The sequence below is a fragment of the Buchnera aphidicola (Hyalopterus amygdali) genome (genome assembly GCF_964059015.1).
Classification (GTDB): Bacteria; Pseudomonadota; Gammaproteobacteria; order Enterobacterales; family Enterobacteriaceae; genus Buchnera; species Buchnera aphidicola_BN.
In genome coordinates, this window is the sequence record NZ_OZ060383.1 from 461,371 (window position 1) to 576,713 (window position 115,343).

The 115,343-nt window shown below is 25.4% G+C and carries 114 protein-coding genes, 4 tRNA genes, 2 rRNA genes, 1 other RNA gene and 3 pseudogenes (2 of these 124 only partly in view); 53 read left to right on the forward strand and 71 right to left on the reverse strand.

Features of this window, described 5'->3' with window-relative positions:
* Positions 1-982, reverse strand: the 5' end (the start) of a protein-coding gene (gene mutS / locus AB4W74_RS02175) for a DNA mismatch repair protein MutS (protein WP_367681826.1). It extends 1,424 nt beyond the left edge of the window; only the first 982 of its 2,406 coding nucleotides appear in the window; the start codon lies at positions 980-982; the stop codon falls past the left edge of the window.
* Between the two features lie 140 nt (positions 983-1,122).
* Here mutS and AB4W74_RS02180 point away from each other — a divergent pair, with 140 nt between their 5' ends.
* Together AB4W74_RS02180 and AB4W74_RS02185 are read left to right on the forward strand one after the other, a co-directional pair.
* Positions 1,123-1,749, forward strand: a complete 627-nt coding sequence (locus AB4W74_RS02180) for a DsbA family protein (protein WP_367681827.1) — start codon at positions 1,123-1,125, stop codon at positions 1,747-1,749.
* Between the two features lie 280 nt (positions 1,750-2,029).
* Positions 2,030-2,893, forward strand: coding sequence for a 5'-3' exonuclease (locus AB4W74_RS02185; protein WP_367682254.1), 864 nt, complete (start codon positions 2,030-2,032; stop codon positions 2,891-2,893).
* Positions 2,894-2,906: 13 nt separating this feature from the next.
* Here the strand turns inward: AB4W74_RS02185 and yihA are convergent, their stop codons facing one another.
* Entirely contained in the window at positions 2,907-3,512 is a 606-nt protein-coding gene (yihA, locus tag AB4W74_RS02190) for a ribosome biogenesis GTP-binding protein YihA/YsxC (protein WP_367681828.1), read from the reverse strand.
* A gap of 218 nt (positions 3,513-3,730) precedes the next feature.
* Here yihA and typA point away from each other — a divergent pair, with 218 nt between their 5' ends.
* Entirely contained in the window at positions 3,731-5,560 is a 1,830-nt protein-coding gene (gene typA, locus AB4W74_RS02195; RefSeq protein ID WP_367681829.1) for a translational GTPase TypA, read from the forward strand.
* A 142-nt stretch (positions 5,561-5,702) separates the two neighbouring features.
* On the opposite strand, the gene gmk is transcribed toward typA, so the two are convergent.
* Both gmk and ygfZ read right to left on the reverse strand, forming a co-directional pair.
* Positions 5,703-6,326, reverse strand: coding sequence for a guanylate kinase (gene gmk, locus AB4W74_RS02200; protein ID WP_367681830.1), 624 nt, complete (start codon positions 6,324-6,326; stop codon positions 5,703-5,705).
* A gap of 71 nt (positions 6,327-6,397) precedes the next feature.
* Positions 6,398-7,357: a tRNA-modifying protein YgfZ gene (ygfZ, locus tag AB4W74_RS02205; protein WP_367681831.1), complete on the reverse strand. Its 960-nt coding sequence runs from the start codon at positions 7,355-7,357 to the stop codon at positions 6,398-6,400.
* A 153-nt stretch (positions 7,358-7,510) separates the two neighbouring features.
* On the opposite strand from ygfZ, the gene prfB reads away from it, so the two are divergent.
* From prfB to tusA, 13 genes and pseudogenes are all read left to right on the forward strand, one after another.
* A protein-coding gene (gene prfB, locus AB4W74_RS02210) for a peptide chain release factor 2 (protein WP_367682255.1) occupies positions 7,511-8,609 on the forward strand; the annotation gives its coding sequence in 2 pieces (ribosomal slippage) (positions 7,511-7,585 and positions 7,587-8,609; 1,098 coding nt in all).
* A 7-nt stretch (positions 8,610-8,616) separates the two neighbouring features.
* Positions 8,617-10,128 (forward strand): lysine--tRNA ligase, encoded by a 1,512-nt coding sequence (gene lysS, locus AB4W74_RS02215; RefSeq protein WP_367681832.1) that lies wholly within the window; start codon positions 8,617-8,619, stop codon positions 10,126-10,128.
* A gap of 64 nt (positions 10,129-10,192) precedes the next feature.
* Entirely contained in the window at positions 10,193-11,440 is a 1,248-nt protein-coding gene (gene lysA, locus AB4W74_RS02220) for a diaminopimelate decarboxylase (protein WP_367681833.1), read from the forward strand.
* Between the two features lie 68 nt (positions 11,441-11,508).
* Positions 11,509-12,352: pseudogene (lgt, locus tag AB4W74_RS02225) on the forward strand (prolipoprotein diacylglyceryl transferase).
* A gap of 6 nt (positions 12,353-12,358) precedes the next feature.
* Positions 12,359-13,153 (forward strand): thymidylate synthase, encoded by a 795-nt coding sequence (thyA, locus tag AB4W74_RS02230; protein ID WP_367681834.1) that lies wholly within the window; start codon positions 12,359-12,361, stop codon positions 13,151-13,153.
* 59 nt (positions 13,154-13,212) lie between these two features.
* Entirely contained in the window at positions 13,213-14,538 is a 1,326-nt protein-coding gene (miaB, locus tag AB4W74_RS02235) for a tRNA (N6-isopentenyl adenosine(37)-C2)-methylthiotransferase MiaB (RefSeq protein ID WP_367681835.1), read from the forward strand.
* Positions 14,539-14,544: 6 nt separating this feature from the next.
* Positions 14,545-14,691, forward strand: coding sequence for a hypothetical protein (locus AB4W74_RS02240; RefSeq protein ID WP_367681836.1), 147 nt, complete (start codon positions 14,545-14,547; stop codon positions 14,689-14,691).
* Positions 14,692-14,702: 11 nt separating this feature from the next.
* The gene (ybeY, locus tag AB4W74_RS02245) at positions 14,703-15,020 is read left to right on the forward strand and encodes an rRNA maturation RNase YbeY (RefSeq protein WP_367682256.1); all 318 of its coding nucleotides are present in this window, start codon (positions 14,703-14,705) and stop codon (positions 15,018-15,020) included.
* A gap of 82 nt (positions 15,021-15,102) precedes the next feature.
* Positions 15,103-15,984 (forward strand): CNNM family magnesium/cobalt transport protein CorC, encoded by an 882-nt coding sequence (gene corC / locus AB4W74_RS02250; RefSeq protein WP_367681837.1) that lies wholly within the window; start codon positions 15,103-15,105, stop codon positions 15,982-15,984.
* Between the two features lie 243 nt (positions 15,985-16,227).
* Positions 16,228-18,810: a leucine--tRNA ligase gene (gene leuS, locus AB4W74_RS02255; protein WP_367681838.1), complete on the forward strand. Its 2,583-nt coding sequence runs from the start codon at positions 16,228-16,230 to the stop codon at positions 18,808-18,810.
* A gap of 34 nt (positions 18,811-18,844) precedes the next feature.
* Positions 18,845-19,852: a DNA polymerase III subunit delta gene (gene holA, locus AB4W74_RS02260; protein WP_367681839.1), complete on the forward strand. Its 1,008-nt coding sequence runs from the start codon at positions 18,845-18,847 to the stop codon at positions 19,850-19,852.
* 12 nt (positions 19,853-19,864) lie between these two features.
* On the forward strand, positions 19,865-20,509 hold the full coding sequence (nadD, locus tag AB4W74_RS02265; RefSeq protein ID WP_367681840.1) for a nicotinate-nucleotide adenylyltransferase: 645 nt from the start codon (positions 19,865-19,867) through the stop codon (positions 20,507-20,509).
* A 12-nt stretch (positions 20,510-20,521) separates the two neighbouring features.
* Complete coding sequence (gene tusA / locus AB4W74_RS02270) at positions 20,522-20,767, forward strand: sulfurtransferase TusA (RefSeq protein ID WP_367681841.1); 246 nt, start codon at positions 20,522-20,524, stop codon at positions 20,765-20,767.
* Between the two features lie 80 nt (positions 20,768-20,847).
* Here the strand turns inward: tusA and asd are convergent, their stop codons facing one another.
* A complete protein-coding gene (gene asd, locus AB4W74_RS02275) occupies positions 20,848-21,963 on the reverse strand; it encodes an aspartate-semialdehyde dehydrogenase (protein ID WP_367681842.1) in 1,116 nt (371 codons plus the stop codon).
* A 319-nt stretch (positions 21,964-22,282) separates the two neighbouring features.
* Between asd and AB4W74_RS02280 the strand changes: the two genes are divergently transcribed.
* The 8 genes from AB4W74_RS02280 to recD all read left to right on the forward strand — a co-directional run bounded on the left by AB4W74_RS02280 (position 22,283) and on the right by recD (position 34,748).
* Positions 22,283-22,870, forward strand: a complete 588-nt coding sequence (locus tag AB4W74_RS02280; protein ID WP_367681843.1) for a YhgN family NAAT transporter — start codon at positions 22,283-22,285, stop codon at positions 22,868-22,870.
* A 27-nt stretch (positions 22,871-22,897) separates the two neighbouring features.
* Positions 22,898-24,055, forward strand: a complete 1,158-nt coding sequence (locus AB4W74_RS02285) for a phosphoglycerate kinase (protein ID WP_367681844.1) — start codon at positions 22,898-22,900, stop codon at positions 24,053-24,055.
* A gap of 47 nt (positions 24,056-24,102) precedes the next feature.
* Entirely contained in the window at positions 24,103-25,182 is a 1,080-nt protein-coding gene (gene fbaA, locus AB4W74_RS02290; protein ID WP_367681845.1) for a class II fructose-bisphosphate aldolase, read from the forward strand.
* Positions 25,183-25,338: 156 nt separating this feature from the next.
* Complete coding sequence (gene mscS / locus AB4W74_RS02295; protein WP_367681846.1) at positions 25,339-26,190, forward strand: small-conductance mechanosensitive channel MscS; 852 nt, start codon at positions 25,339-25,341, stop codon at positions 26,188-26,190.
* A 60-nt stretch (positions 26,191-26,250) separates the two neighbouring features.
* Positions 26,251-28,665: an exodeoxyribonuclease V subunit gamma gene (locus AB4W74_RS02300; protein WP_367681847.1), complete on the forward strand. Its 2,415-nt coding sequence runs from the start codon at positions 26,251-26,253 to the stop codon at positions 28,663-28,665.
* Between the two features lie 47 nt (positions 28,666-28,712).
* On the forward strand, positions 28,713-29,423 hold the full coding sequence (locus AB4W74_RS02305) for a hypothetical protein (RefSeq protein WP_367681848.1): 711 nt from the start codon (positions 28,713-28,715) through the stop codon (positions 29,421-29,423).
* 23 nt (positions 29,424-29,446) lie between these two features.
* The gene (gene recB / locus AB4W74_RS02310; protein WP_367681849.1) at positions 29,447-32,926 is read left to right on the forward strand and encodes an exodeoxyribonuclease V subunit beta; all 3,480 of its coding nucleotides are present in this window, start codon (positions 29,447-29,449) and stop codon (positions 32,924-32,926) included.
* Between the two features lie 34 nt (positions 32,927-32,960).
* Entirely contained in the window at positions 32,961-34,748 is a 1,788-nt protein-coding gene (gene recD / locus AB4W74_RS02315) for an exodeoxyribonuclease V subunit alpha (RefSeq protein WP_367682257.1), read from the forward strand.
* Here recD and argA read toward each other — a convergent pair.
* Together argA and AB4W74_RS02325 are read right to left on the reverse strand one after the other, a co-directional pair.
* The gene (gene argA, locus AB4W74_RS02320) at positions 34,745-36,073 is read right to left on the reverse strand and encodes an amino-acid N-acetyltransferase (RefSeq protein WP_367681850.1); all 1,329 of its coding nucleotides are present in this window, start codon (positions 36,071-36,073) and stop codon (positions 34,745-34,747) included. The genes recD and argA overlap by 4 nt on opposite strands.
* 197 nt (positions 36,074-36,270) lie before the next feature.
* Positions 36,271-36,347: transfer RNA gene (locus AB4W74_RS02325), tRNA-Met, on the reverse strand.
* A 124-nt stretch (positions 36,348-36,471) separates the two neighbouring features.
* On the opposite strand from AB4W74_RS02325, the gene mltA reads away from it, so the two are divergent.
* The 5 genes and pseudogenes from mltA (at position 36,472) to nusB (ending at position 40,626) form a co-directional block, all read left to right on the forward strand.
* Positions 36,472-37,560, forward strand: a complete 1,089-nt coding sequence (gene mltA / locus AB4W74_RS02330; RefSeq protein ID WP_367681851.1) for a murein transglycosylase A — start codon at positions 36,472-36,474, stop codon at positions 37,558-37,560.
* Positions 37,561-37,577: 17 nt separating this feature from the next.
* Positions 37,578-38,051, forward strand: coding sequence for a 6,7-dimethyl-8-ribityllumazine synthase (gene ribE, locus AB4W74_RS02335; RefSeq protein WP_367681852.1), 474 nt, complete (start codon positions 37,578-37,580; stop codon positions 38,049-38,051).
* A 9-nt stretch (positions 38,052-38,060) separates the two neighbouring features.
* Positions 38,061-39,032 carry a thiamine-phosphate kinase gene (gene thiL / locus AB4W74_RS02340; RefSeq protein ID WP_367681853.1) on the forward strand — a complete coding sequence of 324 codons (972 nt, stop codon included), beginning with the start codon at positions 38,061-38,063 and terminating at the stop codon, positions 39,030-39,032.
* Between the two features lie 40 nt (positions 39,033-39,072).
* Positions 39,073-40,170: pseudogene (ribD, locus tag AB4W74_RS02345) on the forward strand (bifunctional diaminohydroxyphosphoribosylaminopyrimidine deaminase/5-amino-6-(5-phosphoribosylamino)uracil reductase RibD).
* Between the two features lie 33 nt (positions 40,171-40,203).
* Positions 40,204-40,626, forward strand: a complete 423-nt coding sequence (gene nusB, locus AB4W74_RS02350) for a transcription antitermination factor NusB (protein WP_367682258.1) — start codon at positions 40,204-40,206, stop codon at positions 40,624-40,626.
* An 8-nt stretch (positions 40,627-40,634) separates the two neighbouring features.
* On the opposite strand, the gene dxs is transcribed toward nusB, so the two are convergent.
* The 3 genes from dxs to AB4W74_RS02365 are packed head-to-tail and all read right to left on the reverse strand — an operon-like array spanning position 40,635 to position 44,511.
* On the reverse strand, positions 40,635-42,389 hold the full coding sequence (dxs, locus tag AB4W74_RS02355) for a 1-deoxy-D-xylulose-5-phosphate synthase (RefSeq protein WP_367681854.1): 1,755 nt from the start codon (positions 42,387-42,389) through the stop codon (positions 40,635-40,637).
* A 19-nt stretch (positions 42,390-42,408) separates the two neighbouring features.
* The gene (locus tag AB4W74_RS02360) at positions 42,409-43,293 is read right to left on the reverse strand and encodes a polyprenyl synthetase family protein (protein ID WP_367681855.1); all 885 of its coding nucleotides are present in this window, start codon (positions 43,291-43,293) and stop codon (positions 42,409-42,411) included.
* A gap of 60 nt (positions 43,294-43,353) precedes the next feature.
* Positions 43,354-44,511 (reverse strand): MFS transporter, encoded by a 1,158-nt coding sequence (locus AB4W74_RS02365; protein WP_367681856.1) that lies wholly within the window; start codon positions 44,509-44,511, stop codon positions 43,354-43,356.
* Positions 44,512-44,570: 59 nt separating this feature from the next.
* Between AB4W74_RS02365 and AB4W74_RS02370 the strand changes: the two genes are divergently transcribed.
* Entirely contained in the window at positions 44,571-44,918 is a 348-nt protein-coding gene (locus tag AB4W74_RS02370; protein WP_367681857.1) for a TusE/DsrC/DsvC family sulfur relay protein, read from the forward strand.
* Here the strand turns inward: AB4W74_RS02370 and cyoE are convergent.
* The 5 genes from cyoE to cyoA are packed head-to-tail and all read right to left on the reverse strand — an operon-like array spanning position 44,913 to position 49,586.
* The gene (cyoE, locus tag AB4W74_RS02375; protein ID WP_367681858.1) at positions 44,913-45,770 is read right to left on the reverse strand and encodes a heme o synthase; all 858 of its coding nucleotides are present in this window, start codon (positions 45,768-45,770) and stop codon (positions 44,913-44,915) included. The two genes, AB4W74_RS02370 and cyoE, sit on opposite strands and share 6 nt — an antisense overlap.
* A 32-nt stretch (positions 45,771-45,802) precedes the next feature.
* Positions 45,803-46,129 carry a cytochrome o ubiquinol oxidase subunit IV gene (cyoD, locus tag AB4W74_RS02380; protein ID WP_367681859.1) on the reverse strand — a complete coding sequence of 109 codons (327 nt, stop codon included), beginning with the start codon at positions 46,127-46,129 and terminating at the stop codon, positions 45,803-45,805.
* Positions 46,129-46,698, reverse strand: a complete 570-nt coding sequence (cyoC, locus tag AB4W74_RS02385) for a cytochrome o ubiquinol oxidase subunit III (protein ID WP_367681860.1) — start codon at positions 46,696-46,698, stop codon at positions 46,129-46,131. The genes cyoD and cyoC overlap by 1 nt, the downstream gene beginning before the upstream one ends.
* Entirely contained in the window at positions 46,695-48,674 is a 1,980-nt protein-coding gene (gene cyoB / locus AB4W74_RS02390) for a cytochrome o ubiquinol oxidase subunit I (protein ID WP_367681861.1), read from the reverse strand. The genes cyoC and cyoB overlap by 4 nt, the downstream gene beginning before the upstream one ends.
* 39 nt (positions 48,675-48,713) lie before the next feature.
* Positions 48,714-49,586: a ubiquinol oxidase subunit II gene (gene cyoA / locus AB4W74_RS02395; protein ID WP_367681862.1), complete on the reverse strand. Its 873-nt coding sequence runs from the start codon at positions 49,584-49,586 to the stop codon at positions 48,714-48,716.
* A gap of 281 nt (positions 49,587-49,867) precedes the next feature.
* Between cyoA and AB4W74_RS02400 the strand changes: the two genes are divergently transcribed.
* The 6 genes from AB4W74_RS02400 (at position 49,868) to AB4W74_RS02425 (ending at position 58,336) form a co-directional block, all read left to right on the forward strand.
* Entirely contained in the window at positions 49,868-50,197 is a 330-nt protein-coding gene (locus AB4W74_RS02400) for a BolA family protein (protein WP_367681863.1), read from the forward strand.
* A gap of 264 nt (positions 50,198-50,461) precedes the next feature.
* Positions 50,462-51,775: a trigger factor gene (gene tig, locus AB4W74_RS02405; RefSeq protein ID WP_367681864.1), complete on the forward strand. Its 1,314-nt coding sequence runs from the start codon at positions 50,462-50,464 to the stop codon at positions 51,773-51,775.
* A gap of 125 nt (positions 51,776-51,900) precedes the next feature.
* Positions 51,901-52,494 (forward strand): ATP-dependent Clp endopeptidase proteolytic subunit ClpP, encoded by a 594-nt coding sequence (gene clpP / locus AB4W74_RS02410; RefSeq protein ID WP_367681865.1) that lies wholly within the window; start codon positions 51,901-51,903, stop codon positions 52,492-52,494.
* 85 nt (positions 52,495-52,579) lie between these two features.
* Entirely contained in the window at positions 52,580-53,857 is a 1,278-nt protein-coding gene (gene clpX, locus AB4W74_RS02415) for an ATP-dependent Clp protease ATP-binding subunit ClpX (protein ID WP_367681866.1), read from the forward strand.
* Between the two features lie 183 nt (positions 53,858-54,040).
* Positions 54,041-56,374: an endopeptidase La gene (lon, locus tag AB4W74_RS02420; RefSeq protein WP_367681867.1), complete on the forward strand. Its 2,334-nt coding sequence runs from the start codon at positions 54,041-54,043 to the stop codon at positions 56,372-56,374.
* 96 nt (positions 56,375-56,470) lie between these two features.
* Complete coding sequence (locus AB4W74_RS02425) at positions 56,471-58,336, forward strand: SurA N-terminal domain-containing protein (protein ID WP_367681868.1); 1,866 nt, start codon at positions 56,471-56,473, stop codon at positions 58,334-58,336.
* 11 nt (positions 58,337-58,347) lie between these two features.
* Here AB4W74_RS02425 and queC read toward each other — a convergent pair whose 3' ends face one another.
* A complete protein-coding gene (gene queC, locus AB4W74_RS02430; RefSeq protein ID WP_367681869.1) occupies positions 58,348-59,046 on the reverse strand; it encodes a 7-cyano-7-deazaguanine synthase QueC in 699 nt (232 codons plus the stop codon).
* 243 nt (positions 59,047-59,289) lie between these two features.
* Here queC and AB4W74_RS02435 point away from each other — a divergent pair, with 243 nt between their 5' ends.
* On the forward strand, positions 59,290-61,035 hold the full coding sequence (locus AB4W74_RS02435) for a SmdA family multidrug ABC transporter permease/ATP-binding protein (protein WP_367681870.1): 1,746 nt from the start codon (positions 59,290-59,292) through the stop codon (positions 61,033-61,035).
* Positions 61,036-61,059: 24 nt separating this feature from the next.
* Positions 61,060-62,802: a SmdB family multidrug efflux ABC transporter permease/ATP-binding protein gene (locus tag AB4W74_RS02440; RefSeq protein ID WP_367681871.1), complete on the forward strand. Its 1,743-nt coding sequence runs from the start codon at positions 61,060-61,062 to the stop codon at positions 62,800-62,802.
* Between the two features lie 10 nt (positions 62,803-62,812).
* Here AB4W74_RS02440 and ffs read toward each other — a convergent pair.
* An RNA gene (gene ffs, locus AB4W74_RS02445) (signal recognition particle sRNA small type) lies at positions 62,813-62,908 on the reverse strand.
* A 162-nt stretch (positions 62,909-63,070) separates the two neighbouring features.
* On the opposite strand from ffs, the gene dnaX reads away from it, so the two are divergent.
* From dnaX to adk, 4 genes are all read left to right on the forward strand, one after another.
* Entirely contained in the window at positions 63,071-64,162 is a 1,092-nt protein-coding gene (dnaX, locus tag AB4W74_RS02450) for a DNA polymerase III subunit gamma/tau (RefSeq protein WP_367681872.1), read from the forward strand.
* 33 nt (positions 64,163-64,195) lie between these two features.
* The gene (locus tag AB4W74_RS02455; protein ID WP_367681873.1) at positions 64,196-64,525 is read left to right on the forward strand and encodes a YbaB/EbfC family nucleoid-associated protein; all 330 of its coding nucleotides are present in this window, start codon (positions 64,196-64,198) and stop codon (positions 64,523-64,525) included.
* A 115-nt stretch (positions 64,526-64,640) separates the two neighbouring features.
* A complete protein-coding gene (gene htpG, locus AB4W74_RS02460) occupies positions 64,641-66,518 on the forward strand; it encodes a molecular chaperone HtpG (protein ID WP_367681874.1) in 1,878 nt (625 codons plus the stop codon).
* A 72-nt stretch (positions 66,519-66,590) separates the two neighbouring features.
* Entirely contained in the window at positions 66,591-67,232 is a 642-nt protein-coding gene (gene adk / locus AB4W74_RS02465; protein ID WP_367681875.1) for an adenylate kinase, read from the forward strand.
* A gap of 11 nt (positions 67,233-67,243) precedes the next feature.
* Here adk and AB4W74_RS02470 read toward each other — a convergent pair.
* A tRNA-Arg gene (locus AB4W74_RS02470) sits at positions 67,244-67,317 on the reverse strand.
* Positions 67,318-67,420: 103 nt separating this feature from the next.
* Between AB4W74_RS02470 and folD the strand changes: the two genes are divergently transcribed.
* On the forward strand, positions 67,421-68,281 hold the full coding sequence (gene folD / locus AB4W74_RS02475) for a bifunctional methylenetetrahydrofolate dehydrogenase/methenyltetrahydrofolate cyclohydrolase FolD (protein WP_367681876.1): 861 nt from the start codon (positions 67,421-67,423) through the stop codon (positions 68,279-68,281).
* A gap of 14 nt (positions 68,282-68,295) precedes the next feature.
* Here the strand turns inward: folD and cysS are convergent, their stop codons facing one another.
* Positions 68,296-69,690 (reverse strand): cysteine--tRNA ligase, encoded by a 1,395-nt coding sequence (cysS, locus tag AB4W74_RS02480; protein ID WP_367681877.1) that lies wholly within the window; start codon positions 69,688-69,690, stop codon positions 68,296-68,298.
* Positions 69,691-69,959: 269 nt separating this feature from the next.
* On the opposite strand from cysS, the gene ybeD reads away from it, so the two are divergent.
* Positions 69,960-70,223, forward strand: coding sequence for a DUF493 family protein YbeD (gene ybeD, locus AB4W74_RS02485; RefSeq protein ID WP_367681878.1), 264 nt, complete (start codon positions 69,960-69,962; stop codon positions 70,221-70,223).
* Positions 70,224-70,318: 95 nt separating this feature from the next.
* On the opposite strand, the gene cspE is transcribed toward ybeD, so the two are convergent.
* The 6 genes from cspE to AB4W74_RS02515 all read right to left on the reverse strand — a co-directional run bounded on the left by cspE (position 70,319) and on the right by AB4W74_RS02515 (position 75,762).
* Positions 70,319-70,528, reverse strand: coding sequence for a transcription antiterminator/RNA stability regulator CspE (gene cspE / locus AB4W74_RS02490; protein ID WP_009874442.1), 210 nt, complete (start codon positions 70,526-70,528; stop codon positions 70,319-70,321).
* A 312-nt stretch (positions 70,529-70,840) separates the two neighbouring features.
* Positions 70,841-70,956: ribosomal RNA gene (rrf, locus tag AB4W74_RS02495) — 5S ribosomal RNA — on the reverse strand.
* Between the two features lie 97 nt (positions 70,957-71,053).
* A 23S ribosomal RNA gene (locus AB4W74_RS02500) occupies positions 71,054-73,972 on the reverse strand.
* Between the two features lie 151 nt (positions 73,973-74,123).
* Positions 74,124-74,195, reverse strand: a tRNA-Glu gene (locus AB4W74_RS02505).
* Between the two features lie 180 nt (positions 74,196-74,375).
* Entirely contained in the window at positions 74,376-75,197 is an 822-nt protein-coding gene (aroE, locus tag AB4W74_RS02510) for a shikimate dehydrogenase (RefSeq protein ID WP_367681879.1), read from the reverse strand.
* Positions 75,190-75,762, reverse strand: a complete 573-nt coding sequence (locus AB4W74_RS02515; RefSeq protein WP_367681880.1) for a Sua5/YciO/YrdC/YwlC family protein — start codon at positions 75,760-75,762, stop codon at positions 75,190-75,192. Before AB4W74_RS02515 ends, aroE begins: the two co-directional genes overlap by 8 nt.
* A gap of 738 nt (positions 75,763-76,500) precedes the next feature.
* Between AB4W74_RS02515 and def the strand changes: the two genes are divergently transcribed.
* Together def and fmt are read left to right on the forward strand one after the other, a co-directional pair.
* Positions 76,501-77,010, forward strand: coding sequence for a peptide deformylase (def, locus tag AB4W74_RS02520; protein WP_367681881.1), 510 nt, complete (start codon positions 76,501-76,503; stop codon positions 77,008-77,010).
* A gap of 27 nt (positions 77,011-77,037) precedes the next feature.
* Positions 77,038-77,982 (forward strand): methionyl-tRNA formyltransferase, encoded by a 945-nt coding sequence (gene fmt, locus AB4W74_RS02525; protein ID WP_367681882.1) that lies wholly within the window; start codon positions 77,038-77,040, stop codon positions 77,980-77,982.
* Positions 77,983-78,102: 120 nt separating this feature from the next.
* Here fmt and rplQ read toward each other — a convergent pair whose 3' ends face one another.
* From rplQ to AB4W74_RS02710, 37 genes are all read right to left on the reverse strand, one after another.
* Positions 78,103-78,489, reverse strand: a complete 387-nt coding sequence (gene rplQ, locus AB4W74_RS02530; RefSeq protein WP_367681883.1) for a 50S ribosomal protein L17 — start codon at positions 78,487-78,489, stop codon at positions 78,103-78,105.
* A gap of 49 nt (positions 78,490-78,538) precedes the next feature.
* On the reverse strand, positions 78,539-79,528 hold the full coding sequence (gene rpoA / locus AB4W74_RS02535) for a DNA-directed RNA polymerase subunit alpha (protein WP_367681884.1): 990 nt from the start codon (positions 79,526-79,528) through the stop codon (positions 78,539-78,541).
* Positions 79,529-79,556: 28 nt separating this feature from the next.
* Complete coding sequence (gene rpsD, locus AB4W74_RS02540) at positions 79,557-80,177, reverse strand: 30S ribosomal protein S4 (RefSeq protein WP_367681885.1); 621 nt, start codon at positions 80,175-80,177, stop codon at positions 79,557-79,559.
* A gap of 25 nt (positions 80,178-80,202) precedes the next feature.
* Entirely contained in the window at positions 80,203-80,595 is a 393-nt protein-coding gene (gene rpsK / locus AB4W74_RS02545; RefSeq protein WP_367681886.1) for a 30S ribosomal protein S11, read from the reverse strand.
* Positions 80,596-80,612: 17 nt separating this feature from the next.
* Positions 80,613-80,969 carry a 30S ribosomal protein S13 gene (rpsM, locus tag AB4W74_RS02550; protein ID WP_367681887.1) on the reverse strand — a complete coding sequence of 119 codons (357 nt, stop codon included), beginning with the start codon at positions 80,967-80,969 and terminating at the stop codon, positions 80,613-80,615.
* A gap of 117 nt (positions 80,970-81,086) precedes the next feature.
* Entirely contained in the window at positions 81,087-81,203 is a 117-nt protein-coding gene (gene rpmJ, locus AB4W74_RS02555) for a 50S ribosomal protein L36 (RefSeq protein WP_367681888.1), read from the reverse strand.
* A gap of 39 nt (positions 81,204-81,242) precedes the next feature.
* Complete coding sequence (gene secY / locus AB4W74_RS02560; protein WP_367681889.1) at positions 81,243-82,565, reverse strand: preprotein translocase subunit SecY; 1,323 nt, start codon at positions 82,563-82,565, stop codon at positions 81,243-81,245.
* A complete protein-coding gene (gene rplO / locus AB4W74_RS02565; protein ID WP_367681890.1) occupies positions 82,558-83,010 on the reverse strand; it encodes a 50S ribosomal protein L15 in 453 nt (150 codons plus the stop codon). Before rplO ends, secY begins: the two co-directional genes overlap by 8 nt.
* A 4-nt stretch (positions 83,011-83,014) precedes the next feature.
* Complete coding sequence (rpmD, locus tag AB4W74_RS02570) at positions 83,015-83,194, reverse strand: 50S ribosomal protein L30 (RefSeq protein ID WP_367681891.1); 180 nt, start codon at positions 83,192-83,194, stop codon at positions 83,015-83,017.
* 9 nt (positions 83,195-83,203) lie between these two features.
* A complete protein-coding gene (gene rpsE, locus AB4W74_RS02575; protein WP_367681892.1) occupies positions 83,204-83,707 on the reverse strand; it encodes a 30S ribosomal protein S5 in 504 nt (167 codons plus the stop codon).
* Positions 83,708-83,721: 14 nt separating this feature from the next.
* Positions 83,722-84,087 carry a 50S ribosomal protein L18 gene (gene rplR / locus AB4W74_RS02580; protein WP_367681893.1) on the reverse strand — a complete coding sequence of 122 codons (366 nt, stop codon included), beginning with the start codon at positions 84,085-84,087 and terminating at the stop codon, positions 83,722-83,724.
* Between the two features lies 1 nt (position 84,088).
* A complete protein-coding gene (gene rplF, locus AB4W74_RS02585) occupies positions 84,089-84,625 on the reverse strand; it encodes a 50S ribosomal protein L6 (RefSeq protein ID WP_367681894.1) in 537 nt (178 codons plus the stop codon).
* 10 nt (positions 84,626-84,635) lie between these two features.
* Positions 84,636-85,028, reverse strand: a complete 393-nt coding sequence (gene rpsH / locus AB4W74_RS02590; protein ID WP_367681895.1) for a 30S ribosomal protein S8 — start codon at positions 85,026-85,028, stop codon at positions 84,636-84,638.
* Positions 85,029-85,055: 27 nt separating this feature from the next.
* Positions 85,056-85,361 (reverse strand): 30S ribosomal protein S14, encoded by a 306-nt coding sequence (gene rpsN, locus AB4W74_RS02595; protein WP_367681896.1) that lies wholly within the window; start codon positions 85,359-85,361, stop codon positions 85,056-85,058.
* Positions 85,361-85,915, reverse strand: a complete 555-nt coding sequence (gene rplE / locus AB4W74_RS02600; RefSeq protein WP_367681897.1) for a 50S ribosomal protein L5 — start codon at positions 85,913-85,915, stop codon at positions 85,361-85,363. The genes rpsN and rplE overlap by 1 nt, the downstream gene beginning before the upstream one ends.
* Positions 85,916-85,930: 15 nt before the next feature.
* The gene (rplX, locus tag AB4W74_RS02605; RefSeq protein ID WP_367681898.1) at positions 85,931-86,245 is read right to left on the reverse strand and encodes a 50S ribosomal protein L24; all 315 of its coding nucleotides are present in this window, start codon (positions 86,243-86,245) and stop codon (positions 85,931-85,933) included.
* 23 nt (positions 86,246-86,268) lie between these two features.
* Complete coding sequence (gene rplN / locus AB4W74_RS02610) at positions 86,269-86,637, reverse strand: 50S ribosomal protein L14 (RefSeq protein WP_367681899.1); 369 nt, start codon at positions 86,635-86,637, stop codon at positions 86,269-86,271.
* A gap of 126 nt (positions 86,638-86,763) precedes the next feature.
* Positions 86,764-87,018: a 30S ribosomal protein S17 gene (rpsQ, locus tag AB4W74_RS02615; RefSeq protein WP_367681900.1), complete on the reverse strand. Its 255-nt coding sequence runs from the start codon at positions 87,016-87,018 to the stop codon at positions 86,764-86,766.
* Entirely contained in the window at positions 87,015-87,212 is a 198-nt protein-coding gene (rpmC, locus tag AB4W74_RS02620; RefSeq protein ID WP_367681901.1) for a 50S ribosomal protein L29, read from the reverse strand. The genes rpsQ and rpmC overlap by 4 nt, the downstream gene beginning before the upstream one ends.
* Positions 87,212-87,622 carry a 50S ribosomal protein L16 gene (gene rplP / locus AB4W74_RS02625; RefSeq protein WP_367681902.1) on the reverse strand — a complete coding sequence of 137 codons (411 nt, stop codon included), beginning with the start codon at positions 87,620-87,622 and terminating at the stop codon, positions 87,212-87,214. The genes rpmC and rplP overlap by 1 nt, the downstream gene beginning before the upstream one ends.
* 12 nt (positions 87,623-87,634) lie before the next feature.
* Positions 87,635-88,336 carry a 30S ribosomal protein S3 gene (gene rpsC, locus AB4W74_RS02630; protein WP_367681903.1) on the reverse strand — a complete coding sequence of 234 codons (702 nt, stop codon included), beginning with the start codon at positions 88,334-88,336 and terminating at the stop codon, positions 87,635-87,637.
* Positions 88,337-88,356: 20 nt separating this feature from the next.
* Complete coding sequence (rplV, locus tag AB4W74_RS02635; protein ID WP_367681904.1) at positions 88,357-88,689, reverse strand: 50S ribosomal protein L22; 333 nt, start codon at positions 88,687-88,689, stop codon at positions 88,357-88,359.
* 18 nt (positions 88,690-88,707) lie between these two features.
* Positions 88,708-88,986 carry a 30S ribosomal protein S19 gene (rpsS, locus tag AB4W74_RS02640; protein ID WP_367681905.1) on the reverse strand — a complete coding sequence of 93 codons (279 nt, stop codon included), beginning with the start codon at positions 88,984-88,986 and terminating at the stop codon, positions 88,708-88,710.
* Positions 88,987-89,002: 16 nt separating this feature from the next.
* Positions 89,003-89,824 carry a 50S ribosomal protein L2 gene (gene rplB, locus AB4W74_RS02645; RefSeq protein WP_367681906.1) on the reverse strand — a complete coding sequence of 274 codons (822 nt, stop codon included), beginning with the start codon at positions 89,822-89,824 and terminating at the stop codon, positions 89,003-89,005.
* 15 nt (positions 89,825-89,839) lie between these two features.
* Positions 89,840-90,142 carry a 50S ribosomal protein L23 gene (gene rplW, locus AB4W74_RS02650; RefSeq protein WP_367681907.1) on the reverse strand — a complete coding sequence of 101 codons (303 nt, stop codon included), beginning with the start codon at positions 90,140-90,142 and terminating at the stop codon, positions 89,840-89,842.
* On the reverse strand, positions 90,139-90,744 hold the full coding sequence (gene rplD / locus AB4W74_RS02655; RefSeq protein ID WP_367681908.1) for a 50S ribosomal protein L4: 606 nt from the start codon (positions 90,742-90,744) through the stop codon (positions 90,139-90,141). Before rplD ends, rplW begins: the two co-directional genes overlap by 4 nt.
* Before the next feature lie 17 nt (positions 90,745-90,761).
* Positions 90,762-91,391 (reverse strand): 50S ribosomal protein L3, encoded by a 630-nt coding sequence (gene rplC, locus AB4W74_RS02660; RefSeq protein ID WP_367681909.1) that lies wholly within the window; start codon positions 91,389-91,391, stop codon positions 90,762-90,764.
* A 30-nt stretch (positions 91,392-91,421) separates the two neighbouring features.
* The gene (gene rpsJ, locus AB4W74_RS02665) at positions 91,422-91,733 is read right to left on the reverse strand and encodes a 30S ribosomal protein S10 (protein ID WP_053940444.1); all 312 of its coding nucleotides are present in this window, start codon (positions 91,731-91,733) and stop codon (positions 91,422-91,424) included.
* A 276-nt stretch (positions 91,734-92,009) separates the two neighbouring features.
* The gene (tuf, locus tag AB4W74_RS02670) at positions 92,010-93,194 is read right to left on the reverse strand and encodes an elongation factor Tu (protein WP_367681910.1); all 1,185 of its coding nucleotides are present in this window, start codon (positions 93,192-93,194) and stop codon (positions 92,010-92,012) included.
* Positions 93,195-93,236: 42 nt separating this feature from the next.
* Positions 93,237-95,345 carry an elongation factor G gene (gene fusA, locus AB4W74_RS02675; protein WP_367681911.1) on the reverse strand — a complete coding sequence of 703 codons (2,109 nt, stop codon included), beginning with the start codon at positions 95,343-95,345 and terminating at the stop codon, positions 93,237-93,239.
* 100 nt (positions 95,346-95,445) lie between these two features.
* On the reverse strand, positions 95,446-95,916 hold the full coding sequence (gene rpsG, locus AB4W74_RS02680) for a 30S ribosomal protein S7 (RefSeq protein WP_367681912.1): 471 nt from the start codon (positions 95,914-95,916) through the stop codon (positions 95,446-95,448).
* Positions 95,917-95,963: 47 nt separating this feature from the next.
* A complete protein-coding gene (rpsL, locus tag AB4W74_RS02685; protein WP_367681913.1) occupies positions 95,964-96,338 on the reverse strand; it encodes a 30S ribosomal protein S12 in 375 nt (124 codons plus the stop codon).
* Between the two features lie 132 nt (positions 96,339-96,470).
* A complete protein-coding gene (tusB, locus tag AB4W74_RS02690) occupies positions 96,471-96,653 on the reverse strand; it encodes a sulfurtransferase complex subunit TusB (protein WP_367682259.1) in 183 nt (60 codons plus the stop codon).
* 115 nt (positions 96,654-96,768) lie between these two features.
* Positions 96,769-97,128: a sulfurtransferase complex subunit TusC gene (tusC, locus tag AB4W74_RS02695; RefSeq protein ID WP_367681914.1), complete on the reverse strand. Its 360-nt coding sequence runs from the start codon at positions 97,126-97,128 to the stop codon at positions 96,769-96,771.
* Positions 97,129-97,147: 19 nt separating this feature from the next.
* A complete protein-coding gene (gene tusD, locus AB4W74_RS02700) occupies positions 97,148-97,534 on the reverse strand; it encodes a sulfurtransferase complex subunit TusD (RefSeq protein ID WP_367681915.1) in 387 nt (128 codons plus the stop codon).
* A gap of 65 nt (positions 97,535-97,599) precedes the next feature.
* Positions 97,600-98,364, reverse strand: coding sequence for an FKBP-type peptidyl-prolyl cis-trans isomerase (fkpA, locus tag AB4W74_RS02705; protein WP_367681916.1), 765 nt, complete (start codon positions 98,362-98,364; stop codon positions 97,600-97,602).
* A gap of 306 nt (positions 98,365-98,670) precedes the next feature.
* Entirely contained in the window at positions 98,671-99,885 is a 1,215-nt protein-coding gene (locus AB4W74_RS02710; RefSeq protein ID WP_367681917.1) for an aspartate aminotransferase family protein, read from the reverse strand.
* Positions 99,886-100,160: 275 nt separating this feature from the next.
* Here AB4W74_RS02710 and tsgA point away from each other — a divergent pair, with 275 nt between their 5' ends.
* A complete protein-coding gene (tsgA, locus tag AB4W74_RS02715) occupies positions 100,161-101,333 on the forward strand; it encodes an MFS transporter TsgA (RefSeq protein ID WP_367681918.1) in 1,173 nt (390 codons plus the stop codon).
* Positions 101,334-101,407: 74 nt separating this feature from the next.
* Here tsgA and trpS read toward each other — a convergent pair whose 3' ends face one another.
* From trpS to aroK, 4 genes are all read right to left on the reverse strand, one after another.
* The gene (gene trpS / locus AB4W74_RS02720; protein WP_367681919.1) at positions 101,408-102,427 is read right to left on the reverse strand and encodes a tryptophan--tRNA ligase; all 1,020 of its coding nucleotides are present in this window, start codon (positions 102,425-102,427) and stop codon (positions 101,408-101,410) included.
* 26 nt (positions 102,428-102,453) lie between these two features.
* Positions 102,454-103,140, reverse strand: a complete 687-nt coding sequence (rpe, locus tag AB4W74_RS02725; RefSeq protein WP_367681920.1) for a ribulose-phosphate 3-epimerase — start codon at positions 103,138-103,140, stop codon at positions 102,454-102,456.
* Between the two features lie 361 nt (positions 103,141-103,501).
* Complete coding sequence (gene aroB / locus AB4W74_RS02730; RefSeq protein WP_367681921.1) at positions 103,502-104,584, reverse strand: 3-dehydroquinate synthase; 1,083 nt, start codon at positions 104,582-104,584, stop codon at positions 103,502-103,504.
* 42 nt (positions 104,585-104,626) lie between these two features.
* Positions 104,627-105,148 carry a shikimate kinase AroK gene (gene aroK / locus AB4W74_RS02735; RefSeq protein WP_367681922.1) on the reverse strand — a complete coding sequence of 174 codons (522 nt, stop codon included), beginning with the start codon at positions 105,146-105,148 and terminating at the stop codon, positions 104,627-104,629.
* A 461-nt stretch (positions 105,149-105,609) separates the two neighbouring features.
* On the opposite strand from aroK, the gene AB4W74_RS02740 reads away from it, so the two are divergent.
* Positions 105,610-105,694 (forward strand) — tRNA-Ser (locus tag AB4W74_RS02740).
* A 76-nt stretch (positions 105,695-105,770) separates the two neighbouring features.
* Here the strand turns inward: AB4W74_RS02740 and deoD are convergent.
* From deoD to AB4W74_RS02755, 3 genes are read right to left on the reverse strand one after another with little or no spacing between them, the layout of a single operon-like run.
* A complete protein-coding gene (gene deoD, locus AB4W74_RS02745; RefSeq protein ID WP_367681923.1) occupies positions 105,771-106,481 on the reverse strand; it encodes a purine-nucleoside phosphorylase in 711 nt (236 codons plus the stop codon).
* Positions 106,482-106,513: 32 nt separating this feature from the next.
* Positions 106,514-107,746, reverse strand: coding sequence for a phosphopentomutase (locus AB4W74_RS02750; RefSeq protein ID WP_367681924.1), 1,233 nt, complete (start codon positions 107,744-107,746; stop codon positions 106,514-106,516).
* Between the two features lie 31 nt (positions 107,747-107,777).
* Positions 107,778-109,376, reverse strand: a complete 1,599-nt coding sequence (locus AB4W74_RS02755) for a peptide chain release factor 3 (RefSeq protein ID WP_367681925.1) — start codon at positions 109,374-109,376, stop codon at positions 107,778-107,780.
* Positions 109,377-109,945: 569 nt separating this feature from the next.
* Here AB4W74_RS02755 and AB4W74_RS02760 point away from each other — a divergent pair.
* Positions 109,946-110,107, forward strand: a complete 162-nt coding sequence (locus AB4W74_RS02760; RefSeq protein WP_367682260.1) for an asparaginase domain-containing protein — start codon at positions 109,946-109,948, stop codon at positions 110,105-110,107.
* 508 nt (positions 110,108-110,615) lie between these two features.
* Here AB4W74_RS02760 and AB4W74_RS02765 read toward each other — a convergent pair.
* Positions 110,616-111,193 (reverse strand): annotated as a pseudogene (locus tag AB4W74_RS02765) (NfuA family Fe-S biogenesis protein).
* 101 nt (positions 111,194-111,294) lie between these two features.
* Between AB4W74_RS02765 and AB4W74_RS02770 the strand changes: the two are divergent.
* Together AB4W74_RS02770 and AB4W74_RS02775 are read left to right on the forward strand one after the other, a co-directional pair.
* Positions 111,295-111,681, forward strand: a complete 387-nt coding sequence (locus AB4W74_RS02770; protein ID WP_367681926.1) for an alpha/beta fold hydrolase — start codon at positions 111,295-111,297, stop codon at positions 111,679-111,681.
* Between the two features lie 52 nt (positions 111,682-111,733).
* Entirely contained in the window at positions 111,734-112,063 is a 330-nt protein-coding gene (locus AB4W74_RS02775; protein ID WP_367681927.1) for a hypothetical protein, read from the forward strand.
* 55 nt (positions 112,064-112,118) lie between these two features.
* Here the strand turns inward: AB4W74_RS02775 and ssb are convergent, their stop codons facing one another.
* On the reverse strand, positions 112,119-112,628 hold the full coding sequence (ssb, locus tag AB4W74_RS02780) for a single-stranded DNA-binding protein (protein ID WP_367681928.1): 510 nt from the start codon (positions 112,626-112,628) through the stop codon (positions 112,119-112,121).
* Positions 112,629-113,591: 963 nt separating this feature from the next.
* Here ssb and dnaB point away from each other — a divergent pair.
* Together dnaB and gshB are read left to right on the forward strand one after the other, a co-directional pair.
* Positions 113,592-114,989: a replicative DNA helicase gene (gene dnaB, locus AB4W74_RS02785; RefSeq protein WP_367681929.1), complete on the forward strand. Its 1,398-nt coding sequence runs from the start codon at positions 113,592-113,594 to the stop codon at positions 114,987-114,989.
* A 196-nt stretch (positions 114,990-115,185) separates the two neighbouring features.
* Positions 115,186-115,343: the 5' portion of a glutathione synthase gene (gene gshB, locus AB4W74_RS02790; RefSeq protein ID WP_367681930.1), read on the forward strand. The gene runs 835 nt beyond the window's last position; the window shows 158 of its 993 coding nt (coding positions 1-158); the start codon lies at positions 115,186-115,188; its stop codon lies beyond the right edge, outside the window.

Genomic DNA, 115,343 nt, shown 5'->3' on the forward strand with positions numbered 1-115,343 from the left:
TATGACGATTCCTAATTAAATTTAAATTTTTTAATGGAGCTTTTAACCAACGATTTAATAATCTTGTACCCATAGAAGTAACTGTTTTATTTAATATAGAAGATAAAGTATTTTTTTTATTGCCTGATATACCTTCAGTAATCTCAAGACTTTTATGTGCAATAGCATTAATAATAATATTATCTTTCATATAATTAAATTTTATTCCATAAATATGAGGTAAAAGCGATATATGCATTAATTTAATATAATTTAAAAGACAACCAGCTGGACGAATAACAAAATGATTTTTTTGTATACCAAAACCTTCTAAATTAGAAGTTTTAAATTGCAAGTTAAGCAACTTGTATGAACTATCTATATCAAAATCTAATAATGGACGCTTTTGTATACAATTTATATGAGATATTAATGAAATATCTTGAAAATTTTCAGGGTATAATAACTCTCTTGGTTTTGTTCGTTCAATTTCTGATAGTAAAGAATGTTTATCAAAATGTTCAGAAACACCAAAAAAACCTAATGAAATATCTAAAATAGAATATGCAAATTTATTGTTTTCTTTCCAAATAGATGCAATAAAATTGTCTTTGTTCTCTTCAAGAAAAGCTTCATCTATAATAGTACCAGGAGTAATAACACGTACTACTTGACGAGTGAGTAGCTTTTTTTTGGCATAGAAATCTTTTATCTGATCACATTCTATTTGATCACATATTGCAACAGATTCTCCCATTTTAATAAGTTTAGAAATATAATATTCTGCTGTATGACATGGTACACCCGCCATAGGTATAATATTTTTATTTGAGTAACCTTTTTTAGTTAAAGTGATTTTTAATAATTTCGAAATGCGTTTTGCATCTTCATAAAACAATTCATAAAAATCACCTATTTGATAAAAAAGAAACATATTAGGATAATCTGATTTTAAAGATAAATATTGTTTTATCATTGGAGTATCATCATTTTTTTTAATCATTTAAAACTCCAATTCAGTTAAAAATAAACATTTTAAATTAAAAATGTAATATCATATATTATGATATTAAATGCTTACATTTTATAAAAATATTGTATTTATAAAATATATTTTCATAAATATATAATTATGGATAAAAAATGAAAAAAATATTAATTGTTTTATATACTATCTTTTTATCTTTTACAGTTTTAGCTTCTGAATATACAAACAAAAAAGAATATACAATAGAAAAAAAAAATATTTATGATGTACCTGAAGTAATGAATTTTTTTTCTTTTTTTTGTCCATATTGTTATAAATTAGAAAAAATATATAAAATACATCATCTATTAAAAAATAAAATAGATCAAAAAATAAAAAAGAAAAATTATCATGTAAACTTTTTAGGAGGAAATTTAGGCAAAACTTTAACAAAAGCTTGGATAATAGCACAAAAAATGAAAGTTGAAGAAAAAATTATGCTACCTATCTTTCAAGGAATTCAAGAAACTAATACAATTAACAATGCTGCTAGTATTAAAGATATATTTTTAAAAGAAGCAGGAGTTAATTCAGATAAATATAATAAATTTTGGAATAGTTTTACACTTAAAATATTAATAAGAAAAAATAATCAAGATGTTAAAAAAGCTAAACTGAATTATGTTCCTAGTATGTTAATAAATGGAAAATATTTAATCAATTATTTTAAATTAGAAAAAATATTTAAAAAAGATTTTTCTAAAAAATATATAAATTTATTATATTTTTTAATAAAAAAATAAGAAAATAATCTGAAAATTATAGATATATAGGATATAATATATTAAACTTATAAAATATATTTTTTTTAATTTTTAATTAACCTAGATAAAAAGAACTAAAAATTAAATATTTAATTATAACATTTTAATTAAATTTGATTAACCTGTTCGTATTTATTACTTTAAATAAAAAAATTATTTAGACTATATTTTATGAAAAATTAATCAAAGAAATACATTAAAAAAATAAATATAAATTTTTATTATTTTTATTAAATTTATTTAAAAATTAAAAAAAGCAATATTATATATGAAAAGAAAACCTGTTATTATAATAGATGGAAGTCTATATTTATATCGTTCTTATTTTGCATTTCAACAATCTATAAAATACGAAGAAAAACCATACGGAGCAATATATGGAATGTTGAAAACAATATACAATGTTTTGAAAAAAAACTACAGTTCAAAAAAAATTATTATTATTTTTGATTCTTCTAAAAAAACTTTCAGAAACACAATTTTTAAAGAATACAAAAGCAACAGACCTTCTATGCCTAATCAGCTTTATTTACAAATTCAACCTCTGTTTAAAATACTTAAAGAAATTGGAATTAAAACTTTAAGTATGCAAGGAATAGAAGCAGATGATATTATTGGTAGTTTTTCACATAAATTAGAAAAAGAAGGAGAAAAAATATTAATTGTCAGTCATGATAAAGATATGATACAACTCGTAAACAAAAATATCAATATATTGCATTTAAATAGCAATAGTATTCTTACTTCTGATACAATAAAAGAAAAATATGGTATTCATCCTCAAGAATTTATTGATCTCTTAGCACTGATGGGAGATACATCTGATAATATTCCAGGAATTCCTAAAATAGGTATAAAGACTGCCTTACATTTATTAAAAAAATTCTCAAATATTAGAAATATTTATAATAATATTGAAAAAATACCATTTTTATGTTTTAGAAATGCTAAAAACGCTGCTATTCAATTAAAAAATTACAAAAAAATCGCTTTTCTTTCATATGAATTAGCAAAAATAAAATTAGATATCCCTATAAATATAACTTCTCAAGAAATTTACATAAAAAAAACTTGCTTTAAGAATTTGTCTGATAAAATTAAACTTTATTCTTTTAATCAATAAAAAATAGATACAATTAACGATATTTTTTATACCATAAATTTAATTGTTTTTTTAATTCTGTAATACCTACTTTTTTTAATGATGAAAATAAGTGAATATGAATTTTATTTAAAAAGTATTTTAATTCTTTATATACTTTATTAAATTGGATTTTTTGATCACTTACTGTAAGTTTGTCACATTTTGTTAATAACAATAAAATGGGGATTTCATTATTTATAGCTAAATCAATTATATTTAAATCAAAAACTTTTAAAGGATGTCTAATGTCCATTAAAAACACTAAACCTTTTAAACATTCACTATGTTTTAAATAAGAATATATTACATTTTTCAAATATATTTTTTTTGACATAGAAACTTGCGCATAACCATAACCAGGGAGATCGACTAACCGAAAATCAGAAGCTACTTGAAAAAAATTAATTAATTTAGTACAACCAGGAACTTTACTAAAACGAGCTAACTTCTTTTTATGAGTTAACGCATTAATAGCACTAGATTTTCCTGAATTAGAATAACCAACAAAGGCTACTTCAATTCCATTTTTAATTGTCATATCAAAAATATTAGGTACGCTTTTTAAAAAAAATGTTTTTTTATAATTTAATATGTTCAAAATATAACCTTAAATGATTAAAATTAATAAAATTGTTAAAAATATTTTTTTATATAAAATAACTATTCTTTACTTAGAACATTTTTTTAAAATTTTTATGCTTTTAAAAAAAATGTTATCATCCGCAAACAATTTAATCTTTTCTTATACTCTATCCAAAACCCGTCTCTTATTATACCTATTTATTTTATAAATGAATTACTTTTAAAGGGAAAAAAATGCATAAAAATATAAGAAATATTGCTATTATAGCGCATGTCGATCATGGTAAAACTACACTGGTTGATCAACTATTACAGCAATCTGGTACTTTTCAAGAACATGAAGAAAAAAAAGAACGTATTATGGATTCTAATATTTTAGAAAAAGAACGGGGAATAACCATCTTATCTAAAAATACTTCTATAAAATGGAAAAACTATAAAATTAATATTGTAGATACACCAGGTCATGCAGATTTTGGTGGAGAAGTAGAAAGAGTAATGTCTATGGTAGACTCAGTTTTATTGGTAGTAGACGCATTAGATGGACCTATGCCGCAAACTCGATTCGTCACTAAAAAAGCATTTAAAAATGGTTTAAATCCTATTGTCGTGGTAAATAAAATTGATAGGAAAAATGCTCGTCCCGATTGGGTAATAGATAAAATTTTTGATCTTTTTGTTAATCTTAATGCTAATGATAAACAACTTGATTTCCCAATTGTATATACTTCTGCAATTCTTGGAACGTCTGGGACAGATTATCTGCAGATGAAAGAAAATATGATTCCTCTATACGAAGCAATTATTCAATATGTTCCAGCTCCTAATGTTGATCCGAAAAAAAAATTTCAAATGCAAATTTCGCAACTTGATTATAATAATTATCTTGGAGTAATAGGTGTTGGTCGTGTTAAACAAGGTTATATAAAAACTAATGATTCAGTAGCTGTTATTGATAGGTTCGGAAATAATAAATATGCTAAAGTTAATAAAGTATTAAATTATTTTGGCATTCAACGAATAGAAGTAAATAAAGGAAAAGCAGGTGATATTATTGCAATTGCAGGAATAAATAAATTAAATATTTCAGATACTATTTGTCACCCAGATAATTTACAACCTTTACCACCATTAATTATTGATCAACCTACAGTAAATATGTTTTTTTCAGTTAATACTTCTCCGTTTTCAGGAAAAGAAGGTAAATATATTACGTCACGACAAATTTTAGAACGATTAAAAAAAGAAACTATACATAATGTAGCACTTCAAGTAAAAGAAACAAAAGATGCAAATATTTTTTCTGTTTCTGGAAGAGGGGAATTACATTTATCTATATTAATAGAAAATATGCGTCGTGAGGGATTTGAATTAGAAGTATCGCGTCCAAAAATTATTTTTCGTAATACTAAAAATGTCACAGAAGAACCATTTGAAAATGTTATTTTAGATATTGAAGAAAAACATCAAGGTAATATTATGACATTTATAGGAGAAAGAAAAGGAGAACTAAAAAATATTACTATCGATCCAAACAAAAGAATACGTCTTGAATATCTTTTATCTAGCCGTGCATTAATTGGTTTTCGAACCGAATTTATGAGTATAACATCAGGAACAGGACTTTTTTATTCATCTTTTAGTCATTACAAAGTATGTCAAAAACATGATGTAGGACAAAGAAAAAATGGAGTTTTAATATCAAATAGCACAGGTATGGCAGTAGCTTTTGCTCTTTTTAATTTACAAGAAAGAGGTAAATTATTCTTAGGTCATGGTAGTCAAGTTTATGAAGGACAAATTATTGGGCTTCATAATCGTATGAACGATTTAACAGTTAATTGTCTTACAGGGAAAAAACTTACTAATATGAGAGCTTCGGGTACAGATGAGGCAATTACTTTAACTACTTTTACAAAATTTAGCTTAGAAGAAGCATTATCTTTTATCAACGACGATGAATTAGTAGAGATTACACCAAATTCAATACGATTAAGAAAACGTTATTTAAAAGAAAACGAACGAAAACAAGCTAATAGAAATAAAAATAAAATCATAAATTAAAAATTTATTAGTAAAAAAAATTAATTTTTATTAATTATATAATTCTATTTTCTCAATAGAATTATATAAATAATGGTCAATAAAAAATATTTTATATCTGATAGATATCAAATATTAAAATTAATTTAATAAATTTTAAATATTAACGTTGTAACAATTGAGAAATTAATAAATTATATTTATTTTTTTGATGAAATGCGCATAAATGTTCTGCAAAAACAATTGTTTTTAAATCATTTATAGCTTTTTGAAAATCATCGTTAATTATTAAATAATCATATTCGGAATAATGATTCATTTCATCTACTGCTTTCTCCATTCTTTTTGCAATAACTGTATCACTATCTTGACCTCTTTTTCGTAATCTTTTATATAGTTCATCTTTAGATGGAGGTAGTAAAAAAATACTTTTTGATTTAGGCATTTTATATCGAATTTGACTAGCTCCTTGCCAGTCAATATCAAGAAAAACATCAATACCTGAAAGTAACATTTTTTCAATATATTGACGTGAAGTTCCATAATAATTATTAAATACTTTTGCATATTCTAAGAAAGATTCTTGTTTAATCATAATTCTAAATTCTTTTTTCGATATAAAATAATAATGTTTTCCATGAGATTCACCAGGTCTCATTATTCTGGTTGTATGTGAAATAGAAACTTTAATATTATATAAAGATTTTGTTTTTAATAATCCTTCAATTAAACTGGACTTACCTGTTCCACTTGGTGCTGAAATTATAAAAAGAATACCTTGAGACATGATATTTTAAGAGAATTATCTAAATTTTTACAAAAAAAAGAATTTCAAAAAACATTTTTTAGATAAAAATACTAAGTTTTAATTAAAAAAATATTTTTTAGACCATAAATTCTAAATATATTTTTAGCATTTATAGATTTATTTATTACTGCTTGTATAAAAACTTGATTAACTTCAACATAAATCATTGCAATTAAAAAACCAATTCTATACCACTTTCCTTCTTTCTCCGTTTCAATGATTGAACCAATTTCGGCGCTAATTTTTCCTATACCTACTAAAACATGTAATTCATATTTATTTAAATTTTTATAAAATGTTCGTGCTATTGTTTCTTGTCCATAATAACATCCTTTATTAAAGCTTATAGCTTGAAGCTTTTCTAAATTTAGAGATTGAGGTAAAAATTTTTGAGACAATTTTTTATCAAAAATAGGAAATCCTGCTTCTATGTCTAAAAGAGTCCATTGCTTACTATTATTGAATAATTTTATTTTGTTTTTTTGTTTTTTTAAAAATAACACATCTTTTAAAGATAAAATTAAAAAAAATCTTTCAATAGGCTTTGAAAATAACAATATAGTTCTTTTCTCATGAGAGATTATTGAATGATTCACATTCGGTATGTCAATAAAAAGTTCAGATAAAAATAATCTGGCATCGCTGCCAGATATGCCAAATAAATATAAATTGTCTAATTCTTTAATTTCTACTTTAGAAAAAATAGCATATTTTTTTAATTGCTTAACTTGCATTTTAACAAGACTTTTTCGAATAATATAAGCATAACCTTTTCTATAATGAAAGAGAAACATAGTTGCTAAAACTTTTCCATTAAAATTACAATGAGCACAAAATTTGTATTCTTTTTTATTTAAAGAAAATACATCAATTGTAAATTGATTTTGAAGATGTTTTGTACTATCAGTACCTTCTATATATACTAAAGACCATTCTTCAAGAAAATGTAATGTTAAGGGTAAATTAATTGAAGAATAAACAGGATATTTTGGAAATAAAAATAACGACATTCGTTCTCCTAAATATATATTTTATAAAATATGAAATAAAAATAAATAAATTTATCGAATTAAACATTATAATATAAAAAAAAAATACAAATTTTATATTCTTTTAATAATTTTTGTTAAATTATTAAAAATTAATTTATGGAAGATAAAATCATGATTGATATCAACATAATTTCAAATCAAATAAAAATACTACAAAAACGTACAAATTATTTGAAGAGGTATCTTTGACTATGCAAAAAAAAAATCACGTATTTTAGAAATTGATCTAGAATTATGCTTACCTAAAACATGGAAAGTCAATGAATCTATGTATCATCTCAATAAGGAAAAAAATCTATTAAATATAATAGTAAAAAATATCAATACAATAGAAAAAAAAATAAAAGAAGCAGTAATTTTTTTAGAACTAGTTCTAGAAACAAATGATAAAATTGTACTAGAAGAAATTTATAATGAAACTAAGAAAATAGAAAAAAAAATCAAAAAACTTGAATTTTATCGTATGTTTTCTAATAAACATGATAATTGCAATTGTTATATAGACATACAATCTGGTTCTGGTGGGACAGAAGCTCAAGATTGGTCAAAAATGTTATTAAGAATGTATTTAAAATGGTCTGAAAAAAAAGGATTTAAAACAGAAATTATTGAAGAATCTATAGGAGATATAGTTGGTATTAAATCTTCTACTATTAAAGTTTCTGGAGAATATGCGTTTGGATGGTTAAGAACAGAAACAGGAATACACCGTTTAATTAGAAAGAGTCCATTTGATTCAGGGAAAAGACGCCACACTTCTTTCAGTTCAATTTTTATATATCCTGATATAGAAGACGAAATTGATATTGAAATTAATCAATCTGATCTTAGAATAGATGTATATAGAGCTTCTGGAGCAGGAGGTCAACATGTAAATAGAACGGAATCAGCTGTTCGTATTACTCATCTACCTACAAACATTGTTACTCAATGTCAGAATAATCGATCACAACATAAAAATAAAGAACAAGCAATTAAACAGATGAAATCAAAAATATATGAAATGAAAATTCGCGAAAAAAAAGAAAAACAAAAAAAAATAGAAAATACTAAACTGAATATAAGCTGGGGTAATCAAATTCGTTCTTATATATTAGACAATTCAAAAATTAAAGATCTAAGGACCGGAATTGAAAAATATAATGTACAATCTGTATTAGATGGAGATTTAGATGATTTTATTGAACAAAGCTTAATAATAGGGGTATAAATAAAAAATGATAAAACAAATAGATATAAAACAAGATGTGCTAAATAATGAAAAAAAAACGAGAAAAGAAAAATTTATTAAAATGAAAAAAGATGGATTCTCTTTCCCAAATACTTTTAAAAAAAAAAATACTTCTGTCAAATTAAACCAATCATATAAAAATAAAACAATTGATGAACTCAATATTTTAAAAGTAAAAGTTTCTATTGCTGGTCGTATGATACAAAGAAGAATTATGGGAAAAGCTTCTTTTTTTACAATACAAGATATAGAGGGAAAAATACAAGTTTATACGAGAGAACAAGAAGTCACAACCGAATTCTATAATAATCAATTTAAAAAATGGGATATTGGCGATATTATAGGTGTAATCGGAAAACTATTTAAAACAAAAACAGGAGAATTATCTGTTTTTGCTGAAAAATTAATAATTCTTAACAAATCTTTAAGACCCTTGCCTGAAAAATTTCATGGATTATTAAATCAAGAAACACGTTATCGAAAAAGATACTTAGATTTAATTAGCAATAGACATTTATATGAAATTTTTAAAAATCGATCTAATATTATCACATTGATTCGAAATTTTATGATAGAAAATAAATTTATAGAAGTAGAAACTCCTATGTTACATAGTATCCCTGGGGGTGCAAACGCTCGCCCTTTTATTACCTATCATAATGAAATTAACAAAGAAATGTACTTAAGAATAGCACCTGAATTATATTTAAAACAACTAATTATTGGAGGTTTTGAACGTATTTTTGAAATAAACAGAAATTTTCGTAATGAAGGATTTTCTACTCGACATAATCCAGAATTTACTATGATGGAAGCATATATTGCGTATTCTGATTATCAAGATATGATGAATTTTACTGAAAAATTACTAAACAACATAATAAAAATAATGTTTAAAAAAAATCAAATACAATACAATAAATATTGTCTAAATTTTGATGTACCTTTTAAACGATTTACTATGAAAGAAGCGATTTTAAAATATAATACTAATTATACCTTATCAGATTTAAAAAATATAGAAAAAATAAAAAAAATGGCAAATAACATTGGTATAGAAATAAAAAAAGATTGGAAAATAGGTCATATAGAAAATGAAATTTTTGAAAAAACAACAGAAAAAAAACTAATCCAACCCACTTTCATTACAGACTATCCAGTAGAAGTCTCTCCTCTAGCAAGACGTAATGATTTTAATTCTCATATTACAGATAGATTTGAATTATTTATTGCAGGATATGAAATAGGAAATGGATTTTCAGAATTAAATGACGTAGAAGATCAAAAATATAGATTCTTAAATCAAATAAAAGATACTGAAAAAAAAAATCATCAAGACATTTTTTATGACAAAAATTATATAGAAGCATTAAAATACGGATTACCTCCCACTTCAGGTTTAGGAATTGGAATTGATCGTTTAATTATGATCTTAACAAATCAAACAAGCATTCGGGATGTTATTTTATTTCCTACTCTCCGTCCATTAAAAAAATAATTTACACATTTATAAATTTTATATAAAAAAATTTATATTTTTAAATAATTAAATAGGAAAAAAAATGCCTGAGTTATTACATCAAACTAAAACTAATCTTAGTATAGAAAATATTAGAAAATTAATAAAAAAATATCCATCTCCTTTTTGGTTATATGATTCTAGTATTATCTATAAAAAAATAAAATTACTAAAAAAATTTGACATTATTAGATTTGCTCAAAAAGCGTGTTCAAACATTAACATACTTCGTTTCATGAAAAAAAATAACCTAAAAGTAGATGCTGTTTCACTAGGCGAGATAGAACGAGCATTAGTTGCCGGATTCAAACCAAATACAAACGAAATAATTTTTACAGCAGATCTATTTGATCAAGAAACTTTATCTAAAGTAATCAATTGCAAAATACCAGTGAATGCAGGATCAATAGATATGTTAAAACAATTAGGTAAACTTTCTCCAGGACATCATGTATGGTTAAGAATTAATCCAGGTTTTGGATATGGACACAGCAAAAAAACTAATACCGGAGGAGAAAATAGTAAACATGGAATTTGGCATCCCAATTTAGCAATACCTATTATAAAAAAATATAAATTAAAACTTATTGGATTGCATATGCATATTGGTTCAGGCGTAAACTATGAACATTTAGAAAAAGTATGTCAATCTATGATAGATCATGCAATTAAGATTAATCAAAAAATATCATTTATTTCAGCAGGAGGTGGACTACCTATACCTTATAGATTTAATGAAAAACCTATTAATACAAAAAAATATTTTATGATTTGGGATGAAGCAAGAAAAAAAATATCTCGTTTTTTAAATACACCAATTCAATTGGAAATTGAACCAGGTAGATTTTTAGTTGCAGAATCAGGAATTTTGATTTCCCAAGTAAGAGCAGTTAAAAAAATGGGTAATAAAAACTTTGTTTTAATTGATTCAGGTTTTAACGATCTTATGCGTCCTACAATGTATGGGAGTTATCACCATATATCTGTTTTATCAAAAGATCATAGAAATATTAAAGAAATAGAAAAAATAGATACAATTGTAGGTGGACCTTTATGTGAATCAGGAGATATCTTTACACAAAAAGAAGGAGGAAACATCGAAACTAGAAAATTACCTATGTTAAAAATAGGAGACTATTTGATATTTCATGATACCGGAGCATATGGTGCTTCAATGTCATCTAATTACAATACTAGACCTCTTATTCAAGAAATAATGTTTGAAAATAAAACTTTTAAAGTTATTCGAAGACGACAAAAAATCAGCGAATTGTTAAATTTAGAAAAATAGTATTCTTTTTAAAAAATTTTATTTTAAAAAAAAATTTTATTTAAACAATAAAAGGTACAATATTAAATATGTACATTAATTTTCCAAAAATCAATCCTATTATTTTCTCTATTGGTCCCTTTAAAGCTCATTGGTATGGTTTTATGTATTTTATAAGCTTTATTTTTGCTATATGGTATGGAAAAAAAAAATGAAAAAATAACAGATATAGAAAAAATAGATAAATTGTTATATGTCATTTTTATATGTTCATGTATTGGAGGTCGAATCGGATATATAATTTTTTATAATTTTTCATATTTCTCTCAAAATATACTATGTTCCATACATATCTGGGAAGGGGGAATGTCATTCCATGGTGGATTAATCGGAGCAACACTCGCTATATATTATTTTTCTTTAAAAAAAAACATAAAAATATTAAAAATATCAGATTTTATAGTAAAATTAGTACCTTTCGGATTAGGTGCTGGAAGATTAGGGAATTTTATTAACGGTGAATTATATGGCCGCGTAGCACCAAATTTTTCATATTCATTTCTTTTTCCTAGTACATACAGTGAAGATTTAAAAATAGCTCGTGACAATACTGAATTACAATGCATATTTAACAAATATGGTGCTCTGCCTCGTCACCCTTCACAACTATATGAGTTTTTTTTAGAAGGTATTATTTTATTTATTATAATCTATTTTTTTAGCAAAAAAAACAGAAAAATAGGGAGTATTAGTGCTGTATTTTTAATTAGTTATGGAATATTAAGAATAATCAGCGAATTTTTTAGAGAACCAGATCCTCAAATTGGACTATTTAAAAACATGATAACTATGGGTCAGATATTGTCTATTCCAATGATTTTAATTGGATGTATAATAATATTTAATGTTTGCTATAAAAAAACTTTAAGTTGAGGTCCTATGAAACAATATTTACAATTAATAAAAAAAATAATTAAAAAAGGAAATTTAAAAAAAGATCGAACGGGGACCGGAACATTATCTATTTTTGGACATAATATGAAATTTAACTTAAAAAAAGGGTTCCCTTTAATTACGACAAAAAAATGTCATATACCATCTATTATTCATGAATTATTATGGTTTCTTAAGGGGGAAACAAATGTTAAATACTTAAATAATAATAAAATATCAATTTGGAATAATTGGGCAAATAAATTTGGTGATCTAGGACCAATTTATGGAAAACAATGGCGAAGTTGGGAAACATGTGATGGAAAAAAAATAGATCAAATCGAAAATGTATTAAATCAATTAAAAAAAGACCCTGATTCAAGAAGAATGATAGTATCTAGTTGGAATGTTGGAGAAATCGATAAAATGTCATTATCTCCATGTCATATAATATTTCAATTTTATGTGTCAAAAAAAAAATTGAGTTGTCAACTATATCAACGTTCATGCGATGTATTTCTTGGTTTACCATTTAATATAGCTAGTTATGCAACACTCATACATATGATAGCACAACAATGTAACCTCAAAATTGGAGATTTTTTATGGACAGGAGGAGATGTTCACTTATATAAAAATCATGTTGAGTTAGCTAAGAAACAAATACTCAGAATACCCCGAAAATTACCAGAACTAATTATAAAAAGAAAACCTAAATCATTGTTTGATTATAACATCAAAGATTTTAAAATCGTTAGATACGAACCTCATCCTACAATTAAAGCAGAGATATCTATATAAAAAACGTTATTTATTTATACTGAACAAAAAATATTTATATTCTCAAAAGGAGTAATTTGATGAAAATAAAATATATATATATAAAAACATGGGGCTGTCAAATGAATGAATATGATTCCTCCATGATAAAAAAATATTTAGAAAAAACAGGAAAGTACTTAATTAGTACAAAACCTGAAAAGTCAGACATTTTAATTTTAAACACGTGTTCTATAAGAGAAAAAGCTCAAGAAAAAGTTTTTCATCAATTAGGAAGATGGAAAAAATTAAAAAATAAAAATCCCAATATTATTATTGCTGTAGGAGGTTGTGTAGCAACACAAGAAGGTCAAGAAATATTTAAACGAGCAAATTATGTAGATATTATATTTGGCACTCAAACTTTACATAAATTACCTAAAATGATAAATGAAATAGAAAAAAATAGACGATTTATCATTGATATTAGTTTTCCTAAATTAGAGAAATTTAAGTATTTTTTAGAACCTAAACAAACAGGATATACAGCTTCTGTTTCTATAATGGAAGGATGTAATAAATATTGTTCATTTTGTGTAGTACCATATACCAGGGGACATGAAATCAGTCGTCCGTCGGATGATATTTTATTAGAAATATCTAGTTTATCTGAAAATGGTATTAAAGAAATTAATTTATTAGGACAAAATGTTAATGCATATCAAGGACCAACTTTTAATGGAAAAATTTGTGTTTTTTCAGAACTACTACAACTGGTTTCTGAAATAGAAGGCATCGAAAGAATTCGTTTTACTACAAGTAATCCACTTGAATTCACTGATGATATTATTTCAGTATATCGAGACACACCGAAATTAGTTAGTTTCCTTCATCTCCCAGTACAAAGCGGATCGAATAGAATACTTCAACTAATGAAAAGATCATATACAACAGAAGAATATGAAGAAATTATTAAAAAACTTTTGAAAGCTCGTCCAAATATTCAAATTAGTTCAGATTTTATTGTAGGATTTCCCACTGAATCTGAAGAAGATTTTCAAAATACTATCAATTTTATAAAAAAAATAAATTTTGATATGAGTTTTAGTTTTATATATTCCAATCGACCAGGTACACCTGCTTCTAAAATAAAAGACGATATTGATTTAAAAGAAAAAAAAAGACGTTTATATGCCTTACAAGATTGTATAAACAAACAAACTATGTCATGGAGTAGAAAAATGTTAAAAAGTACACAATCTGTTTTAGTAGAAGGAGTATCTAAAAAAAATATTATGGAATTATACGGAAGAACAGAAAACAATAGAATTGTAAATTTTAAAGGATCATATAATATGATTGGAAAATTTGTTAAAATAAAAATCAAAAAAGTACATACATATTCATTACAAGGTGAACTAATTTAAAATTCCATGAACAAGAAAAATAATATTGTTTTACAAGTTCAAATAAACTGTAAAAATATTGAAAATATACCAAAAAAACATATTTTTTTAAAATGGATTGAAAAAGTACTACATAAAAAAAAAATGTTTATTTTATTACAGTTAGAATTGTAGATAAAATAGAAATAAAAAATCTAAATTATAAATATAGAAGAAAAAATACATCAACAAATATTTTATCATTCCCACTTAATTTTTTTTTTAAAAAAAATAAAATTTTATTAGGAGATATAGTTCTATGTAAAAAAATAATTGAAGAAGAATCTTTTAAATATAATAAAAAATTAGAATCACGTTGGGCACATATGGTAATACATGGAACACTACATCTATTAGGATACGATCACAAAAAAAATAAGGAAAAAAATATTATGGAAAAAATAGAAAATAAAATTATGTTGTCTTTAAATTATGAAAAACCATATTTTCTAAAAAATTCTTAATTTTTTTAAAAAATTATTTTAACCTATCTCTTTCTACCTATAGAATAATAAAATATATTTTAAAATAGATAATCATAATACTATGAGTAAGAAAGATATAAAAAAAAGAGATAAAATTAGTAGGAAAGGTTTTTTTTCCATTTTATTAAATCAAATTTTTCATGACGAACCAAAGAATAGAGAAGAACTATTAGTATTAATTCGCGATTCAGAACAAAACGAACTAATTGATCAAGATACTTGTGATATGTTAGAAGGAGTTATGCATATTGCAAAGAAAAAAATTAAAGATATTATGATTCCAAGAACACAAATGGTGACATTAAAATTAAATTATAACCTTAATAAATGTCTTGATGTAATCATCGAATCTGCACATTCACGTTTTCCAGTAATGAGTAAAGATCAAAACTATGTAGAAGGCTTATTAATAGCAAAAGATTTGTTGCCGTTTATGAAAAATTCAATAGATATTTTCTCTATAAAAAATATATTAAGATCACCTGTTGTAGTTCCAGAAAGTAAATCTGTCGATAGAATGCTAAAAGAATTTCGTTCGCAAAGAAGTCATATGGCTATAGTAATAGACGAATTTGGAGCAGTATCAGGATTAGTAACAATAGAAGATATTCTTGAATTAATTGTAGGAGAAATTCAAGATGAATACGATAATGCAGAACAGGTTAATATTAGAAAATTAAAAAAATGCAAATTTTCTGTTAAGGCATTAACAGAAATTAAAGAATTTAATGACATCTTTAATACTAATTTTATCGATGAAGAAGTAGATACTATTGGTGGATTAGTTATGAAAGCATTTGGACATTTACCAAGTAGAGGAGATAGTATTAAAATTAATGGATATAAATTTGAAGTTTCTGTGGCTGATAGTCGAAAAGTTATACAAATATATGTCACAATTCCAGAAAATAAAATTCCAACAATATTTAAAACAAACAGTTAATTTCACAACATTAAAATATTTATATATTTTTCAAATAAGACTCAATTGTACTTTATAATTTATTGTTAAACTTATAAAATAAATAATAATACATTACAAAAACATACTGAAATTTGAAAACTAAATATCCCCTTTTTAAAAAAAAATTATTATCCATCAAAAAAAGTTAAAAAATATTTAATTGATATTTTTTAAAAGAGTTAAATTTTTTTGAATTATTATATATTTTATACGAGAAAAATTATGGAAAAAGAATATTCACCAAAAAAAATTGAACCATGTGTACAAAAATACTGGAAAGATAAAAAAACCTTTCATGTTTATGAAGATAATAAAAAAGAAAAATATTATTGCTTGCCTATGCTTCCTTATCCTTCTGGAAAATTACATATGGGTCATGTAAGAAACTATACAATTAGTGATGTTATTGCAAGATATCAAAGAATGTTAGGAAAAAATGTTTTACAACCTATCGGTTGGGACGCTTTTGGATTACCTGCTGAAGAAGCTGCTATTAAAAATAACAGTTTACCATCTGATTGGACAGATAAAAATATAAAATATATGAAAAAACAACTGCAATCTCTAGGATTTAGTTATGATTGGAGCCGAGAAATAACTACATCGAAACCAAATTATTACCGTTGGGAACAATGGTTTTTTACTAAATTATATAAAAAAAAGTTAGTTTATAAAAAAAATAGTTTTGTCAACTGGTGCCCATATGATAAAACTGTTTTAGCCAATGAACAAGTGATACGTGGTTGTTGCTGGAGATGCCAAAATAAAATTATAACAAAAAAAATACCACAATGGTTTATAAAAATTAGAAAATACGCAGAATCTTTATATAACGATTTAAATAAATTAGAAAATTGGCCTGAAAAAGTAAAAAATATGCAAAAAAATTGGATTGGTCGATTAAAGGGATTTGAAATTATTTTTAATATTTTTAATAGTACTAAAAAAATAAAAGTATTCGTTAAAAAATTAGATAAAATAATGGGAGAAATATATATCTCTATATCGCCTTTTCATAAATTTTCTAAAAAAATCGCTAAAGAAATACCTGAAATAAAAAATTTTATAAAAAAACAAGCTATTGAAAACCTTTCACAAGAAGATATAGAAAAAACAAGATTCGAAGGAATCAATAGTAATATGTTTGCTATTCATCCTATTACAAATCAAAAAATACCTATTTGGATAGCAAATTTTGTTCTAAAAGAATATGGAACTAAAGCAGTTATATCTATTCCAGAAGATAATCAAAATGATTTAAATTTTTCTATAAAAAATAATTTAGACATAAAATATCTTATTAAAAAAGATAAAAATATAACATTATGTAGTGCATTTGAAAATAAAAAAAATATATTATTTAACTCTGAAAATGTTAGTTTGTTGGATCAAAAAAACAACATTTTAAAAATACATAAAATGCTATCTCAAAAAAAAATCATTAAAAAAAAAATAATTTATAAATTACAAGATTGGTGTATATCAAGACAACGTTATTGGGGTGCACCTATTCCAATGGCAACAACAAAAAGTGGAAAAATTATAGCAATACCAGAAAAAAATCTCCCGATAGTTTTACCAAAAATAAAAAATGATTCTTACTCTCTACAAAAATCTATTTATAATAATTCTGATTGGACTAAAATTAAAATCGGTGATCAAGATCTTATCCGAGAAGTAGATACTTTTGATACATTTATGGAATCATCTTGGTATTATGCAAGATATACTTGTCCAAATTTCAACAAAGGTATGATAGATCCGATATCATCGAAATATTGGCTACCTGTGGATCAATATATTGGAGGGATAGAACATGCTACTATGCATCTAATATATTTTAGATTTTATCACAAACTCCTTCGCGATTTTAAATTAGTACAATTTGATGAACCAGTAAAAAATTTATTATGTCAAGGAATGGTGCTTTCTAAAGCATTCTATCAATTTGATAAAAAAAAACAACGTCATTGGATTCACCCATCTTCTGTAAAAATAGAAAGAAATATACAAGGAGATATTATTAATTACTACAATAAAAAAAACAAAAAAGAAGTAATATATGCAGGTATGATTAAAATGTCTAAATCTAAAAATAACGGTATTGAACCAGAGATAATAATTAATCGTTATGGTGCTGATACAATTCGTTTATTTATGATGTTTGCTGCGCCTATAGAATCATCATTAGAATGGAGAGAATCAGGCGTAAAAGGAATTTATCGTTTTTTAAAAAAAATTTGGAAATTAGTATTTGATTATATTGAAATAAAGCATACACATAAAAATATACATTTTAATTTATTAAATAAAAAACAAAAGAAAATTTATTATTTATTACATAAAACTATTTTTAAAGTTTCCGATGATATAGGTCGTCGAAAAACATTCAATACTGCCATTTCTGCAATTATGGAGCTAGTAAATAAATTAATAGATTTTCAAATAGAAAATGAAGAAGATAAATGTATTATTAAAGAATCTTTATTAGCAATTATTAAAATGCTTTATCCATTTACGCCACATTTTTGTTTTATTTTATGGAAATATTTAAATAAAAAATCTTCTATTGATCATGAAAAATGGCCTGTTTTTGAAAAAAAAATTTTATTTCAAGATAAATATAAATTAATTGTTCAAATTAATGGAAAAAAAATATGGATTTTAGAAGTAAAAAATAATTTAAAAAAAGAAGAAATTTTACTTTATGCAAAAAATAATTCAACAGTTCAAAAAAAATTAGAAAATTTAAAGATAAAAAAAATAATTTATATTCATGAAAAAGTAATTAATTTTATAACATGAATATAAGAGTAAATAAAATGGTAATAGTATTAATATGAACATTATATACCCAGAAGAATTAAAAAAAAAATTAACACAGAAATTACATTGTTTATATATTTTATTAGGAGAAGATTTGTTTTTATTAAATAAAAATGAAAAACTAATATTAAATTTTGCAAAAAAGAAAAATTTTTTAGAAAAAAGCATTATCAATATAGAAAAAAACGCAGATTGGAATAAAATCATTAATTTTTATAAATTAAAAAATATTTTTTTTAAAAAAAATATTTTAGTAATAAATTTTATTATAAAAAAAATAGATAAATCATTAACTAATCATATAAATAAAATACTTTCTATTAAGAATACAGATATACTAGTAATAGTAAAATTTTATGCATTATCTAATGCTATAAAAAAAAGCAAAATAATTAAAACATTTGACCAAGAAAATAATATCATATCTTGTTTTACACCATACGAATGGGCATTTAAAAACTGGTTAAAATATGAGATAAAAGAAAGAAATTTAAAAATAAAACAGGATTCTCTTTTATTAATATATAAATATTACCAAGGAAATACATTATTTGCACATCAAATATTAAATATTATTTCTATTACTTGGCCATGTGAAAATATTGAAACCGAGAAGGTAAAACAGATTATTGATAATTTTTCAATTTTTTCTCCTATACATTGGATAAATGCTATTTTCAGTCAAAATACAAAAAAAGCTATTTATATATTAGATAGTTTTTTTCAAAAAAAATACAATCCTATTTTTTTAGTTCGATCTCTCCAAAACGATTTATTAATTTTAATAAATATGAAAAGAGAAAAAAAAATAGATATAAATGCTTTTTTAAGAAAAAATAATGTTTGGCTTAATAGATCAAAATTTTTTATACATGCTCTAAATGTTATAAATTTTAATCATTTTTTAAAAATAATTCGAATTTTACTAAAAATAGAAAAAAAAATTAAAAAAGAATATGATAACTCTGTATGGATAGAGTTAAAAACATTAACATTATTATTATCTTTCACATCTACATAAAAATAAAAAAAGATGAAAGAAATATATGCAATTTTTGGAGGAAATTTTGATCCTATTCATTATGGTCATATCACCTGTGCTAAAAAATTAGTACAAGAAATTTCAATAAAAAAAATAATATTACTACCCAATCATAGACCTCCTCACCGTAATCAGACAAAAACATCTATACTAGATAAAATCAATATGATTAAGCTTGCTATTGATGGCAATCAATTATTTAAAATAAGTTACTTAGAAATAAAAAAAAATAAAATATTTTATACGATCGACACATTAAAAAAAATAAGAAGAAAAATAGGATATTTGCAACCATTATGTTTTATAATAGGTGAAGATAATCTAAATAATTTAAATCTTTGGAAGGATTGGGAAAAAATATTATCATTATCACATTTAATTATTTGTCCTAGAAAATATGAAAAAAAAAATAATAATAAATTAAAAGAATGGATTATTTCTCATACTATTAAAGATATTGATATATTACATAAAAAACCATATGGATATATTTTTTTCTCTACAATGCCCACTATTAATATTTCGTCAACTCAAATAAGAAAAAATTATTATGAAGGTAAAAACGCGAAAGGATTACTACCTTCAAACATAGAAAAATACATTCTATCAAAAAATTTGTATAAAAAATTATTATAAAAAAATACAAACATGAAAAAAAATATTGTACTAAATTTAATTGGTCTTAGATGCCCAGATCCCATTATGTTAATAAGAAAAAAATTAAGAAAAATGAAAATCAATGAAAAAATTTTAGTTCTAACAGATGATCCGTCTACTAAAAGAGATATTCCATATTTTTGTAACTTTATGAAACATGAACTTATAGATCATGCTATTAACATAAAACCATACCGTTATCTATTAAAAAAAGGACAAAATTTAAAGGAAAATTAATTAAATTAGTAAAAAATATTAAACTAATTAATATACACACTGTGTGTGTATATTAATAAAGAGTATTCAATAAAAAAATATTATGTTTTAATTAATAAATTCAATATTCTTCTTAAAGGCTCAGAGGCACCCCATAATAACTGATCACCAACAGTAAACGCAGAAAGATATTTGTTACCCATATTTAATTTTCTTATTCTCCCTACTGGTATATTTAATGTACCAGTTACGATAGTAGGAGTTAAATTACAAACTGTCTCTTCCATATTATTAGGAACAACATTGACCCATTTATTATGCTGTATAATTATTTCTTCAATATTTTTTAATGTAAGGTTTTGATTTAATTTGATTGTAAATGACTGACTATGACATCGAATTGAACTAATTCGAACACATGTCCCATCAATTAATATATTTTTTTTTAAACCTAAAATTTTATTTGTTTCAGATTGTCCTTTCCACTCTTCTCGACTTTGACCGTTTTTCATCTTTCTATCTATCCAAGGTATTAAACTAGTAGCTAAAGGTACAGAAAAATTTTTCAACGGAAAACCTTGATGACAAATTGCTTGAGTGACTTTTCTTTCAATATCTAAAACTGAATAAGAATTATTTAATAAATCTTTAGAAACTGCATTATATAAAAAACCCATTTGTTTTAATAATTCAATTACAAAACCAGAACCAGCACCAGAAGCTGCTTGATAAGTAGATACAGATATCCAATCTATTAAATTATTTTTAAATAATCCCCCCAAAGCCATCAACATCAAACTAACAGTACAATTTCCACCTATAAAGGTTTTAATGCCTTTATTTAACCCATGATTTATAATATCTAAATTAACTGGATCTAATACAATTATGGCATCATCATTCATGCGTAAAGTAGATGCAGCATCTATCCAATAACCTTTCCAATTTTTATTACGCAATTCTGGATATACTTTCTCAGTATAAGAACTTCCCTGACAAGTAAGAATAATATCCATTTCTTTTAACAATTCTATATTATAAGCATCTTTTAAATTTTTAAATACAACATTATTTATAGTAGGTCCATCTTGACCAGGTTGAGAAGTAGAAAAAAAATGAGGAACGATTTTTAAAAAATCTTTTTCTTCTTCCATTCTTTTTAGTAATACTGATCCTACTATTCCACGCCAACCAATTATTCCGACCGACTTTGCCATAAATCAATATACGGATTTTTAAATAAACAATAATTTTATTAAAATTAACAAATAATTGATTTAAAATAAAAACTTCCCGTCCTCCAAAAATAAAAATAAATGTATAATTTTTAAAAAAATTATTTTTTTAAAAAATTTTTTAAAATTTTAATATACTATAAAATTACAAGTGTATCTTAAAATTAAGATTGTTATATATATATTAAAAAAATAGTATATCTATATCATAGATATAATTTTTAATATTTTTTTTAAGTATATACCATTAAAAATTTATATCTTTAAACTTTACATTTTTACAAGGAAATAATAAATTAAAATGAATGAAATAATTTCTACCACTATATTACTAATTTTAATAATGGATCCCTTAGGTAATCTTCCTATCTTTATGACAATACTAAAAAATTTAGATAAAAAGAGACGAAGAATAGTAGTTATACGTGAAATGATTATAGCTTTAATAGTTATGTTATTATTTTTATTTGTTGGAGAAAATATACTAACTATTCTTAATTTAAAAACTGAAACAGTATCAATTTCTGGTGGAATTATATTATTTATTATTGCAATTAAAATGATTTTCCCTTCAGAAGAAAACAATACTGGAAACTCTTTAGAAGAACCATTTTTAGTACCTCTTGCTATTCCATTAGTAGCAGGACCATCTTTACTAGCCACATTAATGTTATTATCCCATCAATATCTAAATCATATGTCTTATTTAGTAGGATCGCTGATGATTGCATGGTGTTTTACAGTGATAATATTATTATTATCTAGTTTATTTTTAAAATTATTTGGTGATAAAGGTGTAAATGCACTAGAACGATTAATGGGTCTTATATTAATAATGCTATCTACACAAATGTTTCTGGATGGTATAAAAGCATGGTTTAAAAATTAGAATATTACTAATAAAATAGGCAATTTTATGAATCTAAAAAAAATGACTGAATTAGACATTAAAGGAAAAAAAGTTCTAATTAGAACTGATTTAAATGTTCCAATAAAAAATGGAGTTATACAATCAGATGCTAGAATAATTTCAGCTCTTCCTACTATCGAATTAGCAATTCAAAAAAAAGCTAAAGTAATTGTTATGTCTCATTTAGGACGTCCAGAGGAAGGATGTTATACAAAAAAATATTCATTATTACCTATATTTGAATATTTAAAGAAAAAATTAAAAAGAAATAAAATTTACTTCTCTAATGATATAAATAAAATTAAAATAAATGAAGGAGAAGTATTGCTATTAGAAAATGTTCGTTTTAATGTAGGGGAATTAAAAAATGACGAAAATTTATCTAAAAAATATGCTAATTTATGTGATATTTTTGTTATGGATGCGTTCGGGAGTGCACATAGAAAACAATCGTCAACATATGGAATTGGGAAATTTGCAAACATTGCATGTGCCGGACCTCTCTTGATATCTGAAATTAATACTTTAAAAAAAGCACTAAAAAATCCACAACGTCCTATGGTAGCTATCGTAGGTGGAGCGAAAGTATCAACAAAATTTAATGTACTAAATAAATTAGCTCAAATTTCAGATACAATAATAGTTGGAGGGGGTATAGCAAATACATTTTTAGCTATTGATTATAATATTGGTAAATCATTACATGAACCAGAATTTATATCAAAAGCTAAAAAATTACGTGACAAATATAATAATATTATTATACCAATTGATTCACGTGTAGGAAAAAATTTCTGTCATACTGAAAAATGTATAATAAAATTACCTTGTGAAATTGAAAAAAACGAAGAAATAATGGATTTTGGAGATAAAACTATAAAAAAAATTATTAAAATCCTTCAAAAATCAAAAACTATTCTTTGGAATGGACCAGTAGGAGTGTTTGAATTTCCTAATTTTAGAAAAGGAACAGAAATGATTGCAAAAACAATCGCACAAAATAACGGATTTTCAATTGCTGGAGGAGGAGACACAATCTCTGTTATTGATATGTTTAAAATAAAAAGTAAAATTTCTTATATTTCAACAGGAGGTGGAGCATTCTTAAAATTTATAGAAGGAAAAAAACTACCAGCAATAAAAATGTTAGAAAAAAAATTTTAAAAACAATCTTATATATATTAATAAAAAAATAGATAATAGGAAAAAACTTGAAAAGTTTAAATTCTATTCCACCTGGAGTAGTAACAGGTGATGAATGTAAAATAATATTTGAAATAGCTAAAAAAAAGAAATTTGCAATACCAGCTATTAATTGTATAGGTACTGATTCAATCAATACTGTTTTAGAAACTGCTTATAGAATAAAATCACCAGTTATTATACAATTTTCTTATGGTGGTTCTGCTTTTATTGCAGGTTGCAAAAAAATATTTTCAAAAAATCAACATAATCAAGCTATTCAAGGATCTATATCAGGTGCACAACATATTCATTTAATGGCTAAATATTATAAAATACCTGTAATACTTCATACAGATCATTGCTACAAAGAAATATTACCATGGATCGACGGCTTATTAATAGAAGGAGAAAAATATTATCAAACTTTTGGAAAACCGCTTTTTACTTCACATATGATTGATTTGTCAAAAGAAAAATTAAAAGATAATATTTATATATGCAAAAAATATTTAAAAAAGATAAAAAAAATGAATATGATGTTAGAAATTGAATTAGGATGTACAGGAGGAGAAGAAGATGGTATAGATAATAGTAAAATAGATAAAAAATTACTTTATACTCATCCTAAAGATGTAAATTATGCATATGAAAAATTGAGTAAAATTAGTACAAATTTTAGTATTGCTGCCGCATTTGGAAATGTACATGGCGTATATCAACCCGGAAATGTTAATTTAAAACCAGAGATTTTAAAAAAATCGCAGGAATACGTCAGTATGAAAAACAATTTAGGGAAACTACCATTGAATCTAGTATTCCATGGAGGTTCAGGATCAAATATAGAAGAAATAAAAAAAGCAATTAAATATGGGACAGTAAAAATGAATATTGATACCGATATGCAATGGGCAACTTGGAAGGGTGTTTTAAATTTTTATAAAAAAAACAAAAGTTATTTACAACAACAATTAGGAAACGAAAATGGAGAAAACATACCAAATAAAAAATATTATGATCCTAGAACATGGATAAGACAATCTCAAAAATCTATGTCTATAAGGTTAGAAAAAACGTTTAAAGAATTAAATGCTTATAATATTTTATAAAAAATTTATGCTCAAATACGGGGAATAAATAAAAATATTCTCCGAAATAATTTAAAATATATTTTTAAAAAAAAATCAAATCAACTCTTTTTTAGAGTTCTAAACTGGAATTTATATTCCAATAAGTATTCACTTTATAAAAAGATCAAAATAAAAATGAACGAATTAAATGTAGTAAGCGATATTCATCATGCTGGAAATTGGTTAATACGAAATCAAGAATTATTATTCGGATATATAATTAATTTAACATCCGCTATTATCATTTTATTTGCCGGCATGTTTGTAGCTAAAGTAATATCTAACGGAGTAAATCAAATATTAATTACACGTAATATCGATGCTACTATTGCTGGATTTCTTTCTGCATTGATGCGATATATTATTATTACTTTCACATTAATAGCTTCATTAGGAAGAATTGGAGTACAAACTACTTCTGTCATTGCTATATTAGGAGCTGCTGGTATGGCAATTGGATTGGCGCTACAAGGTTCTTTATCCAATTTCGCAGCAGGAGTATTACTTGTAACTTTAAGACCATTAAGAGCAGGTGAATATGTAAATTTAGGTAATGTAGCAGGAACAGTCTTAAATATTCATATATTTTATACGACCTTACGTACACTAGATGGTAAAATTGTAGTGGTACCAAATAATAAAATAATTTCCGGGAACATTATCAATTATTCTAGAGAACCAGCGCGGAGAAATGAATTTTCTATTAGCGTGTCATATAACACAGATATTGACTTAGTAATTAAAGTGCTAAGAGACGTTATAGAAAATGAAGATAGAGTTATAAAAGATCGAGATATTATTATTGGTTTAAGTGAATTAGGTCCATCATCTTTAAATTTTGTTGTTCGATGCTGGAGTAGTACTGACCAATTAAATGCAGTGTATTGGGATTTAATGGCTAAATTTAAAAAAGCACTAGATGAAAATAACATTAATATTCCTTACCCACAGTTAGATGTACATCTTTATAAAAAAAATAAAAATTAATTTTTTATATACTTATAATACACATATTTTAATTTTTTATTTATACAAGATGAGGGATTTATGTTTTTTGTTTATCAATCAAATCAAATAAATATTTTATTTTTAGAAATGTATAAAATAATTAAAAATAAACCTCTTCTTAATATCTTTGAAAAAGAAGTAATTATTAATGAAAACAAAATTTTATTTCAATATTTAAACTTTTTTATAGCTAAAAAAACAGGAATTTCAGCAGACTTTGAATTAATTTATCCTAATGTTTTTATTTGGAAAATATTTAGACAAATTTTTCCTGAACTTGAAAAAAGAAATATATTTTCAAAGTCTATTCTTACTTGGAAAATTATGAAAATTATAGAAAAAAATAATTTTATTCAATTTATAAAAAAAAGTGATAAGATAAATAAAAAATTTGATTTTTCATTTTTAATGGCTTGTTTATATGAACAATACCTTTTGTATAGACCAAAATGGATAAATGAATGGGAAAAAAAATATAAAAAAACGTCTATTTTAGACCACAATAATATATGGCAAGTACAATTATGGATAAATATTATCCAATGTACAAAATCACTCAAACAACCATCACATCATTTTTCAAATTTGTTTGAAAAGTTTAAAATACTTATTAAAACAAAAAAAATCAAATTTCCGAAAAGAATTTTTATTATTTCTTCTTTTAAATTAAATCCGACATATATGGAAATATTTAAAGAGATCAGTATATATACAGATATATATTTCTTATTTATCACTGCTCACAAAAAAAATATATGTCATACAAGTTTAATTAATAAAAAATCATCTTTAGAAAAAGATATTTTAGAAAACTCATTAATACATTTGTGGGAAAAACATGAAAAATATTATTTGTTCTTTTTTAAAAAATTTAAAAATATACAATTTAATTATTTTTTTCAAAAAAACAAAAAAAAGAATTTATTAAATGCAATAAAAAATAATTTTTTAAAAATTAATGAAAAAAAAACAACATCAAAAAAAAAATATTTTTTAGATAAAGATAACTCTATTTCAATAAATGTTTGCCATAATAAAAAACATGAAATTGAAATTTTGTATCATACATTATTAAAAATTTTTAATGAGAATTCAAAAATAAAAGCTGGCGATATTGTTGTCACCTCATTTTCATTGGAAAATTATATAAATTATATTAATTGTATATTTAAATCTGATAACAAAAAAGAAACAATACCTTTTTACATATGTAAAAAATATTCTAATTCAATAAAAAAAATATTATTTATATTTAATAAAATATTAAATATTTCAAATATCCGTTTTAATAATGAAGAAATATTAGATTTAATTAATATACCAGATATAGCAAATAATTTTTTTATATCAGAAGAAGAAATAAATATTTTATATAATTGGATTGAAAAGGCAAATATAAGATGGGGTTTTCACGAAAAAGAAAAAAATAGCTTGTTTTATTTTAAAAAAAATTATAATTCCTGGTTTTATGGCATTAAAAAATTACTAACTAGTTATGCTATAAACGAAAAAGAAAAAATTTGGAATGATACTTTATCTTTTACTACTATTGATAGTTCAAGAGAAAAATTAATAGAAAAATTAATAATTTTAATTAAAACAGCTGAAAAATGGCATAAAAAATTGTCTTATCCAAAAAAAATTGCATCTTGGCGATCATTATTTCAATGTTTTATCAACGACTTTTTTTATCAGAATAAAAATCAAAACAAAAAATTAGAAAAAAATATTTCTTTTATTAAAAATAATTGGGTTAAAATGATTGACGATGCACTAATATCGAATTATGAAAAAAAAATTCCTATTAGTGTACTGAAAAAAAAATTTTCACACATTATGAATAATGTTAATTATAAAAAATTTTTACCAGGAGTAATAAACTTTTGTCATCCATCTTTAATATGCTATATTCCATTTAAAATAAAATGTCTTCTTGGAGCAGATAATAAAGAAATACCTAAAAAAGATATCACAAATTCTTTTAATTTACTAAATAAGCATTCATATATAGGTGATTATAATACTTGTAGAGAAAGTTATTATATATTCCTTCAAAATTTTATTTCTACTCAAGAACTATTCTATATCAGCTACGTAGGATATTCCGAAAAAAATAATAGTAAAATCTATCCGTCAATATTAATCGATCAATTATTAAATTATATAAAATTAAATTTCTATTTTTTAAAAAATCAATATATAAAAAATATTTTAAAAAAACATAAAAAAAATCATCTTTATGAAATAAAAAATATTGATACTAATATAGTTAAAAAAACAAAAAAAATAAAAAAAGAAATATATAATCAAATTTTTCCTATGCAAAAATCAGAATTAAATCCTTTAATGAAAATTAATTTAAAAAATTTAATTCAATTTTGGAAAAATCCAATAAAATATTTTTTTAACATTGTATTAAATGTAAATTTTCAAATAAAAAAAAAAATATTATAACGGAACCATTTTCAATAAATTACTTAGATAAATTTAAAATAAATGAAATGCTTTTTAAAAAACTATTAAAAAATGAAGATGTAAAAAATACATTTAAAAAAATTATTTTATCTGGTGTTTTACCATATAAAAATTTTGGATTAATTTTCTTAAAAAAAACAAAAAAAGAAATAGAAGAGATAATAAAAGTAATTAAAAAATATCGTATTTTACCTAAAAAAGAAAAATTTAATATCTATATTCAAAAATATAATATTATTGGAAATTTAAATGAAATACAAAATACAGGTCTACTTAGATGGAAATTAGGTACTATTAATCACCAAGACCGCATATCTCTATGGATAGAACACTTAATTTACTGTATTTTAGGAGGAACTGAAGAAAGTAAAATAATAGGATATAAAAAACAAATTTACTCTTTTTATCCTTTGCCAAATAATATAGCAAATGAATACCTTCTAAATTATGTTCAAGGATACATAAAAGGAATAAAAAATCCTCTATTACTCATAAAATCTGGATTAAATTGGCTTGATCAAATATATGATAAAAAAAATCGTTGTATTAGTGAATCTAGTATCATTAAAAGAAAAGCATATAAAGTATTATGTAAAACATGGATAGGAGATACATATATACAAGGAGAAAAAGAAGATTTATATATAAAAAATGTTATTTCTACATTGGATATAAAAAAAATTTGTAAAATTTCCCAAAAATGGTTTACTCCAATACTAAAATATCAAAAAAAATAAAAATACTTTATAAAATTAATATAATGAAAAAAAAATTAAATATATTAAAAATTCCTTTTAGTGGAATTAATTTAATTGAAGCTTCTGCTGGAACTGGAAAAACTACTACAATTGCACTATTATACTTACGTTTATTATTAGGACTAACAGAAGAAAAAAAAATAGGAAAATTACTGGTACAAGAAATATTAGTAGTAACTTTCACCAATGCTGCAAAAGAAGAACTATATATACGAATAAAAGAAAACATTGAAAAACTATATATATCTTGTATAAATAAAAAAAGTGAAGATCCAATATTCGGGTATTTTTTAAAAAAAATAAAAAATTTAGAAAAAGCTATTTCTATATTGAAAAAAGCAAAAACAAATATAAACAATGCTGCTATTTATACAATACATGGATTTTGTCAAGATATATTTAAATATAGTTCATTTAATTTAAACAAAAAAATAATTGAAAATGAATCTTTTTTATATTTACAAGCAACACAAGATTTTTGGAGATACTTATTTTACAATCTTCCAAAAAATATTATTGAAATTATTTATGAAGAGTACAATAATCCAGATGTACTCTTAAAAGAAATTAAAGCAATATTAACAACAAATTCATCAATACAATTTAAAAAAAAATTCCATAAAAATCAAAATTTAATAACGTTTCATGAGAATATTATAAATAAAATTAATATTTTCAAAAAAAAATGGTTATGTTATTACATAAAAATATTAAAAATAATTTCTCAATCAAAAGTTAATAAAAGAATATACCATGAATCTAATATTTTTAAATGGCAAAAAAAAATTACACAATGGGCACAATCTAAAACTAAAAACTATAAAATTCCAATTTTTTTAAAATATTTTTCGAAAGAAAATATAGAAAAAAAAACAAATTATAATATACAAGAACATCATTTTTTTGAAGACATTGAAAAAATATTAAAAAAAAATTTTTCTTTAAAAAGCATAATTTTATTTTATGCTATAAAAAATATTCCCAAATTTATAAAAAAAGAAAAGGAAAAAAAAGAATTATTAGGATTTGATGATTTATTAGAAATTCTTTTAAAAAAAATAAAAAAAGAAAAATTTTTAAGAAAACTAATAATTAAAAAATATCCAATAGCATTAATTGATGAATTTCAAGATACTAATATTACGCAATATCAAATTTTTAATACTTTATATAATAATGAAAAAACAGCATTGTTTCTTGTTGGTGATCCTAAACAATCAATATATAGTTTTAGGGGGGCAGATATTTTTACATATTTATGTGCTAAATCAAAAATTAAGAATTATTATTATCTTGATATAAATTGGCGCTCCTCAATACATATGTGTAAAGCAATCAATTATTTATTTTCACGAAATAAAAATTCATTTTATTTTGAAAATATTCCATTTCAACCTGTTTTACCATCGCATAAAAATATAAATATGCAATTTAAAATAAAGGGAGAGGCACAAAAAGCAATTCATATATTTTTTAAAAAAAAAGAAAAAGTATTCATCGAAGAATATCAAGATTGGATTGGAAAACAATGTGCAAATGAAATTAGTTACTGGTTACACTGTTCAAAAAATGGGAGAGCAATAATTATAAACAAAGATCAAGAAGAAAAAAAAGTAACAGAAGAAGATATTGTGGTATTAGTTAAAAATAAAAAAGAAGCTAAAATTATTATAGATTCATTAAAAAAAGTTAATATTTCATCAACATATTCATCCCCTCATAAAAATATATTTCAAACTTTTGATGCATATGAACTTCTTACTATACTCAAATCTATTGCAAATCCAACAGATATAAAATTATTAAAAAAATCTATTTTAATACATATTTTAAATAAAATTATTATTCGTAAAATAAGAGAACAAAAAAAAGAAAAAATATCATATTTATTAATAGAAAAATTATATAAATATAATAATATATGGAAAAAAATAGGTATTTTCCATACTATCAAAACTATGATATTGGAATATCAAAAATATGCTAATGATGTTGAATTATATACAAATCAACAAAAAAATGTAAATTTTTTGCATATAGCCGAACTGTTAGAAAAACAATGTGAAGAATGCTATACACATCATGCTCTAATTCGTTGGTTTGAAAAAAAAATTTTAGAAAAAAATATTCCATTAGACAACGAAAACGTCCGAAACATCCAAAAAAATAAATCTATAAAAATTATTAGTATACATAAATCAAAAGGATTACAATATCCTATTGTATGGATACCTTTTAGTATAGATTTTAAGGAATCAAAATTATACTTATATCATGACAGAAAAACATCAAAAAAAATTTTTGATAATAATAAAAACCCTATGACTCTAAAAAAGTCTGATGAAGAAAGACTGGCAGAAGACTTACGTTTTTTATATGTATCTTTAACAAGAGCTATGTATCATTGTAGTATAGGAATAGCTTCTTTAATTAAATACAAAAGACAAAAAAGAGAAGGGAATGATAATGATATTCATAAAAGTGCTTTAGGATATATTATAAAAGGTGGAAAAGTTATAAACTATAAGGAATTATTATATGAATTAAATCTTTTAAATAAAAAAATATACTTTGAATTAAAATATGAAGAAATAAAATTAAAACGTCATTTTAGTCAAAATGATATTTATTTATTATCTAAACCTATATTTTTACTTAAAAAAATAGAAAGTTCTTTTCAAATAACAAGTTTTACACAATTAAAAAAAGAAAAAAAACATTTAGATAACTGTCAATATAAATATATAAAATCAATTTTTTATAAAAAAAAAGATGAAAAACCAACAATTCACAACTTCCCCAGAGGTAACGAAACAGGGATTTTGATTCATAAAATATTAAAACAAATAAATTTTCATGTTCCATTAAATATAAACTATTTTAGTTTTATGTTAAAAAAAAACGGATTCTCAGAAATTTGGACACCAATATTAATATCCTGGATCAACAATATTTTAAACCTCAAATTAAATCATTTAAAAATTACTTTAGGAACACTAAAACAAACAAAATATGCAAAAGAACTAGAATTTTATTTATCAATAAAGAATAAATTTAACAAAAAATTTTTTAATGAAATTGTTCACTCTTTTAAAATAAATTCTAATTCTATAGATTCAAAAATATATCTTCATCCTGTTAGTGGGGTTATAAAAGGATTTATTGACTTAGTTTTTGTTTGGAAAAAACGATACTATATAGTTGACTATAAATCTAATTATTTAGGTGAAAATGATGATTATTATTCATTTAAAAATATAGAAAAGGAAATGATTGAAAATCAATATAATTTACAGTATCAACTATATACCTTAGCACTACATCAATATCTTAAGAAAAAAATAAAAACATATCACTATACAACTCATTTTGGAGGAATATTTTACATTTTTTTACGAGGAATTAATACAAAAAATAGCATTTTTTATTGTGTTCCAGATTATTCATTAATTAAAAAATTAATGTATTTATTTTCAATCTAATAGGAAATTTAATCATTATGCATATTTCTGATTTATTAAAAAAATTAGTAAAAAAAAAATTATAAGTGTAATGGATTATTCTTTTGCACAATTTATTTCAAATAATAACGCTATTTGCATGTTGGTAGCTGCTTGTGTTAGTTTTGAAAAAAAAAATGGTCATATTTTTTTACCCATAGAATACTTTGAAAAAAAATATTTTTTTTCTATTTTAAAAAAAGAATATACTAAAAAAATTTTAGAATGCTTAAATAAAAAAAAAATAAATTGGTCATTAGAATTATTACAGTGTTCATCATGTAGTGATGGTTCTAGTATCACTCCTTTAGTAATATTTAAAAAAAAAATATATCTCTATAAGATGTGGAAAGCAGAAAAAGTATTTCTAGAATTTTTATCACGCAAAAATCAACTTAAAGAAACTAATATAGAAAAAAAACACAAAATATTAAATAATTTATTTCCTAGAAAAAAAGATTATTTACAAAAAACAGCAGTCGCATTAACTCTAATACATAACATTATTTTTATCACTGGAGGTGCTGGAACAGGCAAAACTACGATAATATTAAAAATTATTATCGCATTAATAAAAAGTTCAACAAAAAAAATAAAAATTCAATTATCTGCACCAACAGGAAAGGCTACTGCACGTTTAATAGAGATGTTAAACACAACATGGTTTTATAATTCCTTTACTGAAAAAGAAAAAAAACAACTTTTTTTTGACCCTATAACTTTACATCAATTACTAGGAATTTCAAAAATATCTGAAAAAATTTTTTTTAATAAAAATAATAATATAAATGTTGATGTTTTAATCATTGACGAATCATCAATGATAGACATTCTAATGATAAACAATATATTATCAGCACTTAATAAAAAAACTAAAATAATTTTTATTGGTGATTATAAACAATTGAAACCAATACAATCAAGTTCTATTTTAAAATACATTATTAATTACGCAAAGGATGGATATAGCTTTGAAACAAAGTTAATTCTAAAAAAAATAATGCAAAATGATATTTTTTTAGATAAAAAAATAAATAAAAAAAATACATCATACATAAGTGATAAAATATGCGTTCTTGAAAAAAACTACAGATTTGAAAAAAAAACGGGGATCTATATATTATCAAATGCAATATATAACAATTCAGAGAAAGTTTTTGATAAATTATTTAAAAATTTAATAAAAAATGTTTTTTTTTACGAAGTAAATTCTTTAACACAATATAAAAATATGATTAATACTATTATTTATAGTAATAAAATATATTGGGATCAAATACAAAAAAAAGAAAATATAGAAACAATATTAAAATTTTTAAAACATCATCAAGTTTTATGTTTAGTAAGAAACAGCTATTTTGGCGTAAATTTTATTAATAAAATTTTAGAAGATGAAATGTATAAAAAAAATATCATTAATAAATACTTTTATATAAATAATCAATTGTGGTATATAGGAAAACCTATCCTAATAACAGAAAATAATAAATATTTAGGAATATCAAATGGAGATATGGGAATTACAAATTTTGATGAAAAAAATATCTTACAAGTATCTTTTTTAAGAAAAAATAATATTATTAAAAATATCCCCGTAAATATATTAAGCAATTACGAAACCTCTTGGTCGATTACTGTACATAAAGCACAAGGTTCTGAATTTGATAATATATCATTAGTACTTCCAAATAAAGATTTAAAAATTTTGCAAAAAGATATTTTATATACTGCTATTACAAGAGCACGAAAAACAATAAAAATTTTTTCAATAAAAGATATATTGATGAAAAGTCTTAAAATTTAAATTAAATCAATCATTAAAATTTTAGAACAGCGATGATAATTATACATTTTTTTTCTACTTTCAGGTAGCATATCTACATTTACTAAAACAAAACCTCTTTCTTGAAACCAATGGATACTTTTAGTAGTTAAAACAAAAATTTTTCTTAATTTCATATTTATAGCATTTAATTTTATACTTTTTAGTAAAGAATCTCCTCTCGAAGAATTACGATAATCAGGATGTACAGCTACACATGCCATTTCTCCTATCATTTCTTTAAAAAAAGGATACAATGCGGCACAAGCAATAGTTAAGTTATCACGTTCAATAATAGTAAATTTATCTACTTCTATTTCTAATTGTTCTCTTGATCTACGAACTAAAATTCCTTCCCTTTCTAAAGGACGAATTAATTCTAATATACCACCAATGTCATGAATATTTGCTCGCCTAATTTTTTCAGCAGACTCCATAACTATTTGTGTACCAATTCCATCACGAGAAAATAATTCTTGCAACAATGCTCCGTTTTTATGATAACTAATTAAATGACTACGATTGACTCCGCTTTTACAAGCTTTTATAGCACTTCTTAAAAATCGAACTGTGGAAGAAATATAATTACCTTTTTTTTCTAATTTTTTGATTTTATTTTTTATATCATCGGGAAATAATTCAGAAATAGTTTTTCCTTTATTATCAACAACACCTTGTTTACCACAAAAACCTATCATTTTTTCTACTTTTAATTTAATGCTTACTTCTGTAGCGATTTCTTCAGATGTTAAATTAAAGCTTTCTCCTGTAACAGAAACAGCTACCGGACCAATTAAGACTATAGATCCATTATTCAACTGACAATCAATAGCTTTTTTATCAATTCTTCTAACACGACCACTATGACAATAATCTATCCCGTCATCTACACCTAAAGGTTGAGCAATAATAAAATTACCACTGACAACATTAATATTTGCACCTTGTAAAGGGGTATTAGTAAGACTCATTGAAAGTCGTGCAGTAATATCTAATTGTAATCTCCCCGCGGCTTGTTTAACTTGTTCTAAAGATAATATATCAGTAATGCGAACATATTTATGATAAATTATTTTAATTTTTTTTTCGTTTAAATTAGCATTAATTTGAGGGCAAGAACCATATACTACAATTAAACGAATACCTAAACTATGAAGTAATCCTATATCATTGATAATACCAGAAAAATTTCCATATTTAATTGCTTCTCCGCTCAGCATAATTACAAATGTCTTGCCGCGATGCGCATTGATATAAGGAACACTATGGCGAAAACACTGAACTAATTCAGTAGTACGCTCTATCATGACAATCCTCTTGCATTTTCATTTAAATCTATATATTATTTTTTTATGCAATTCATTATTTATTTTTTTTAAACTTATATAATTAATCTAAAAAAATTAAAAAAAAATCGTCATAATTTTATTATGACTTCTAAAGAAGGTAAAAAATAAAAGATTTTTTTTAAAAAATGGAGGTGTTTATTTAGAATGTATAAAATTGGTTGCGGGGGCTGGATTTGAACCAACGACCTTCGGGTTATGAGCCCGACGAGCTACCAGACTGCTCCACCCCGCGCCTATTAATTCTAAATTTTACCCCTTAAAAAAAAAAAAATCAACCTTTTTATAATAATTTTTTTTAAAAAGAGAAAATATATTTTTTATAAAAAAATAATCTTAAAAGATTTTAAATAAATACTATGCTCAATTCTTCTATACTATTAGATAATATTAAAAAATTAACATTAATTTTAACTTTTATTTTTACAGTTTCTTTTTCAAATAATAATATTCAACAGGGAAAGCAATATAAAAATAAACTTATTAAAAATTTCACAAATATAAAAAAAATAAATATAACTAATAAACTATCTAATAAAAAAGAATTTCTTCTACAAATTGAAAAAATTAAATCTCATTCCCCAAATTTATATTTGAAAAATATATCTATTTATAATGCTATAATGACTTGGTTAAAAAAAACAAAAAATATTAATAAATTAAATAATTTTGGTGTTAATTTATTACAAATGAAAGGTGTAGACAACTATGGGAATGTTAAAATAACTGGTTATTACACACCAGTGATTAAAGCAAGTAAAATAAAAAAAAGAAATTTTATATATCCAATATATCGAATTCCTTTAAATTTTAAAAAAAATGAAAAATTACCACAAAGAAAAGAAATTTATAAAGGTATATTAAAAAAAAAATATATTTTAGCTTATAGTAATTCTTTAATAGATAACTTTATTATGGAAATACAAGGAAGTGGTTTTATAGATTATGGGGACAAAAAACCACTAGTTTTTTTTAGTTATGCAAAAAAAAATAATTGGCCCTATACTAGTATAGGTAAAATTTTAATACAAAATGGAGAAATAAAAAAAAGTAACATATCAATGCAAACAATTAAAACATGGTGTAAACAACATACTGAAGAAGAAATACAAAATTTATTTGAAAAAAATAAATCTTTTGTTTTTTTTAAAGAAACAAAAAAACGAGAAGTATATGGATCTAGTTCAGTACCATTAGTTGCAGGAGCATCAGTAGCTGTAGACAATTCTATTATAAAAAGTGGAAATGTAATTTTAGCAAAAATTCCCTTACTTGATGAACATGGTGTGTTTATTCATAAATACGAAATACGTTTATTAGTTGCATTAGACGTAGGAGGTATGATTAAAGGACAACATTTTGATATGTATGAAGGAATAGGGGATCAAGCAGGAATAAAAGCAGGTTTTTATAATCATTATGGATATGCTTGGATACTTAAAACTTAAATTAAAAAAGAAAAATTATGAATATTATTCAATCAGGAATTAAAGTTAAAAACATTTCAATTGCAATTATTATTGCTAGATTTAATGAATTTATTAATCAACATCTATTATCTGGAGCCATAGACACGTTAACAAGAATAGGAAGCGTAGAAAAAGAAAAAATTGTACAAATATATGTACCTGGAACGTGTGAAATACCGGTAGTAGCAAGTTATATTGCAAATTCTAATAAATATAATGCTATAATTGCAATAGGTACAATTATTCAAGGTAGTACAGATCATTTTAAATACATTGCAAGTGATGTTTATAGTAATCTTTCAAAAATAAGCACAAAATATTTCATTCCAATTACGTTAGGCGTATTAATAACAAAAAATATTCAACAATCTATTGAAAGATCAGGTACAAAAATGGGTAATAAGGGATCCGAAGCTGCACTAGCTGCATTAGAAATGATAAATATAATGAAAAAATTAAAAAAAATATAAGATTAAATCATGAAATACAATGAATTTAATATTATATCTAAATTTTTTAAAAATCAACAAAAAAAAGATAAAAATCAAATTACAGGAATAGGAGATGATAGTGCATTAATAAAAATACCTAAAAATAATATGCTTGCTATTAGTACCGATACTCTAGTAGAAGATATACACTTTTTAAAAAATACTAATCCTAAAGATTTAGCATATAAAAGTGTAGCAGTAAATCTTAGTGATCTTGCTGCAATGGGTGCTATACCAAAATGGATTACGTTGTCTATGACAATGCCAAAATCTGATGCTAAATGGTTAAAAATATTCAGCAAAAGCTTTTTTAATATTTTAAATAAATATAAATTAAAGTTAATTGGAGGAGATACAAATTGTGGACCATTGAGTATTACAATAAGCGTTTATGGATTAATACACGGAAATAAGTCATTGTTACGTAGTAATGCTAAAAATGAAGATTTAATATATGTCACAGGCAGCCTGGGAGAAAGTGCTGCAGGTTGTTTTTTACTACAAAAAAAAATTTTTTTAAGAAATATAAATATACGAAATTTTTTAATTAAAAAACATCTAAAACCAATTCCTAGAATAAACGAAGGATTATTACTAAAAGATATTGCTAATTCAGCTATTGACATATCAGATGGTTTAATTTCTGATTTAGGACATATACTAAAAAGCAGCAAATGTGGCGCTAATATTGATTTAAACAAAATACCTATATCTAAAAATTTAAAAAATAATTTTAAATCTAGCCAATATTTAGACTGGGCTTTACATACAGGAGAAGATTATGAATTATGTTTTACTATCCCAAAAAAAAATATTGAAAAATTAAATTTTTCTATTAAAAAAAAATTAATTCAATGTACATGCATAGGTTATATTACACCAATTGAAAAAGAATTAAATCTAACAAGAAATAAAAAAAAAATAATTTTAAATAAAACAGGTTTTAATCATTTTATTTAAAAAAAATAATGTTTGGTGATATATGAAAGATATATTTTATATGAAAAGAGCAATAAAAATTAGTAAATTAGGAGAATTTACAACTTCTCCTAATCCTAATGTTGGTTGTGTTATTGTGAATAACAATAAAATTGTAGGAGAAGGATGGCATCAACAATACGGGGAAAATCATGCTGAAATTAATGCTTTAAATATAGCAGGAGAAAAAGCAAAAGGTGCAACGGCATATATTACATTAGAACCATGTAATTATTTTGGAAAAACGCCTCCATGTTGTGATGCTATTATAAAATATGGAATAAAAAATGTAATAATATCTAATTTAGATCCTAATCCAAAAGTATCTGGAAAAGGAGTCTTATATCTTAGAGAAAAAGGTGTTTTTGTAAAAATAGGATTAATGTCACAAGAAGCTCAAAAATATAATAAAGGCTTTTTTAAAAGAATGAAAACAGGATTGCCATGAATACAATTAAAATTAGCAATGTCGATAGATGGAAGAATAGCTATGAAAAACGGCGAAAGTCAATGGATTACTTCCAAACTTTCACGTCAAGACGTACAAGAATTTCGCGCAAAAAGCTCAGCTATACTTACTAGCAGCCAAACCATATTAAATGATAATCCTTTATTAAATGTACGTCATAAAGATTTTAATAAAAAAATGCTATCTAAATTTCCAAAAAAAATCTTTCAACATCCTACAAGAGTCATTATAGATAGTAAAAATCGTATTAAAAAATCACATAAAATAATGCAAACAGAAGAAAAAATTTTATTAATGCGATTAAAATTAGATGAAGAAACATGGCCAAAAAATATAAAACAAATTATAATTAAACCAAATAAAAAAAATATTGACATATTATCTGTTTTAAAATTTTTAGGAAAATTAGAAATGAATAATGTATGGATAGAAGCGGGTAGTACGCTGTCTGGACATTTTTTAAAACTAGAATTAATTGATGAAATTATTATATATATCGCACCTAAAATATTAGGACATGAAGCTAAGCCACTTTTCCTCCTAAAGAAAAAAATAAAATTATTTGAGTGTTTAAAATTTAATTTTAAAGATATTTGTCAAATAGGACCTGATATACGATTAAAATTAGAGCCTAAAAATAAAAAATATTAAAACATCCAACTATATTAAGAAAAACTTATGACAATAAAACCGCTGTTTAGACGAAAAGCTCGTGCATGTGCATTACAAATGCTATATTCTTGGGAAATTTCTCGGAATAATATAAAACATGATGCAATAGAATTCTTAAAAGAAAGAAATAAAAAAAACATTGATATTACATATTTTTACGAATTAATCATAGGAATAACCTATGATTATCAAAATATAGATAATTTAATGAAACCATATTTATCTCGTTCATTAAAAAAAATAGGTCCAATTGAAAAAGCTATACTGAGAATATCATTTTATGAATTATACAAAAGAAATGATATACCCTATAAGGTATCTATTAATGAAGGTATTGAATTAGCAAAATTATTCGGATCTGCAGATAGTCATAAATTTATTAATGGTGTTTTAGATAAAGCGGCATTAAAAATAAAAAATTTAAAAAATTATTAAAAACAATATTATTCTAACGACAACCAAGAAATTATTTGATTATAAATTCCTTTTTCATCTAGTTGATAATCATAATGAATTTCTTCTTGACTACCTTGTTCAATAAATATATCTGGCAAACCAATATTTAAAACTGGAAGAAATTTTTTTTTTGTCATGATAAATTCATTCACAGCACTACCTGCACCACCAGCAATAACACCTTCTTCAATAGTAACTAAAAACTTATATTTTAAAGATATATTTGCAATCATATCTGTATCTAAAGGTTTTACAAAGCGCATATCAACAAGCGTTGCATTTAATTTTTCGGCAGCTAAGTAAGTATTATGTAACAAAGCCCCAAAATTTAAAATAGCTATTTTTTTCCCAATTCTTTTAACGATAGATTTACCTAATGGGATGATACTCATTGCTTGTAACGGAACACCAATGCCATTACCTTTAGGATATCTTACCACGCTAGGTCCTTTTTTATACATATAACCAGTATATAACATTTGTCTACATTCATTTTCATTACTTGGAGTCATAATAATAATTCCGGGAATACATCTTAGATAAGATAGATCAAAAATACCTTGATGAGTTGGACCATCGTGTCCTACTACGCCTCCTCGATCAACAGCAAATAAAATTGATAATTTTTGTAATGCAACATCATGTATAATTTGATCATAAGCTCTTTGTAAAAAAGTAGAATATATAGATACAATAGGTTTATATCCTGCAATAGCAAGACCGGCTGCAAAAGTAACTGCATGTTGTTCAGCAATTGCGACATCAAAATATTGATCAGGAAAAAGACGAGAAAAACGCAACATTCCGGAACCTTCGCACATAGCAGGAGTAATAGCCATTATTTTTTTATCAAATTCTGCTACTTCGCATAACCAAGAACCAAATACATCTGAATAAGTAAGAGATTTAGAAGATGAAAATTGAGGTACCGTATGCCATTTTATAGGATTTAACTCTGAAGGAAGATATCCTTTTCCTTTTTTGGTTATTAAATGTAATAAACAACTTTCTTTTTTATTCTTTATTTTTTTTAAAATTTTAATCAACTTAAAAATATCATGTCCATCATAAGGACCTAAATATTTAAAACTTAAATTTTCAAATATCGAATGACTAACAATCAAATTATTTTTTTTTATATCTCTTAAAGATTGTAAATGTTTATTTAAAGCACCTATGTTTCTTGAAATAGACATTTGATTATCGTTTAATATAATCAACAGATCGGACTGAACTGATCCAGCATGATTCATAGCTTCAAATGCCATTCCAGCAGTCATAGCTCCATCACCAATAACACAGACTGTTTTCCTATTTTTTCCTTCTTTTTGAGCAGCAATTGATAAACCTAAACCTGCACTAATTGAAGTAGAAGAATGACCAACACTTAAAATATCATATTCACTTTCTTCTCGAAATGGAAAAGGATGTAATCCATTTTTTTTTCTAATACTACTAATTTTTTTCCCTCTTCCTGTTAATATCTTATGAGGATAAGATTGATGTCCTACATCCCATAATAAATTATCAAATGGTGTATCATAAACATAATGCAAGGCAACTGTAATTTCAATAACACCTAATCCAGAAGCAAAATGCCCTGGAGTCATAAATGCTATATCCAATAAATATTTTCGTAATTCTATACATAATTGTGGTAATTTTTCAATCGATAAAAGACGTAAACGCTGTACTGAACCAGCAAAAGATAAAATTGGATATTTTTTCATATCAAAATTCATTGGATGCTCATTATTAAACTTATTTAGAACGTTGAATTATAAATTGAGTTAAGAGTTCTAACGTACTAACATTAAAATCTTCTTCTTTTAAACATTCTAATGCAAAAAATGATAATTTATATAATTCTTTTACTTTATTTTGAGATTTTTTTAATCCTATTAATAAAGGATATGTTTTTTTTATTATGTTATTCTTATGTTTCATCTTATTAAGATCATATTTTAGATCAAAAATATCATCTTGAATTTGAAAAGCTAAACCAATAGAGATAGCAAACTTATCTAAAAGTAATGAAATTTTTGTAGAAATATTATTTGAAGAAAAATATACTAGACGTATAGCACATCTAATTAAAAAAGCAGTTTTATATAGATTAATTTCATCTAATTCAGATACATGTGTTATTTTTTGTTTTTCTAAATCCAATGCCTGACCAATACACATTCCAGTGGATCCAATAGAATTGGATAATTCAGAAATCATTTTTAAACGTACAATATCAGTTACGCCAGGCATAATATGGCTAGATAAAATATTAAACGCTAATCCCTGTAAAGCATCACCTGCTAATAAAGCAAAATTTTCGCCATACTTTATATGACAAGAAAGTTGTCCTCTTCTATAAGAATCATTATCTAAACATGGTAAGTCATCATGAATTAAAGAATATGAATGAATTAATTCAATCACTGCAGATATAATATCAAGTGTAACTATGTTGACTGAAAAAGTTTGACCAGTAGCATATACTAAACATGAACGTAATCTCTTACCACCAAGCAAAGTACTATATCGCATTGCCTTTAAAAGAATAGATTTTTGAAAAGGTAATTCTTTTATTATTTGAAATAATTTTTTATTTATACGATTGCAATAAATATCATAGAAAGAAGAAAAATTCATTTGTATGCACCTAAAAAAATATTTAAATAATAAAAATATATAAATTATACTATAAAAAAATTACTTCTTACAAAAAAAACTCAACATTAACCATGTAAGGGTAACAAAAATATCGAATAAAACAATTTTTGTTGTACTTAAAAAAGAAGACAAAAATCCATTTAATATTCCACCAAAAGCTATACCTAAAAATTGACTAGTAGAATAAATGCTCATTATACTACCTTTGTAATTCTTAATAGATATTGTTTGACTTAAATTTGAAGGTAGAAAGATTTCTAACATATTAAAAGCAATGAAAAAAATTTGTAAAAAAAATATCAAAGCTATCAAATTGTGTTGTGATAATAAAAAAATCAAAAATGATAAAAAAATAAAAAAAATACATATTTCAATAGCATTTTTTACAAAAAAATAAATTTTGAAATAAAAAACAAAAAGAAATAATATAAGAAAAGATAATATTATAGTAATAAAATAAACTATCCAATGAGAGTTTAATGAAAGACCAGATAGTTCTAATTCATTTGGTATAATTAAAAAAGTCATAGTTAATAAAAAATGAAGAAAAAAAACACCAAAATAAAATCTAAAAAAAATTTTATTAAACAAAAATTGTATGGCATGTTGACGAATATTTTTCTCATAACTTGCTAGTTTATTTTTAGAACAAGGAATAAAAAAAACAACAACTAAAATACAAAAAATAGATAATATAGAAGAAATCCAAAAAATAGAAAAAAAACTAAAAGTATCAGCAATTAAAGGAGCTGAAACAAAAGCAATTAAAAAAGAAATAGCAAAACTTGCACCTATAGCAGAAATTGATTTAACACGATTCTCTTTTCGAATTAAATCAGATAATAACGCCATAGAAACACCAGATATTGCACCAGATCCTTGTACAGCTCTTCCAATAATTAAACTCCAAATAGAATGAGTACTAATGCAAATAAGACTTCCAATAAAAAAAAGTAAAAGACCAAATATAAGTATTTTTTTTCGACTAAATCTATCAGATAATATTCCAAAAGGGATTTGAAAAATCATTTGAGTTATTGCATAAATGCCAATTGATAAACCAATTAAAAATTTATTACTGTTATTTAAGTTTAATCCATATTTACTAACAATAGGTAGAACTGAAAATATACCTATCATTCGCAATAAAAAAACAATACAGAAACTTAATGTAACTTGTAATTCTATAAAATTCATTTTATAATTTTTCACAATTTAACTCAATTTTTATTAAAATTTTATATCTTATTTAAATTATGTTACACATGAATAATAAAAAAACAAAATCATATAAAAAAATAGAAAAAGATAAAGAAGGATACTTAAAAAATGCTGCAGATTGGAATATAAACTTAGCAAAAGAAATTGCAAAAAAAGAAAAAATTACTTTAAAAAATGATCATTGGAAAATAATAAAATTTATAAGAATTTTTTATTTTAAATTTAATACAACCCCATCTATGAGGATGCTTATTAAAAGTATTGAAAATATAATAGGGAAAGAAAAAAGTAATAGTATTTATTTATTTCAACTATTTCCAAAAGGACCGGCTCAACAGGCTAGTAAAATAGCCGGTATACCTAAGCCTTCTCAATGCTTATAAAAATATAAAATCTATTGACATTAAAAAATTAAACAATATTACTACCAAAATAGAACAACGAAAAATTTTACGAGAATTATTTTTTTCATTATATTCGCCAATGCTCAAATATGATATGTACAACCAATAAAAACTAAATAGAGACGAAAATAAAAGAAAAATATAGCTTAAATATCCTAAAAAAGTTAACATAGAAGTAGAGATAATAAAACATATTATATAATAAAAAATGTGCTTTTTAGCCATTAAAACACCCTTTAAAATAGGAAAAAAAGGTAACTTTGCACATTTATAATCATCAATATAAAGAATAGCAATAGAATAAAAATGAGACATCTGCCAAAATATAAAAGTAATAAATAACAATAAACAAAACAAATTAATATTATTGTGTACAGCAGTATACCCAATCAAAGAAGGAATAGAACCTGAAAAACTTCCAACAAAAGTAGAATATACAGATATTCTCTTTAATAAAAATGTATATAAAAATACATAAATAAAAAATCCTAAAAAAGATAACAACATCGATAAAAAATTTACTAAAAAACCCAATATAGAAAACCCCACAATACCAATAAAAAATCCAAAAATAAATGCTGATGTGGGGTTTATTATACTTCTTACCAAAGCTCTATTTTTGGTTCTATTCATTTTATTATCTATATTTATATCAATTAAATTATTAAATACACAACTTGAAGCTATTACTAAAGAAGTGCCAAAAATAGTGCAAAAAAATAAAAAAAAATTTAAATAAGGGAAAGATGAATATAAAAAACTACCTATTATTAAAATAATATTGCCAATAATAATACGTGGTTTTGTTATTTCTAAATAATATTTCAACATTATAGACAAGTAATCTTCAAGTAAGTAGTTAATTAAAACATAATATGATGATTTAAATTATACATAATCCATATAGAACCAAATATAATGATACAAATAATAATCAATATAAAAAACAAGGAAATTATATTCCAAGTGTTTTTCTTAGAAAAATTCAAATGTAAAAAATACACGAAATGTACTACAATTTGAGTTAAAGCACATAATAAAATTATAAAAAACAGAACTGTTTTAGAAAAAAAATGATTTAAAGTACAAATAAATGGAAGAATAGTAAAAAGAACAGACAATAAAAAACCGATAATATAAAATTTTATTTCTTTATTAAAAATATTTTTTGATTTGTCGCATTTATTCATTAAATGGCTCCATTTAAATAAACAAAAGTAAAAACACAAATCCATATAATATCTAAAAAGTGCCAAAATAAACTAAAACACAGTATGCGCATACGAATAATATCAGTCATACCTAAATTAAACAATTGATAAAAAATTGATAATATAAAAATCAAACCAAAAAAAACATGAATCCCATGCGTACCAATAAGAGTAAAAAAAATAGAAAAAAAAGCATTTCGACTAGGAGTATAATTTTTTAAAAATAGATGATAAAATTCATTTATTTCCATAAATAAAAAGAGAAAACCTAAAAAAAATGTTAAAAATAAGTAAAAATATACTTTTATAATATTTTTTTTATTAATTTCTACTGTAAGAATACCACATGATAACGAACTTAATAATAAAATAAATGTTTCAATAAAAACATAAGATAAATCAATAATTTTATTATCAATAAAATTTATAGATAAATTTGAAGAAACAATTGCATATATAGCAAATAATACAGCAAATATAATACAATCACTCATTAAATATATCCAAAATCCAAATAATTTATTATTTTTTATTTTTTCTGCTATCATTTTAAACCTGCTTTTTGAATATTTTCTAAATGTTGATTTTCTATATTTTTAATTTCTTTTACTGATACAGTATATTCAGTATTTTCGTTAGTGCTATTAACAATTAAACTACAAATTACTATAAGAAAAGACAACAAACATAACCAAATTATGTGCCATACTGCAGAAAAACCAAAAACTAAAGAAAAAAAACTAATTAATAGACCTAACCCTGTATTCTTGGGCATATGAATTTCGCTATATTCATTTTTTTGAAATCTATCTCCCTTTTTTTTTCTTTCCCAAAATTCATCTTTGTTTTTTACGTAAGGTATAATAGCAAAATTATATAATGGTGCAGGAGAAGAAACAGACCATTCTAAAGTTCTTCCATCCCATGGGTCACCAGTAAAATCTAAATTATTTTTACGATCCTTTACTGAAATCCAGAATTGAATTATTTGACATACTATCCCTATACCAATAATAAATGCACCAAAAGCTGCAATAGATAATAAAAAATGAAATTCAACATCTATATTTTGACTTAAACGACGAGTCATGCCCATAAATCCCAAAAAATATAGCGGCATAAAAGCAATAAAAAAACCAATTATCCAAAACCAAAAAGCGCGTTTTCCCCAAACTTCATTTAAAGTAAAACCAAATAATTTAGGAAACCAATAATTAATACCAGAAAAACAACCAAAAACAACACCACCAATAATAACATTATGAAAATGAGCAACTAAAAATAAACTATTATGCAAGATAAAATCTGCAGGAGGAATCGATAATAATACACCTGTCATTCCGCCTATAGAAAAGGTAATTAAAAATCCAATTGTCCATAACATTGAAGAATGTATGTGAATTCGACCTTTATACATTGTAAATAGCCAATTAAAAATTTTTACTCCAGTAGGAATAGCTATAATCATAGTTGTAATTCCAAAAAAAGCATTAACATTAGAACCTGCACCCATAGTAAAGAAATGATGAAGCCAAACAATAAAAGACAAAATAGTAATCACTAAAGTCGCCCATACTAAAGATACATATCCAAATAATCGTTTTTTTGAAAAAGTAGCCACTACTTCTGAAAAAATACCAAAGGCTGGAAGAACTAAAATATATACTTCAGGATGACCCCATATCCATATTAAATTTACATAAAGCATTGCATTACCACCAAGATCATTAGTAAAAAAGTGAAAATTAAAATAACGATCTAAAGTTAATAAAAATAGCGTAACTGTTAAAACCGGAAAAGAAATCACAATAAGAATATTAGTACATAAAGATGTCCAAGTAAAAACTGGCATTTTAAAAAAAAACATACCAGGTGCACGCATTTTTAAAATAGTCACTAAAAAATTAATACCTGTTAAGGTGGTACCAACACCAGAAATCTGAAGACTCCAAATCCAATAATCAACTCCTACACCTGGACTATATGTAATACTAGATAATGGCGGATAAGCTAACCATCCTGTTTGTGCAAATTCGCCTATCCCTAAAGAAAGAGTAATTAAAAGAGCACCACTTACATTTAACCAAAAACTCAAATTATTTAAAAAGGGAAAAGCTACATCACGAGCTCCAATTTGCAATGGCACCACTAAATTCATTAATCCAATAACAAGAGGCATAGCTACAAAGAAAATCATTATTACGCCATGTGCTGTAAATATTTGATCATAATGATGGGATGGTAAAAAACCTGTATTTCCAGATGATGCAATTACCTGTTGAGTACGCATTAATATTGCATCTACAAAACCTCGAAACAACATAATAAATGCAAGTATTCCATACATAATAGATATTTTTTTATGATCAACTGTAGTAAACCATTCAAACCACAAATATTTCCATTTTTTTAAATAAGTAATATAAAAAACAACACAACATGTAATTAATATAATAGATATATATGTAAACATTATAATTGGTTCATTATAAGGTATAGCACTGAAACTTAATTTTCCAAACATGTTATTCCTCTTCACTAAAAATTTCATTGTTAAATTTTTCTAATATTTCAATTCTTTTTTATTTAAAAAAGTTTGATTGAGTATTTCATTAAATAGGTTTTTTTTGACATCAGAAAAATATTCTATGAAATGATTTTCATTAGGTAATGAAATCATATTAAAAACATCTATTGTATTTAATTTTTTAGAGGATTTTTTTATTTTTTTAATCCAGTTTTCAAAATCTTGTACATTTAGTACAGATACAGCATTAAACTTCATATTAGAAAAACCCTTTCCACTATAATTTGAAGATATGCCTTTGTGTATTCCTGGATCATTTGCTATTAAATTTAACTTAGTCATCATTCCAGGCATAGCATATATTTGACTTCCAAGAGAAGGAATAAAAAAAGAATTCATAACAGAATTAGAAGTAATATGAAAAATTATAGGTCGATTAACAGGAAACATAATCTCATTAATAGTTGCTATTTTGTATTCAGGATAAATAAATAACCATCTCCAATCTAAAGCAATGACATCTATTTCTATAGATTTATATTTAGAAATTATAGGTTTTTTAGGATCTAAAATATGACTATAATTCCATGTCAGAAAACCTAAAAAAGAAATTATTAAAATTGGAACTGTCCATACTACTACTTCTATTTTTTTCGAATCACACCAGTTTGGACGATATTTTGCATGTATATTAGAAGCACGATATTTTACTGAAAAATATATAGTCATAAAAATAACAGGAACAACGACAAGAAGCATCATCAAAAATGATATAAATAGCAATGAAAATTCTTGTTTAGCAATTATTCCATGGGGATTTAATAACAAGTTATCACAACCACTTAAAACAAACAAAATAAAAATTAATGATAATACTTTAAAAACATGATTAAAATTTATAGATATCATTAAAAAACCTCAAAATTTTAAAAAAATAAAAACACAGGATCATTTACTACTAAAAACCTTCATTTTATGAAATATTATTTTTTAAAATAAATATTTTTATAAAATCAATAATTTTCGAAATAATTGAATTATTTTTTAAAAATTGATAAAATTTAAAATAAAAAAATATATTTTCCTGGTAAAATTTTTGCTGCTAAAAATTTTTAAAAAAAATAATATAAAATATTTTTTATTAAATTTCTATCTTATAGAAAAAATTAATTAGGATTTAAAATAAATTTATGCATATAGAAAAAATAAAAAAATATTTAACATCTAAAATAAATGTAAGTTTCATAAAAATTTTTGATGATAGTAAATTACATAGTGATTCTAAAAATACAAATAAATTTACACACATAAAAATTATTATTATTAGCGATGATTTTATTGGTAAAAATTTAATTAATAGACACCGTATAATATTTCAATATTTAAAAGAAATAGAAAAGGAGAGAATATATTCAATGACACTATATACTTATACTTTAAAAGAATGGGAAGAAAAAAAGAATAAAGAATTCAATTCTACAAAATGTATTAAAAATAAATTAACTTATAAAAAACAATAATTTAGCAATGTTTAAAAAAATATTTAAATAATTAATCCAATAAAAATTTTGTATTTCATTATTCAATTAATTTGAATAATTTTTAGAACATATAAATAATATTTTGAAAAGTAATTAACTAAATCAAAAATCCACGAGAAAACTTTATCAATTTGAAGAAAAAAATTATTTTTTTATTTGAAATATAAAAAATAAAATTATTTTTTTTAAATGTAATAGATGCAAAAAATAAAAAAATAAAAATACAATTATTTGAGGCAAAAAATGAAATTTTCCATGGAAAAAAACAAAGAAAATGGTGATATTATCACGATTAAAATTCCAAAAAAAATAGTAAATAATCAAATTCTTCAAGAATTTATTAAAATTAATAAAAAAACAAAAATAAATGGTTTTAGAAAAGGTAAGACTCCTATTAAAATTATAGAAGAAAAATATGGAAATAAAGTTTATTATGATGTATTTAATAAACTAATGCAAAAATTTTTTTATGAATTTATAGATAAAAAAAAGATAAAAATTATCGGTTTGCCAAAATATTTTATGCACGAAAATAAAGATGAAAAAGAGTATTTTAAATATTCTGTAAACTATTCAGTTTATCCAGATTTTGAAATCAAGCACTTAAAAGACATTAAAGTAGAAAAAATAGTAGTTAATGTTACAAATGAAGACATAAAAAAAAATATAGAAGACAAACAAAATCAAAAAAATATTTGGAAGAAAGTTAATAGAAAAATTAAAATTTATGATCGAGTTACAATTGCATACTATATTTATAAAAACAATAAAATAATAGAACAATTTTGCATTAAAAGATTAAAATTTGTCGTTTTCCAAAACAATCTTATATCTCAATTAGATAATAAAATAATTAATCATCGTATTGATGATATTGTTTTTTTTAAAATACATTTTTCTGAATTCCATCCAGAAGAAAATTTGTGCAATCAAGATGTTACATTTAAAATAAAAATATTAAACATTGAAGAAAATCAAAAAAATATAGAAATAGAAAAAAAAGAAGAAAACAAAAATACTGAAATAAACTATAAAAGTTTAAAAAATAAAATAGATCATCAAATAAAAATTTTAAACGAAAATCATTTACAAAATCAAATCATAGAAAAATTAATAATAAAGAATCCTATAAAAATACCCCCAATTTTATTAAAAGAAGAAATAAATTTCTTAAACAAGAAATATATAAAAGAATATAAAGAAAAAAAAGATAATATTTTAACATTAAAATATCATGTTAATCTTGAACTAATAGCTAAAAAAAGATTGTATACTAAATTAATTATAGAAAATATTATCAAAAATAAAAATATATTAGTCAACAGAGAAAAGGTAGATCTGCTTATAAAAAAAATATCTTTAAATTATGATCAACCTTCAGAAATAATTAAACTATATAAATATAATAAAATGTTAAAAAAAACAATAGAAGATATAGAGTTACAAATGCAAGCTATGAAATTTTTAAAAAATAATGTCACAATTATAGAAAAATATTGGAATTTTGAAAAATTTATAGATTATCAGAAAAAAATAAGCGAAGAGTTTTTTATATAATTTAATTTTTAAATTCTAGAATTAATATTCTAATATATTCAATTGAAAATTTTATTAAAAAATAAAATTTAAAGAATCTTAAAAAGATTAACAATATGTACTACAATATTCATAGAGAAAATTAAATGACATATAATTCTGTATTAATACCTATGGTAGTTGAGCAACATGCAAGAGGAGAACGTTCATATGATATATATTCAAGATTATTAAAAGAACGAATAATATTTATTATAGGGACAATTGAAGATTGTATGGCAAGCACTATCGTAGCACAAATGTTATTTTTAGAAGCAGAAAATCCGGAAAAAGATATATTTTTATACATTAACTCTCCAGGTGGTATTATTACTTCAGGTATGTCTATTTACGATACCATGCAATTTATAAAACCAGACATTAATACTATTTGCGTAGGACAAGCATGCTCAATGGCGGCTTTTTTATTATCATCTGGAAAAAAAGGAAAAAGATCATGTTTGCCAAATGCAAGAATAATGATTCACCAACCATTAGGTGGATATCAAGGACAAGCATCAGATATTGCTATTCATGCACAAGAGATAATAAAAATGAAAAAAAAATTAAATCAATTGATGTCTTATCATACCGGACAACCAATTAAAAAAATTAATAAAGATACAGAACGAGATTGCTTTTTATCGGCAATGGAATCTATAGAATATGGATTAATTGATTTAATTTTAACTCCACGTTAATAAAAAAATATTAAAACTATTTTTATAAAAAAAAGAATCTATTTACTCAAAAAATCAATAAATATATTAAAAAAGAGGTTAAAATATGACAGATAAGAGTAAAGATGATTCTAAAAAATTACTTCAATGCTCTTTTTGTGGAAAAAATCAAAAAGAAGTACAAAAACTAATAGCTGGACCAGCAGTTTATATATGTGATGAGTGCATTAGACTATGTAATAATATTATTGAAGAAACAAAAACTATAAAAGAAAAAGATGAGTTTAGCGAATTACCTACACCACGTGAAATTAAAAAACATCTTGATAATTATGTAATAGGTCAAAACCATACAAAAAAAGTTTTATCTGTAGCTGTTTATAATCATTATCAACGTCTTCGTAATATTTCTAAAAACCAAAGTAAAGTACAACTAGGTAAAAGCAATATTTTATTAATAGGACCGACTGGAAGCGGAAAAACTTTATTAGCAGAAACATTGGCAAAATTATTAAATGTTCCATTTAGCATTGCAGATGCAACTACTTTAACTGAAGCAGGATATGTTGGAGAAGATGTTGAAAATGTTATACAAAAATTACTACAAAAATGTCAATATAATGTAAAAAAAGCAGAATTAGGTATTATTTATATAGATGAAATAGATAAAATTTCAAGAAAATCTGATAATCCTTCTATTACTAGAGATGTTTCTGGAGAAGGGGTACAACAAGCTTTATTAAAGTTAATTGAAGGAACTCTAGCATCTATCCCACCGCAAGGTGGAAGAAAACATCCTCAACAAGAATTTTTACAAGTTGATACGTCAAATATTCTATTTATATGCGCAGGTGCATTTTCAGAACTTTCTAAAATTATTTCTAAAAGAATATATACTGATAGCGCAATTGGTTTTAACGCTAATTTTAAAAAACAAAAAAAACAAGAAATGCAAAATTTTTTGTTGCAACAGGTACAATCAAAAGATTTAATAAAATTCGGATTAATTCCTGAATTTATTGGTCGTTTACCAATAATAACAATTTTAAATGAACTAACTGAAGATGCTCTTGTTAAAATATTATGTCAGCCTAAAAATGCTTTAATAAAGCAATATCAAACATTATTTAATTTAGAAAAAGTTGAATTAAAATTTACAAAAAAATCAATTATTTGCATTGCAAAACAAGCACTATCTAAAAAAACAGGAGCAAGAGGATTGAGATCAATTATTGAAACTATTTTACTAGATATAATGTATGAATTGCCATCTATGAAAAATGTAAAAAAAGTTTTGATTGATGAATCAGTCGTCAATTCTCATTCATTACCAAAAATAATATATGAAGAAAAAGATAAATCAAAAAAAGCATCCGGTGAATAAAAAATAAAGACATCAGATAATACCTAAAAAAAGACATTCTCCCTTTATTTCACTAAACGCTTAAAATAAATATTAATCGACAATTCCAATAAACTTGTCTTAATTATAAATATCCCTGCATATTTTAATATAATGCAGTTTTTTAAATTTTAGATAGCGGAAATTCAACTAAGAGAGATCTCTATGAATTCTGAGCGTTCTGAACGCATTACAATTCCCGTTTTACCATTAAGAGATGTAGTTGTGTATCCTCATATGGTTATCCCATTATTTGTAGGTCGTAAAAAATCAATTAAATGTATTGAAACATCTATGAATAATGATAAAAAAATTATGCTAATTGCACAAAAAGAAGCATCAAAAGATGAACCGAGTAAAAACGATTTATTTAATATAGGAACGATCAGTTCAATTTTACAAATGTTAAAATTACCAGATGGTACAGTAAAAGTACTAGTAGAAGGTTTGCAGCGAGCTTATATTAAAAATATAACAAATAATGGAGAACATTTTATTTCAGAAGTAGAATTAATTTTTCCTAATAATATCATCAACAAAGAACAGGAAGTATTAGTTCGAACAACAATTAATCAATTTGAATCTTATATTAAACTCAACAAAAAAATTCCATCAGAAATACTTAATTCATTGATTAATACAAAAAATGCAGAAAAACTAGCAGATACAATTGCTGCTCATATACCATTAAAATTATCTGATAAACAATCAGTACTAGAAATATACAATGTAAATGAAAGATTAGAGTTTTTAATGGCTATTATGGAAACAGAAATAGATCTATTGAAAATTGAAAAAAGAATTAGAAATCGTGTCAAAAAACAAATGGAAAAAAGTCAAAGAGAGTACTACCTAAATGAACAAATAAAAGCTATTCAAAAAGAACTCGGTGAAATGGATGAAGTTCCGGATGAAAATAAAATTTTAAAACGAAAAATTAAAAAATCAAAAATGCCCAAAGAAGCAAAAGAAAAAACAGAATCAGAATTACAAAAATTAAAAATGATGTCACCAATGTCAGCTGAAGCTACAGTGGTACGTAGTTATATTGATTGGATGATACAAGTTCCATGGAGTGTTAAAACTAAAATAAAAAAAGATATTCAAGAAGCTAAAATAATTCTTGATATAGATCATTTTGGTTTAGAGAAAGTAAAAGAGAGAATATTAGAATACCTAGCTGTACAAAGCAGAACAAAAAAAGTAAAAGGTCCTATTTTATGTTTAATTGGACCACCTGGCGTAGGTAAAACATCTTTGGGTAAATCTATTGCCAGATCAACAGGTAGAAAATATGTAAGAATGGCATTAGGTGGAATAAGAGATGAAGCTGAAATCAGAGGTCATCGACGTACATACATTGGTTCTATGCCCGGAAAATTAATTCAAAAGATGGTAAAGGTAAAAGTAAAAAATCCATTATTTTTACTTGATGAAATTGATAAAATGTCTTGTGATATAAGAGTTGATCCAGCATCTGCATTATTAGAAGTTTTAGATCCTGAACAAAATGTAAATTTTAATGATCACTACTTAGAAGTAGACTATGATCTTTCAGATGTCATGTTTGTTGCAACATCTAATTCTATGAATATACCTGCACCACTGCTAGATCGGATGGAAATAATACGTCTTTCTGGTTATACAGAAAATGAAAAGTTAAATATAGCAAAATCTTACCTATATCCAAAACAAATAGAAAGAAATGCATTAAAAAAAAGTGAAATTACAATTACTGATTGTGCCATAATTAATATTATTCAATATTATACTCGTGAAGCAGGAGTTCGAAATCTAGAACGTGAAATATCTAAAATTTGTCGAAAAGTTGTTAAACTACTGATTTTAAATAAAGATCTAAAACATATAGAAATTAACAGTGTAAACTTAAAAAAATTTTTAGGAATACAACGATTTGATTATGAAAAAACAAATACATTAAATCAAATTGGACAAGTTATTGGACTAGCATGGACAGAAGTAGGTGGAGAATTATTAACAATTGAAACAGCATGTGTTTCAGGAAAAGGTAAACTTACCTATACCGGTTCTTTAGGCGAAGTAATGCAAGAATCAATTCAAGCAGCATTAACTGTTGTACGTTCTCAAGCTAAAAAATTAGGAATTAAAACAGATTTTCACGAAAAACATGACATTCATGTACATGTTCCAGAAGGTGCAACACCAAAAGATGGTCCAAGTGCAGGTATTGCAATGTGTACAGCTATAGTATCTTCATTAACTAAAAATCCTGTTAAATCTAATATTGCAATGACAGGAGAGATTACATTAAGGGGGAAAGTATTAACTATTGGAGGATTAAAAGAAAAATTGCTTGCAGCACATCGAGGTGGTGTAAAAAGTGTATTAATACCATATGAAAACAAACGTGATTTAGAAGAAATACCAAAAAACATTGTTGAAGGATTAAAAATTTATCCAGTTAAAAATATTGAAGAAGTATTAAAAATAGCCTTAGAAAATAAACCTTACGTGTAAAAAATAAAAATTTGGCTGACAAAAAATCGTCAGCCCTTAAAATTTAAATAAAAAAATTGAAAATTTCAATATAAAATTTTCCAGGATATACATATTATGATTAAATATTTTAAATCCCAATTAAGTCTGATTATAGTTAAATTTATTTTAGGGATAATTATTTTATCATTAATATTTGGCACTATAAATAGTTATATTAATAGTGATCCAAAAAAATATATAGCCAAAGTTAACGAAGAAGAAATTAGCATAGAAATGCTAAAAAAAATGTATTTTAATACCCGAGAAAAACAAAAAAAAATATTAGGAAAAAATTTTTTAGAAATTAAAGATAACAAGGAAATTCAAGAAAATACCTATAATTATGCATTAAATCAATTAATAAATAATACTCTTCTTGAACAATATGTAAAAAAAATTAATTTTAATATAAATGATGACGAAATAAAAAAAGTTATACTCAATAATTCAAAATTTCAAAAAAATAATACATTTGATAAAAAGAAATATTTAAGTTATCTTTCAAAAAAAAATTTAACACATTATGAATATATTAATTTAATTAAAAAAAAAATAAGTACTACAAAATTTATTCATTCTATTGCTCAAACAGATTTTATTTTAGATAATGAAAAAAAACAAATAATTAAATTGTTATCTCAAAAAAGAATAATAAAAAAAGCAATTTTGAAAATTGATCCTATAATTTCAATACAAAAAGTAAAAATATCAGAAATATATGATTATTTTTACAAAAATAAAAACAAATTTTATATTCCAGAAAAATTGAAAATTAGTTATATTAGACTCAAGCCAGATCTAAAAAAAATAAAATATAATGATACAGAAATAAAAAATTGGTATAAAAAAAATATAAAAAAATATTTAATAGAAGAAAAACGACAATATAGTATTATCCAAACAAAAAACAAAAGTGAAGGATTACTAATATTATCAGAATTACAAAGAGGAGGAAATTTTTCTAAAATAGCTACAGAAAAATCAATAGACCCTATTTCCTCTAAAAGAGGAGGAAATATTGGGTGGATAAAAATAAATTTAATTCCAAATGAAATAAAATTGGCTCACTTAGAAAAAGTTAATCAAATTTCAAAAATTATTAAATTCAATAATAGTTTTTTAATTATTAAATTAAATAAAATTATCCCAAAAAAATACAGAAAAATATCTGAAGTATCCGACAGCATTAAAAATGAAATAAAGAATGAAAAAGCTTTAAAAATATATAAAAAATTACATAATAAACTTGCTATTCTTGCAAAAAAACACGTTAATAGATTTGATTTAATTCTTAAAGAATCTAAAATTATTCCTTGTGAAACAAATTGGTTTGATAAAAATTCTATTCCTACAGAACTACAAAATCCTGTTTTAAAAAAAATAATTTTTGAAAAAGGAATACTAGACAGAAAAAATAAACTAAAGAAACATTCTGGTTTAATTTTCTTAAAAAATAATGAATCATTTATATTAAGTGTTAAAAATTTTCAAGAAAAAAAATATAAAAACTTTAAAGATGTAAAAATTTTTATCATAAATGCTATAAAGTATATGAAAGCAAAGGAAGCAATAAAAAATAAAGCAAAAAAAATTTTATTCCAATTGAACATTGGAAATCAAAATATTTTAAAAAAAGAAAATATTTATTTTGAAAAATATGAATCGATATCTCGATATGATGAAAATTTAAATGCATCAAAAATTTTTTCAATGCCATATCCGGATAAGGGAAAAAATATATACACTATATATCAAGATAAAAATCAAGATTTTGTTATTGCATCATTGTATAAAATTTACTATGAAAAATTTTCAAAAGAAGAAGAAAAGATTATTATTAAATATTTAGAAAAAAATAATGTAGATATCGTATTTCAATGTTTACTAAATAATTTACGTAAAAATTCAACAATTAAATTAAATAAAATAGAAAATATTTAAAATACAAGAATTTAATTATAAAAGTTAAATTTTTCTTTCAATGTTTTCATATAAAAATCAGGATTAGATTTCCATTGATTAAATCCATTATTTCTAATAATACAAGCTTGACATTGACGACATCCTATTCCTTTAATACCTTGATAACAAGTTACTGTATTATTAAAAATAAAATTAACACTATTCCAGTAGTCTGATAAAGCCCATATTTCTGCTTTATTTAAATTAATCAAAGGAGACTTAAAAAAAATTTCACAATTCATCCCTATTTTAATAACATCATTCATTTTTTTTATAAATATATCTCTGCAATCTGGATAACCAGAAAAATCAATTTCATTTGCACCTAAAACAACTAAATTAATCTGATTATTAAAAGCATAGATAGAAGACAAAGTTAAAAATAAAATATTACGACCTGGAACAAAAGTACTTGGTAAAGAAATATTTAATGGATGACTGTCAAGAATAGAAATATTTTTATCTGTTAAACTACTTATTGAAAGATCTTGAAGAGATTTAATATCTATAAATACATGTTTTTTAACTTGAAAATGTTTCGCTATGAAACGAGAAGAATCAATTTCAGATTTATGTAATTGATTATAATCAAATGTAATACAGTGAACTTCTTCATATATATTACTGTAATGTATTAAACAAGTAGTTGAATCTTGACCACCGCTAAAAACTATTAATACTTTTTTCATTATATTTCTACATTATTTAAAAGATTTTTTTAGAATAGTTAATAAAATTTATAAAATAGCATTTTATATGATTAATGCATAAAAATATATTTAAATATAAATGAATTTCTTAAAATTTAACAAAAAAATTAAAAATATTAATTTTTGCATAATTTATATTTAACTTATAAAAAAAACAAAAATATAAAAAAACCTGTAATATTAAAATATATATTCTCAATATTTAATTTTTAGGATTACTTTGTGAGATTGTTTAATCAATTAAAATGGTATTTTTTTAAAGAATGGAAACGTTATTTAGGATCAATTTTTCTATTGATAATAATAGCATTATTACAATTACTACCACCTAAAATAATTGGTGTTTTAATAGATTTAATTATAAAAGAAAAAATGTATGGTACAAAAATATTACCTTGGATTTTACTTATCCTATTAATTGCAATCATTATTTATATATTACGTTATTTATGGAGAATTTTGTTATTTGGCGCCTCTTACCAATTAGCCACAGAACTAAGAGTAAAATTTTACTCTTACCTTAGCAAACAAAGTGAAATATTTTTTTTAAAAAATCGAACTGGGGATTTAATAGCTAGAGCTACTAATGATGTAGATCGCGTTGTATTTGCTGCAGGAGAAGGTGTTTTAACTCTCATAGATTCATCTGTAATGGGGATATCAGTATTAATAGTAATGATTACTCAAATTAGTTTTTTATTAACTATTATTTCACTTATACCTATGCCTATTATGGCTATTTTAATAAAAAAATATGGAAAAGAATTACATAATACTTTTCGTAATGCTCAAGGAGCTTTTTCATTATTAAATAATGAAACTCAAGAAATATTGACTAGTATTCGCATGATTCGAGCATTTGGATTAGAAAAAAATCAACTGAAAAAGTTTAATAAAATTGTCAATGAAACTGGAAAAAAAAATATGCAAGTAGCAAAAATAGATGCTTGCTTTGATCCTGTAATTTATTTATCAGTGGCATTTTCTAACTTATTAGCTATTACATCAGGAGGATATTTAGTTTGGAATAATACTATTACTATTGGTCAACTAACTAGTTTTATTATGTACTTAGGACTAATGATTTGGCCAATGCTAGCTTTAGCATGGATGTTTAACATTGTCGAAAGAGGAAGTGCGGCATGGAATAGAATTTATTCTATTATTAACAAAGATTTATATATAAAAGATGGAAATAAAACAGAAAAAAAATATAATAATAAAATACATGTTAATATCGATTTATTTTTCTATCCTAAAAGTAAAATACCATCTTTAAAAAATATTTCTTTTGTCCTTGATGCAGGAAATACTTTAGGTATTTGTGGGCCTACAGGATCAGGAAAAACTACTCTATTAAAATTAATTCAGCGACAATTTAAAATTGATCAAGGTGAAATAATATATGGAAAAGTATCATTATTAGACCTTAAAATCGATTATTGGCGAAGTAAAATAGCAGTTGTCAATCAAACTACATTTTTATTTTCAGATAGTATATCTAATAATATTTCTTTAGGTAAACCGAATGCATCTAAAAAAGAAATTGAGCAAGTAGCTAAATTAGCTCATATACATGAGGACATTCTCGATTTACCTCAGGGCTATAAAACTCAAGTAGGAGAAAGAGGTGTGATGTTATCTGGTGGTCAAAAGCAACGAATTTCTATTGCTCGAGCATTGTTATTAAATACAGAAATATTAATTTTAGATGATGCTTTATCTGCTGTAGATGGAAAAACAGAAAATATTATTCTAAAAAATTTAAAAAAATGGAAAAAAAATGGACATTCTTTAATTATCGTAGCTCATCGTTTATCTGCATTAATTTATGCAAACGAAACTATAGTTATTGATCAAGGTAAAATTATTCAAAGAGGTAAGCATTCTAAATTAATAAAAGAAGAAAATTGGTATAAATCTATGTATCATTATCAACAAATAGAAAAAGAAATTAAGGATAATTAAAAAAACAGGTGAGAAATTTACAATATGGATCATTTAATAGGATTTTGGCCCATTTTAAAACGATTAATAATTTATGCAAGACCTTGGAAAAAAAAAATAACATTAGCATTTTTTTTACTCTTAAGTGGAGCCATTTCTGAAGTTTTAGGACCTATTTTAATAAGTTATTTTATTAATAAGGTGTTATCTAAACATGAACTAGATATAGCATTAATATTATCTATAATCATAGCATTTATAATGCTACAAATATTAGCAGTATTTTTTAATTATTTTCAAAGTATTTTATTTAATCAAATAGCTGTAGGAATTATTAATAAATTACGTAATGATGTAATGAAATCAGCATTAAATCAACCTATAGTTACATTTGATTCCCAACCGATTGGTCAAATGATCTCAAAAGTTACGAATGATACTGAAATTATTAAAGAATTATACGATACTGTTGGTCCCACGTTATTTCGTAGTATAATTTTAATTATAATTATATTATTTGCTATGTTTACTCTTGAATGGCACATGGCAATCATAGCCGTGTTCATTATACCAATAGTAGCTATTTTAATGTCAATATATCAACGATATAGTACTCCATTGCTACGAAATGTACGATATTATGTAGCCAATATTAATAATAAATTTAACGAAACAATTAATGGAATGAACGTTATTCAACAATTTAGACAACAAATAAGATTTGAAAAAAATATAAAAGATGTTAGTCAATTACATTATTTATCGCGTATGAAAATATTAAAATTAGATGGTTTTTTATTAAGACCATTGCTGAGTTTAATATCAGCTTTCATGCTATGTAACTTTATTTTTTTATTTAGTTGTTTTTCTGTTGACATTTTTGAAGTAGGTGTGTTGTATGCTTTTATTACATATCTTGGTCGTCTTAATGAACCCTTAATTTCAATTACTATTCAACAATCTATACTTCAACAAGCTATAGTAGCAGGAGAAAGAATATTTTCTCTTATCAATTCGCCACAGCAAAAATATGGAAAAAATAAAGAAGAATTAAAAAGTGGGAAAATAGATATTAAAAATCTTAGTTTTAGATATAAAAAAAATGAAAAAAATATACTTCATAATATTAATATATATATTCCGTCTAAAAGTTTTGTTGCATTTGTAGGACAAACAGGAAGCGGAAAAAGTACTTTAGCTAACTTATTAATGGGATATTATCCTATAAAAAATGGAAGAATATATTTAGATGATAAATCTATTAATTCAATTGATTATAATATTTTGCGGAAAAATATATTAATGATACAACAAGATCCTATTGTTCTTGCAGATACTTTCTTTTCTAATATTACATTAGGAAAAGATATATCCGAAGAAAAAATATGGAAAATATTAAATACAGTTAATCTTGCTTCTCTAGTAAAATCAATGCCAAAAGGTATGTATTCTATTTTAGGAGAAGAAGGAAATAATCTATCTCTTGGTCAAAAACAATTATTAGCAATTGCTAGAATATTAGTACGATCTCCTAAAATACTTATATTAGACGAAGCAACAGCTAATATCGATTCAGGAACAGAAAAAATAATCCAAAAAACATTATATTCTATAAGAAAAAATACAACATTAATTGTTATAGCACATCGATTATCAACTATTATTGAAGCAGATATCATTGTAGTATTACATAAAGGAAAAATTATAGAGTTTGGACGACATAACAAATTATTAGAAAAAAAAGGTCATTATTGGAAGATGTATAATCTTCAATTATCTATACATTAAATTTTGGAGATCCTGTTAGCCATATCAAAACACCTGTATCAATTGATTTGGCTGCTTCCTTCCAGACCTGACCAATTTTTCAAATCAACAGTGTTCGGGACTAACAGAAAGCTCCAGTTTAAAATTAATTTTTATATGAAAAATACATTTTATTTATTTTATAGATCAAATACACATTTTACAACTAATTTTTTATAAAAAAAGAGAGTACTTTCATATTTTAAAAAATATTGATAGCATAATAGCATTTCTGGAAAAAAAATAATATATGATTTATCAAATACTAGCAAGAAAATGGCGGCCTCAATCGTTTAAAGAAATAATTGGTCAAAAAAACATTGTTACAGCTATATCTAATAGCCTTTCAATGAAACGAATTCATCATGCATGGTTGTTATCTGGAACAAGAGGAACAGGAAAAACTACAATTGGACGTTTAATTGCTAAAAGTTTAAATTGTAAAAAAGGAATTACATCTAATGCGTGTAGAAAATGTACTATTTGTCAAGAAATAGAAAAGGGAATTTGCCTTGATTTTATAGAAATAGATGCTGCATCGCGTACAAAAGTAGAAGAAATTCGAGAAATTTTAGATAATATTTATTATGCTCCTTCTAAAAGTCGTTTTAAAGTATATCTAATTGATGAAGTGCATATGTTATCTCGACATAGTTTTAATGCGCTCCTTAAAGCTCTAGAAGAGCCTCCTGAACATATAAAATTTGTTTTAGCGACAACAGAAATAGAAAAAATACCTAAAACTATTATATCTCGTTGTTTATATTTAAAATTAAATATTTTATCTGAAGAAGAAATTTTTAATTTTTTAAAATATGTTTTAAAAAAAGAAAAAAATAATTTTGATGAAGAAGCTTTAGAATTAATAGCTTCTTATGCTTATGGTAGTATGAGAGATGCATTAAATTTATTAGAACATGCGATTTGCTTAAGCAAAAATAATATTACCATAAAAACTACTACTGTAATGTTAGGTATACCCAGTAAAAAAAATGCCTTTTTGTTAACTAAACATTTATTAGAAAAAGATTCAAAAAAAATGATGTGTTTATTAAATAAAATAAGTAATATAGGATTAGATTGGCAAAATTTATTAATAGAAATGCTACGTTTTTTGCATCATATTGCTATGTTGAAAAATTATCCAAAAATATGGAATCAAATATTTATAAAAAATTATGAAAATAAAATAAAAAAAATAGCAGAAAAAAATAGCAGAAATGATATTCAATTATGTTATAAAATTCTATTAAATGGGAGGAAAAATTTATTTTTATCACCTAATCACAAAATAGGAGTAGAAATGATTTTGCTACAAGCCATTACAGAAATACAAAAATAAAATTAATGCAAATATAAAAAAGAGAGAATAAATATGTTCACTAAAAGTGGATTAGGAAATCTTATGAAACAGGCACAACAAATGCAAGAAAAAATGGCTAAAATACAAGAAGAAATAGCTAAAATAGAAGTTACAGGAGAAGCAGGTGCTGGGTTAGTAAAAGTCACAATGAATGGTGCACACAATTGTAAACGTGTAGAGGTAGATCCAAGTTTACTAAAAGATGATAAAGATATGCTAGAAGATCTAGCAGCTGCCGCTTTTAATGATGCAGCCAGAAGAATATCTGAAGTTCAAAAGAAAAAAATGTCTTCTATATCTACAAGCATGAAAATGCCAACAGGATTAAATATACCATTATAAATATGGGCTACTCAACATAATATAAAAAATATATCGTCTATTTTATTGTTATCTAAAAAAATACTAAATTATTTTTTTAAAAAATACATTATTAAGTTTTAAAAGAGTTTGACATATGAACATACAAAAAAAAGAAGTATATAGCTTTCAGTCCGAAGTAAAGCAAATACTGCATCTAATGATTCATTCGTTATATTCAAATAAAGAGATATTTTTAAGAGAATTAATATCTAATGCATCAGATGCAATAGACAAATTAAGATTTCAATCTATATCAAATACAGAACTATATGAAAATGATAATAACCTGAAAATTCAAATATCCATTAATAAATCTCAAAAAACTATAATTATTAGTGATAATGGTATTGGAATGACACGTCAAGATACAATTGAAAATTTAGGTACTATTGCTAAATCAGGAACCAAATCATTTTTAAAATCTTTAGAAAAAAAACAAAATAATATCAAAAATGAACTTATTGGAGAATTTGGCGTTGGTTTTTACTCATCTTTTATTGTATCAAGAAAGGTATCAGTAAGAACCAGATTAGCTGGCAGTAAATCTGATCAAGGTGTGTTATGGGAATCATCGGGAGAAGGAGAATACAACATTACTACAGTAATGAAAAAACAAAAAGGGACTGAAATTACTTTATTTTTAAAAAAGGAAGAAGAAGAATTTTTAGAATTATGGCGAATTCAAAATATAATTAGTAAATATTCTGATCATATTACTGTACCTATTCAAATACAAAAATATGACGAAAAAAATAAAACATATTTTTGGGAACAAATTAATAAAGCTACAGCATTATGGATACAAAATAAATCTTCTATCAGTGAAAAAGAATACCAAGACTTCTATAAGCACTTAACAAATGACCAAAATAATCCAATTTTTTGGAGTCATAATCATGTAGAGGGAATTAATGAATATATTAGTTTATTATTTATTCCTGAAAAAGCAGCTTGGGATATTTGGAATAGAGAAAATAAATATGGATTAAAATTATATGTAAAACGTGTTTATATTATGGATAATGCTCAAGAATTTCTTCCAAACTATTTACGATTTATAAGAGGCTTAATAGATTCAAACCATTTACCTCTAAATGTTTCTAGAGAAATATTACAAGATAATTCAATTACTCAAAATTTAAAAAAAGCTCTAATAAAAAGATCATTAAAAATGCTTGAAACATTAGCAAAAAATGATGATAAAAAATATCAACAATTTTGGAATCAATTTGGATTAGTTTTAAAAGAAGGACCTGCAGAAGATAGCAAAAATTTAAATACAATTATTAAACTTTTACGTTTTACATCAATTCAAAATAATACTTCTGAACAAACATTATCGCTAGAAAAATATATATCTAATATGCATCCAAATCAGGAAAAAATATATTATATTACTGCAGATAGCTATACATCTGCAAAAAATAGTCCTCATTTAGAACTATTTAATAAGAAAAATATTGATGTATTATTACTCTCAGATAGAATTGATGAATGGATGATGAATTATATTACTGAATTTGAAGGAAAAAAAATTCAATCTATTAGTAAAGACGACGAATCTTTAAATAAATTAATTAAAGAAAAAGAAAAAAAACAAGAAACCTCAGTAGAAATAACAGAATTCTTAAAAAAAGCAAAAACAACTCTAGGCGAAAAAGTTAAATCAATTAGATTAACACATCGATTAACAGATACTCCATGTATTGTTTTAAGCGATTCAAATGAAATGAGTACTCAAATGGCAAAACTATTTACTGCCGCTGGGCAAGCAGTTCCAGAATTAAAATATATATTTGAAATAAATCCAAATCATGATTTGATAAAAAAAATATGCAAAATTAATGAAACTAAAAAATTTGATGAATGGATTAATTTTCTATTAGATCAAGCATTATTTGCTGAAAAAGGCAGTTTAGAAAATCCACACCAATTTATTTCTAGAATAAATAAATTAATTTTAGAACAATAAAAAATATGATTACTACTTTTTTATAGTAGTAATCCGACTATTATAACAAACAATTTTATTTAAAAAATAATTATGCGTATTATTTTAATCGGTGCTCCAGCTAGTGGAAAGGGAACGCAAGCAAAACTTATTTCAGAAAAATACAACATTCCAAAAATATCAACAGGAGATATATTAAGAGAAAACATTCAAATTAATAATGAAATTGGAAAAAAAATACGTAATATTTTAAAAAATGGAGAATTAGTTTCCAATGAAATTGTATGTGAATTAATAAAAAAAAGAATTCAAAAAAAAGATTGTATTAATGGTTTTTTATTAGATGGTTTTCCAAGAACAAAAAAACAAGCTGAATATATATTCAATCTCAGAATAAAAATAGACTATATTTTGGAATTTATTGTACCTCATCAACTAATTTTAAAAAGAATATGTGGAAGAAGAGTACATATTCCATCTGGAAGAATTTATAATATACATTATAATCCACCTATAGAAGAAGGAAAAGATGATATAACAAAAGAAAAATTACAGATTAGAGAGGATGATAAAAATGATATTGTAAAAAAAAGATTAGAAAATTACGAAGAAAATATTTATTCATTAACGCAATATATTTCCAAAAAAAAGAACATAAAATACTTTCGGATTAATGGAAAAGAAAGTATTTTAAATATATACAAAAAAATAGAGACACTTCTTAATAAAGAATAAAATATTTATTTTGCGTTCTACAGGATTCGAACCTGTGACCTACGGCTTAGAAGGCCGTTGCTCTATCCAGCTGAGCTAAGAACGCATAATTAAATAAATTAAAATTTAACACTAAAACAATATATATGCAACTAAATTAATACTAATATCCTATTAAATATAAAACAAATAAAACGAGCTATAAAATAATGGCAGCAATAATTATAAATGGAAATAAAATAGCAAAAAAAATAGAAATTAAAATTTTAAAAAAAGTAGAAAAAAGAAAAAAAGATAAAAAAAGAGTTCCAGGATTAGCAGTAATTCTAATAGGAAATAATCCTGCTTCTGAAATTTACGTAAAAAGAAAAATATTAGCATGTAAAAATGTAGGTTTTTTTTCTCAGTACTGGAATTTCCCTTGCGACATTAACGAAAAAAAAATACTAGATTTAATTGAAAAATTAAATAACGATATCAATATAGATGGAATTTTAGTACAATTACCACTACCTGAGCAAATAAATTATTATAAAATTTTTAGCAGTATTCGACCCGAGAAAGATGTAGATGGTTTCCACCCCTATAATACTGGCTCTTTATGTCAAAGAAACCCACATTTACGAGCTTGTACACCTAAAGGGATTATGACAATGCTAAATTATAAAAAAATTGAAACTCATGGATTACATGCAGTTATGGTTGGTGCTTCTAATATAGTAGGTAGACCTATGAGCATGGAACTACTATTAGCAGGATGTACAACTACAGTTACACATAGATTTACTAAAAAATTAAAATTTCATATTAAAAATGCGGATATGTTAATTGTAGCAATTGGTCGGCCAAATTTTTTACACGGAGATTGGATTAAAGAAGGTGCTATAGTGATAGACGTAGGGATTAATAAATTAAAAAATGGATCTATAGTGGGTGATGTAGATTTTTATTCTGCATATTTAAAAGCATCTTATATTACACCTGTTCCAGGAGGGGTTGGTCCAATGACGGTAATAACATTATTACAAAATACGATGGAAGCATGTGAAAAATATCATGATAATCAGTAGTATAAAAAAATATTTTATTTTTTACGTCGCCATAATGTTTTATTAGGAAAATCTTCTAAAATGACATTTAATTTCGTTAATTTATTACGTAATTCATCAGCTTTTGCCCATAAATTAGATTTTCTAGCATCATTTCGTTTTTTAATTAACATCTCAATTTTTTTTATAGTTTCTTCATCAAAAAATGATTTTTTTTGTAGAAAGTCTTTTGGTTTTTTTAATAAAATACCTAAACAATTACCTAATTTTTTTAATTTAAAAGATAAAAAATTTGATTTAGATGTATTTATTCTTTTTAAATAATTAATTTTTCGACACATTTTAAATAAAATAGATAATGCTTGAGGTGTATTAAAATCATTATTAAGAGCGCTGTAAAAATCTACTTCAAAAACATTTTCACCATCGTCTAAATTAAATAACGGGTTTGTATTATATAATGTAATATATAAATATTCTAATGATATCTGAGATTTTTTTAAATTCTCTTCAGAATAATAAATGGGATGTCTATAATGAGTAGACAAGAAAAAAAAACGCAAAACTTCAGGATCATAATTTAATAAAATATCTTTTAAAAAAAAAGAATTACCTAAAGATTTAGACATTTTTTGATTTTTTATTATTACTAATCCCACATGCATCCAAAATCGTACTTTAAATTTACTATTTACACATCTTGATTGAGACATTTCATTTTCATGATGAGGAAAAAGAAGATCTGCACCACCTCCATGAATATCTATCTCATCTTGAAAAAAAGAATTAGTAATAGCTGTGCACTCAATGTGCCAACCGGGACGTCCTTTACCCCAAGGAGACTCCCAAAATATTTTTTCTTCTTTTTTAGATTTTTTCCAAAGAACAAAGTCTAATGGGTTTTCTTTCATTTTATTGAAAATAGCACGTTTTCCAGACATGAGTGTATCTAAGTATTGACCAGATAAAGTACCATAATATTTATCACTTTTTATTGAAAAAATTACATCGCCATTATCACTAACATAAGCATGTCTATTACATATTAATATTTCAATAATTTTAATAATTTTACTAATATAATTAGTAACACGTGGTTCTTCATCAGGAATAAGCAGACCTAATAACAAAAAATCTTGTTTCATTTCTCTTATCATAGAATTAGTAAAATCATTAATATTAACTTTTTCTTTTAGTGATTTTAAAATAATTTTATCATCAACATCTGTAATATTACGAACGTATTTAACTTTAAATCCAACAAAACGTAAATAACGTACTATTAAATCAAAAACAACAAAAGTGCGAGCATGACCAATATGACAGAAGTCATATACAGTAACTCCACAAACATATAAATTAATTGTTTTATTTTTAATAAGTATAAAACTTTCTTTTTTACAAGTTGATGAATTAAAAATTTTTAACATAATTATCTCATAAAAATATTCAAAAAAAATTTATTATTTTCTATACAAGCAATATGCTAAACTAATAAAATATATTTATATCTATTTTTTAAAAAAATTGCGTGCTATATTTTATATTACTTATAAATAAAGATAACTAATATTAGTTCTATTCGTATAGCAACATTTAAAAAAAACAATTTTTTTTAAGCATATTTTTATATATTATGTCATAGTGATAAAAAAAACAATTGTATTTATATAATTTAAAATAAAACCAGGATTAATTAATGAAGACAAAATTACGAGAAATGTTAAAATTCCCTTGTTTTTTTACTTATAAGATCATTGGTTTAGCACAACCTGAACTTATTGATCAAATAATAAAAGTCATTCAAATTCAGATTCCTGGAGATTATACGCCTCAAGTCAAATCAAGTAATAGAGGAAATTATCTTTCTGTTTCAATTACTATATGCGCAAAGAATTTTGAACAAATTGAAATGTTATATCATGATATCAGTAAAATAAATATTGTTAGAATGGTTTTATAAAATAAAAAAATTTTATTAAATCTTACATAGTACAGCTCGATGAAGAGCCGTACTAAAAAAGATTTTTATTTTTTAGTTAAAAAATAAAATAAAATCTATAAACTAATAACATTAGCAGCAGATGGCCCTTTTGCCCCCTCAGTAATTTCAAATTCCACACTTTGACCTTCTGCTAAAGTTTTAAACCCATTACTTTGTATAGCTGAGAAGTGAACAAATACATCTTTACTTCCATCTTCTGGGGTAATAAAACCAAACCCTTTAGACTCATTAAACCACTTAACATTACCTTTAATCTTGGACATCTATATTACCTTCACATGAAAAAAATATACTGAATTGAAAAAACTCAATAAAAAAATTATAAATGATTTTTATGGTAAAAAAAATAAAAAATCAAAAATAATAGAAAATTTTTAATAGATTAACATGTAAATCTATTGTTAGCTAGAAAGTAATTTGTTTTAAACGAAGAATATTTATTCCAACAAAAAAATTTTTATGCTAACTTAAAAAGTTAAATTATTTTTAGATATATTTAAAATAATCAACTTTATATTTTTAAGATTTTTTTAAAATACAAAAAAACCCGAAAAAATTCGGGTTTTTTTGTATTTGCCTGGCTAGTACCTACTCTCACACGGGGAGACCCCGTACTACCATTGGCGTGATAGCGTTTCACTTCTGAGTTCGAAATGGATTCAGGTGGTACCACTACACTATTTTTACCAGGCATTAATAATGCTATTATAATATATATATATTAATACAACAAAGAATTCAGTAAAACAAGCTTTTATATTTTTTATATAAAACACCTCTGGTGTTGTAAGGTTAAGCCTCTTGGGTCATTAGTACTAGTTAGCTCAACACATCGCTATGCTTACACACCTAGCCTATTAACGTTGTAGTCTTCAACGTCCCTTCAGTAAACATTTCTGTTTCAGGGAAGATTCATCTTGGGGTAAGCTTCGTGCTTATATGCGTTCAGCACTTATCTTTTCCGTATTTAGCTACCGGGCAATGCCATTGGCATGACAACCCGAACACCAGTGATACGTCCACTTCGGTCCTCTCGTACTAGAAGCAGATCCCCTCAATCTTCCAACGCCCACGGCAGATAGGGACCGAACTGTCTCACGACGTTCTAAACCCAGCTCGCGTACCACTTTAAATGGCGAACAGCCATACCCTTGGGACCTGCTTCAGCCCCAGGATGTGATGAGCCGACATCGAGGTGCCAAACACCGCCGTCGATATGAACTCTTGGGCGGTATCAGCCTGTTATCCCCGGAGTACCTTTTATCCGTTGAGCGATGGCCTTTCCATACAGAACCACCGGATCACTAAGACCTGCTTTCGCACCTGCTCGCGTTATCACGCTCACAGTCAAACTGGCTTATGCCTTTGCACTAATCTCACGATTTCCGACCGTAATTAGCCAATCTTCGTACTCCTCCGTTACTCTTTGGGAGGAGACCGCCCCAGTCAAACTACCCACCAGACACTGTCTCTGAACCGGATTACGGCACTAGGTTAGAATACCGAATTTTAAAGGGTGGTATTTCAAGTTTGGCTCCATTAAAACTGGCGTCTTAATATCATTGCCTCCCACCTATCCTACACATTAAAATTCAGAATTCAGTGTCAAGCTATAGTAAAGGTTCACGGGGTCTTTCCGTCTTGCCGCGGATATACTGCATCTTCACAGCAATTTCAATTTCACTGAGTCCCAGGTGGAGACAGCCTGGCCATCATTACGCCATTCGTGCAGGTCGGAACTTACCCGACAAGGAATTTCGCTACCTTAGGACCGTTATAGTTACGGCCGCCGTTTACCGGGGCTTCAGTCCGGAGCTTCAAGTTTCCTTTAACTCCTTCGATTAACCTTCCGGCACCGGGCAGGCGTCACACCGTATACTTCCACTTTCGTGTTTGCACAGTGCTGTGTTTTTAATAAACAGTTGCAGCCAGCTGGTATCTTCGACTAGCTTCGGCTTTAAAAGTAAATTTTTCTACCTAAAACTAGCGTGCCTTCTCCCGAAGTTACGGCACTATTTTGCCTAGTTCCTTCACCTGGGTTCTCTCAAGCGCCTTAGTATTCTCTACCTAACTACCTGTGTCGGTTTGTGGTACGATTTGATTTTACCTGATGCTTAGAGAATTTTCTTGGAAGCGTGGTATTAGTTACTTCATCACCTTAATGATTCGTCATCATGCCTCAGATTAAAGATAATCGGATTTGCCTAATTATCATACCTACACATTTAAACCAGGACGACCGTCGCCTGGATAACCTAACCTTCTCCGTCCTCCCTTCGCAGTAAAATCAAGCACAGGAATATTAACCTGTTTTCCATCGACTACGCTTTGCAGCCTCGCCTTAGGGGTCGGCTTACCCTGCCCCGATTAACGTTGGACAGGAAACCTTAGTTTTTCGGCGAGCAGGTTTTTCACCTGCTTTATCGTTACTCATGTCAGCATTCGCACTTCTGATACCTCCAACATACTTTACAATACATCTTCATAGGCTTACAGAACGCTCCCCTACCCAGCAAAAAAAAATTTTTGCTGCCGCAGCTTCGGTGCATAGTTTGAGCCCCGTTACATCTTCCGCGCAGGCCGACTTGACCAGTGAGCTATTACGCTTTCTTTAAATGATGGCTGCTTCTAAGCCAACATCCTGGCTGTTTATGCCTTCCCACATCGTTTCCCACTTAACTATGACTTTGGGACCTTAGCTGGCGGTCTGGGTTGTTTCCCTTTCCACAACGAACGTTAGCACCCGCTGTGTGTCTCCCGTGATAACATTCTACGGTATTCGGAGTTTGCATCGGATTGGTAAGCCGGGATGGCCCCCTAACCGAAACAGTGCTCTACCCCCGCAGATGAGTTCACGAGGCGCTACCTAAATAGCTTTCGGGGAGAACCAGCTATCTCCCGGTTTGATTGGCCTTTCACCCCTAGCCACAGGTCATCCGCTGATTTTTCAACATCAGTCGGTTCGGTCCTCCAGTTGGTTTTACCCAACCTTCAACCTGCCCATGGCTAGATCACCGGGTTTCGGGTCTGTGCCCTGAAACTTAACGCCTATTTAGGACTCGGTTTCCCTTCGGCTCCCCTATTCGGTTAACCTTGCTACAGAGCACAAGTCGCTGACCCATTATACAAAAGGTACGCAGTCACACTACAAATAAAAAATTTAGTGCTTCCACTGCTTGTACGTACACGGTTTCAGGTTCTTTTTCACTCCCCTCGCCGGGGTTCTTTTCGCCTTTCCCTTACGGTACTAGTTCACTATCGGTCAGTCAGGAGTATTTAGCCTTGGAGGATGGTCCCCCCATATTCAAACAGGATTTCTCGTGTCCCGCTCTACTTTTCGAACCCACAAAATAAATTATTTCGCATACAGGGCTATCACCTTGTATCACTGAATTTTCCAATTCATTCTGCTATAATATATAGTTGATTTTAGTTCTGGGCTTTTCCCCTTTCGCTCGCCACTACTGAGGGAATCTCGGTTGATTTCTTTTCCTCAAGGTACTTAGATGTTTCAGTTCCCTTGGTTTGCTTTATTAATTTATTTGATTCAATTAATAATGATGCAAAAAATTGCACCGGGTTTCCCCATTCGGATATCGACGGTTATAGTGCTTCATATCAGCTTGCCGTCGCTTTTCGCAGATTAGCACGTCCTTCGTCGCCTCTGACTGCCAAGGCATTCACCATGTACGCTTATTTGCTTAACCTTACAACCCACAGGTGTTTTTTAAAATATAATTTATATACTTGTTTTCCGAATTTTTAAAGAGCTTTTTAAAAAACACATTTTTTTAATGTTTGTAAATAATAACACAACAATTTAAATTAGTATACAATATTTTTTAAATAATTTTTTATCGTCCCCTAGGGGATTTGAACCCCTGTTGCCGCCGTGAAAGGGCGATGTCCTGACCTCTAGACGAAGGGGACATTAATATTTAAATTTTTTTGTTTTAAAAATTAAATTTATTTAGAACATATTAGTATTAAATAATACAGATCGAAAAAAAAGAGTCAAGTATTTTCTTACATATTAGAAAAATAATATATAAAATATATATTTTATAAAAATGAAAAAATATTTAGTATTTTTTTATAATTTTAATTAATCTATTTTTTATTTAAAATATTAATAATATAATCTGTATCAGGAAGAACATTGTGCCATTCTAAAAAAGAATAAGCTGCTTGGAATACTAACATACCTATTCCATTAGAAATGTATTTTCCTCCTATTCCAGAACACCAATTAATAAATGGAGTTTTTTTCAAACCATAATTCATATCATAAAAAAACGTTTTATCAGATAAAAAAGATGATGGTAGAAAAATTTTTTTTTCAATATTTCTAGATATAGCATTAATTACTAAATCAAAGTGTTTATTTTTAAAAATCTTGTCTTGAAAAAAAAATATTTTTCCATAATTTTTAAATTGTTCAACTAAATTCACAGCATTTAAAACAGTTCTATTTAAAATATAAACTGAACATCCTAATGATAAAAGTGGTAAAAGAACTCCTTTTACAGCTCCTCCTGCACCAAGAATTAATATAGAAAAATTTTTTTTAATAAATTTTAATCTAAGCAAATCAGATAATAATCCTATACCATCCGTATTATCTCCTAAAATATATTTATTGTTTATTTTTTTTAATGTATTTACAGATTGAGCAATTTTAGCCCTTTTAGTTAATTTATTAGAAAAAAAATAGGCTTCTTTTTTAAATGGAGCTGTTACATTAGCACCTTGAATATTTTTTTTAAAAAAGACAGATACTAATGAAGAAAATTTTCCTATTGGAATATTAACAGATTTATAGATGTGTAAAATACCTGTTTGTTTTGAAAAAAAATCATGAATCTTAGGAGATTGACTATGATCAATAGGATTACCAAACAGGGCATAATTAAACTTTTCAAGTTTATGCATAACGAATTAATTTTCCATTAATAATATTAATTATTTTAGAAGGATTACGTTCGTTTCCTATATCACCATACAATATTGGGAAATCCTTACCAAAATTTTGAAATACTTCTTCTCGAGTATAACATGGCGATAAATTTGAAAAATTAGCACTAGTAGATACTAATGCTTTTCCAAAAATATTACATAGCTTAATTATACCTAAATGAGCACTAATTCTTACAGCGATAGTATTAAATTCACCAGTTAACCAATATGGAACAGATATTTTAGCAGGAACAACAAATGTAAATGGTCCAGGCCAACAAGAAAACATATTCTTTTTCTGTTGTACTGACAATTTTTCTTCATCAATATATAATTTTATTTGATTATAATTTGAAGCAACTAATATTAGTCCTTTTTTCATACTTCTTTTTTTTAAATTTAATAAGTCTTTAATCGCATTTTTACTGGAAGGATCACATCCTAAACCAAACATCGATTCAGTAGGATATGCAATAATTTTTTTATTATATAAAATTTGTATACATCGAATTAATGAACTTAAAAAATAATTTGTACTCATTAAAAACATCTCATAATGAAATTTATTTTAAATAATATTATACAAATTTAGAAAAATTTTTTAAATAAAATAATAATTTTTTCAAATTTTAAAAAAGCTACTCTACTGCCTGAAATATAGAATAAAAGTATTAAGATAATTAATTTTAAATCTATAAAATTTAATTTACTAAAAAGCTAATTCTATAATTTTTTTAATAATTATTTTTTATATATCTAACTTTAATATTTCTATATATTCTAAAAATAATATAAAATTACGACAATTAGAATTTATTTTTATAAATACCTATTGAACATAAATACGAATTGCAAAATAGTTTAAAACTGAGATAATTAAAAAAATAATATTTTTTTATAAGATGACTATATATTGTTTAAACTAGATAAAGAATTATAAATATTTTTTAATTAAAAATTTATATTTGATGAACAATTAGTTAAATTTTTTTAATCGATAAAAAATTACATCCTCCATTAATTTTTAAAAACCCTGCATTTTAATAAAAAATTCTATATAAAAAAACTTAATATTAATATATTTAAAAAATTTTTATATTTCCAAAATAAAATGTTGTATTCATACTTAATTAATACAACATAAATTTTAATTCAATAAAATTAATTTATAATAATTACATGTTTTTTTAAAAATTATAAAAAGAACTAAAAGTTAACTTTTAATTATAATAAAAAAGTTTATACTAATATATAAAATTAAATTATTTACTTTAAATATATGTCTGTTTTAAAAATATTACACTATCCTGATAAACGACTAAGAATCGTTGCTAAACCAATTAAAATAATTGATAAAGTAATATACGAAATTGCAAATGATATGATAGATACAATGATTCAAGAAGAAGGTATTGGTTTAGCAGCAACTCAAATAAATATTCAATTACAAATTATTGTAATCAACAAAATTATTGAAAAAAACGACAACTTAATCCTAATTAATCCAAAAATAATTCAAAAAAGAGGACACGTAAGTATTGAAGAAGGGTGTTTATCAATTCCAGATTATCGTGCTTTTATACCTCGTTTTGATTATATTAAAGTACAAGCTATAAATATTAAAGGGGAAGAAATAGAAATAGAAGCAGACTCTATTCTTTCTATTTGTATACAACATGAAATAGATCACTTAAAAGGCAAACTATTTATTGATTATCTTTCTAAATTTAAAAAAGAAAGATTATTAAAAAAAATTAATAAAACCAAAAGAAGAAATAATAAAATTTAAAAAAGGGGAAATAAGGAAATAATAAAATTGAAAAAACTAAAAATCATTTTCGCTGGTACATCAAATTTTTCCGCACAATATTTGAAAGCATTATTGATTTCTACACATCAAGTCGTAGCTGTAATTACTCGTCCAGACCTTCCTTCTGGAAGAGGTCAAAAAATACATTTTTCTCCCGTAAAAATATTATCTCAAAAAAAAAATATTCCCATTCTTCAACCATTAACATTAAACGAAAAAACAACACAAAAAAAAATACTGGATTTTAATGCAGATATTATGATAGTTGTAGCTTACGGAAAAATAATACCAAAAGAAATATTAACAATGTTTCCAAAAAATTGTATTAATATACATGCATCATTATTACCTAGGTGGAGAGGAGCTACTCCCATTCAATCAGCAATCTTATTTGGTGATCAAAAAACAGGTATAAGTATTATTAAAATGAATGAAAAAATTGATACTGGAAATATAATATATTCAATTGAATGCAAAATATCACCTATAGAGACAGCAGAAACATTAACTTTAAAACTAATTAAAATTGGAGTAAAGGGATTGCTGGAAACTTTAAATAATATCAACAAAAATATTATTTTTGAAAGAAAACAAAACGAAAAATATGCAACTTTTACTGAAAAAATACATAAAAAAGATGGATTAATAAATTGGAATAGAAAAGCATCCACATTAGATCGATTAATACGTGCTTTTAATCCTCGTCCAGTTTGCTATTTTATAATAAACAAAATAGCAATAAGAGTATGGGAAGCAAAAATTATATTAAATAATAAAAAAAAATATGATATAGGAGAAATTGTTGATTTTAATAAAAATGGAATTCAGATAAATACGATTGATCAAATATTAAATATTCAAAAAATACAGTTTCCTGGGAAAAAAATTGTAAATGTTGAACAAATAATGTGTTCCAAAAAAAACTTATTTACTGTTGGCAAAATTATATAAATATTAAAAATTTATATAATACCAATATATTTAAGAAAAAAATTAGCAAACGGAAATTTGCCGTTTGCTTAATATTATAAGTAGTTTTTATAAAAAAATGAATTTATTTTGCAATAAATATTATTTTTTAATAATTTCTTCATTTTTTTTAACACGATCTACTAATTCGATATAAGCCATAGGAGCTTTATCTCCAGATCGAAAACCGCATTTAAGTATACGAGTATAACCACCTGCTCTGTTATAAAAAATAGGACCTATGTTTTTAAATAACTTAGATACAATTTCATTATTACGAATACGAGAAAATAGTAATCTTCTTCGAGCCACATTATCTATTTTAGATAAAGTAATCATAGGTTCAACAACACGACGTAATTCTTTTGCTTTTGCTAGCGTTGTTTTAATGATTTCATTACGAATTAATGAACAAGCCATATTTTTAAATATGGCATTACGATGACTGCTATTACAATTAAATTTACGACCTATTTTACGATGTCGCATAACATGCTATCCTTTAAAAAAATAAAATAATATTTATTATATGTCAATACTATTCTTCTAGAATACTAGATGGAGGCCATTTTTCTAATTTCATACCCAGAGACAAATTTCGAGAAGCCAAAATATCTTTAATTTCAGTTAATGATTTTTTACCTAAATTAGGAGTTTTTAAAAGTTCAACTTCAGTCCTTTGAACTAAATCACCAATATAATGTATAGCTTCTGCTTTAAGACAATTTGCAGAACGAACAGTTAGTTCTAAATCATCTACAGGACGCAATAAAATAGGTTCAAATTCAGGTTTTTCTTCTTTTATCTCCGGCTCTCTAACATCTCTTAAATCAACAAATGCTTCTAGTTGATCTGATAAAATAGTAGCAGCACGTCGAATTGCTTCTTCAGGATCTATGGTTCCATTTGTTTTCATTTCAATAATAAGTTTGTCTAAATCAGTTCTTTGTTCAACTCGGGCTGCCTCTACATTATAAGAAATTCGATTGATTGGACTATAACATGCATCAACTAATAGACAACCTATCGGTCTTGATTCATCTTCTATGTGAATCCTAGAAGAAGCAGGAATATATCCTCTTCCACGTTGTACTTTAATTCTCATTTGAATAGAAGCATTTTCATTAGTAAGATGACAAATTAAATGATCTGGTTTAATAATTTCAACATCACCATCATGAGTGATATCAGATGCAGTAACAGAACCAATACCTGATTTTTTTAAAGAAATAAAAACTTCATCTTTACCATATACCTTTACTGCCAAACCCTTTAAATTAAGTAAAATCTCTAATATATCTTCTTGTACACCTTCTTTTGTACTATACTCGTGTAAAACTCCATCAATTTCTACTTCAGTTACAGCATATCCTGGCATAGAAGAAAGAAGAATCCTACGAAGTGCATTTCCTAAGGTATGGCCAAATCCTCTTTCTAAAGGTTCTAAAGTAACTCTAGTATGAGTTGTAGTAATTTGTTCAATTTCCACTAAACGTGGTTTTAAAAAACCTATGATAGAATTCTGCATTTTATCCTCTCTATGAACACTGAATTGTTTATTTAGAGTAAAGTTCAACAATTAAATGTTCGTTAATTTCAGCAGATAAATCAGAACGTTCAGGAAATCTTTTAAAAATACCTTCTATTTTATTTGTGTCAACTTCGATCCAAATTGGCTTTTCTCTCTGTTCTGCAAGTTCTAAAGCAGCTTTTATTCTAGATTGATTTTTAGATTTGTCTCGAACAGAAACACAATCATTAGGAGAAACTTGATATGAAGCAATATTGACAATATTATTATTTACTTTAATTGACTTATGGTTAATTAATTGCCTGGATTCAGAACGAGTACAACCAAAACCCATTCTATAAACTATATTATCGAGTCTTCTTTCTAATATTTGTAATAAATTCTCTCCAGTATTACCTTTTAAACGAGATGCTTTTTTATAATATATTCTAAATTGACGTTCTAATATGCCATAAAGACGACGAACTTTTTGCTTTTCACGCAATTGAATTGCATAATCTGACAATCTTGGTTTTCGAAGACCATGTTGTCCAGGTGGATGTTCTAATTTACATTTTGAATCTATTGAACGAAAACCTGACTTTAAAAATAAGTCAGTACCTTCACGTCGACTTAACTTTAATTTAGGGCCTAAATATCTTGCCATTTTATTCTCCAATATTTCCTAAAATTTAAACACGACGCTTTTTAGGAGGACGGCAACCATTATGTGGAATAGGTGTTACATCAGTAATATTTGTAATACGAAAACCAGCAGCATTTAAAGCTCGAATAGTAGATTCTCTTCCAGGTCCCGGTCCTTTAACCATTACTTCTAAATTTTTTATACCATAATCTTTCACTATTTCAGCACATCTTTCAGCTGCAATCTGTGCAGCAAAGGGAGTAGATTTGCGGGAACCTCGAAAACCAGATCCTCCAGAAGTTGCCCATCCTAAAGAATTCCCTTGTCTATCTGTAATAGTAACAATAGTGTTATTAAACGAAGCATGAATATGAGCAATACCATCTGTAATTTGTTTTTTTACACGTTTACGTGTTCTTACAACCGAGTTTTTTGCCATAATTAAAATTACCTAAATTATTTTTTTATTGCTTTTCTAGGGCCTTTACAAGTGCGAGCATTAGTTTTTGTTCTCTGTCCACGTACCGGAAGACTTCTTCGATGACGTAAACCACGATAACAATTTAAATCAACTAATCGTTTAATATTTAAAGTTTTTTCCCTTCTTAAATCACCTTCAACAATATATTTTGCAACATTTTCTCTTAATAGTTCGATTTCTTCCTCTTTTAAATCTGAAATCTTAGCACTTTCAGAAACATTTGCATTACAGCAAATTATTTTAGATAGTTTTTTACCAATTCCATATATTGATGTTAATGCAATTAAAGTTTGCTTATGTTGAGGAATATTAATGCCTGCAATACGAGCCATATTATAAAACCTTTTAAATTAATATAAAAAAATTATTTATAGAATAGTTTTATTTGAAAAAAATATTAAAAAAATTTAATAAAATATTTTATTCGAGCATATTTTTTTAGTACTATTTTAACCTTGACGTTGTTTATGTTTAGGATCATTACTACAAATAACCCGGACAACATTATGCCTTCTTATTATTTTGCAATTTCGACAAAGAACTTTTACAGAAGCTTTAACTTTCACTCTATTTTTCCTTCAATTATTCGTAAAAATTTATTAAATTTAATTCAAATTGGCTTTTTTTAATACAGATTCGTATTGACTAGACATGATTAAAGTTTGAATTTGAGCAATAAAATCCATAATCACTACAACAACAATCAATAATGATGTACCACCAAAATGAAACGGAACACTCATACCAATTCTCATAAATTCAGGTATTAAACAAATAAATGTAATATATAAAGATCCAAAAAGTGTTAACCTCATCATAATTTTATTAATGTATTTAGCTGTTTGTTCGCCTGGTCTAATACCAGCAATAAAACCACCTGATTTTTTTAAATTATCTGCAGTTTCACGAGGATTAAAAACTAAACTTGTGTAAAAAAAACAGAAAAATATTATTGAAAAAATATATAGTATTAAATATAACGGTTGATTTGGTTGAAAATAAAAAAAGAATTTTCTTAAAAAAAGCCATTTTTGATCTAAATTGAACCAAGATATAATTGTTGCAGGAAATAAAACGACACTCGAAGCAAATATTGCCGGTATAACACCAGCCATATTTAATTTTAAAGGCAAATGAGTACTTTGAGTAGAGTAAATACGACGACCTTTTTGACGTTGTGCATAATGTACAATAATTTTTCTTTGACTTCGTTCAACAAATACTACAAAAAAAACAACAGAAAAAATTAATGCTAAAATACAAAAAAATAATAATATATGTAAATTACCTTGTCTAGTTTTTTCAATTGTATGAACAATAGCTGATGGTAAACTTGCTATTATACCTATAAAAATAATAATTGAAATACCATTACCAATACCACACTCTGTAATTAATTCTCCTAACCACATTAAAAACATTGTACCAGTAACCAAAATAATAACAGCAGTACAATAAAAATAAAAATTAGGATCAATTATTATTTGATGCATACCTGATATTTTAGGTAAACTTGTAATAATACCAATTGATTGAAAAAATGCTAAAACTAAAGTAACATATCTTGTATATTGATTAATTTTATTACGTCCAAGTTCACCTTCTTTTTTTATTTCAGATAAAGACGGGATTAATAAAGTTAATAACTGAATAATAATAGAAGATGAAATATATGGCATAATACCTAATGCAAAAATGGAAGCACGACTTAAAGCACCACCAGAAAACATATTAAACATTTCAACAATAGTGCCACTTTGATCATTTAATGTTTTAGATAAAATTGTAGTATCAATTCCAGGAATTGGAATAAATGAACCAATACGAAAGATAATTAATGCAATAACTACAGAGATAATTCTTTGATTAAGTTCGCTTTTACCCTTATTTTGAGTATTTTTAAAATTTAATCTTAATTTATTAATCATTATTTACCGCTTGTTCTTCAATTTTTCCACCACAATTTTCAATAGCATTACGCGCACCTTGACTTACATGTATACCACGTAGGATCAAAGGAACTTCTATTTTCCCTGAAAGGATAACTTTTACATACTTAATATTTTTATTAATAATTTTTTGTTGTTTTAAAATGTTTAAATCAATAATATTAGTAGATAAATTTAATAAATCTGACAAACGTACTTCTTTTGTAATATTTTTTTTTCGAGAATTAAAGCCAAATTTAGGTAGTCTTCTATATAACGGCATTTGTCCACCTTCAAAACCGCGATTTATCATTCCTCCAGATCTAGACTTTTGTCCTTTATGACCTCGACCGGCAGTTTTTCCAAAACCACAACCAATACCACGACCTACTCTTTTAGAATGTTTTCGGGCTCCAAGAGATGGAGAAAGAGTATTTAAATACATGACATTAATCCTCTTGTATTTTCAAAATATAAGATATTTTTTTTATCATACCTCTAATTGCAGGCGTATCATGATGTATTACACTATGCCCAATATGACGCAAGCCAAGTCCTAATAAGGTTTTTTTATGTTTAGGTATTCGTCCTATTGAACTTTTGATTTGAGTTATCTTAATTTTTTTCATAAAAAAATTTTATCCCAATATATCTTTCACCAATTTATGTCGTTTAGCAGCTATCATTTTTGGAGATTTCATATTAATCAATCCATTCATAGTTGCACGAACCACATTAATAGGATTAGTGGATCCATAAGTTTTAGCTAATACATTATGTACGCCAGCAACTTCTAAAACCGCACGCATAGCTCCTCCTGCAATTATTCCTGTTCCATCTGAAGCTGGCTTCATAAAAACATCAGATCCGGTATGTGAACCTTTTAGTGCATGTTGTAAAGTTTTGTTAACTAATGGTATTTTAATCATATTACGTCTAGCTTTTTCCATCGCTTTCTGAATAGCAGCAGGTACTTCACGTGCTTTTCCATAACCAAAACCAACACGACCTTCTCCATTTCCTACTACTGTTAGAGCAGTAAATGAAAATATACGTCCTCCTTTAACTGTTTTTGAAACACGATTAACAGTAATTAATTTCTCTTGTAATTCATTATTATTTTTTTTTTCTATATAAGCCATTCTATATTTTCACCTTAAAACTTTAATCCAAAATTGCGAGCAGAATCTGCTAATATTTTTATGCGTCCGTGATATTTAAAACCAGATCGATCAAAAGATACGTTAAAAATTCCTTTTGATAAAGCTCTTTTTGCAATAATTTCTCCGATAATGCTAGCGGCTTCTTTATTACCACTATATTTTAAATCCAAGCTAATTTTTTTTTCCAAAGTAGATGCAAATGCCAAAACTTTTGATGTAGACGAAATAATTTGAGCATACATATGACGAGAAGTTCGATGTACAACTAATCGTGTTGCTCCTAATGACTTAATTTTAAAACGAGTCTTGGCACATCGACGCATACGAGCAATTATTTTTTTATTTTTATAAAACGTCATTTTACTTTTTCTTAGCCTCTTTTATGCGAACAATTTCATCTGAATATCGAATACCCTTTCCTTTATAAGGTTCAGGTTTACGATAAGATCTTAAATTGGCGGCAATTTGACCAACTAATTGTTTATCTATTCCTTTAATTACAATTTCTGTTGGAGATGGATTTTCTACATCAACATAAGGAGGCAAAGAATAACAAATAGGATGCGAATAACCTAAAGACATATTAATAATATTTCCCTTAGTCACTGACACACGATATCCTACACCAGAAAATTGTAATTTTTTACTAAATTTTTCTGAGACTCCTATAATCATTGAGTTTACAAGAGCTCTAGACGTGCCTGCTTGTGCCCAAGCATTAGAAAAACCTGCACGAACTGAAAAAGTTATTTTATCATTTAAATATTGTATTTCAACTGAATCATGAATAGTACGTGATAAATGACCATATTTTCCTTGAACAGATATTAATTGCAAATTCAATTTAATCTTTACATCTGAAGAAATTTGAATTGGACGTTTCGCAATACGAGACATGTTTCCCCCATTAAGCCACATAGCATATAATTTCACCACCCAAACCAAGACTACGTGCTGTTAAATCTGTCATAACACCTTGAGAAGTAGAAATTATTGCAATTCCTAATCCTGCCATTACTTTAGGCAAATCGTTTTTTTTCTTATATATTCTTAAACTTGGTCTGCTAATACGTTGAATCATTTCTATTACAGATTTACCTTTAAAATATTTTAAAATAACTTCTATCTCTAATTTTTTAGAACCCTGAATATTAAAACTTTCAATATAACCTTCTTCTTTTAATAATTTAACAATAGAACTTTTTAACTTAGAAAAAGGCATTTTAATAGAACGTTTGTTTGCTGATTGACCATTTCGAATGCGAGTGAGCATATCTGCGACTGGATCTTGCATACTCATTTTTAAAATACTCCAAAATTAAAAAAATTACCAACTTGCTTTTTTTAAACCAGGGATTTCACCTTTCATTGCTGCTTCTCTTACTTTAATACGACTAAGTCCAAATTTGCGAATAAAAGCATGTGGGCGACCAGTTTGACGACATCTATTTCTTTGACGAGATGGACTAGAATCTCTTGGAAAAACTTGTAATTTTAATACTGCTGACCAACGTTCTTCTTCCGACAATTTAGTATTAGTAATAATATTTTTTAATGCAACACGTTGTGCATAAAACTTATTAGCTAATTTTACACGTTTTATTTCACGTTCTTTCATTGATTGCTTAGCCATTAGATCACCTTATTTTTTTTACGAAAAGGAAAATTAAAAGCAGATAGTAACAAATAGGCGGCATGATTAGATTTTGCAGTAGTAGTAATAGTAATATCTAAACCACGAACACGATCAATTTTATCATAATCAATTTCAGGAAAAATAATTTGTTCTCGAATTCCTAAACTATAGTTTCCTCTACCATCAAAAGAGTTACTTGACAAACCTCTAAAATCTCGAATTCGGGGAATAGCAATAATAATAAGACGTTCAAAAAATTCCCATTTTCTTTTTCCACGTAATGTTACTTTGCAACCAATTGGATAATCTTGACGAATTTTAAAACCTGCTACAGATTTTCGCGCTTTAGTAATAATAGGTTTTTGTCCAGATATTGCCGTTAAATCTAAAACAGCATTATCTAATACTTTTTTATCAGAAGCAGCAGCACCTACTCCCATATTTAAAGTAATTTTATCGATTTTAGGAACCTGCATAATAGATTTGTAATTTAATTCCATCATAAGATTTTTAACTACTTTCGACTTATAATAATTATATAATGTAGACATTATATTACTCCAAAACTATTTAACTTCTTTTCCATTAGATTTAAAAAAACGGATTTTTTTTCCTTCTTTAAATCTAAAACCAATTCGATCTGCTTTATTAGATTCCGGATTAAAAATAGCTATATTTGATATTTGAATAGGCGCTTCCTTTTTAACAATACCACCAATTTTATTTTGAGCTGGAATTGGTTTTTGATGCTTTTTAATCAAATTTAAACCACTAATAATAACTTTATTAGAGGATAGAACATTTTTAATAACACCTTTTTTCCCTTTATCTTTTCCTGTTAAAATAATAATTTTATCATTACGACGCAATTTTAATGCCATTTTTTACTCCTTATTTAAATGTATTATAAAACTTCAGGAGCTAAAGAAATAATTTTCATGAATTTTTCAGTTCTAAGTTCACGAGTAACTGGGCCAAAAATACGAGTACCGACAGGTTGCTCATTATTATTTAAAACCACACAAGCATTGTTGTCAAAACGAATAACAGAACCGTCAGATCGTCTTACTCCTTTTTTTGTTCGAACAACGACAGCTTTTAATACTTCTCCTTTTTTCACTTTACCACGAGGTATAGCTTCTTTTATTGTAATTTTAATTATGTCACCAATACCAGCATATCGACGACGAGAACCACCTAATACCTTAATACACATAGCGGAACGTGCGCCAGAATTATCGGCTACATTTAAAATAGTTTGTTCTTGAATCATCTTTGTTAATTTCCGAATAATTATAATTATCTAATTAAAAAAATTAAGATATTATAGCACTAGTTATTACACATTAATAGAAAACATGAGCAGACCTAAGTTTGTTCATGTTTTTAAAAATAATTTTTAAAAAATGTTTTTTTCAATAATTTTTACTAAACTCCAAGATTTTGTTTTAGAAATTGGTCTAGACTCACGAATCTCTATTATATCACCAATAGAACATTCATTATTCTCATCGTGAATATGTAATTTTGTAGTTTTTTTGATAAATTTTCTATAAATTGGATGTTTTACAAAACGTTCGATTGCAACAACAGCAGATTTATTCATTTTGTTACTTTTAACACGACCCTGTAAAGTTCGTATTTTCTCTGTCATTTTATCTTGTCCTTTTGAATTAACAATGTTTTTACTTGTGCAATGTTTCTTCTAACTTTACGTAATAAATGTGATTGTTTTAATTTTCCAGATGCTGATTGCATACGAAGATTAAATTGCTCTCTTAATAATTGTAGAAGTTCTATATTAAGATCTTGGCAGTTTTTTTTTCGATAATCTGTCAATTCATTCATTACATCACCGTTTTTGTTATAAAAGTAGTTTTAACAGGTAGTTTTGCTGAAGCAAGCTTAAATGCAATACGTGATTCTTCTTCAGAAACTCCATCCATCTCATAAAGAATTGTACCAGGTTGAACTAAAGCTACCCAATATTCAACATTACCTTTTCCCTTCCCCATTCTAACTTCTAATGGCTTTTGCGTAATAGGTTTGTCAGGAAAGATACGTATCCAAACTTTTCCTTGTCTTTTAATACAACGTGTTATCGCTCTACGTGCAGATTCAATTTGTCTAGCTGTCAATCGACCTCGATCAATTGCTTGTAATCCAAACGTGCCAAAACTAATTTTACCACCAATAGAAAGTCCGCGATTTCGTCCTTTGTGCATTTTACGAAATTTAGTGCGTTTTGGTTGTAACATTAATAAATTCTCCTACCTGCGATTTTTACGATGTTGTTTTTTTGTTGAAACAAAAGGTTTTTCTAGATTTTCAACAGTTGACATTCCACCTAATATTTCACCTTTAAAAATCCACACTTTTACGCCTATTACACCATATGTTGTATGTGCTTCCGAAATATTATAATCAATATCTGCACGAAGAGTATGCAATGGTACTCTTCCTTCTCTATACCATTCTCTACGAGCAATTTCCGCACCTCCTAATCGACCGCTAACTTCCACTTTAATACCTTTTGCACCTTGTCTCATAGCATTTTGAACAGACCTTTTCATAGCTCTTCGAAACATGACTCGTCTTTCTAACTGTGAAGTAATACTTTCTGAAACAAGTTTTGCATCTAATTCTGGTTTTCGTACTTCAGAAATATTTATTTGAGCTGGAACACCAGTAATTTGTGCAATTTTTATCCTTAATTTTTCTACATCTTCTCCTTTTTTGCCAATTACAATGCCTGGTCTAGCTGTATAAATAGTAACACGAATGCTTTTAGCTGGTCTTTCAATAATAATACGGGAAATTGATGCTTTAATTAATTTTTTCATCAAAAATTGACGAACTCTATAATCACCATCTAAATGATCAGCAAAATCTTTACTATTTGCAAACCATACAGAATTCCATTTTTTTATTATACCCAGTCGCATACCATTAGGATGTACTTTTTGACCCATTTATCTTTTTCTCCAAAATGTTAACGATCAGACACAATTACAGTAATATGACTAGTACGTTTTAAAATACGATCTGCCCGTCCTTTAGCACGTGGCATCATTCTTTTCATTGTTGAGCCTTCATCAACAAATATTTGAATTATTTTTAACTTATCTATATCCGCACCATCATTATGTTCAGCATTTGCTATAGCAGATTCAAGTACTTTTTTAACTAAAATGGCAGATTTTTTATTGTTAAAACTTAAAATGTCCAATGCTTTTGGAACTTTTTTACCACGAATTAAATCTGCTATTAAGCGAATTTTTTGAGCAGAACAACGAGCTTGACGATGTTGAGCTAAAGTTTTCATGCATTCCTCATTTTTTATCTAACGTTTTTTTACTTTTTTATCAGCAGTATGCCCTCTGTAAGTGCGAGTTAAAGAAAACTCACCCAATTTATGTCCAACCATTTCTTCAGTAATAAAAATTGGAATATGATGACGTCCGTTGTGAATAGATATCGTTAAACCTACCATGTTAGGAAATATTGTTGAACGTCTTGACCAAGTTTTTAAAGGTTTTTTATCATTTTTTTTAACTGATTTTTCAACTTTTTTTAATAAACTTAAATCAATAAAGGGTCCTTTTTTAAGAGAACGGGGCATGAATTATCCTCTAAAGTTATTTATGACGATGACGTAAAATAAATTTTTCAGTGCGCTTGTTTTTGCGAGTTTTTTTACCCTTAGTTTGCACTCCCCAAGGAGTTACAGGATGTTTTCCAAAGTTTCTTCCTTCACCACCTCCATGAGGATGATCAACAGGATTCATAGCTGTACCACGAACAGTTGGTCGAATTCCTATCCAACGTGATGCTCCTGCCTTACCTAATACCTTCAACATATGTTCAGAGTTGCCCACTTCGCCAATAGTAGCTCTGCATTTAGATTCAATTTTTCGCATTTCACCAGATCGAAGTCTTAAAGTTGCATAATCTTTATCGCACGCAACTAATTGTACATAACTACCAGCAGAACGAGCTATTTGTCCACCTTTTCCTGGCTTCATTTCTACGTTATGAATAGAAGAACCAACTGGAATGTTTTTAATAGGTAAAGCATTACCTACTTTAATAGGAATATTTACTCCGGATAAAATAGTATCTCCTACTTTTAAATTTTTAGGTGCTAAAATATAATCTCGCTTCCCATCTTTATATAATATTAAAGCAATATTAGATGAACGATTAGGATCGTATTCTAAACGCTCTACTGAAGCTTCTATATTATCTTTATTTCTTTTAAAATCTACTATTCGATATGCTCTTTTATGCCCACCACCAATATGACGCGTTGTTATTCTACCATTATTATTTCGTCCACCACTTTTACTTTTTTTCGATAAAAGAAAAGAATATGGTTTACCTTTATATAGGTCTTTATTTACAACTTTAATAACATGACGACGACCTGGAGATGTCGGTTTGCATTTAACAATTGCCATTTGTTTTTCCTCCGACTACTCTATATTTCCAATAAAATCTAAATTTTGACCTTTTTTAACTTTAATATAGGCTTTTTTCCAATCTTTTCTAGAAATAATACGATTAGATTGACGCTTTTTTTTTCCTTTCACATAAACTGTTCTGATAGTATCAACTTCTATATTAAATAATTTTTGTACTGCATATTTAATTTCATGTTTAGTCGATTTTCTAGACACTTTTAAAACTACAGTATTAAATTTTTCCATAGATATAGAGGATTTTTCAGATATATGTGGAGAAATTAAAACTTTAAACAAACGTTCTGCAAAAATCATGAAAGAATTTCCTCTACCTTCTTTAAGGCTTCAACAGTGATAATCACATTCTCAAAAGCAATTAAACTGACTGGATCCATAGAACATACATTTTTCACATCAACTGAATATAAATTTCTAGATGCAAGAAACAAATTATTATCTGAATTTTTAATTAAAATAAGCGCGCTAGTTAAATTGATTTCTTTTAATTTTTTCACTAAAAGACTTGTTTTAGGACAGTCTAATGAAAATTTTTCAAATAAAATTAATCTTTTTTGACGTATTAATTCAGAAAAAATGCTTTTTAGTGCACCACGATACATTTTTTTATTAACTTTTTGAGTATGTTCTTGTGGTTTTGCGGCAAATGTCACTCCACCTGATCTCCATATAGGACTTCTAAAAGAACCTGCGCGTGCACGACCAGTACCTTTTTGTCTCCATGGTTTTTTACCTGATCCCGAAACATCGGCACGACTTTTTTGTGCTCGTGTACCTTGACGAGTAGCAGATGAATAAGCAATAACCACCTGGTGAACTAAATCTTCATTAAAATCGCGACCAAAAATGATTTCAGAAACACTAAGAAGACTTTGCACGTCTTTAATCACTAATTCCATGCTTCACTCCTTATTCCTTAAATCTTAACAGCTGGTTTGACGATAAGATCACTGCCGGTAGGTCCTGGAACAGCACCTTTCACTAAAAGTAAATTACGATTTTCATCAATATTTACTATATTTAAATTTTGAATTGTAACACGATTGTTACCTAAGTGCCCTGCCATTTTTTTTCCTTTAAACACTCTACCTGGCGTTTGATTCTGACCGATAGAACCTGGCACTCTATGAGACAAAGAATTACCATGTGTTGCATCTTGAGTTTTAAAATTCCAACGTTTTACAGTACCAGAAAATCCCTTTCCTTTTGAAGTTCCTGTGATATCTACTTTTTTAATATTATTAAAAATATCAATTTTTATATTCTGACCAATTTTAAAATCTTCATTATTATGAATTCTAAATTCCCATAAACCACGACCAGGAATAACACCTGATTTTAAAAAATGACCTGACTGAGATTTTTTAAGTCTATTCAATTTTTTTGAACCAGTTGTCACTTGAATAGCACAATATTTATCAGTCTTAATATTTTTAATTTGTGTTATTCTATTTTCTTGTATTTCAATTACTGTCACAGGAATTGCATTTCCTTCCTTCGTAAAAATACGCGTCATGCCTATTTTTTTACCAATTAAACCAATCATTTTCTAGACCCTTGTAATCTATACATCTGACTAACCTAGACTGATTTGAACATCTACACCAGCAGCAAGATCCAGACGCATAAGCGCATCCACAGTTTTTTCAGTAGGTTCTACTATATCGATTAATCTCTTATGTGTACGAATTTCGTATTGATCACGTGCGTCCTTATTTACATGTGGAGAAATTAAAATAGTAAAACGTTCTTTACGAGTTGGTAAAGGAATTGGTCCGCGAACTTGAGCACCAGTTCTCTTAGCAGTTTCAACAATTTCTGTAGTTGATTGATCAATTAATCTATGATCAAAAGCTTTTAAACGAATACGAATTCTTTGGTTCTGCATAATATCAGAACTCCAATTTTATTTTAAAAATAAAAATTTTACCTTTTCTCTATAAAATATAAATTTTTAGAGATCAGATCTAATGAATAAATATTATATAACTCCTATATCAGGAGTATTGTAGATTTTTTTAAAATTATATATAAAAATTTTTTAAATTTTTTTTATTTTTCCATTTTACACCTAAAATTTATTATATTTATGATTAACATCAATCAAGAAAAGAGCATTTTATACTCTTTTCTTAATAAATTCAACCTGATATAGTATAAAAAATCAAACTAAAACTTTAACAACAACACCAGCTCCAACAGTACGACCGCCTTCACGTATAGCAAATCGTAAACCGTCGGCCATAGCAATAGGATGAATTAAAGTAACAGTCATTTTAATATTGTCTCCTGGCATAACCATTTCTACACCTTCGGGTAATTCAATGGAACCAGTTACATCAGTAGTTCGAAAATAAAACTGAGGACGATATCCCTTAAAAAATGGAGTATGACGTCCCCCTTCTTCTTTGGATAGAACATAAACTTCAGACTCAAATGTTGTATGTGGATGAATACTACCTGGTTTTGCTAGTACTTGACCTCTTTCAATTTCATCACGTTTCGTACCACGAAGTAAAACACCTACATTTTCTCCAGCACGACCTTCATCCAATAATTTTCGAAACATCTCGACGCCCGTACAGGTAGTTTTAGTGGTTTTTTTAATACCTACAATTTCTACTTCCTCTCCAACTTTGATGATACCTTTTTCTACTCTTCCAGTGACAACAGTTCCTCTTCCTGATATGGAAAAAACATCTTCTATAGGCAAAAGAAACGGTTGATCAATTAATCTTTTTGGTTCGGGTATATAACTATCTAAAAATTTAGATAAATCAAGTATTTTTGATTCCCAATGTTCATCACCTTCTAAAGCTTTAAGAGCAGAACCTCGTATAATAGGCGTATCGTCTCCAGGAAAATCATATTGTGTTAATAAATCACGAACTTCCATTTCAACTAATTCTAGTAACTCTTCATCATCTACCATATCACATTTATTTAAAAAAACAATAATATAAGGAACTCCAACTTGTCTGCCAAGCAGAATATGTTCTCGAGTTTGAGGCATAGGACCATCGGTAGCAGCAACGACTAAAATTGCTCCATCCATTTGAGCAGCACCAGTAATCATGTTTTTTATATAATCAGCATGACCCGGACAATCTACATGTGCATAATGCCTAGACTCAGTGTCATATTCTACATGAGAAGTATTAATCGTAATACCTCTTGCTTTTTCTTCTGGTGCATTATCTATCTGATCAAAAGCACGTGCAGAACCACCATATTTTTTTGACAATACAGTTGTAATCGCTGCTGTCAAGGTTGTTTTTCCATGATCAACATGACCTATAGTTCCGACATTTATATGCGGTTTTAAACGTTGAAATTTTTCTTTTGACATTATTTTATCCTTTTAAAATTAAATTTTTTAAAAAAAATTAAATTATTTTTCTTTTTTATCAATAATTGCTGAAGAAATAATAGATGGCGCTTCTACATATTTTAAAAATTCCATAGAATATGAAGCTCTACCTTGAGTCTGAGAACGTAAATCAGTAGCATATCCAAACATTTCAGATAAAGGTACACATGCATTAATGATTTTTCCTCTCTCTAAATCACTCATCCCTTCAATAATACCTCTTCTACGATTTAAATCACCAATAACATCTCCCATATAATCATCTGGTGTTTCTACTTCTACTTTCATAATAGGTTCTAATAGAATTGGTTTTGCTTTTTTAAATCCATCCCTAAATGCTAATGAAGCAGCTAATTTAAACGCTAATTCAGAAGAATCAACATCATGATATGAACCGAAATACAATCGCACACCTATATCCACAACAGGATATCCAGCTAAAGGGCCATATTTCAATTGTTCTTGAATACCTTTATCAATTGCTGAAATATACTCACTAGGTATTACACCTCCTTTTATGTCATTTATAAATAAATATCCTTTTCCTCCTGGTTCCAACGGAAATAATTCTATTACAACATGACCATATTGACCTCTTCCACCAGATTGTTTAATATGTTTTCCTTCAACATCTATAACTTTGTTAAGAATAGTTTCACGATATGCAACCTGTGGTTTTCCAACATTTGCATCAACACTAAACTCTCGTTTCATTCGATCAACAATTATTTCTAAATGTAATTCACCCATTCCAGAAATGATTGTTTGATTAGATTCTTGATCTGTTCGAACTCGGAATGAAGGATCTTCTTTAGCTAATCTACCTAATGCTAAACCCATTTTTTCTTGATCTGCTTTAGTTTTAGGTTCAACAGAAATAGATATTACTGGTTCTGGAAATTCCATTCGTTCTAATACAATTGGTTGATTTAAGTCACATAATGTATCTCCAGTAGTAACATCCTTTAAACCAATAGCTGCTGCAATATCTCCTGCATATACTTCTTTTATTTCTTCTCTTTTATTTGCATGCATTTGTACTATTCTACCAAATCTTTCACGTTTCGATTTAACAGAATTAAAAACAGTATCTCCAGATTTGACTATCCCTGAATATACTCGAAAAAATGTTAAATTGCCTACAAATGGATCATTAGCAATTTTGAATGCTAAAGCTGAAAAAGGAGCATCATCATTTGAAGATCTAACAGAAATAGTAGTATCATGATTACTTGAATTTCCTTTAATATCTTGAACATCATTAGGAGCAGGTAAATATTCAATTATTGCATCTAATAATGCTTGCACACCTTTATTTTTAAAGGCAGATCCACAAGTAATAAGTACAATTTCATTATTTAAAGATCGATTGCGTAATGCTAACTTTATTTCTTTTTCAGACAATGTAATTCCATTTAAATATTTTTCCATTAAATTTTCATTAGATTCAACAGCTGATTCAATTAAATTTTGATGCCATTTTTCAGATAATTCACGCATATTAAATGGAATATCATCATAAATAAAAGTTGCACCTTGATCAGAATCTTTCCACTTAATAGCTTTCATTTTTATTAAATCTATAACCCCTTGAAAATTTTCTTCTGCACCAATAGCCAGTTGAAGAGGTACGGGATGACTTCCTAATCGATTTTTAATTTGTTTTACTACTTTTAAAAAATTCGCACCCATACGATCCATTTTATTTATAAAAGCTATACGAGGAACATTGTACTTATTTGCCTGTCGCCATACAGTTTCTGATTGAGGTTGAACACCACCTACTGCACAATAAACCATTACAGCACCATCTAATACGCGCATTGAACGTTCAACTTCTATAGTAAAGTCAACATGTCCAGGTGTATCAATAATATTAATCCTATGAGGTAAAAACTGTTTAGCCATACCACTCCAAAAAGTAGTAGTAGCAGCAGAAGTGATAGTAATCCCTCTTTCTTGCTCTTGTTCCATCCAATCCATAGTTGCAGCACCATCATGAACTTCACCAATTTTATGATTAATACCAGTATAAAATAAGATTCTTTCAGTAGTAGTTGTTTTCCCTGCATCTATATGAGCACTAATTCCAATATTACGGTATTGAGAAATAGGTGTTATACGAGACATAATTATTTTCTCATCTTTAGATTTTTAAATGTATCAACGTATAAGTCAAATAAAATGATTAATTCAATATTAAATATTTTAGAAAATATCCTGAAAATAATCACCAGCGATAATGAGCAAAAGCTTTATTAGCTTCAGCCATACGATGTACTTCTTCTCTTTTTTTAACAGATGCACCTTTATTTTCAACAGCATCACATAACTCGTTTGATAAACGTAGTGCCATTGATTTATCAGCTCTTTTACGTGCAGAATCAACAATCCATCTCATAGCTAACGCGTTACGACGAACTGGTCGCACTTCAACTGGAACCTGATATGTTGAACCACCAACACGACGAGATTTTACTTCTACTGCTGGACGAACATTTTCTAAAGCAATTTCAAATGCTTCTAACTCTTTTTTCTCTGTTCGTTTAGATAAATTTTTTAATGCACTATAAACAATAGCTTCAGCAATAGATTTTTTTCCATTTATCATTAAAATATTAATAAATTTAGCTAATAATTCAGAAGAAAACTTTGGATCTGGTAAAATTTTACGAGTACTAATAATACGACGACGAGGCATAAAAAAACTCCATTAATTAAATAAAAAATTTATTTTTTTAGATAGAATTAAACTTTTATTCTTTTAACACCATATTTAGAACGTCCTTTTTTGCGCTCTTTCACGCCAGCACAATCTAAAGATCCTCTAACAATATGATAACGAACTCCAGGTAAATCTTTTACTCGACCACCACGTATTAAAACAACTGAGTGTTCTTGCAAATTATGTCCTTCTCCACCAATATAAGCAGTTACTTCAAAACCATTTGTTAATCTTACTCGACAAACTTTACGTAATGCTGAGTTGGGCTTTTTGGGAGTAGTAGTATATACTCGAGTACAAACTCCTCTTTTCTGCGGACTGCTTTCTAAAGCAGGAACGTTGGTTTTAACTGTTTTACGTAAACGAGGTTTACGAACCAACTGATTAACTGTTGACATATCTAAAAATCTCCTTATTTATTATAAGTAATATGAATGATGATATTAAGATAATGTAAAAAATTGAGGTCATATTGTATCATGTAGAATTTGAGGAGTGGATATATAAATCAAGAAACAAATAAATATATTTTACCAGCTCATTTGTTGTCTATGTTTTAATGTCAGCGAAACAAAATGGATATAATTGATTAAAGTAAAATGACTAGAAATGTTCTTTTGCAAACCTCTAGCATATACATCTTCTTTTATCACATAAAGATTTGATGAAGAAAGAATTATTTTTTCTAAAAAAATATTATCAATTAATGCAATTAAAACACCATCTTGTAGAGCTAAAAAATCATCTTTTTTTTTAACATTTTTAAAAAAAGAGAAATATCAGTTTTGAAAGGAGAATTTATTAAAGTATGTAACATATTCGTATACCTTAAATATTAATTATGGCATCATGATCATCTAATTTTAAACGTAAAAAATCTTGACTTAATATATTTACTTTTAATATAAATTGATCATGAAAATATAAACCTCTATCAATCAATGATGATGCACAACAATAAAAATTATCAATTCCAAAAATAGGTAAAATACAAAAGGACGCTGTATAATTACGTACTAAAATATTTTCTGATCCAGAACTTTTTAAAAGTTGTAAAACCCCATCTCCAATAAAAAACAAACTAATTTTTTTTATAATCGAAGAAACCCCCAAAATAGCGTCTAAACCTTCTTTTCCAAAACTGGTCCCATGAGGGGAATGAGAAAAAACAAAAGCAATTTTTTTCATTGGAATAAATTATATTATATTAAAATTGTATTATACGATCAGACAGTTTTATAGAATTAGCTAATTCTATTAATCCACTTAACTGAAAAAAAGAAGCAAGATTGCCTTTTTTAAAATTTTTTTTTAATAATTCTTCATCTTCAACAACGCCTCTTCTTAGAGCTGCACTAATACAAACATATAATTTTACCTTATATTTTTCATGTAATTTTTGCCATCCTCTAACTAAATCAAATTCATCAATAGGTGTTTGATTAAAATTATTTGCATTTAAAACTCCATCAAAATAAAAAAAAATGCTATTTAATGTATGATACATTTTTATTAAAGATTCACAAAATAAGAAAGCTGTACTAGCATTTTGTGTTCCATAAGCGGAACCGGTAACTAAAATTGTATAATTCATTTTAAAATATCTTTTTCTAAATATTAAATTCGATATATATTATTTATGATGATATTCAAAGAAGATTAATTTGAAATATTTTTTATATCTAACAGTTCTATATCAAAAATCAAAGTAGAATTTCCTGGAATTCCATTAATTTTATTATTTCCATATCCTAATTCTGGAGGTATAATTAATTTTATTTTACCACCTTTTTTGATATATTTTAAACCTTCTTGCCAACCTAATATAACATCTTTTAACATTATTTTTATTGGCTGACCTCTTTTATAAGAATTATCAAATTCTATACCATTGATTAAAGATCCTTTATAATGTACAGTAATTTCTGTATTATTATTAACTTCTTCTTGTCCATCTCCTATTTTTTCAATAACATATAAAAGACCACTAGGTGTTTTATTTACTCCTTCTACTTCAGAAAATTTTTTCATATATAATTGTCCTTGAACTAAATTTTCTTTTTCATTTTTTTTAATTTGAATTTCTGTAATACGTTTTATTTTGTCTTCTAATTTTTTTAGAATCATAGAAATCTCGTGTTTTGATAACTTTAAATCACCTGAAATAGCATCTTTTACTCCCAATAAAATACTTTTCTTATCTAATTTTATTCCTATATCTTTTTGTCTTTGAAAAGATTGATTTACATAATCACCTAAAGATACTCCTAAAGAGTATCCTACTTTTTCATTATCATTTTTAAAAAATTCTTTTTTTTCTGAATATGATTGAATGTTTAAAAAAGGCAGGTTTTCTGAAAACGATATTGGAATAAAAAAAATTAAATATAATAATAAAATTCTTTTCAATAGAAAAAAAATCATGTATTACCCCGAAAAAAATATAAAAATAATAAATTTACTTAATATATTAAAAAATTTATTTGAAATTATTTAAAATATAAAAAATAAAATTATTTAATTGTTATACTATTTATATGTTAAAAATAAAAAGTTAATAATTATTAATAAAAAGAAATAATAAAACAATACATTAATATGTATAATTTATTAAAATTTGATTAGGAATTAAATTATCTTTAAATTATTAATGCATAATAGATATAAAAATAATATAAGTATATTATATTCCTTCTATTAAAAAATATAACTTTTTTTTAATTAAATTTTTTATAAACATTTTTCCAAAGCACGATAAAAACGTTTCATACCTTCAGTAATATCCTTTTTACTAATAATTAAGGAAGGTGCTAATCGAATAACATTATGACCTGCAGTTAAAAAAATTACCCCCTCTAAAAATGCCAATCTAATTATATCATGTATTTTTTTAACAAATTCAGAATGCAACACGATTCCAATAAGCAATCCTTTTCCTCGTATTTCCTTAAATAATCCAAAACGTTTGTTAATGATTTCTAATTCAAAAAGTATTTTCTTTAATTTTTTTTCAACGCCTAATAAAATTTTTTTAGTATTGATAATATCCATTACTGATTCAGCAACAGAACAGGCAAGAGGATTTCCCCCATAGGTAGTACCGTGAATACCAGGTTTAATTACAGAAATAATTTTATTTGTTGTCAACATTGCACTTATTGGAAAACCCCCACCTAAAGATTTTGCAATAGTTAAAATATCAGGTTTTACTTTATAATGCTCATATGCATACAATTTTCCTGTTCTACCTATCCCAGTTTGAACTTCATCAAAAATCAATAGCGCATTATATTTGTTACATAACTTTCTAATTTCCCGAACAAAGGGAATCGTTGCGGGTATGATGCCCCCTTCTCCTTGAATTAGTTCCATAACAACAGCAGCAGTATTATTATCAATAATATCTTTAATAGTGGAAATTTTGTTAAATACAGCGTGCATAATTGATGGAGGTTTTGGTCCAAAATAATCAGAATACTTTGATTGTCCACCTACAGAAACAGTAAAAAACGTACGACCGTGAAATGAGTTATAGAAAGATATAATTTTATTTTTTTTTAAATGATATACTTTAGATGAATAATAACGAGCAATTTTAAATGCAGCTTCATTTGCCTCAGCACCTGAATTTGCAAAAAAAACACGAGATGCAAAACTAGAAGAAATTAATTTTTTAGCTAACCGTAAAGCTGGTTCATTTGTAAAAATATTACTAATATGCCATAATTTTTTACTCTGTTGACTTAAAATTTTATTTAGTAAGGGATGACAATGACCTAATGATGTCACAGCAATACCACTCGAAAAATCAATATATTCCTTTCCTTGTTGATCCCAAATACGACTACCTTTTCCTTTTATTGGAATAAAGGATGCTGGATCGTAAAAAGGTAAAATTAGTTTATCAAAACTATCTCGTGTAATTAATTTTTTTTTTGCTATCATTAAATTTCCTAAAATATGTTCACTTAAATAATAAAAAATTACAAACTAAAATAGTTACATGTATAAAATTAAAATATACATTAAATTTTATTAAAATTAAACTTATTTTATCAGCAAATTAAAAAAGATACGAATAGATTCTGTTAAATTAACAACTATTATACTTGCTATCATATTGATACAATTATTTGCATAATAAACAAATAATATATTCAAAAAAAAATAAAAAAAATAGAAAATATATTAAATTATAATCTTTATAAAATAGGTAAAATATGAAAAATATTAACCAAATAGGACTAACATGGATTAGTTTTTTTTCATACGCTTTTACAGGTGCATTAATTGTCGTTACTGGAATGATAATGGGAGATATTGCTAATTATTTTAGTTTATCTATATCAAAAATGAGTAATGTTTTTACTTTTTTAAATGCAGGTATATTAATATCAATTTTATTAAATTCTTGGGTAACGAACATAATATCAATAAAAAAGCAATTAATATTAGGTTTTTTACTTTCAATAATAGCAATACTAGGTATCATTTTTTCAAATAATATTTTTACGTTTTCTGTTAACATATTTATTCTTGGATTAGTAAGCGGAATAACAATGTCTATTGGTACCTTTATTATTACATATCTATATTCAGGTGAAAAGAGAGGGTCAAGATTATTAATTACCGATTCTTTCTTTAGCATGTCTGGCATGATATTCCCTATAATTACTGCTTACATATTAGAAAAAAAATTTTCATGGTATTGGATTTATATATTTATATCAACAATTTATTTATTTATTTTTATTTTAACAATAAATTTAAAATTTCCAGAAACTAAAGAAAAAGTAAAAAGCAAAACAACATTTAAATATAATATGAATATAATTTTATTATCTATTTCAGCACTGTTATATATTTTAGGACAATTAAGTTTTATCTCTTGGGTACCTCAATATGCCACTGAAATTATAAATATTAATATAAAAAAAACTGGTACTTTAGTAAGTAATTTTTGGATGGCTTATATGATTGGTATGTGGTGCTTCAGTTTTATAATTAAATTTTTTAATTTAAAACGAATGTTTGTTTTTTTAACAGGTATTTCTTCTATACTTATGTATTCTTTTATTCATAGCAAAAATTACTTAACACTACAGTCTATTATTATTGGATTAGGTTTTTTTTCTAGCGCTATTTATACTATTATTATAACTTTAGCATCATTAGAAACAAAGAAACCATCTTCTAAATTGATAAATTTAATACTATTTTTCGGAACAATTGGGACACTTCTGACGTTTATGATAACTAGTCCTATTGTAGAAAAAAAAGGATTATACGCAACTTTAATTTTTTCAAATATATTGTACGGAATAGTATTTTTTTTATCCCTTCTGATTTTTACAAAAATAAAAAATAAGCTTTTTTTTGAAAAATCATCTTAAAATAAGATTTTTATCTTTAACTATTTTACTAAAAAAAATAATTAAATAAACTAGAAAAATTAATCATTTCTGGTTTATTTAAAAAATAAATCTATATCCATAATTGAATAAACTCGTTTTAAAAGTTTCTCAGATTTTAATCGAGCTTTAATCGCTCCATCCTGAGCAACTTTTTTTAAATAAGATTCATCTTTTCGATAATTTAAATAAGATTTTTGTAATCTACGTAAAAATTGCGATATATTATCAAAAATAATATTTTTAAATTCGCTATACATTACACCATTAAGTTCCTTTTCTAAAATATTAATTTCTTTATTTGTAATAGCAGAAAGAATTTCTAATAAATTTGAAATACCTAATTTTCTTTTTTTATCATAATATATTTTAGGTGGTGTTTGCGAATCTGTAATGGCATTCTTTATTTTAAAAAAAATAGAAGAAATGTCTTCTAATAAAAAAATTACGTTGTTTTTATTCATATCTGATTTAGACATTTTTTTTTTGGGTTCTAACAAAGACATAACTTTCGATCCGCTGATATCAATTAGCGGCTCAGGCAAAGTAAATATATCTCCATATAAAAAATTAAAACGATGGGCAATATTCCGAGTTAACTCTAAGTGTTGTTTTTGATCTTGTCCTACTGGAACTAGATTGGTTTCATATAATAAAATATCGGATGACATTAATATAGGATAATTAAATAGTCCAACGTTTATATTTTCAATACAATTATTTCGTATCTTTTTTTTGTTTTTAAATTGTGTCATTCGAGATAATTCACCAAATTGACTAAAACAACTTAAAACCCAATTTAATTGAGTATGTTGATAAACATGCGACTGAATAAAAATAATGCTTTTATTAGGATCAACTCCACAAGCTAAATATAGCGCTAATGTATCTAATACTGATTTTTTTAAAGAAAAGTTTTTATTTAATGTAGTTAAAGCATGTAAATCGGCAATACAATATATACAATCATAAATATTTTGAAATTTAGACCAATGACGCATTGATCCTATATAATTCCCAAGAGTTAAATCTCCAGAAGGTTGAACTGCACTAAATAATATTGGCTTAGAGTTCATTGGAGGGTAATCCTAAATATAAAAAATTAATGAATAAATCTTGAGTTAACATATTTTAATTCCTCACGTATTTTTTTTATTATAATATCATAATTAGTATGACCAAAAAGTGCAGAACCAATAACAAAAACGTTTGCGCCTGAAAAAGCTATTTCAGCAATATTATCCAATTTTACTCCTCCATCGACTTCTAAAAGAATATTAGAAGAATTAAGTTCAATTTTTTTACTTACTTCACGTAATTTATTAAATGTAGATGGCAAAAAAGATTGACTGCTAAATCCAGGGTTTACAGACATCAACAAAATTAAATCCAATTTATGCATAACATAATCAAGAAAATTAAGAGAAGTAGAAGGGTTAAAAGCTAATCCTGCTTTACATCCATTCTCTTTAATTAAATTTAAAGTGCGATCGACATGATCTGTTGCTTCTGGATGAAAAGTAATAAAATTCGCTCCAGCTTTAGCGAATTGGGGGATTAAATTATCTACAGGTTTTACCATTAAATGTACATCAATTGGAACGGTAATATTATAATCACGTAATGATTTTAAAATCATAGGACCCATAGTTAAATTGGGAACATAATGATTATCCATCACATCAAAATGTATCCAATCTCCACCTGCATCTATAACTTTTTTTGTATCTTTTCCTAAACGTGCAAAATCAGCAGATAAAATTGAAGGTGCCAAAAAAAATTTTTTCATATAAATTTTCCTATTTTTAATAAATATTAAATACATTTAAAACTTTCTAACTAATTTTTAATTAGTTCTAAAAATGAGCAAATGTAGTCAAATAATTTATAATACATTCAAAAAATTTTATTTTAATTAAAAATATATGAAAGAAGACATTTTAAATAGCATATTAAATATAAAAAAATATTTTTATATATATATTAAATTAAATTTATGAAATTTATTTTTAAATTCTTATACAATTAAAAATAAAAGAAATAAATTTTATTTATAAATTTTCAAAAATAAAAAAATAGATTTAATATGTAGATAAATTAATAAAATAAAAATTTTATTTATTTAAATTTTAATTTTTATTACTCATAATTTATTGAAAATATTTAATAGAATTTAAAATAATGTTTTTATCAATTCCAGAATAAATTTTAGCTTTTCCAATAGAAATTGGAAGAACTAATCTTATTTCTCCTGAAATCACTTTTTTATCTCGCATCATATATGGCAAATATGATGCAGCAGACATATTTTTAGGACCTTTAATAGGTAATCCTGTCTTTTTTAATAAAGACAATATTCTTTCATAATCTGCTTTTTTTAAAAACCCCATCATCTCTGATGTACGAGATGCCATAACCATACCTACTGAAATTGCTTCACCATGTAGCCAGTTACCATACCCAGAATGAGCTTCAATAGCATGACCATAGGTATGACCAAAATTTAAAAGTGCTCTAAAATTATTTTCTCTTTCATCTAAAGAAATAATTTTTGCTTTAAGTTCACAACATTTTTTTATACAATAAGGCATTAATGTATCATTAAGTAGTAATAAATTTTCAATGTTTTCTTCTAACCAATTAAAAAATTTTTCATCAAAAATAATAGCATACTTGATCACTTCTGCAATACCAGAAATTAATTCATTATATGGTAATTTTTTTAAAAAATCGATATCAATAACAACAGAAGAGGGTTGCCAAAAAGAACCAATCATATTTTTTCCAAGAACATGGTTCACTCCAGTTTTACCACCAACGGAAGCATCTACTTGAGATAAAAGAGTAGTAGGAATTTGAATAAATTTTACACCTCTCTGGTAAATAGCTGCTGCAAATCCAGTTAAATCACCTATTACACCTCCTCCTAACGCAATTAAAGTGGTATCACGAGAATGTCTTTTTTCTAATAAAGAAGAAATAATTACTTCTAGTTCATTTAATGTTTTAAATTGTTCTCCATCTGAAAGAATCACTTGATCTACTTTTATTCCTGATTTTCTGAGATGAAATAAAACTTTATCTTTAAAAAGATTAGCTAATGTCTTGTTGGTAATCAACATAGCTTGATTTCCTGGTTTTAAAGGAAAAAAAATATTATCTTCTTGAATAATACCAGATCCTATGCTAATAGGATAACTTCGCTTTCCTAAAACTACTTTTATCTTTTCCATAACTATTTATGCTCTATTAACTGTTTTATTTAAAGTATTTTACTAAATTTTATCTAAAAAATTAATTATATGATATGTGATAGATTTAGCGCTTTTATTATCAGTTTGAATTTTAAAATCTGCTATTTCTTCATATAATGGATTTCTTTCAAGAGCTAAATTTTCTAAAATAGTACGATTAGAAACATTAGATTGTAATAATGGTCTCTTGGTATCTCTTTTTGTACGTAATAACTGTTTTTCAATAGTAGTTTCTAAATATACAACAATACCACGAGCTGATAAAATATTTCTATTTTCTTTAAATTTTACTGAACCTCCACCGGTAGCAAGAATAATACCTTGTTTTTTTGTAAGTTCATCAATGATTTTTACTTCCCTCTTACGAAAACCATGTTCACCTTCTACATCAAACACCCAACTTATATTTGCTCCAGTACGATTCTCAATTTCTTGGTCAGAATCAAAAAAATCCATATTGAGTTGTTGAGATAAATGACGACCAATAGTACTTTTACCAGCTCCCATCGGTCCAATTAAAAATATATTTCTTTTTTCTGCCATATTTTTATTACTAAGATAATTCGTTAATAATATCGATGCTGAACAATTTTGCTAGCAAGACATAAAAAAAAGCTAAAAATAGAATAAATTAATTTTTTAAAATATTCTAAATTAACGATAATTGTATACTTAAAATATTTTTATTAATTTTCCATGAAAATATTTCATCCTTATATAATAAAAGAGATAAAAAAACTTATAATACTACATTTACAAAAATGTAATTTAAATTTTTTATGGTATAAAAATTTTATTAAAGTAAGACACATTCTATCAGAGTAAACCGTGATGTTTCTATAATTTATTTATTATTTTAATTTACAATATTTTTTCTACATTTTTAATAAATTTTATATCTTTATAAATTTTTATATAATCGTATTAAATTTTTTAGTAAAATTTAATACTTGACGTAATTTGTTTTTTAAGTTTAAATATTATTTCTTTAAAAAATTTTCAGAGGTGAGATGTCCGAGAGGCTTAAGGAACACGCCTGGAAAGCGTGTATATGGAAACGTATCAAGGGTTCGAATCCCTTTCTCACCATAAGGAATTTAAGGTAAATTTTTTTATAATTTAATGTAAACTTTTTTAAAAGTATATTTTTTTAAAAAATAATTATTTACAAAGAAAATGCAACTTCTAAGGCAATATTAATCATATCATTAAAACTAGATTCTCTATCTGCCGATGAAATAGATTCTTTTTTTATAATATGATCAGAAACAGTGCAAATTGATAAAGCTTGAGCGTTAAGTTCAGAGGCAACAGAATATATTCCAGCAGTCTCCATATCTACTCCAATAATATTATATTTCTTTAAAATATTTAACATATCTTCATCTTCTCCGTAAAATGAATCTGTTGTAAAAAAATTACCAATATGAACTTTAAAGTTCATTTTTTTAGATATTAAAAAAGAATGAAAAATCATCTCAAAATCTGCAATTGCAGCATAATCATGATTGCGAAAACGTATTCTATTAGTTTTTGAATCAGTTGATGCCCCCATACTAATTACGATATCCCGCAATTTTATATAATCTTGAACAGTACCACAGGTTCCAATACGAATAATTTTTTTTACATTATATTCAGTAAGCAACTCTCTTACGTATAGAGATGCAGAAGGTATACCTATTCCATGACTCATAATAGAAATTCTTTTATTTTTGAAATATCCTGTATATGCTAACATCAATCTAGTATCGTTCACTTGAACAACATTGTCTAAATAGTTTTCAGCTATATATCTAGCTCTAATTGGATCACCAGGCATAAGAACTATTTTTGAAAAAGCATTTTTTTCACTTTTAATATGCAGTGTAGGCACTAATTTTTTCCTTATTTTAAAAAATAACTTTGTTAAAGCATATTTTTACCATATTTCATATCAGACAAAGAAAAATATCTTGCAATAGTTTGTCCTATATCAGAAAAGGTATCTCGATGACCTAAAAAACGTATTTTTTTACTTGGAGAATATATTAATATAGGAATATTTTCTCTAGTATGATCTGTTCCTTTCCACGTAGGATCGCATCCATGATCTGCAGTTAAAATAAATAAATCATTCTTTTTTACTAAATCAAGCATTTGTGATAATCTAACGTCAAAAAATTCTAAACCTTTAGCGTATCCTGAAACATCACGACGATGCCCCCACATTGAATCAAAATCTACAAAATTAGTAAATACAATAGTATTATTTTCAGCTATTTTCATTTGATCAATCGTAACATTACATAATTCTGTCAACCCATTAGCTTTAATACTTTTACTAATTCCTACTCCTGAATAAATATCTGAGACTTTTCCTATACCAATAACTTTACCAATCTTCTCTTGTATTAATTTTTCCATAAAAGTTAGAGAAGAAGGCTTTACTGAAAAATCCCGTCTATTTTTAGTTCTTTGAAAATTTAATTTATTTGTTCCAACAAAAGGTCTAGCTATAACTCGAGCTACTTTATATTTATTTTGATCCAGTATCATACGAACAGTTTTACATATTTTATATAATTTTGATAAGCCAAATGTAGTTTCATGACACGCTATCTGAAAAACAGAATCAGATGAAGTATAAAAAATAGGTTTACCTGTTTTAATATGTTCTTCACCTAAATTTTTTATTATTTCTGTTCCAGAAGCATGACAGTTACCAAGAAAACCTGGTAATTTTAATTTTATTGAAATTTCTTTAGTTAATGGTAAGGGAAACGAACAATTTTTATCTTTGAAATAATACCAATCTCCTAAAAAAGGTGAACCAGCAATTTCCCAATGTCCAGAAGTAGTATCTTTTCCAGAAGACACTTCACTAGCAAAACCATAACTAGCAATAATATTATTTTCTTTTATTTGATTACTAAATCCTAATGGATATTTTCCTGTAGAAGCATAATAGGATTGAACTATTCCCAATTTTTCTAGATTAGGAATATATAAAGGACCTTGTCGTTTTATATTAGCTTTATCTAAAAAACATTGTTTTGCTATATGTCCAAAAGTATCTGCACCAATATCATTAAATTTATACGCATCAGCGCTGGAACCTATACCGAAAGAATCTAAAATCATTAAAAAAACACGTTTCATTATTAATACCTAAAAAATTAAACAAGTATATTTATTGTTCTCTTGTTTTATCAAAAAAAATATCATTATAAAGATTTTTAGTTATGTTTAAATTAGCTTTATTGGGTGCTAAATATATTAATTGATTAAAACTATCTAAAGCTATATAAGACTTGTTTTTATTCACGAATTCAAAAATACTTTTTTTATTTTCTGATCTAATCCAACGTGCAATAAAAATATCTACTTTTCTATATGTTGCATCTATTTTATATTCAATATTTAAACGCTCGATAACAACATCAAATTGCAATACACCAATAGCACCTAAAATTATACTATTATTAATCATAGGACGTAATACTTGTATTGCACCTTCTTCTGATAATTGAAATAAACTCTTTTTTAATTTTTTTTGCTGTAATGGGTTTTTTAGAACAATACCTCGAAATACTTCTGGTGCAAAACTTGGAATACCAACAAATTGAATGTCTTCTCCTTCTGTAAAAGTATCTCCAATTTTTATTGTGCCATGATTATGTATTCCTATTACATCTCCTGGATATGCTTTTTCTACTATAAATCTATCACCAGCTAAAAAAGAAAATGCATCAGAAATAGTAATATTTTTTTTTGTTCTTACATGCCTCAACTTTATACCTTTTTTATATTTTCCAGAAACAATTCTCATAAAGGCTATTCGATCGCGATGTTTTAAATCCATATTTGCTTGGATTTTAAATATAAAACCTGTTAATTTTTTTTCTTCAGGCTTCACTTTTCGTATATTAGTTTGACGATAAACCGGAGAAGGAGCCCACTTTATTAAGCTTTCTAAAATATGATTAATACCAAAATTACCTAATGCACTACCAAAAAAAACAGGAGTCATATAACCTTTTAGAAATTTTTTTTTAATAAATTCTGGATATACATGAGTAATTAATTTTAATTCTTCATGAAATTGTATATTTAAATCTCTACCAATATATTCTTTTAAAGAAGGTTCATTTAAAAAACAACAAAATGATTTAGAATGAAAAAAATTAGATTTTTTAATTATATTTTTTTTATATAAATGAATCATTTTATCATGAAGATGATAAATACCTTTAAAACTTTTTCCACAGCTAATTGGCCAGGTGATTGGAGTACAATTTAACTTTAAATATTTTTCAATTTCATCTAAAATTTCTATTGGTTCAAGACTATCACGATCTAATTTATTAATAAAAGTAATAATAGGAGTATTATGTAAACGAGTCACATTCATTAGTTTTTTTGTTCTCTCTTCTATTCCTTTAGCTGCATCAATAACTAATAAACAACAATCAACTGCAGTAAGTATTCGATATGTATCCTCTGAAAAGTCTTCATGACCTGGAGTATCTAATAAATTTATTAAAATATTTTTATATGTAAATTGCATAACTGATGTAGTAACAGAAATTCCACGACGTTTTTCAATATTCATCCAATCTGATTTGGCATATTTACCATTTCCTCTACCTTTGATTGTACCAGTAGTACGAATGGCCTTTCCTAAAAGGAGCATTTTTTCAGTTACTGTTGTTTTTCCAGCATCCGGGTGAGAAATAATGGCAAAAGTTCGTCTTTTTTGTAATTCTAATTGATGATGTACATTACACATAGAGACTCATTTGAGTTTTTTATTATTAAAAATTTTAGATATAAAAAAATCTAGATTTTTAAAAAAATACTAATTAGTTGTTTTGATTTATTTAAAAAAAAATAATAAATATAAATTAAATTGCATGTAATAAAAAATATTTATAATTAAATTAAAAAAAAAGTTTTTGTTAATGGAAAAATATATGTATTTTATATACAGGTAGTACAATTGGAATAAAAAATAACGATATGGATATATCTAATTTTTAGTTATTTTCAAAAAATAATTGACTAATATGTTATATTTTTATGAAATAAATATTTCAAATTTTACTATTAAGGAATACAGTCTATTAATTGATTCATCGAATATGAGTCTAATAGAATGGCAGAGCGATAGAAGATGAAATAAAAAATAATTATTATCAATACGACAATTTTATCATCCTTTGTAAAACTAAAAATATAGCATATACTATCTCCTTTTTATAATTTATATTAGAAAATTTAGATAAACGAATAATAATAAATAGGATCTCAAATGCCTTTATTAGATATACAATTAGATAATTAAAAAATTTTTTTAATCTGTTATTCATTATAGCTTATCACCCTATTCAGGAAGTTACTCTCTTTTTTAATTATAATTTATATAGAAGAAATAGAAAAACTAAATTGCATGATAATCAATTAAATGATTTTTCTTCAAATAACTTAGAAAAATTATTAAGAATAAGTGATAAAATTTAATTTTTCATAAAAAAATAAAAAAATAACTAAAGGCTTAAAAAATTTAAACTTAACTTATTATAATAAAAATATATTCAGGTAATTCTAAAAAAAATTATGAAAAAATTTTTTTAAGTGCTGTTAAAGCGCTAATTTTTATGTACTTCTAGTATAAAAAATACTACTTAAAATATAAATTTTTTAATAGAATTAGATATAGAATGAAAAAAATATCATTGTTATAAATTTAAAAAAATGTAAATTAGAAAAACGAATATGAATAGATATAAAACAGAAAATTCACTTATAAAGTGTGCGTTTTTCATAGATACGATTTAAAAATAGAAGCGGATTTGACTAAATTATACTTTTTATTCAGTCACAATTTTTTAATTAAAAAAAATCGTATTTAAATAAAAAATAATTTACGAGGTAAAATAAGTCGAAAATAAATACTTTTAAAAAGTAATATTTTAAGACTTATATAATTTTTATTAAAAAATTCATTTAAAATTTCTATAAAATTTTTTTAATAAAAGGAATTTTTATCATGAAAATGATCAGTCTTATCAACAACTTTTTTTATTTCAGGAAAAAAAGATAATATTTTTTTTTCAACTATTTGTTTTAAAGTAGAACCAATCATTGAACATCCATTACATCCCCCACTAAATTTTATTAAAGCCATATGATTTTCATCAATTTTAATTAAATTAACTTTTCCGCCGTGCATTGATAATTGAGGATTTATACTAATATTCAAAAAATTTTCTATTTTTCTTGTAAAGAAGATGTATTTTTATGCAAAATGTTTTTTGTAGCATATGGTGCTTTAAAAGTTAAATGAGAACCTAGTTTATCTACTATTAAATCAATTTTAGAATTTTTTAAAAAACCAATAATAGATTTATCAACGTAAACAAAGAAATTCTCATATTTTATTTTTATATCAGATTCTTCTACTTCGTTCTTTTCACAATATGCTACTCCACATTCTGCATTATGAGTTCCTGGATTAATAATAAAAACACGTATTTGGGTTCCAATAGATTCTTTGGATAAAAGTGAAGTAAAATGATTTTGAGCATTTTTAGAAATAGTAATCATTAACTTAAATTTAACTATAATTTTAATTATATATAATACTACTAACTTATTAAAATAAAAACAAGAATATTCTATATAAAAAATATTCTTTTGGAGAAAAAATGCAACAATTTTATTGGAAAACTATTGGTAATGGCAATGTTAATATTGTTTTATTAAATGGATGGGGTTTTAATTCAGAAATATGGTTTTTTATAATAAAAAAATTAAATAATATATTTAAGTTTCATTTAATTGACTTACCAGGAATAGGGGTAAATAGGCATATAGATCCTATGAAAATAAATGAAATAACTTCAATTTTATACAATAATATGAAAAAAAAATCAATTTTTTTAGGATGGTCAATAGGAGGATTAATTGCTAATCAATTCGCAATGTCATATCCAGAACGTGTATTAGGAATAATAAATGTAGCATCTTCTCCATGTTTTACAAAAAAAAAAATGGCCTGGAATAGAAAAAGAAAAAATATTTTATTTTTATAAAAATTTAACAAAAAATTATTATGAAACTATAATTAATTTTTTATATATACAAATGATGGGATTAAAAAATCCTCCTAAAGACTTAAACTATTTAAAAAAAATATTATCTTATGCAGAACAACCAAATAATAAATCATTAAAAAACGGATTAGAAATACTTCTTTCGACTGATTTAAGATACGAAAAAAATATATTTAAATTTCCATTTTTACGTATATATGGTTCATTAGATATTTTAGTTTCAAAAAAAATATGTAAAATACTTGATGAAAAATGGCCTGATTCTAGTTCTATTGTTATAGAAAAAGCTGCACACGCCCCATTTATTTCTCACAAAGAAAAATTTTGTTCTATTATATTAAAATTTATAAAATCTTTATAAAAGATATACTATATAGACCCCAAAATATAATTGGGGCTATAAATATTTTTATTTTTTAAAAAGGTATTTCATCATCAAAATCTATTTCCTCAGAATCAATTTTCTCTTGATTTGTTTGATTTTTTTCTAAATTCTTTGAAGAATTAGATCTTTCTAATTCTTTTGTTTTTAATATATTATTATTTTCGTTTGATATAATATTTTGAGAATTAGAATTACGATTACCTAACATTTGCATTGTACCGCCAATATTAACTACTACTTCTGTAGTATAACGTTCAAGACCATTCTGATCCTGCCATTTTCTAGTTTGAAGAGATCCTTCAATATATACTTGTGAACCTTTTCTTAAATATTCCCCAGCAATTTCAGCTAACTTTCCAAATAAAACTATTCTATGCCATTCTGTTTTTTCTTTGCTTTCACCAGTATTTTTATCTTTCCAGTTTTCTGAAGTTGCAAGCGTCATATTTACCACTGCATTACCATTAGGCATATAACGTACTTCAGGATCTTGACCTAAATGACCAATTAAAATTACTTTATTTACACCTCTGCTTGCCATAATACAAACTCCACTGATAAATTTAAAAAAACACATTATTAAGAAATTTTGAATTATTTATAGTATAAAAAATTATAAATATCTTATTTTATAAAACTAAATATATAGAAGTTACTTTATCAGTAATTCCCTATAATATTAGAAATATCAAAATTTTTTTAAAATATATTTTTGTGAAGTTAAATAAAAAAAAAATTTTATAAATTTAGGATACATTACAGATATTTAATCATAGGAAAAAAAATAATATTTACCTATAGATTAATATGCTATTTTAAATAATTCTTAATCTTCAAAAAATAATTCAAAAATACAAAAAAATAACTTTTTATATTCAAAAAACATTAATAATTTTTAAAACATGATAATTATGTACTTCTAATATTAAAAGCTACTATATTTATATAAATAAAAATGCTATTAGTTAATAAAAAACTTATATATTATAATGTCTTATTAATAATATAATAAATTAGATTAATTAAAATCCTATAATTTTTTTTTAAAAAATTTAAAACAGAAAAAATGTATAAAATTATGATAAAATTAAATTAAAAAAAAATTTTATAAGTATAAATTTTTTTATGTATTTATATATAATATCTTTAATTATAAAAATTTATATAAAACTTAGCAAAATCTAATAAAAATATTAATTTAAACATTATTTAGTATATCAAAAAAAATATTCCCCTAAAAAATATTCCCCTAATATCAAGAATATTATTTTCAAAAAATAAACTAATAAAAATATTAAGGTATATATTTTTTAAAAAAAATTAAATACATAATTATTAATTACATCAAGATAATAATATAAAAATAAAAAATATTTTACATATTTCTAAATAAATAAAAATATAACAAGATATAAAACAATATAAAGAAATCTCGATTAGATTAGTTAGTAAATAGTCTATTTCTATAATACTAAAATATAATTTTACAATGATTTACTAAATAATGGTATATGCAATATATATGGCGAAAAATAAATCATATTTACATCAAATGAATAGATTAAAAATTCCACCTCATTCTTTAGAAGCGGAGCAATCAGTACTAGGTGGTTTAATGTTAGATAACGAACAATGGGATTCTGTTTCAGAACATGTAGTAGCAGATGATTTTTTTAGCAAACCCCACCGTTTGATATTTCAGGAAATGCAAAAATTATTGGACTCAGGACATCCTATTGATTTGATTACATTATCAGAATCTTTAGAACAAAAAGGAAAATTAGAAAGTGTAGGTAGATTTTCTTATTTAGCTGAATTATCAAAAAATACTCCTAGTACAGCAAATATTATTGCGTATGCTGATATAGTACGAGAAAGAGCAATAGTTAGAGAGATGATACTAGTCGCTAATAAAATAGCCAATGCTGGATATGACACGCAAGGTAGAAAAAGCGAGGAACTACTAGATTATGCAGAATCTAGTGTTTTTAAAATCGCTGAAAAACGTTTTAAAAAAGACTCTGGACCTAAGAATATCGAACAAATTCTTGATGAAACAGTTACTAGTATTGAAAAATTATTTTTATCACCCAATAATGGGGTAACAGGAATCAATACAGGATATCAAGACTTAAATAAAAAAACATCAGGATTACAACCTTCTGAACTTATTATTATTGCAGCAAGGCCTTCTATGGGTAAAACTACTTTTGCAATGAATTTATGCGAAAACGCTGCTATGTTATATGAAAAACCAGTATTAATTTTTAGTTTAGAAATGCCTGGAGAACAGATTATGATGCGTATGTTAGCCTCATTATCTAGAGTAAATCAAGCACGTATTAGAACTGGACAATTAAATGATGAAGATTGGTCTCGAATGTCTGGTACAATTAATGTTTTGCTTAAAAAAAAGAACATTTACATAGATGATTCTTCAGCTCTTACTCCAAGCGAAGTACGCTCTAGAGCACGACGTATTTATCGCGAAAATAATGGATTAACTTTAATTATGGTCGATTATTTGCAATTAATGAGAGTACCGTCTCTGTCTGATAATCGCACTCTTGAAATTGCTGAAATATCTAGAACTTTAAAAGCATTAGCAAAGGAATTACAGGTACCTGTTATAGCTTTATCACAACTAAATCGTTCTTTAGAACAAAGATCAGACAAAAGACCAGTAAATTCAGATTTGCGTGAATCTGGATCTTTAGAACAAGACGCAGATTTAATTATGTTTATATATCGAGATGAAATATATCATGAAAATAGTGATTTTAAAGGTATTGCTGAAATAATAATAGGAAAACAACGAAATGGACCAATTGGAACAATTTGTTTAACATTTAATGGACATTGGTCTAGATTTGATAATTATTGTAGTTCTAAATACGATTAAAAATTAATCAATAGAATATAAATATATTTTTAAAAATATTTATATTCATTAAAAAATAATAGGTAAATATAAGAATTTTTTTACATTCTTATGACTTTTTGTAGTTCAATAGTTAATTTTATTGCAATAAAATATATTTTTTATAATAATAAAATTATTTTTAAAAAAATTTAATTAATTTTGAAATAAAAAAAATATGAAAAAAAAACAAAATTTAAAAATTGGAATAGTAATGGATTCAATTAAATTTATTAAAATCGAAAAAGACTCCAGTTTTGCTATTCTATTAGAAGCACAAGCAAGACAACATGAACTTTATTATATAGAAATAAATGATCTTTATTTGAGAAAAGG

Bases quoted from the DNA above. Each gene is read 5' to 3' on its own strand.
- AB4W74_RS02180 (WP_367681827.1), top strand. From the start codon at position 1,123: ATGAAAAAAATATTAATTGTTTTATATACTATCTTTTTATCTTTTACA.
- typA (WP_367681829.1), top strand. From the start codon at position 3,731: ATGCATAAAAATATAAGAAATATTGCTATTATAGCGCATGTCGATCAT.
- gmk (WP_367681830.1), bottom strand. From the start codon at position 6,326: ATGTCTCAAGGTATTCTTTTTATAATTTCAGCACCAAGTGGAACAGGT.
- ygfZ (WP_367681831.1), bottom strand. From the start codon at position 7,357: ATGTCGTTATTTTTATTTCCAAAATATCCTGTTTATTCTTCAATTAAT.
- lysS (WP_367681832.1), top strand. From the start codon at position 8,617: ATGATAAAACAAATAGATATAAAACAAGATGTGCTAAATAATGAAAAA.
- lysA (WP_367681833.1), top strand. From the start codon at position 10,193: ATGCCTGAGTTATTACATCAAACTAAAACTAATCTTAGTATAGAAAAT.
- thyA (WP_367681834.1), top strand. From the start codon at position 12,359: ATGAAACAATATTTACAATTAATAAAAAAAATAATTAAAAAAGGAAAT.
- miaB (WP_367681835.1), top strand. From the start codon at position 13,213: ATGAAAATAAAATATATATATATAAAAACATGGGGCTGTCAAATGAAT.
- AB4W74_RS02240 (WP_367681836.1), top strand. From the start codon at position 14,545: ATGAACAAGAAAAATAATATTGTTTTACAAGTTCAAATAAACTGTAAA.
- corC (WP_367681837.1), top strand. From the start codon at position 15,103: ATGAGTAAGAAAGATATAAAAAAAAGAGATAAAATTAGTAGGAAAGGT.
- leuS (WP_367681838.1), top strand. From the start codon at position 16,228: ATGGAAAAAGAATATTCACCAAAAAAAATTGAACCATGTGTACAAAAA.
- holA (WP_367681839.1), top strand. From the start codon at position 18,845: ATGAACATTATATACCCAGAAGAATTAAAAAAAAAATTAACACAGAAA.
- nadD (WP_367681840.1), top strand. From the start codon at position 19,865: ATGAAAGAAATATATGCAATTTTTGGAGGAAATTTTGATCCTATTCAT.
- tusA (WP_367681841.1), top strand. From the start codon at position 20,522: ATGAAAAAAAATATTGTACTAAATTTAATTGGTCTTAGATGCCCAGAT.
- asd (WP_367681842.1), bottom strand. From the start codon at position 21,963: ATGGCAAAGTCGGTCGGAATAATTGGTTGGCGTGGAATAGTAGGATCA.
- AB4W74_RS02280 (WP_367681843.1), top strand. From the start codon at position 22,283: ATGAATGAAATAATTTCTACCACTATATTACTAATTTTAATAATGGAT.
- AB4W74_RS02285 (WP_367681844.1), top strand. From the start codon at position 22,898: ATGAATCTAAAAAAAATGACTGAATTAGACATTAAAGGAAAAAAAGTT.
- mscS (WP_367681846.1), top strand. From the start codon at position 25,339: ATGAACGAATTAAATGTAGTAAGCGATATTCATCATGCTGGAAATTGG.
- AB4W74_RS02300 (WP_367681847.1), top strand. From the start codon at position 26,251: ATGTTTTTTGTTTATCAATCAAATCAAATAAATATTTTATTTTTAGAA.
- AB4W74_RS02305 (WP_367681848.1), top strand. From the start codon at position 28,713: ATGCTTTTTAAAAAACTATTAAAAAATGAAGATGTAAAAAATACATTT.
- recB (WP_367681849.1), top strand. From the start codon at position 29,447: ATGAAAAAAAAATTAAATATATTAAAAATTCCTTTTAGTGGAATTAAT.
- argA (WP_367681850.1), bottom strand. From the start codon at position 36,073: ATGATAGAGCGTACTACTGAATTAGTTCAGTGTTTTCGCCATAGTGTT.
- mltA (WP_367681851.1), top strand. From the start codon at position 36,472: ATGCTCAATTCTTCTATACTATTAGATAATATTAAAAAATTAACATTA.
- ribE (WP_367681852.1), top strand. From the start codon at position 37,578: ATGAATATTATTCAATCAGGAATTAAAGTTAAAAACATTTCAATTGCA.
- thiL (WP_367681853.1), top strand. From the start codon at position 38,061: ATGAAATACAATGAATTTAATATTATATCTAAATTTTTTAAAAATCAA.
- dxs (WP_367681854.1), bottom strand. From the start codon at position 42,389: ATGAATTTTGATATGAAAAAATATCCAATTTTATCTTTTGCTGGTTCA.
- AB4W74_RS02360 (WP_367681855.1), bottom strand. From the start codon at position 43,293: ATGAATTTTTCTTCTTTCTATGATATTTATTGCAATCGTATAAATAAA.
- AB4W74_RS02365 (WP_367681856.1), bottom strand. From the start codon at position 44,511: ATGAATTTTATAGAATTACAAGTTACATTAAGTTTCTGTATTGTTTTT.
- AB4W74_RS02370 (WP_367681857.1), top strand. From the start codon at position 44,571: ATGTTACACATGAATAATAAAAAAACAAAATCATATAAAAAAATAGAA.
- cyoE (WP_367681858.1), bottom strand. From the start codon at position 45,770: ATGTTGAAATATTATTTAGAAATAACAAAACCACGTATTATTATTGGC.
- cyoD (WP_367681859.1), bottom strand. From the start codon at position 46,129: ATGAATAAATGCGACAAATCAAAAAATATTTTTAATAAAGAAATAAAA.
- cyoC (WP_367681860.1), bottom strand. From the start codon at position 46,698: ATGATAGCAGAAAAAATAAAAAATAATAAATTATTTGGATTTTGGATA.
- cyoB (WP_367681861.1), bottom strand. From the start codon at position 48,674: ATGTTTGGAAAATTAAGTTTCAGTGCTATACCTTATAATGAACCAATT.
- cyoA (WP_367681862.1), bottom strand. From the start codon at position 49,586: ATGATATCTATAAATTTTAATCATGTTTTTAAAGTATTATCATTAATT.
- AB4W74_RS02400 (WP_367681863.1), top strand. From the start codon at position 49,868: ATGCATATAGAAAAAATAAAAAAATATTTAACATCTAAAATAAATGTA.
- tig (WP_367681864.1), top strand. From the start codon at position 50,462: ATGAAATTTTCCATGGAAAAAAACAAAGAAAATGGTGATATTATCACG.
- clpP (WP_367681865.1), top strand. From the start codon at position 51,901: ATGACATATAATTCTGTATTAATACCTATGGTAGTTGAGCAACATGCA.
- clpX (WP_367681866.1), top strand. From the start codon at position 52,580: ATGACAGATAAGAGTAAAGATGATTCTAAAAAATTACTTCAATGCTCT.
- lon (WP_367681867.1), top strand. From the start codon at position 54,041: ATGAATTCTGAGCGTTCTGAACGCATTACAATTCCCGTTTTACCATTA.
- AB4W74_RS02425 (WP_367681868.1), top strand. From the start codon at position 56,471: ATGATTAAATATTTTAAATCCCAATTAAGTCTGATTATAGTTAAATTT.
- queC (WP_367681869.1), bottom strand. From the start codon at position 59,046: ATGAAAAAAGTATTAATAGTTTTTAGCGGTGGTCAAGATTCAACTACT.
- AB4W74_RS02440 (WP_367681871.1), top strand. From the start codon at position 61,060: ATGGATCATTTAATAGGATTTTGGCCCATTTTAAAACGATTAATAATT.
- dnaX (WP_367681872.1), top strand. From the start codon at position 63,071: ATGATTTATCAAATACTAGCAAGAAAATGGCGGCCTCAATCGTTTAAA.
- AB4W74_RS02455 (WP_367681873.1), top strand. From the start codon at position 64,196: ATGTTCACTAAAAGTGGATTAGGAAATCTTATGAAACAGGCACAACAA.
- htpG (WP_367681874.1), top strand. From the start codon at position 64,641: ATGAACATACAAAAAAAAGAAGTATATAGCTTTCAGTCCGAAGTAAAG.
- adk (WP_367681875.1), top strand. From the start codon at position 66,591: ATGCGTATTATTTTAATCGGTGCTCCAGCTAGTGGAAAGGGAACGCAA.
- folD (WP_367681876.1), top strand. From the start codon at position 67,421: ATGGCAGCAATAATTATAAATGGAAATAAAATAGCAAAAAAAATAGAA.
- cysS (WP_367681877.1), bottom strand. From the start codon at position 69,690: ATGTTAAAAATTTTTAATTCATCAACTTGTAAAAAAGAAAGTTTTATA.
- ybeD (WP_367681878.1), top strand. From the start codon at position 69,960: ATGAAGACAAAATTACGAGAAATGTTAAAATTCCCTTGTTTTTTTACT.
- cspE (WP_009874442.1), bottom strand. From the start codon at position 70,528: ATGTCCAAGATTAAAGGTAATGTTAAGTGGTTTAATGAGTCTAAAGGG.
- aroE (WP_367681879.1), bottom strand. From the start codon at position 75,197: ATGCATAAACTTGAAAAGTTTAATTATGCCCTGTTTGGTAATCCTATT.
- AB4W74_RS02515 (WP_367681880.1), bottom strand. From the start codon at position 75,762: ATGAGTACAAATTATTTTTTAAGTTCATTAATTCGATGTATACAAATT.
- def (WP_367681881.1), top strand. From the start codon at position 76,501: ATGTCTGTTTTAAAAATATTACACTATCCTGATAAACGACTAAGAATC.
- rplQ (WP_367681883.1), bottom strand. From the start codon at position 78,489: ATGCGACATCGTAAAATAGGTCGTAAATTTAATTGTAATAGCAGTCAT.
- rpoA (WP_367681884.1), bottom strand. From the start codon at position 79,528: ATGCAGAATTCTATCATAGGTTTTTTAAAACCACGTTTAGTGGAAATT.
- rpsD (WP_367681885.1), bottom strand. From the start codon at position 80,177: ATGGCAAGATATTTAGGCCCTAAATTAAAGTTAAGTCGACGTGAAGGT.
- rpsK (WP_367681886.1), bottom strand. From the start codon at position 80,595: ATGGCAAAAAACTCGGTTGTAAGAACACGTAAACGTGTAAAAAAACAA.
- rpsM (WP_367681887.1), bottom strand. From the start codon at position 80,969: ATGGCTCGTATTGCAGGCATTAATATTCCTCAACATAAGCAAACTTTA.
- secY (WP_367681889.1), bottom strand. From the start codon at position 82,565: ATGATTAATAAATTAAGATTAAATTTTAAAAATACTCAAAATAAGGGT.
- rplO (WP_367681890.1), bottom strand. From the start codon at position 83,010: ATGTATTTAAATACTCTTTCTCCATCTCTTGGAGCCCGAAAACATTCT.
- rpmD (WP_367681891.1), bottom strand. From the start codon at position 83,194: ATGAAAAAAATTAAGATAACTCAAATCAAAAGTTCAATAGGACGAATA.
- rpsE (WP_367681892.1), bottom strand. From the start codon at position 83,707: ATGGCTTATATAGAAAAAAAAAATAATAATGAATTACAAGAGAAATTA.
- rplR (WP_367681893.1), bottom strand. From the start codon at position 84,087: ATGACGTTTTATAAAAATAAAAAAATAATTGCTCGTATGCGTCGATGT.
- rplF (WP_367681894.1), bottom strand. From the start codon at position 84,625: ATGTCTCGTATTGCGAAACGTCCAATTCAAATTTCTTCAGATGTAAAG.
- rpsH (WP_367681895.1), bottom strand. From the start codon at position 85,028: ATGAGTATGCAAGATCCAGTCGCAGATATGCTCACTCGCATTCGAAAT.
- rpsN (WP_367681896.1), bottom strand. From the start codon at position 85,361: ATGGCTAAGCAATCAATGAAAGAACGTGAAATAAAACGTGTAAAATTA.
- rplE (WP_367681897.1), bottom strand. From the start codon at position 85,915: ATGTCTACATTATATAATTATTATAAGTCGAAAGTAGTTAAAAATCTT.
- rplX (WP_367681898.1), bottom strand. From the start codon at position 86,245: ATGGCATTAAAATTGCGTCGTAATGATAAAATTATTATTTTAACAGGA.
- rplN (WP_367681899.1), bottom strand. From the start codon at position 86,637: ATGATTCAAGAACAAACTATTTTAAATGTAGCCGATAATTCTGGCGCA.
- rpsQ (WP_367681900.1), bottom strand. From the start codon at position 87,018: ATGACAGAGAAAATACGAACTTTACAGGGTCGTGTTAAAAGTAACAAA.
- rpmC (WP_367681901.1), bottom strand. From the start codon at position 87,212: ATGAATGAATTGACAGATTATCGAAAAAAAAACTGCCAAGATCTTAAT.
- rplP (WP_367681902.1), bottom strand. From the start codon at position 87,622: ATGTTACAACCAAAACGCACTAAATTTCGTAAAATGCACAAAGGACGA.
- rpsC (WP_367681903.1), bottom strand. From the start codon at position 88,336: ATGGGTCAAAAAGTACATCCTAATGGTATGCGACTGGGTATAATAAAA.
- rplV (WP_367681904.1), bottom strand. From the start codon at position 88,689: ATGAAAACTTTAGCTCAACATCGTCAAGCTCGTTGTTCTGCTCAAAAA.
- rpsS (WP_367681905.1), bottom strand. From the start codon at position 88,986: ATGCCCCGTTCTCTTAAAAAAGGACCCTTTATTGATTTAAGTTTATTA.
- rplB (WP_367681906.1), bottom strand. From the start codon at position 89,824: ATGGCAATTGTTAAATGCAAACCGACATCTCCAGGTCGTCGTCATGTT.
- rplW (WP_367681907.1), bottom strand. From the start codon at position 90,142: ATGATTTTTGCAGAACGTTTGTTTAAAGTTTTAATTTCTCCACATATA.
- rplD (WP_367681908.1), bottom strand. From the start codon at position 90,744: ATGGAATTAGTGATTAAAGACGTGCAAAGTCTTCTTAGTGTTTCTGAA.
- rplC (WP_367681909.1), bottom strand. From the start codon at position 91,391: ATGATTGGTTTAATTGGTAAAAAAATAGGCATGACGCGTATTTTTACG.
- rpsJ (WP_053940444.1), bottom strand. From the start codon at position 91,733: ATGCAGAACCAAAGAATTCGTATTCGTTTAAAAGCTTTTGATCATAGA.
- tuf (WP_367681910.1), bottom strand. From the start codon at position 93,194: ATGTCAAAAGAAAAATTTCAACGTTTAAAACCGCATATAAATGTCGGA.
- fusA (WP_367681911.1), bottom strand. From the start codon at position 95,345: ATGTCTCGTATAACACCTATTTCTCAATACCGTAATATTGGAATTAGT.
- rpsG (WP_367681912.1), bottom strand. From the start codon at position 95,916: ATGCCTCGTCGTCGTATTATTAGTACTCGTAAAATTTTACCAGATCCA.
- rpsL (WP_367681913.1), bottom strand. From the start codon at position 96,338: ATGTCAACAGTTAATCAGTTGGTTCGTAAACCTCGTTTACGTAAAACA.
- tusC (WP_367681914.1), bottom strand. From the start codon at position 97,128: ATGAAAAAAATTGCTTTTGTTTTTTCTCATTCCCCTCATGGGACCAGT.
- tusD (WP_367681915.1), bottom strand. From the start codon at position 97,534: ATGAATTATACAATTTTAGTTACCGGTTCCGCTTATGGAACACAAAAT.
- fkpA (WP_367681916.1), bottom strand. From the start codon at position 98,364: ATGATTTTTTTTCTATTGAAAAGAATTTTATTATTATATTTAATTTTT.
- AB4W74_RS02710 (WP_367681917.1), bottom strand. From the start codon at position 99,885: ATGATAGCAAAAAAAAAATTAATTACACGAGATAGTTTTGATAAACTA.
- tsgA (WP_367681918.1), top strand. From the start codon at position 100,161: ATGAAAAATATTAACCAAATAGGACTAACATGGATTAGTTTTTTTTCA.
- trpS (WP_367681919.1), bottom strand. From the start codon at position 102,427: ATGAACTCTAAGCCAATATTATTTAGTGCAGTTCAACCTTCTGGAGAT.
- rpe (WP_367681920.1), bottom strand. From the start codon at position 103,140: ATGAAAAAATTTTTTTTGGCACCTTCAATTTTATCTGCTGATTTTGCA.
- aroB (WP_367681921.1), bottom strand. From the start codon at position 104,584: ATGGAAAAGATAAAAGTAGTTTTAGGAAAGCGAAGTTATCCTATTAGC.
- aroK (WP_367681922.1), bottom strand. From the start codon at position 105,148: ATGGCAGAAAAAAGAAATATATTTTTAATTGGACCGATGGGAGCTGGT.
- AB4W74_RS02750 (WP_367681924.1), bottom strand. From the start codon at position 107,746: ATGAAACGTGTTTTTTTAATGATTTTAGATTCTTTCGGTATAGGTTCC.
- AB4W74_RS02755 (WP_367681925.1), bottom strand. From the start codon at position 109,376: ATGTGTAATGTACATCATCAATTAGAATTACAAAAAAGACGAACTTTT.
- AB4W74_RS02770 (WP_367681926.1), top strand. From the start codon at position 111,295: ATGCAACAATTTTATTGGAAAACTATTGGTAATGGCAATGTTAATATT.
- AB4W74_RS02775 (WP_367681927.1), top strand. From the start codon at position 111,734: ATGATGGGATTAAAAAATCCTCCTAAAGACTTAAACTATTTAAAAAAA.
- ssb (WP_367681928.1), bottom strand. From the start codon at position 112,628: ATGGCAAGCAGAGGTGTAAATAAAGTAATTTTAATTGGTCATTTAGGT.
- dnaB (WP_367681929.1), top strand. From the start codon at position 113,592: ATGGTATATGCAATATATATGGCGAAAAATAAATCATATTTACATCAA.